The following is a 112,696-nucleotide window of genomic DNA, read 5'->3' as shown; positions in this document are numbered from 1 at the left end:
GGGCGGCATCGCTGTCGGCATGGCGACCAATATCCCGCCGCACAACCTCGGCGAGGTGATCGACGGATGCCTTGCCATGATCGAGAACCCCGACCTTTCGACCGAGCGGCTGATGGAGCTGATCCCCGGCCCCGATTTCCCAACCGGCGGCCAGATCCTCGGGCGCGGCGGCATCCGCAAGGCTTACCTTGAAGGGCGTGGCTCGGTCATCCTGCGGGCCAAGACGCGCGTGGAGGAGATCCGCAAGGACCGCTGGGCCATCGTCGTCGATGAGATCCCCTATCAGGTGAACAAGGCCACGATGATCGAAAAGATCGCCGAACTTGTGCGCGAGAAACGGGTGGAAGGCATCGCCAATATCGCCGACGAATCCGACCGGATCGGCGTGCGTGTGGTGATCGAGCTGAAACGCGACGCGACGCCGGATGTGGTGCTGAACCAGCTTTTCCGCTTCTCGCCGCTGCAAGGCTCGTTCGGCTGCAACATGCTGGCGCTGAACGGCGGGCGTCCCGAAACGCTGGCGCTGCGGGATTTCATCAGCCATTTCCTGACCTTCCGTGAGGAAGTTGTTGCGCGCCGCACCGCTTACGAACTCCGCAAGGCGCGCGAGCGCAGCCATATCCTCTGCGGTCTGGCGGTCGCTGTGTCGAACGTGGACGAGGTGGTCGCCACCATCCGGTCCTCGGCCGATCCGGCCGAAGCGCGCGAGCGGCTGATGACGCGCCGCTGGCCCGCGCATGATATCGCGGCCTATATCCGGCTGATCGACGATCCGACCCACAAGATGAACGACGATGGCACCTATAACCTGTCGGAAACGCAGGCCCGCGCCATCCTCGACCTGCGCCTGCAACGCCTGACGGCGATGGGCGTCAAGGAAATCACCGACGAGCTGGAAGAGCTGGCCGCCAAGATCAAGGACTATCTTGATATCCTGTCGTCGCGCGACCGCATCATGGGCATCATCTCGGCCGAACTGACCGAGGTGAAAGACCTGTTCGCCATCCCCCGCCGCACCGAGATCATCGACTGGGCCGGCGACATGGATGACGAGGATCTGATCGAGCGCGAGGATATGGTCGTCACCATCACCTCGGGCGGCTATATCAAGCGCACCCCGCTGGCCGAATTCCGCAGCCAGAACCGGGGCGGCAAGGGTCTGGCCTCGATGCAGACCAAGGAAGATGATGTGGTGACCACGCTCTTCGTGGCCAACACCCATACGCATCTTCTGTTCTTCACGACCGACGGCATGGTCTACAAGCTGAAATGCTGGCGCCTGCCACTGGCGGGGCGCACCGCGCGCGGCAAGGCCATCGTCAACATCCTGCCGATCGAAACCGGCATTTCCATCGCTGCGCTGATGCCGGTGGATGTGCCCGAGGCCGAATGGGACAGCCTGCAAATCGTCTTCGCCACCTCGGATGGGGATGTGCGGCAGAATGACCTGAGCGATTTCACCAATGTGAAGCGCAATGGCAAGATCGCCATGAACCTGCCCGAAGGCGTGTCGCTGGTGAATGCCGCGATTGCCGACGAGTATGACGATGTGATGCTGGTCACTTCGGGCGGGCGGGCGATCCGCTTCTCGACGACCGACATCCGGGTGTTCAAGTCGCGCGGCTCGACCGGCGTGCGCGGCATCCGTCTGGCCGAGGGCGACCGCGTGGTGTCGATGTCGATCATCCGCCATTTCGAGGCCGAACCGGCCGAACGCGCGGCCTATCTGAAACAGCGCCGCCTGATGGCGGGCACGGTGGAGGACGAGGTCGAGGCAGATGATGAAGAGGCCGTGGCCGAAGGGCAGCTTTCGCCCGAACGCTATGCCGAAATGTCGGCGGCAGAGGATCTGATTCTGACCGTGACGGCCAAGGGTCTGGGCAAGCTGTCCTCCAGCCACGATTACCCGGTGCGCGGGCGCGGCGGCATGGGTGTGACCGCTTTTGAAAAGACCATGCGTGGCGGGCAACTGGTGGCCTCTTTCCCGGTCGATCCGTCGGATCAGATCATGCTCGCGACCTCCACCGGGCAGTCGATCCGGGTGCCGGTGGACCAGATCAGCTTCCGCTCGCGTTCCGCCGGGGGGGTGAAGGTGTTCAACACCGGCGGCGACGAAGAGGTGGTTTCGGTCGCCCGCGTGGCCGAAACCGGCGAGGAAGAGTGACAAAGGCCGGGGCAATGCCCCGGCCTTAACCGTTTCGCAAGGCGACTCGGGGTCTGATGCGTCGAAAGGGAGACGCGGATGAACCTTTATCACTGTATGATCGAACTGAAGTCCGAGGCGCGGGCGCTGGCCTTCTCTGCGGCGGTGGATGGCTGGATGGCCTATCTGAAATCGGCGGGGCTGGTGCTGGACTGGCGGTTGATGCGTCGGAAACTGGGGCTTGCCTCGGGGCGGCACACCGATTTCCTGCTGGAAATCTCCCTCCCCGACATGGCCGCGCTGGATGCGGCCTTTGCGCTGCTGGCCAATGCTGATGAACAGGCGGCCCGGCGCTATGACCAGATGCATCAGATGATTGCCGGGGTGGAGGTCGGGCTGTACCGCCCCTATCCCGACCCCGCGCAGAGGGAGCGCATTGCCTTGATCTGAGCCGCGCATGGGTCTATCTGCGGGTCCATGCACGAGACAATTCATATCATCGGCGGCGGAATGGCCGGATCGGAAGCGGCGTGGCAGGCGGCTCAGGCCGGTGTGCCGGTGGTGCTGCATGAAATGCGGCCCGAGGTCGGCACCTTCGCTCATCGCACCGGCAGCTTTGCCGAAATGGTCTGTTCCAACTCCTTCCGCTCGGATGATGACGAGCGGAATGCCGTGGGCCTGCTGCATTGGGAAATGGGGGCGGCGAACGGGCTGATCATGGAAACCGCGCGCGCGCATCGCCTGCCTGCGGGTGGCGCTCTGGCGGTGGACCGCGATCCCTTTGCCGAAGCGGTGACCGCGCGGCTGAAGGCGCATCCGCTGATTTCGGTGGAGTATGGCGAGATCACCGAACTTCCACGCGAGGGCCACTGGATCGTGGCAACCGGGCCGCTGACCTCCGGCGCGCTGGCGCAAAGCATCCGGGCGGAAACCGGGGCCGAAAGCCTTGCCTTTTTCGACGCCATCGCCCCCATCGTCTATGCCGAAAGCATCGACATGTCGGTGGCCTGGCGGCAAAGCCGCTATGACAAGGGCGAGACCGAGGAAGAGCGCACCGCCTATATCAACTGCCCGATGACCAAGCCGCAATATGAGGCGTTCATCGACGCGCTGCTGGCCGCCGACAAGACCGAGTTCCACGAAGGCGAGACGGCGGGTTACTTCGACGGCTGTCTGCCGATCGAGGTGATGGCGGAACGCGGGCGCGAAACCCTGCGCCACGGGCCGATGAAGCCGGTCGGCCTGACCAATGCGCACAGGCCCGAGGAAAAGGCCTATGCGGTGGTGCAACTGCGCCGCGACAATCAGCTTGGCACGCTCTATAATATCGTGGGCTTCCAGACCAAGATGAAATACGGCGCGCAAACCGCTGTTTTCAAAATGATTCCGGGGCTGGAGAATGCCAGCTTCGCCCGCTTGGGCGGCATCCATCGTAACACCTTCATCAACTCGCCCCGGTTGCTGGACAATCAGATGCGCCTGCGCTCGCGCCCGAATGTCCGCTTTGCGGGTCAGGTGACTGGGGTGGAGGGCTATGTAGAAAGCGCCGCCATGGGCCTGCTTGCGGGCCGCATGGCCGCGGCGGAAATCAGGGGCGAGACCCTGCTGCCGCCACCGCCCGAAACCGCGATGGGCGCGCTGATCACCCATATCACCGGCGGGGCCGAGGCCAAAACCTTCCAGCCGATGAATGTGAATTTCGGGCTGTTCCCGCCGATTGATGCGAAAGGCGGGCGCCGGGGCCGGAAGGACCGTTACAAGGCCTATACCGATCGCGCCAAGGATGCCTTCACGCAATGGCTGGCGGCGCAGTAACCCGTTTCGCGCCCTCGCCCACCGGGCCGCTGCACCTGGGCCACGCCTTCGCCGCTATCGTCGCGCATGACATGGCGCGCGACGATAGCGGGCGGTTCCTGCTACGGATCGAGGATATCGACCGCGCCCGCTGCCGCCCGGAATGGGAGGCGCAGATTTCCGATGATCTGCGCTGGCTGGGCCTGACATGGGATCAGCCTGTGCTGCGACAATCCGACCGCCTGCCGGTCTATGCCGCCGCGCTCGACACCCTTGCCGCGCACGGGTTGACCTATGCCTGCACCTGCACGCGTGGCGATATCCGTGCCGCGCTTTCCGCCCCGCAGGAAGGCGCGCCGTTGATCGGGCCGGATGGGCCGGTCTACCCCGGCACCTGCCGCCATGCCGGGCATGACCGCCGGGAGGCCGCGATCCGGCTGGACATGGCGCGTGCCATGGCTGCGGTCGGGCCACTGGCGTTTACCGAAACCGGCCCTGCTCATGCCGGACATCACCGGATCGACGCGGCGCAGATGATTGCCGGCGTTGGTGACATCGTGCTGGCGCGGCGCGATATGGGCACCTCTTACCATCTGTCGGTGGTGCTGGATGACGCGGCGCAGGGCGTGACGCATGTGACGCGGGGCGAGGATCTGTTTGAGGCGACCGCCATTCATGTTCTGCTGCAACGCCTGCTGGACCTGCCGACGCCGGTCTATCACCACCACCGCCTGATCCGCGATGCAGCGGGCAAGCGGCTGGCCAAGCGCGACGATGCGCGCGCGTTGTCGAAATACCGGGCAGAAGGCGCCACCCCGCAAGATATTCGCGCCCTGATCGGATTGTGACGACGGAAAATGCCGCGCCATGCGTATCATCCGCCGGAACCGCGTGCAGCCGGTTGCCGGAGGATGTGGCCTGACCTAGCTTCTGCGGGCGCCCCACCGCCTGCGACCCAAAAAGAACAGGACCTACAGATGATTGCATCCCGCACAGCCAGCCTGATCGTGCTGGCCGTCACATTGGCCTCGGCGACAGCCTGGGCGCAGACCCCGCCTTCGGAGGCCGCGCGCGGACCTGCCAAGGTGGGCGTGATCGAGATGCGGTTGCAGCCGGTGCGGCGCAGTTCCACAGTGCCCGGACGCGCGGTGGCGTTTGAGCAGGCCAATATCCGCCCCCGCGTCGGTGGCATCGTGACCGAAATCCTTTACACGCCGGGCGCCGAACTGGCCCCCGGCACACCGATGTTCCGGCTGGACCGCACGCAATACGAGGCGGCGGTGGAAACTGCACGGGCGGCGCTGGCGCGGGCACAGGCGGCGTTGCCGGTGGCACTGGCGACGCTGGAACGGGCACGGGCGCTGGAAGGCTCGGGCAGCACACGCGCGACGGTCGAAAGCGCCGAGGCTGCTGCTGCCTCTGCCCGCGCGGATGTCCAAAGCGCCGAAGCCGCGCTGAACGTGGCGGAAACCGAACTGTCCTGGACCGTCGTCACCAGCCCCATCGAAGGGATTGCCGGGGTGCCCGAAGTTTCGGTCGGCGATCTGGTGACGGCGGGGCAAGGCGATGCGCTGGCGACGGTAACCCGTCTGGACCCGATTTATGTCGATATGTTCGAGCCTTCGGCGCGTATCCTGTCGATTCAGGATCAGATCGCGCGGGGAGAGCTGAAGCCTGACGAAACGCTGGAGGTGAAGCTGACGCTGGAAAACGGCCAGACCCATGCCAGCGGCGGCACGCTGGTCGCGCCCTCGGTCACGGTCTCGCCCACCACCGGAACGCAGGACATCCGGTTTCGCTTCGACAACCCCGATCACCGTATCCTGCCCGGCATGTTCCTGCGCGGCGAAGTGGTTCTGGGCACCGTGCAGGCCTATCTGGTGCCGCAGCGCGCCACCACGCTGGGCCGTGACGGCACGCTGTCAGCCTGGGTGGCCACCACTGAAGGGAAGGCCGAACAGCGCCGGTTCGAGGCGCGCGGAACACATGAAAATGCCTGGATCGTGACGGCGGGGCTGTCGGAGGGCGACCGGCTGATCATCGACGGGCTGAACGGGCTGCGCGACGGCGCGGCGGTGGAGCCGGTGCCGGTCACCATCGACGCCATGGGCGTGGTGCAGGATGTGAAGGCGAACTGAGATGGCGGGTTTCTTCATCGACCGGCCGGTCTTTGCCTGGGTTCTGGCCATCATCACCATGCTGGCGGGCGCCTGGGGGCTGACGACCCTGCCCGTCTCGCAATACCCCGACATCGCACCGACCACGATCCGCATTTCCGCAAGCTATCCCGGCGCCTCGGCGGAAACCATTGAGAACTCGGTCACTTCGGTAATGGAGGACGGGCTGACCGGCCTTGACGGCCTGCTTTACATGACCTCGTCCTCTTACGCATCGGGGCGCGCCACGGTCACGCTGACCTTCGGGGATTCGACCGACCCCGACATGGCGCAGATCCAGGTGCAGAACAAGTTGCAGCTGATCCAGAACGGCCTGCCGGAAACCGTGCGCCAGCGCGGCATCAGCGTCACGCGGTCGTCCTCGTCCATCCTGATGGTGGGGGCGCTGGTGTCGCGTGACGGGCGCTTCACCTCGTTGCAACTGGGCGATCTGATGGGCCAGATCGTCGAGGATGCGGTCTTGCGGACCGAAGGTGTTGGCTCGATCAACTCTTTCGGATCAGGCTATGCCATGCGCATCTGGCTCGATCCCCTGAAGATGGCGCAGTATCGGGTGACGACCGCAGATGTGACCTCGGCCGTATCGGAACAGAACAGCACAGTCACCGTGGGCAGCCTTGGCAGCCAGCCGGTCGTGCCGGGGCAGCAGTTGAGCGTGGCACTGAACGCGCAGGCGCAGCTTGCCACGGTGGAGGAGTTTGAACGCATCATCCTGCGCACCACCGCCGATGGCTCGACCGTCTTTCTGGGCGATGTCGCGCGGGTAGAGATCGGGCAGGAAAGCTATGGTGCGAGTTCGCGTTACAACGGCATGCCTGCCGCCGGTTTCGGTATCAACCTGGCCACCGGCGCCAATGCGGTGGACACTGCCGAGCGGGTGCGCGACACCCTGACCCGTGTCAGCGCCGCCCTGCCCGAAGGGGTCGAGGTGGTCTATCCCTATGACACCTCGCCCTTTGTGGAGGCCTCGATCGAGAAGGTCTATCACACGCTGGGCGAGGCGGTGGTGCTGGTGTTCCTCGTCATCCTCGTGTTCCTGCAAAGCTGGCGCGCGACGATCATCCCGACCATCGCTGTGCCGGTCGTGCTGCTGGGCACCTTCGGGATTCTGGCCGCGGCGGGCCTGACGATCAACACGCTGACCATGTTTGCGCTGGTGCTGGCCATCGGCCTCCTGGTCGATGACGCCATCGTGGTGGTGGAAAACGTTGAACGGGTGATGGAGGAAGAAGGGCTGGAGGCGCGCGAGGCCACGCGCAAATCCATGCACCAGATCACCCCCGCGCTGGTCGGCATTGCGCTGGTCCTGTCGGCGGTGTTCCTGCCGATGGCCTTCATGTCCGGCTCTACCGGCGTGATTTACCGGCAGTTCAGCGTCACCATCATCTCGGCCATGATGCTGTCGCTGGCTGTCGCGCTGATCCTGACCCCGGCGATGTGTGCGAGCCTCCTGCGCCCGCGCCGCCATGGTGACGGCATTGCCCCGGCGCGCTGGTTCAACCGGGGGCTGGACACCTCGACCAACGGCTATGTGCGGGTGGTGAAACACACCGTGTTGCGGCCATTCCGCATGGTGATCCTGTTGGGTGCCATCGGCGGTGGCGCGTTCTGGCTGTATCAACACCTGCCCGGCTCGTTCCTGCCGCAGGAGGATCAGGGCGTGTTGATGGCCCAGGTCCGGCTTTCGGAGGGATCGACCACCGCACAGACGCAGGCGGTGTTGGAAGAGGTGGAAAACTGGCTGCTGACGGAACAGGATGTCGTCGTCGCCTCTGCTTATGGCGCGCTTGGCTTTTCGTTTGGCGGTGGCGGGCAGAACTCTGCCATGCTGTTCGTGCGGCTGAAGGACTATGACGAACGCGCGGGCGGCGTGACGGCGGCGCAGTTTGCCCAGACCGCGAACCAGCGGTTTGGCGGGCATCGGGCCGGGCGCATCGTCTTTACCCAGCCGCCCGCCATTCAGGGTCTTGGCAATTCCTCGGGCTTCACGATGTATCTGCTGGATCAGGCCGGGAACGGCCAGGCCGCGCTGCAGGATGCTGCCACCGATCTGGTGGACCGCGCGACCGAGGACGGGCGCACCGGCTCGTTCCGGGGCTATGAGCAGACCTTCCGCCCGGCCCTGCGGCTGGATATCGACCAGCAGAAGGCCCGCGCCATGGGGCTGAGCCTCAGCGAGGTGAACAGCATGCTGGCGGTGATCTTCTCGGGGCGCGAGGTCAATGATTTCCCGCTTGGGACCGAGCTGAAGCCGGTGATCGTGCAGGGCGAGCCGGAATGGCGCATGCAGCCAGAGGATATCGACGGCTGGTTCGCCCGCAATTCCAGCGGTGAGATGGTGCCTTTTGCCGCCTTCATGTCACAGCGCTGGGATGAAACCTCACCCTCGCTGGATCGCTACGGCGGCGCGCGCGCCATCGAACTGTCGGGCGCGCCAACCGAGGGCACCAGCTCCGGTCAGGCGATGGAGGTGGTGGAGCAACTGGTCGCCGACCTGCCGGGCGGCTATGGCCTTGCCTGGACGGGGCTGTCCTATCAGGAACGGCTGTCGGGCAATCAGGCCCCCCTGCTGTTCGCCATGTCGGCGCTGGTAGTCTTCCTGTGCCTTGCCGCGCTTTACGAAAGCTGGACGGTGCCTTTCGCCGTCATGCTGTCGGTGCCGGTCGGCATTCTGGGGGCGCTGGGGTTTGCGCTGCTGTTCGGCCAGTCGAATGACGTCTATTTCAAGGTGGGGTTGCTCACCACCATCGGCCTTGCGGCGCGCAACGCGATCCTGATCGTTGAGTTCGCGCAAAGCTTGACCGAACGTGGCTATTCACTGGCCGAGGCCGCCGCCATGGCCGCGAAACAACGGTTGCGACCGATCCTGATGACCACATTCGCCTTCATGCTGGGGGTGTTGCCGCTTGCCATTGCGACCGGCGCCGGGGCCATGGCACAGCGCGCCATCGGCATCGGGGTGCTGGGCGGTATGACCTCTTCTGCGGTCATCGGCATCTTCATGGTGCCCGCCTTCTTTGTGATTGTGCGGCGGATGTTCCCGTCGAAGAAGCCGGTGACGGCTTAAAGAAAAACCGCCGCAGGGCATTCCCCTGCGGCGGTTTTACCCTGACGCGTGGTGCTGTGTCAGCCCGGCAGCGTCACCACTATCGGCCCGCGATCCGTGGCGACGACGGTATGTTCATATTGCACCACCGGGGCCGAGGGTTCGGCATAGAGCGTCCAGCCATCCTCGCCCTCCTCTGCCCAAAGCCCGCCGGTGGACAGGAATGGCTCTACCGTCAGCACAAGCCCTTTGGAAATGCGCCGCCGGTCGCCGCGCGTGGGCCAGGTGGCGATTTCCTCGGGCGCTTCGTGAAGGGCGCGACCGATGCCGTGACTGGCCAGATTGCGGATCAAGGTGTAACCCCGCGCCGAGGCAAAGCGCCCCACCGCCGCCCCGATCCCCGCCAGCGGTTTGCCGCTGCCAACCTGCGCCACACCGATCTCGGTCGCGCGCTTGCCGTCGCGGCAGAGCCGGTCCAGCACGGGCGAGACCTTGCCCAGCCGGAAGGTTGCGCCGGTATCGGCGAAGAAACCATCGCGCGAAGCGGAGACGTCGATATTCACCAGATCCCCCAGCGCCAGTTCGCGCGCGCCGGGAATGCCGTGGGCGATTTCCTCGTTCACACTGATGCAGGTTGCGCCGGGAAAGCCGTAGGTCGACTCAGGCGCCGAAATCGCCCCCTCCCGCTCCAGATGCGCGCGGCCGATTGCATCGAGCTCCAGCGTAGTCATGCCGGGCTGCATGGCACGGGCCATGACCTGAACGGTATCGGCGACAATACGACCGATACGGCGCAGCGCCTCCAGCTCGTCTTCCTGGGTGATCGTCATTCCGCGCCGCCGACCGGCAGCACCGCGATGGCGATGCGGCGGCCTTCGCTCAACAGCACGTTGTAGGTGCGGCAGGCAGCGGGCGAGGACATGACCTCGACACCAAGCCCCGCGGCCTCAAGTTCCGCGCGCAGGGTCGCCGGGGCATGGGCGATGTCGGCCCCCATGCCGAGGAAGATCACATCCACCTGGCCCGCCAGCGCCAGCAGCGCGGCTGTATCCTCCAGCCCACCCCAGGGGCCGGCGTCCCAGGGCGTGATGATGGCCGCGCCTTGCAGGGCGCGGCCCCCGATGCGGAAGAATCCGGGGCCATAGCCCTCGACCGGCTGCGCCTCGCCATAGCTGATCTCGGTCAGGCGCATCCGGTCCTCCTCAGGCGTCGATATTGGCGAATTCGTGATCGCCTTTCGACCGCTCTTTCTTCTGCTTCTCGCTGCGGTCTACCCCGAGCATCAGCACGATGTTTTTCGCCACATAAAGTGTCGAATAGGTGCCGATGATGACGCCGAAGAACATGGCGAAGACGAAGCCGCGGATCACGTCGCCACCGAAGATGATCAGCGCGGCCAGCGCCAGAAGCGTGGTCGTCGCGGTCATCACGGTGCGCGACAGGGTTTCGTTGGTGGTCAGGTTCATCATGTCGCGCAGCGGCATGGCCTTGTATTTCGCAAGGTTTTCCCGGAGCCGGTCGAAGATCACGACGGTATCGTTCACCGAATACCCAAGGATCGTCAGCAACGCCGCCACGATGGTCAGGTCGAACTTGAGCTGGAAGATCGCGAAGATGCCGACGGTGACCAGCACGTCATGCACAAGCGCGGCGACGGTTCCAACCGCGAACTGCCATTCGAAGCGCAGCCAGACGTAGAAGGCAATCCCCGCAGAAGCGGCGACCACAGCGATGACAGCCTTCCAGATCAGCTCTTGCGAGACTTTGGGGCCGACGGATTCGACCGAAGGAAAGGTGATCGCCTCGTCAACCTTCTTCAGCGCCTGTTCCACCGCGTCGATGGACTCGGGCGTCACGGCCTCGTCCCCTTCCTGTGGCGCGATGCGCAGCATGGCGACATGCTGATCCTCGCGGAAGGACGGGTCGAACACCTGCGTGATCGACACATCGCCCAGCCCCAGATCGGAAACAGCGGCGCGGTAGACCCCGACATCCACCGCATTGGTGCTTTCGGTACGGATCGTGGTGCCGCCCTTGAAGTCGATGCCGAAGTTCAGCCCCATGATGACGACCGCAAGGATCGACACGATGGAGGCGACGATGGACCCCCCGAAGGTGATCCACTGCCAGCGGAAGAAGTCGATGTTCGTCCTGGTCGGAACAAGTTTCAGACGGAAAGCCATGGCTGCCCCCTCCTCAGACGGTGATCGTCTTGGGGTGGCGCCACCCCAGATACAGATTGATGATCGCCCGCGTCACATAAACGGCGGTGAACATCGAGGTCATGATGCCGATGCCGGTGGTGACGGCGAAGCCGCGCACCGGGCCCGAGCCCACGACAAACATGATGACAGCGGTAATGATGCTGGTCAGGTTCGAGTCGACGATGGCCGACAGCGCCTTTCCAAAACCAATCTCGATGGCCGCGCCGGGCGATTTGCCCTCGCGCAACTCCTCGCGCACGCGTTCATAGATCAGCACGTTGGCATCGACCGCGACCCCCATGGTCAGAACGATCCCCGCAATCCCCGGCAGCGTCAGCGTGGCCCCGATGACCGAAAGCACGGCAAAGATCATGGCGATGTTGAAGGCCAGCGCGATCACGGCGAAGGTGCCGAAGATCCCATAGCTCGCGATCATGTAAAGCGCGACGAGACCCGCCCCGACCAGCGCCGCCTTCTGGCCCGCGTCGATACTGTCCTGCCCAAGTTCCGGGCCGATGGTCCGCTCTTCAAGGAAGGTCATTTCGGCCGGAAGCGCACCTGCGCGCAGCAGCACGGCCAGTTCGGTGCTTTGCTCGACGGTGAACTTGCCGGTGATGATGCCGCGTCCGCCGGGGATGTGGCTCTGGATCACCGGGGCAGAAATCACCTCGTTGTCCAGCACAATGGCGAAGGGCTTGCCGATGTTGTTGGCGGTATAGTCACCGAACTTGCGGGCGCCGCCCGCGTTGAACTGGAACTCCACCGCCGGGCGACCGTTCTGGTCGAAGGCGGGCTGGGCGTTCGTCAGTTCCTCGCCGGTCACAACCGGGGTCTGCTCGACAATATAGTAGACGCCCTTCTCATCCATCGACGGAAGAAGCTCATTGCGCGGCCCCGGATTGGCGCCTGCATCCTGCGTCACACTGACAACCGGATGGAACGTCAGCTTCGCGGTGGTGCCGATCAGCGATTTCAGTTCGGCCGCCGATCCGATGCCAGGCACCTGGATCAGGATGCGGTCTTCGCCCTGACGCTGGATCGTCGGTTCGCGGGTACCAACCTCGTCGACCCGGCGACGAATGATTTCAAGGCTTTGCTGGATCGTGCGCTGATCGGTGGCCTGCCGTTCGGCCTCCGAAAGCTGCACCACGATATCGGTGCCCTCAGAGGTGACCTCGATGTCGTTCGAGCCGATGCCCGTCAGGCTGACCACCGGGGTCGCCAGCGCGCGCACCTTCTCCAGCGCAACGGCCATGCCATCGGGATTGGAGATGGCGACGCGCAACACCCCGTCGACGGAGGGCTGGCGGCGCACATTGCCGACCTGATCGCGCACACCGCGCAGGGCGTCGCGCACATCGGGCCACATCGCGTCAATGCGGGCGGCATAGACATCCGCCACCTTGACTTCGGCCAGAAGATGCGCACCGCCCCGCAGGTCAAGCCCCAGCGGCACCACATAAGAGGGCAGCCAGTCGGGCCAGAGGCTGCGATCCGCCTCCTGCTCGGGCGTGGCCGTTCCGCCCGCCGTGGTGATCGCCGCTACGGCGTCGTTATGCTTTTCCACCCTGTCATAGAACAGGTTCGGTACGGAAAACGCGACACCGAGGAGCACAATGCTCCAGATCAGCAGGTTTTTCCACAGCGGGGTATGGGTCATGGCGGCCTTCCGTCCTCAGATGCCGGGCCTCAGGCGGCCGCGGCAGGCTCGGTCTTGTTCATAACCTGAACGATGGTCTGGCGCGGGGTCTTGACCACGACACCTTGCGCGATCTCGACATCCAGCATGCCGTCGTCATGCACCTTCACCACCTTGGCGACGATCCCGCCCTGGGTCAGCACCTGATCACCGCGGCGCAGCTGTTCCACCATGGCCTTGTGGTCTTTCATCTTCTTCTGCTGCGGGCGGATCAGCAGGAAATACATGATGCCGAAAATCAGGATCAGCGGCACGAAGCTGGTAAAGGCCGAGGCGGCGCCTGCTCCGGCGGCCTGCGCATAGGCGGGGGTTACGAACATGGGCGGTCGTCCTCTCGTTAGGCATGGGCCGGCGGGCCGGCTCTTTCGGTGGCGCAACCTATCCGCGCCCCGGGTTCAAGGCAAGGCACGCAGGTGCCTGCCCGCGCTGCACATAGGTGTGAGCGAGCGGGCAGCCAAGGGGCGCACTGCCTTTCCGCTTCACCACGGCGCGCCGATGTTGCATATGAAGGGCATTCGTGACTTGGAGATCAGAGAAATGCACGACATCCGCGCCATCCGCGAAAATCCCGCCGCTTTCGATGCCGCCCTGGCACGCCGGGGTCTTTCGCCGCTGTCGTCGGAGGTGCTGGCGCTGGACGAGGCACGGCGCGCGCTGATCCATGCGGCCGAAACCGCACAGGCGGCGCAGAACGCGGCCTCCAAACAGGTGGGCGCGGCCAAGGCTAAGGGCGACGACGCGGAATTCGAGCGTCTGCGCGCGCTGGTGGCCCAGAAGAAGGCCGAGATCGCGGCGATGACCGCCGAGGCCGATCAGAAGGATGCCGCGCTGCGTGACATGCTGATGCGCATTCCGAACAGCCCGCTGCCCGAAGTGCCCGAAGGCGCCGATGAGGCGGGGAATGTAGAACTGCGCCGCTGGGGCACGCCCCGCACCTTTGATTTCGCGCCGAAGGAGCATTTCGACATCGCCGGCGTGAAACCGGGGATGGATTTCGCAACTGCCGCGAAGCTGTCGGGCTCGCGCTTCGTGGTGCTGCGCGGCGCGGTGATCCGCGTGCATCGCGCGCTGGCGCAGCTGATGCTGGACACCCATGTCGGAGACCACGGGCTGACCGAGACCTGGACCCCGGTTCTGGTCAAGGAAGAGGCGATGTATGGCACCAACCAGCTGCCGAAATTCGCCGAAGACAGCTATCAGACCACGAATGGCTGGTGGCTCGTGCCCACATCGGAAGTGACGCTGACCAACACGGTCGCGGGCGACATTCTGGACGAGGCCGCGCTGCCGATCCGCATGACCGCTCATACCCAGTGCTTCCGGTCCGAGGCCGGCTCGGCGGGCAAGGACACGACCGGGATGCTGCGCCAGCACCAGTTCGAGAAGGTCGAGATGGTGTCGATCACCACGCCCGAGGCCAGCCTTGCCGAACATGAGCGCATGACCCGCTGTGCCGAGGCGATCCTTGAGAAGCTGGGCCTGCCCTACCGGACCATCGTGCTTTGCACCGGCGACATGGGCTTTGGCGCGACCAAGACCCATGACCTTGAGGTCTGGCTGCCGGGGCAGAACACTTATCGCGAGATCAGCTCGGTCTCGGTCTGCGGCGATTTCCAGGCGCGGCGGATGAATGCGCGCTATCGCCCTGCGGGAGGGAAGCCCGAGTTTGTACATACGCTGAACGGATCGGGTCTGGCGGTCGGACGCTGCCTGATTGCGGTGCTGGAAAATGGCCAGCAGGCCGACGGCTCTGTCGATCTGCCCGAGGCGCTGTGGCCCTATCTGGGCGGCAAGCGGCGTATCGCAGCGAGCGGCGATCTGGCCTGACAGAACGAAGGGAGGGGGCTTTCTGCCCCCTCTTGCCTGCGGCAATTCACCCCGAGGATATTTGTGCCAGGATAAAGGCGCAGGGTGCGGGACGGCGGCCGATCAGCTGCCGAGGATCACCTTCACATAGTTCTTGGTTTCGGCATAGGGCGGGATGCCCCCATGCTTTTCCACGGCCAGCGGACCGGCGTTATAGGCCGCGAGCGCATGACGCCAGTTGCCGAATTTGCCATACATCATCGCCAGATAGCGCGCGCCGCCTTCCAGGTTCTGATGCGGGTCATTGATGTCGACGCGCAGCAGTCTTGCGGTATCGGGCATCAGTTGTGCAAGGCCGGTTGCCCCCTTGGGTGAGACGGCATTCGGGTTCCAGCCGCTTTCCTGCTGCACCAGCCGCAGGAACATGTCTTCCGGCACGCCATGCTTGCGCGCCATGGCCTTGGCAACCTCAAGATACTGGCCCTTGTAGCGCCCCGAATAGCGCGGCACCGCCGCGGCGGCCGCGTTCTCGATCTTCGGCTTGTTGGGCTTCAGACGGTCGGAACCTTCATATTGCTTGGCCAGACGGCCATCCAGCAGCGCCGTCTGCGACTTGAACAGCAAACCCCGGTTCTTGGTGGAGCCCGAAAGTTTCAGCCCGTCGGCATGAACCGGCCCGCAGAGCGAGACCCCCGCGACCAGGGCGAGCGAAACCACTTTCCGACGCATGAGCAAACCTTCGGCACCTAATTCCGTTGGGCAGGACTATACGAATTTTCGTCTCGTCTGCCAGAGGATTCGCCGCCCGCCGCCCCGGCCCGGTCAGCCCTGCGCCGGAGCGTTCGGCAGGTTCCCGCCGCCACCGACCAGCGGCGCGCGCAGAAGATCCTCGATCAGGAGCGAGGTCAATTGCCCGCGCCCCGTCACTCCGGCCTTGCGGTAGATGGCGTTCAGATGGGTCTTCACCGTCGCTTCGGCAGAGCCGCGGAAGCCCGCGATCTCGGCGATGGAATAGCCCTTGATAGTGAAGGCCGCGATGTCCTGTTCCGAGGGGGTCAGCTTCCAGTCGCGGAAATAGTTCTCCATGACCTCGTGCAGCGCCCCGGCCGCCACGCTCATCTGCCGTTCCAGCTGCGCCTGGCGGCGCAGAAGCCGAAGCAGGTAGCGCAATTCGAAAGCGACCCCCAGCACAAGGCCGATGGTCGCCCCCAGTTCCGGCATGGTGTGCAGGTCGCGGACGCTTGCCCAGCCCTCGGCCCCGATATCCTCGATCACATCGGCGATGAAGAACAACACGCAGACACTTTGAAACAGGATCAGCGCGGCGAGGCCGATCGGGCGCGCGGGAGTGAAAGGCATGGTCGGGCAGTTCCGTCTGTCGGTCAGTCGCGGGGAAGTCTCTTGTAACCCGTAACCATCGACACGGGAAGGTTGATCCGCAGGCGGCGGCTTTCCAGCGCAACGGCAGCGATATGGGCGACCACCGAAATCTCGGCCCAGGTCACCGCGACCTCGTGCAGTTCCTCAACCCATTCCCGCCCGAAGAACATGAGCGTGGTCTGCATATAGCCACTGATACCGACAATAATCAGCGTGATCAGCAGGTTATAGATCATCAGCGCACCCAGCGGCGAATGGCCGTGATGCGGACGGCGGCGCCATGCAGCCATTTCGGCGGCCTGATCGAAGGCGGCGGAAAGGCTGGGCGGGAAATCGCTGAACCGGGCGTGGCGGCTGCCAATCACCCCCCAGACGATCCGCGCGGCGACAAGGGCCAGCACGAAATACCCGATCCAGTGGTGCAGATCGTGTTCGGGATTGGTGAACAGGGCATTGGCCGCAAAGGCCAGCGCCAGTGACCAGTGAAAGAGACGCACGAAGCCGTCCCATATGTAGGTTTTTTCAGTCATGCTTCGCATCCTGCTTCATCACTGCACATCGTCGACAGCCGGTCCGCCCTCCCGGACGAACCGGCCGGGTGCGGCGGATTATTCGTCGTTCGACTTGACGATGTTCATGGCGTCATCGAGGTACAGTTCGAAAGTCTTGCCGTCTTTCACGGCGTAAACTTCGATCATGCCGTCTTCCATATCGACCTTGCGGACCTCGTAGCCCTGCGCGGTCATGGCGGCAGTGACCTTCTCGCGGGTCGCATCGTCAATCTTGTCGCCCGAAGCGAAGACCGGAGCGGCAACGGCGAGGAAAGCGGCGGCGAGGAGGGGAAGGGTTTTCATCTTGCGTCCTTTCGGGAGCGTTTCGGGTTGCGCCGTGCCGTGGTGGCAGGGCTGGGGCCGATTTGCCCGGTGATCTGCCGGGCCGCCATCCGCAGCGGGTCGCAGGAACCGGCCCTGCAACCCCGGTTGCAGGGGGTTTTCGCAGGCGTTGAAGCCCGCCCCCCGGCCCGTTATAGGAGAGACAACGGAATGTTTACCAAAGCGGGCCAGCCTTGGCCTCGCGGACGAGAATCGAGGGAGTGCGCATGGCGGGTTCGGTCAACAAGGTCATCATCGTGGGGAACCTCGGCCGCGACCCGGAGGTGCGCAGCTTCCAGAACGGCGGCAAGGTCGTGAACCTGCGCATCGCCACCTCTGAAACCTGGCGCGACCGCAACTCGGGCGAGCGCAAGGAGCGCACCGAATGGCATTCGGTCGCCATCTTCAGCGAGCCGCTGGCCAAAATCGCCGAGCAATATCTGCGCAAGGGCAGCAAGGTCTATATCGAAGGCCAGCTGGAAACCCGCAAATGGCAGGATCAGAGCGGCCAGGATCGCTACACGACCGAAATCGTGCTGCGTCCCTATCGGGGGGAGCTCACGTTGCTGGATGGGCGCGGCGAAGGCGGCGGCTCGGGCGGTGGCGGCTATGACGATCAGGGTGGCGGCTACGGCGGCGGCAATGATTACGAGGGCGGCCGGGGCGGTGGCAGCTATGGCGGCAGTTCGGGTGGTGGTTACGGCGGTGGCCGTTCAGGTGGCGGCGGTGGCCAGCAGGGTGGCTTCGGCGGCGGCGGTGGCCGCAACGATATGGATGACGAAATCCCGTTCTGAGCCCCGGACAAGCTGACCGACCGCCATGCAACGCCGCCGCACGCTTGACCTGTTGAAGCTGGCGCTGGCCGTCATGGTGGTCGGCATCCACGTCAATCCCTTTGGGATCGACAGCCGCGCCGTGGTGCTGATCACCGGCGACGGGCTGTTTCGGGTCGCCGTGCCCGCCTTCTTTGTGATCAATGGCTATTTCTTCCAGCCGCGCGTGGCTGCCTGCACCGTCGGCCCCTATCTGCGGCGGCTGGTCTGGCTGTATCTGGTTTGGATGGCGCTGTACCTGCCGGTCTGGCAAAGTGCCTTCTTCGCCTCGGACTGGCTGACCATCGGACGGGTCTGGGCGGTGGGCTGGTGGCATCTGTGGTATCTGATCGCCGCCGCGCTGGCTGCCGCGCTTGCGACTCTGGTCGCGCACTGGTCAACCCAACGCCTGCTGGCACTGGCCGGTCTGGCCTTTCTGGCCGGAGCGGCGGTGATGTGGGGCTTTGCCTGGCAGATCTGGCCTCCGACGCCCTATTGGGTGGGCAGCCCGGTCTGGTTGCACCGGAACGGGCTGTTCCTCGGTCTGCCCTTCTTCCTGCTCGGCCTGCTGATCCGCCGTCACGACCTGCCTGCCCGGCTGGACCGGAACCATGTCGGCATTGTCGCCCTGCTGGCCTGCGCCGCGCTGCCACTGGAATCGCTGGCGCTGGAGGCCATCGCCCCGCAGGGCGTCAGCCATGACAACCTGCTGGGGCTGGCCGTCGCCGCACCTGCGCTTGTGCTCTGGGCGCTGATGGGCCGCAGCAAGACCACCCGCGATTACGGCACCATGGCCAATGCGATCTACTTTTTACATGTGTTCTTCGTGGCCTGGACGATCCGCCTGACCGACCTGCCCTACCCTCTGGTTTTCCTCTGGGCGCTCGCCGGCTCTGCCCTGCTGGGCTGGGGGATGATCCGCAGCGGGCTGGCGCGGCGGTTGCTGTAACGCCGCTCTGGACCTTCGCCCGGCAATCCCTATATATTCGGTCAACTAAATCGCGAGAGACCCATGACCGAGGCTCAGGACCAGATCGAGGGCGCCCCCCTCATCAAACCCTCCACCACCGACCATCCGCTTTATGACAATGTGGTGGAGGCCTGCCGCACTGTGTTCGACCCGGAAATTCCGGTGAACATCTTCGACCTTGGCCTTGTCTATACGGTCGAGATCGGCAGCGCGAACGAGGTGGAGATCGTGATGACCCTCACCGCTCCCGGCTGCCCGGTCGCGGGTGAGATGCCGGGTTGGGTGCAGGACGCTGTGGAGGCCGTGCCGGGCGTGCAATCGGTGCGCGTGCTGATGACCTTCGATCCGCCCTGGGGCATGGAAATGATGTCCGATGAGGCGCGGCTGGAACTGGGGTTCATGTAACCCCCGTGCCACCCCTTGAGGTGGCAGGCGCAAAAACCTATGTTTGTGCCATAGCATAAGGACCAACCCGATGTTCGGCATCCCCGGCAAGCAAGCCGTCACACTGACCCCCGCTGCGACCAGGCAGATCCTCCGTCTGATGGAAAAACAGGCGGCGCAGGGTCTGCGCATCGGCGTCAAGAAGGGTGGCTGCGCCGGGATGGAATACACCATGGATTACGTCTCCGAGGTGAATCCGCTGGACGAGGTGATCGAACAGGACGGCGCGCGGGTGCTGATTGCCCCCATGGCGCAGATGTTCCTCTTCGGAACCGAGATTGATTATCAGGTTTCGGCGCTGGAAGCAGGCTTCCGCTTCAACAATCCGAATGTGGTGGAGGCCTGCGGTTGCGGCGAATCCATCAAGTTCCGCGACGCCCCCGCAAGCTGAACCCTTCCCACCGGCGGACAGGTTTGGCATAACCCCTTCCGAACTTTTGGAAAGGGATGGATATGCGCAGACTGGCCGCCGGAAACTGGAAGATGAACGGCACCGCCGCCGATCTGGCCGAAGTGGTGGCGCTGACCGCCGCGCATCCGGCCCCCGGTTGTGACATGCTGCTCTGCCCGCCCGCCACGCTGATCGACCGCATGGCCCGCGCCGCCCATGGCACTGCGCTGCGCATTGGCGGGCAGGATTGCCACGCCAGGGCCACTGGCGCCCATACCGGCGATGTTTCCGCACCGATGCTGGCCGAGGCCGGGGCGTCTTATGTCATCCTTGGCCATTCCGAACGTCGCGCCGATCATGGCGAAACCGATGCGCAGGTCCGCGCGAAGGCCGAAGCCGCCTGGACAAGCGGCCTGATCGCCGTGATTTGCGTCGGCGAGACCGAGGCGGAACGCGATGCCGGTCAGGCGCTGGCCGTGGTCGGGCGGCAGGTCGAAGGCTCGGTGCCCGATGGCGCCACGGCAGAAAACATCGTGATCGCCTATGAGCCGGTCTGGGCCATCGGCACGGGCCGCACCCCCACCCTGCATGAAATCGCCGAGGTCCACCGCTTCCTGCGCGCCGAACTGGTCAGCCGCTTCGGTGCGGCGGCCAAGGGTATCCGCCTGCTCTACGGTGGCTCTGTGAAACCCTCGAATGCGGCCGAAATCTTTGCCACGGCCGAGGTCAATGGCGCGCTGGTGGGCGGGGCGAGCCTCAAAGCCGCCGATTTCGGCGCCATCGTCGCGGCGCTGTCGGCAGCTTGACCCTCAGCGACATCGCCGGTCGCATATGGTCGCGCGGCTGCGCGCGGCCCGCGCCAGTCTGGCGTCATGCGCATCCCGATGACTCCGCTTCTGGCAAACCTTCTCTGCCTCGGCTCCATGCTGGTCTGGGCCATGGGCCTGCCCGCCGCCGAATATCTGATCGGGCCGATCCCTGCCCTTCCCCTGACTGCGATGCGCATGTCGATCGCGGCGGCGGTGCTGTTGCCGGTCTGGCTGCTGATCGAAGGCCCCGCCCGACTCCGTGCCGCACCATGGCGCCGGGGCCTTGTGCTGGGCGGGCTGAGCTTCGGGCTCAGCGGCGTGCTGCTGGTCATGGCACAGGCGGCAACCGATCCGGTGACAGTGGCGGTGATTTCTTCCGCCATGCCGGTCATCGGCATCGCCATCGAATGCACGGCTGACGGGCGGCGGCTGACCCTGCCGCTGACCCTTGGCCTTGCCCTCTCGGTCGCGGGCGGTATCGTCAGTCTTGGTGGCACCCTCGGCGCGGTGGATCTGGGCTTCGGCGCGTTTTGCGCCGCCGCCTCGATCCTCGCCTATACGCTCGGCTCGCGGTTCAGCGTCACCGCCCTGCCAGGGCTGAGCGCATGGGGCCGAACCACCGTCACCCTGGCGGGCGCGGGGCTTGCCACCGGCATTGGCGCCGGGATTTCCGCCCTGACAGGCGGGCCAGCGGTGCAATGGGCCGCCATTGGCCCGACCGAAGTCGCGGCACTCGCGGTATTTTCGATCTGCGGCATGGCTTTGTGCCAGATCCTGTGGATCGCCTCGGTCTCGCATCTTGGCATCGGCTTCGCGGCACTGCATATGAACGCGGCGCCCTTCTATGTGATGCTGTTTCTCAGCCTGCTGGGACAGCCATGGAACTGGGTTCAGGCCTTGGGCGCGGCCATCGTGGGCACAGGCGTGCTGATCGCACAGCACCGGCCCGCACTGGCCCGATCCCCCTCCTGACGGAACCAGAATGCAAAGCTTCAGCCAGTCCCCTACCGATCCCGATTTTGTGCAGAACCCCTACCCGTTCTATGAACGCGCCCGCGCCGCGGGGCCGTTCTTCCTGTGGCAGGATTACGGGCTGATCTCGACAGGCAATTACGCCGCCGCCAATGCGATCTACCGCGACCGTCGCTTCGGCCGTGAAATCCCGCCCGGGGCGCGACAGCCGATCCCCGACCGGCTCGCCCCGTTCTACGCGGTCGAGGCGCATTCCATGCTGGAACTGGAGCCGCCGCGCCACACCCGCCTGCGCAGTCTCGTGCTGCGCGCCTTCACCTCGCGCCGTATCGCCGCGCTGGCGCCGGAAATCACCGCGCTGTGCCACGATCTGATCGACGGACTTCCGCAAGGTGAATTCGATCTGCTGGCGGAGTTCGGCCAGCGCCTGCCGGTCATCGTCATCGCCCGCCTGCTGGGCGTGCCCGAAGAAATGGCACCGGACCTGCTGCGCTGGTCCAATGCCATGGTCGGCATGTATCAGGCCGGACGCGACCGCGCGCGCGAGGATGCGGCGGTGGCCGCGACCCAGGATTTCGTCGCGTTCATGCGCCGCTATGTCGAAGACCGCCGCAAGACCCCGCGCGACGACCTGATCACCGCGCTGATCGCAGCCGAGGAAGCGGGCGAGAAACTGTCGACCGACGAGCTGATCACCACCTGCATCCTGCTGCTGAACGCCGGGCACGAGGCAACGGTGCACAGTATCGGCAATGGGGTGAAGCTGCTTCTTGAACACGAAACCCCGCGCAGCACCCTCTCCACAGAGGCCATCACGGGCACGGTGGAGGAAATCCTGCGCCTTGATCCGCCGCTGCACGCCTTCACCCGCTGGGCCTATAAAGAGGTCGAGGTCATGGGCACCTGCATCCCGAAAGGCGCCGAGGTGCAGATCCTGCTCGCTGCCGCCAACCGCGATCCGGCCGCCTTCGATACGCCCGCCCGTTTCGATCCTGCCCGCCCGGTGAAACCAAACCTCAGCTTTGGTGCGGGCATCCATTTCTGCGTCGGCGCCCCGCTGGCCCGGCTGGAATTGCAGATTGCGCTGCCGATCCTGTTCGACCGCCTGCCCGGCCTGCGCCTCGCCGCACCGCCGCGTTACGGCGATGTCTACCATTTCCACGGGCTCGAAGCCCTCCGCGTCACCCCGACCTGAGCCTCTTGCTTCTTGCAAAAATACTCAAAATCCCCGTCGCGGCACCCGCGCCGGGCCAGGGTTAATGCGCCGCCGGCTTGCGCCCGGTCAGCGCCGCCACCACCGGCCCGATAACCCGCGTCACCACCGGGACCAGCAGCAATCCATAAAGCAGCCCCAGCACCCCGTCGCAGAAAGCCGTTACCGCCCAAGCCACCAGCCCGGTCGCCATCGGCACGGCCCCGGCGGCGAGTTCGGCAAGATGATGGATGCTGGCATAGGGTTCGTGGAGGCCAAGCTCATGCAGCCCGTGAATCACGATATTGCCACCGACCCACAGCATCGCCAGCGTCCCGACCGAGGACAGCACCGCCAAAAGCTTCGGCATCCCCCGCACAAGCCCGCGCCCGAGGCCCCGGACCGCAGATCCGCGCGCGGTGCGGGCCAGGTGCAGGCCTACATCATCCATTTTCACGATCAGCGCGACAGCACCATAAACCGCCGCCGTGATCATCACACCCACCACGGCGAGGGTGATGGCCTCCATCCACGGGCCGCTGTCGGGAATGGCGGCCAGCGAGATGGTCATGATCTCGGCGGACAGGATGAAATCGGTCTTGATGGCACCCGCGACCTTTTCTTCCTCCAGATGTGCCGGATCACGGGTATCGAAATCCTGCTCCACCGCCGCATCGGCATGGGGAGCGAACAGGTGCAGCACCTTCTCCGCCCCTTCGAAACACAAATAGCTGCCGCCCAGCATCAGAAGCGGGGTGATGAAGCCCGGTGCGAAATGGTTCAGCGCCAGCAGCGCGGGCAACAGGATCAGCAGCTTGTTGCGCACCGAACCCAACGCGATGCGTCCGATGATCGGCAGTTCCCGATCCGCAGAGAAACCATGCACATAGGCAGGCGTCACTGCGGTATCGTCGATCAGGACGCCAGCCGCCTTGGCCCCCGCCTTGGCCGCCGCGGCCGCCACATCATCGACCGAAGCCGCCGCGACCTTGGCAATGGCCGCCACATCATCCAGCAGTGCCAGCAAACCGCTCATTACATTCTCCACATCGCACGCCCCGTCAGACTAGCGAAGCTGCGGCGCGGCGAAAAGGTGCCAAAGGGCAGTATTTGTTAGCGAAAACACCGGAAGTTTGCGCTAACATTTTGAAAATGTGTCGTTTTCCAGCTTCCCTGACTCCCCCGCATCAGTTTATAGCCTGCCGCAGTTGCGGGGCTGGAACCACGGAGACGCGAGACATGACCATCACCATCGGCATCAATGGCTTTGGCCGCATCGGGCGCTGCACCCTCGCGCATATCGCGGAATCTGCCCGCAACGATGTGCAGGTCGTGGCGATCAACGCCACCGGCCCAATCGAAACCAATGCCCATCTGCTGAAATATGACAGCGTGCATGGCCGCTTCCCCGGCAAGGTGTCGGTCGAGGGCGATACGCTGGATCTGGGCCGCGGCCCGATCCGGGTGATGTCGACCTACAACCCTGACGAGCTGGACTGGGAAGGCATCGACGTCGTGCTGGAATGCACCGGCAAGTTCAATGACCGCGACAAGGCCGCCGTCCACCTTGGTCGTGGCGCCAAGCGCGTACTGGTGTCGGCCCCCGCCAAGAATGCCGACAAGACCATCGTCTACGGCGTGAACCATCGTTCGCTGCTGTCGGAACACCTGGTTGTCTCCAACGGTTCCTGCACCACCAACTGCCTCGCGCCGCTGGCCAAGGTGCTGAACGATGCCATCGGGATCGAAAGCGGCATCATGACCACGATCCATTCCTACACCGGCGACCAGCCGACGCTGGACCGCCGCCACAAGGATCTGTATCGCGCCCGCGCCGCCGCCATGGCGATGATCCCTACCTCCACCGGCGCCGCCAAGGCCATCGGCGAGGTGCTGCCGGAACTGAAGGGCAAGCTGGACGGTTCCGCCATCCGTGTGCCGACGCCGAACGTCTCGGCGGTCGACCTGACCTTCGTAGCAGGCAAGGATGTGACCGTCGCCGACGTGAACGAGATCGTGCGCGAAGCCGCTGCTGGCCATATGGGTGCGGTTCTGGCCTATGATCCGGAGCCCAAGGTCTCGATCGACTTCAATCACACCAGCCATTCGTCTATCTTCGCCCCTGACCAGACCAAGGTCGTCGGCGGCCGGACCGTCCGCGTTCTGGCATGGTATGACAATGAATGGGGCTTCTCCTGCCGGATGGCCGATGTGGCCGGTGCGATGGGGCGGCTCCTCCAGTAACGGAGGGGTCGTGACCGACCGCATCGCTCTTGTTCTTGGCCTGCTGATTGTGGGTCTTGTCGGCCTCGACGTTTTCCTGAACGACGGGGCCAGTCTTATTTTTCTGGCCCGCAAGTTGCTGAGCCTGATGGATTACCTGCGCTTCTGGAAGTGACGCAGCCCCTGGGTCGCGGAGTTTTCGGTTGATCTTTGAGTTGTTTTCGCCATGTTAGCGCTACCAGAGCTGGCCGATTCGTCGGCCGGGCCGTGCATGGACAAGGAGGCAGCCATGACCGTCAAAGTTGCTATCAACGGATTCGGACGTATCGGGCGCAACGTTCTGCGCGCTATCATCGAATCGGGCCGCACCGATATCGAGGTCGTGGCGATCAACGATCTGGGTCCGGTGGAAACCAACGCACACCTTCTGCGCTTCGATTCCGTCCATGGCCGCTTCCCGGTCGAGGTCACCACCGGAGACGACTGGATTGACGTCGGCCGTGGCCCGATGCGGGTGACAGCCCTGCGGAACCCGGCGGACCTGCCGTGGTCGGATGTCGATGTGGTGATGGAATGCACCGGCATCTTCACCAGCAAGGAAAAATGCCTCGCGCACCTGGAAAATGGCTCGAAACGCGTGCTGATCTCGGCCCCCGGCGAGGGTGCCGACAAAACCATCGTCTACGGGGTGAACCACGACACTCTGACGGCGGATGACCTGATCGTCTCAAACGCCTCCTGCACCACCAACTGCCTCAGCCCCGTCGCCAAGGTGCTGAACGATGCCATCGGCATCGAAAAAGGCATGATGACCACGATCCACAGCTATACCGGCGACCAGCCGACGCTGGATACGATGCACAAGGATCTGTATCGCGCCCGCGCCGCCGCCCTGTCGATGATCCCCACCTCCACTGGCGCCGCCAAGGCGGTGGGTCTGGTGCTGCCCGATCTGAAGGGAAAGCTCGACGGTTTCGCAATCCGGGTGCCGACGCCCAATGTCTCGGTCGTGGATCTGAAGTTCCTCGCGAAGCGCGACACCACGGTGGAAGAGGTGAATGCCGCAATCAAGGCGGCTGCCGATGGCCCGCTGAAGGGCATTCTGGGCTACACGCTGTTCAAGAATGTCTCGTCCGACTTCAACCATGACCCGCATTCCAGCATCTTCCACATGGACCAGACCAAGGTGATGGACGGCCGCTTCGTGTCGATCCTCAGCTGGTATGACAATGAATGGGGTTTCTCGAACCGCATGGCGGACACCGCCGTGGCCATGGGCAAGCTGATCTGAGCCCCGCCAGGGATTTCTCTGAAAATCCTTGCAAATTTCCTGCAAGAGATCTGGGGCGCTTTCGGGCGCCCTTTGTCTTTTCCTCCAGCCATGCGGATGCTGCATTGCGGCATTGCCCGGGCTCACCTTGTTAGCGCTACCTTTCGAGCGCATCTAGGCAGTGTGACAGGCATCCGGCCTGACACGTTGACGCCACGAGATGTGGAAGGAAAAGATATGACGAACCTCATCGCTCGCCTGAAATCTGCCGCGGAAAAACGCGCGCGCTATATCGAAACCCGCAACGAGATCGCGCGGCTGCCGCAGGATGTGGCACTGGATCTGGGGCTGTTCCCCGGCGACGCGCATCGCATCGCGCATCAGGCGGTTTATGGCCGGGGCTGAAAAGCCCCTGCCCCTCAGCCGTATTTGCGGCGCAAGGCCGCCTGAACATCGGGCGTGACGAACTTAGACACGTCCCCACCCAGCCGGGCGATTTCCTTCACCAGCTTTGAGGCAATGGCCTGACGCCGGGCATCGGCCATCAGGAAAACCGTCTCGATGCTGTTATCCAGCGCCCGGTTCATCCCGACCATCTGAAATTCGTATTCGAAATCGGCAACGGCACGCAGGCCGCGCACGATGACCTGCGCGCCGACATCGCGGGCGCAGTCGATCAGCAGATTCTCGAACGGATGCACCACGATCTCGCCGCCACAGGCTTTGGCGATTCCGGCGCATTCCGCCTCGACCATGGCGACCCGTTCCTCAAGCGAGAACAGCGGCCCCTTGTCACGGTTGATGGCCACGCCGATGACCAGCCGGTCCACCAGTTGCATGGCGCGCTGGATGATATCGACATGGCCGAGCGTGATCGGGTCGAACGTGCCGGGATACAGGCCGATGCGCATGGGCTCCCCCCTCATTTGCTGGCGCCACGCAACAATATTGCGCGGCGCTTTGCAAGTGCGAATTTGCCGCGATGCGGCAAGAGGCTCAGAAGCCCTTGATCATCCCTTCCAGCGCGTCCTTCTCGGCGGCCAGTTCCATCAGCCGCGATTGCACCACGTCACCGATGGAGATGAGGCCGATCATCTCGTCCCCTTCCATCACCGGCATGTGGCGGAAGCGGCCCGCACTCATCTTCTGCAACACGTCATGAGTCGTTTCATCCCGCGAACAGGTGACGAGCTTCGTGGTCATCAGCCCATCCACCGCCTCGGCCAGACAGGTCGGCCCGCGCTTGCCCAGTTCGCGCACGATATCGCGTTCCGAAACGATGCCAGCCGGGTGCTTGCCGTCGGAAGACACGATCACCGCCCCGATGCGGCGCATCGAAAGAACATGCGCAACCTCGGCGACGCTGGTGCCGGGGGCGACGGTGACAACCCCATCATCCGACTTGGTCTTGAGAATCTGCGCGACATGCATGGCAACCTCCTTGGCTCATGTACAAAGCCTTGCGCCTGCGCAATTTTATGTCAAGAGACAGCTTCCAGGCGTAATACTTCTTTACGAATACCGTCTCCAAGGAGATCGGCAAAGCGGTTGAGTCGCTCTACGCGCTGATCGTCGGCGTGACGGATCAGCCAGAACGCACGGGTCAAACGCAGATCCGGCAGGATGCGTTCCAGTTCCGGCGCCGCAGGGCGGGCAAAGTCATGCACCACGCCGATTCCGGCGCCATGCCGCAGCCAGTTCAGTTGAACGGAGACCGAATTGGACGCCAGCGGCACCGCATCGAGACCAAGCTGGCTGAGGTAATCCAGTTCCTTGTCGAAGATCATGTCGGGGATATAGCCGACGATCCTGTGGCCGCGCAGCGAATCGGGGCCGGTGATCGGTGGATGCTTCGCAAGGTAATCGCGCGAGGCGGCAAGGCTCAGGCGGTAATCGGTCAGTTTCTGCACCGTCAGTCGCCCGGTTTCAGGCCGCGACACGGCAATAGCCATGTCAGCCTCGCGTTTCGACAAGTTGAATACACGCGGCAGGGCGACGATCTGCACCTCCAGCCCCGGATTGGCATCGCAGATCGCGGCCAGAACCTGTGGCAGCAGATAATTGGCGCAACCATCCGGCGCACCGATGCGGATCTGTCCGGTCAGACCTTGCGTCCCGCGCAATTCCTCGGTCACGCCGGTCACCGCCTGCTCGGCGCGTTCGGCATGGGCGAGGATGCGCGCGCCTTCGTCCGTCAGCGCATATCCCTGCGGGCTTTTCACAAAGAGCCGCGCGCCAAGCGCCTCTTCCAGCCGCGCGATGCGGCGGCCGACTGTCGCCGGATCCAGCCGCAGCGCCCGCCCTGCCCCCGACAGGCTTTCGCTGCGCGCCACCGCCAGAAACAGTTTCAGATCATCCCAGTCCATCACCCGCCTTTGCAGAAATGCAAAACTGATTTGGAAACTTGCCGCTTTTGCCGTGAAATTTGCAAGCCTATTGTAGCGCCAGCAGATCGGGAGGATTCCAATGCAAGAGATCGGACACTGGATCAACGGCAAGATGGTGGCGGGCAAGTCGGGCCGCTTTGCCGAAGTCTACAACCCCGCCACCGGCGAATTGCAGGCGCGCGTCGCGTTGGCCAGCGCCGATGAGCTGGCCCATGCCATCGCCGAGGCAGAAAAGGCGCAGCCCGCATGGGCCGCCACCAACCCGCAGCGCCGCGCGCGGGTGATGATGAAATTCGGCGACCTCATCAATCAGCACATGGATGAACTGGCTGAACTGGTCGCCCGCGAACATGGCAAGACTATCCCCGACGCCAAGGGCGATGTGCAGCGCGGGCTTGAAGTGATCGAGGTCTGCATGGGCACCCCCGCCCTGCTGAAAGGCGAATATACCGACAGCGCCGGTCCGGGCATTGACCTTTATTCGATGCGGCAGCCGCTGGGCGTGGTGGCCGCCATCACCCCCTTCAACTTCCCCGCCATGATCCCGCTGTGGAAGATGGGCCCCGCCCTGTCCTGCGGCAATGCGGTGATCCTGAAGCCGTCGGAGCGCGTGCCCTCCACCTCGCTGCGCCTGGCAGAACTGGCGAAAGAGGCTGGTATCCCTGACGGCGTGCTTCAGGTGGTGAACGGTGACAAGGAAGCCGTGGACGGGCTGATCGACAACCCGACGGTGCAGGCCATCGGCTTTGTCGGATCGACCCCGATCGCGCAATATATCTATGGCCGCGCCGCCACCAACGGCAAGCGCGCCCAGTGCTTCGGCGGCGCCAAGAACCATATGCTCATCATGCCCGATGCCGATCTGGACAAGGCGGCGGATGCGCTGGTCGGCGCGGGCTTCGGCGCGGCGGGCGAACGCTGCATGGCGATCTCGGTCGCAGTGCCGGTGGGTGATGAAACCGCCGACCGCCTGATCGAAAAGCTGGTGCCGCGCATCGAAAAGCTGAAAGTCGGCCCCTATACCGCCGGCAATGACGTGGATTTCGGGCCGGTCATCACGAAACAGGCGCAAGAGCGCATCCTTGGCCTGATCGGTTCGGGCGTGGATCAAGGCGCGAAGATCGTGGTCGATGGTCGTGGCCTGAAAATCCAGGGCTACGAGAACGGCTTCTACGTCGGACCGACCCTGTTCGATAACGTGACCCGCGACATGGACATCTACAAGCAGGAGATCTTCGGCCCGGTCCTGTCCACCGTGCGCGCCAAGACCTATGAGGATGCTCTGCAACTGGTGATCGACAACGATTACGGCAATGGCACCGCGATCTTTACCGCCGATGGCGACACCGCGCGCGATTTTGCGAGCCGGGTGAATGTCGGCATGGTCGGCATCAACTTCCCGATCCCGGTGCCGCTGTCCTACTACACCTTCGGCGGCTGGAAGAAATCCGCCTTCGGCGACCTGAACCAGTATGGCCCGGATGCCTTCCGCTTCTACACCAAGACCAAGACGGTGACGGCGCGCTGGTTCTCGGGGATCAAGGAAGGGGCGGCGCTGAACTTCAAGGCGCTGGACTGAGTTCGACGTTGCGAGGGGGGCTGTCTGCCCCCCTCTGCGCCTGACGGCGCATTCACCCCCCGAGGATATTTTCGGACAGAAAATCGGGGCGGGCCGCGCGAAGCCCGGCAAGATCGACCCTTGCAAAACTCTCGCAACAATCCAGAAATAAACATGTGTTCAATTCCAGCGGAGGAGGCTCGGGATGGATTTTGCATTGTCCGAGGAACAACAGGCCATTTTCGAAATGGCACAGGCGTTCGGGCAGGAACAGATTGCCCCCTTCGCGCGGGAATGGGAGGCGGCGGGCACCATCCCGCGTGACTTGTGGACCAGGGTGGCCGAACTGGGTCTGGGCGGGCTTTACGTCAGCGAGGAGTTTGGCGGCACCGGCCTGGGCCGTCTGGATGCGACGCTGGTGTTCGAGGCGCTGGCCATGGCCTGCCCGGCGGTTTCGGCCTTCCTGTCGATCCACAACATGTGCGGCGGCATGATCGACAAATTCGGCGGTGCCGAGATGAAGGCCCGCTACCTGCCCGGCCTGTGCAGCATGGAAAAGGTGTTTTCCTACTGTCTGACCGAGCCGGGCTCAGGGTCCGATGCCGCAGCACTGCGCACAAAGGCGGTGCGTGACGATCAGGGCTGGCGGCTGACCGGCACAAAGGCCTTCATCTCGGGCGGCGGCTATTCCGATGCCTATATCGTGATGGCGCGCAGTGGCGCCGAGGGGCCAAAGGGGATTTCGGCGCTGGTGATCGAAGATGGCGCGGCGGGGCTGAGCTTTGGCGGGCTGGAAGACAAGATGGGCTGGCGCGCGCAACCAACCCGTCAGGTGCAGATGGATGATTGCGCGGTGCCTGCTGCGAACCTGCTGGGCGAGGAAGGCAAAGGCTTTGCCTATGCCATGGCCGGGCTGGATGGCGGGCGGCTGAACATCGCCGCTTCCGCCTTGGGTGGCGCGCAGGCGGCCTTTGACGCGACGCTGGCCTATATGGCCGAGCGGCGGGCCTTCGGAAAGACGCTCGATCAGTTCCAGGCGCTGCAATTCCGTCTGGCCGAGCTGGAGGTGAAGCTGCAATCGGCGCGCATCTTCCTTCGACAGGCGGCATGGAAGCTGGATACCGGCGCGCCGGATGCCACAAAGTTCTGCGCCATGGCCAAGCTTTATGTCACCGATGCGGCTTTCGATGTGGCGAACCAGTGCCTGCAACTGCATGGCGGCTATGGCTACCTCGCCGATTACGGGGTGGAAAAGATCGTGCGCGACCTGCGGGTGCATCAGATTCTGGAAGGCACCAACGAGATCATGCGTCTGATCATCTCTCGCGCACTGGTTTCGGCATGAGCGACATTTTCCTCCGCAAGGTCGGGCGTGCGGGCCGCGTGACCCTGACACGCCAGAAGGCGCTGAACGCGCTGAGCTACGAGATGTGCAAGGCGCTGGATGCGGCGCTGGTGGCCTGGGCCGATGACCCGGAAGTCGCTTTGGTCGTGATCGACGCAGAAGGCGACCGTGCCTTCTGTGCCGGGGGGGATATTGCCGAGCTTTATGCCGAAGGCACGGCGGGTAATGTCGCATATGGGCAAGAGTTCTGGCGTGACGAATACCGGATGAACGCCCGGATCGGCGCCTATCCCAAGCCAGTGGTCACGCTGGTGCAGGGCTTCTGCATGGGCGGCGGTGTGGGTGTAGCCTGCCACGCCAGCCACCGCATCGCCGGCGAAAGCGCACAGATCGCCATGCCGGAATGCGCCATCGGGTTGGTGCCGGATGTCGGTGGCTCGGCGCTGTTGCGGCACGGGCCGGGGCGGCTCGGTTGCTATCTGGGGGCCACCGGGACACGCATGGGACCGGCGGATGCGATCTATGCCGGTTTTGCCGATCATTTCGTGCCCGAAGCGGACTGGCCCGCGCTCATCGCGGCGCTGGAACGCTCCGGCGAGATTGCCGTGCTGCCACCCTTCCTGAAAGCGCCCGAGCCGGGCACCCTGCCCGGCCAGCAAGCCGACATCGACCGGCATTTTGCCAGCGCCGATCTGGCGGTGATCGAGGCGAGCCTTGCGGCCGAGTATGGCGCCTTTGCCCGCGACACGCTGAAGGCGTTGCACCGGGGGGCGCCGCTCGCCGTGGCGACGACGCTGGCGATGCAACATCGACTGCCCGCCGATGTGGCCCTGCCCGTTGCGCTGGAGATGGAATATCGTGTCACCCATCGTGCACAGGAAATGACCGACTTTCTGGAAGGCATTCGCGCCATGGTGATCGACAAGGATCGCAAGCCGCGCTGGCGCCATGGCTCGGGCGCCGAGGTGACGGCGGCCGAGGTCGATGCCCTGCTGGCGCCGCTGGGCGCCGAAACCCTGACCTTTACGGAGTAACAGCATGAAGATCGGATTCATCGGCCTTGGCAACATGGGTGGCCCGATGGCGGCCAATCTGGTGAAGGCGGGCCATGCGGTCACGGGCTTCGACCTGACCGCCCCGATGCCGGACGGCGTGACCAGGGCCGCAACGGCGGCCGAGGCGGCGACAGACGCCGAAGTCGTCATCACCATGCTGCCGAATGGCGCCATCCTGCGCAGCGTGGCGGCGGAGGTGATCCCTGCGATGACGGCAGGCGCGGTGTTGTGCGATTGCTCCACCGTGGATGTCGACAGCGCGCGTGCGGTGGCGGATCAGGCGCAGGCGGCAGGGCTGGGCGCTCTGGATGCGCCGGTATCGGGCGGGGTTGGCGGCGCCACCAATGGCACGCTGACCTTCATGGCGGGCGGCGCGGATGCGGCTTTTGCCACGGTGAAGCCGCTCTTTGACATCATGGGGCAGAAGGCGGTGCATTGTGGCGCCTCAGGCGCCGGACAGGCCGCGAAGATCTGCAACAACATGATCCTCGGCGTGACCATGATCGCCACTTGCGAGGCCTTTGCACTGGCTGACAAACTGGGCCTCGACCGGCAGAAGATGTTCGACGTGGTTTCCACCTCGTCAGGCTATAGCTGGACCATGAACGCCTATTGCCCGGCGCCGGGTGTTGGCCCCGCCTCGCCTGCCGACAATGGTTACAAGCCTGGTTTTGCGGCGGAACTGATGCTGAAAGACCTGAACCTCAGCCAGCAGGCAGCGGTTTCAGCTGATGCCGATACCCCTATGGGTCAGCTTGCAGCCGAGCTTTACCGCCGCTTTGTCGAAGACGAGGCCGGGCGCGGGATGGATTTCTCGGCCATGCTGCCGCGTTTTGAAAGGCGGGGTCGCGCCTGAGGCGATTGCGCGGCGCCCGCGTCAAGGCGCCGCGTGACTTTTGCCCCGTTTCATTCCATATTATGAATATGGAAATGTTCCCGCTACGGAACGAAACGGAGGTTCCCATGCCCACCAATGTCGGCGGTATCGACCGCATCCTGCGCATCGTCATCGGGGCGGCGCTGCTGGTCTGGTTCTTCGTGGATCAGGGCAGCGGTTTCTGGCACTGGGCCAAGCTTATCGGCATCGTGCCGCTGCTGACCGGGCTTCTGTCGACCTGCCCGCTGTATTCGGTCCTTGGGGTAAATACCTGCCCGCTGAAACGCGGCTGAACCGGCAAAGAGCCGCCAAGCGAAAAAATGCTTCTGGAACCCTGAATGCAGGTCGGGGATTTCCTCCCCGACAGCGAGAGGAGGTTCCGATGCTGATGAAACAGATTTCCGTCGCGCTGGTCGCCGCAATTGCGATGGCTGGCCCTGCCCTTGCCGATGGCAAGGCCCATGGCAAGAAACACCACAAAGAGCGGCATGGTGTAATCTACACACAGTCGCATTGCCCGCCGGGCCTCGCGAAGAAATCGCCCGCCTGCGTGCCGCCCGGTCTGGCGAAGGACCGGGTGCATCGTGAGGTGGTGCGCGACGACCGGGTGGTTATCTATCGTCAGGGTGATGTGATCCGCCGCGACTACATCCTGATCGAAGATCCGCTGCGGTATGGGCTTATGGACGGCACCTATTATCGGGCCGGTGACTATGTCTACCGCGTCGACCGCAACACCCATGAAGTTCTGGCGCTGATGGGCGCGGTCAATGCAATCCTGAACTGACCGATGGGCGGCGGATCACTCCGCCGCCACCTTTTTCGGCATCAACATCGGGCCGAGGTAACGGCCGGTATGGCTTTCGGCAACCTGCGCCACCTGCTCCGGTGTGCCGGTCGCCACGATCCGCCCACCGCCATCACCGCCTTCCGGGCCGATGTCGATGAGCCAGTCGGCGGTCTTGATGACGTCGAGGTTATGTTCGATCACCACCACTGTATTGCCCTGCTCCACCAGTTCGTGCAGCACCTCCAGCAGCTTGCGCACATCCTCGAAATGAAGACCCGTCGTGGGTTCGTCGAGGATGTAGAGCGTGCGGCCCGTCGCCCGGCGGCTCAGTTCTTTTGACAGCTTAACCCGCTGGGCCTCGCCGCCGGACAGCGTCGTGGCCTGCTGCCCGACCTTGATATAGCCAAGGCCCACCTGACACAGCGCCTCCATCTTGTCCCGGATGGCCGGAACGGCGCTGAAGAATTCGCGCGCATCCTCACATGTCATATCAAGAACATCGGCGATGCTCTTGCCTTTGAAGCGAATTTCCAAAGTCTCGCGGTTATAGCGGTGACCCTTGCAGGTCTCGCAGGTGACATAGACATCGGGGAGGAAGTGCATCTCGATCTTGATGACGCCATCGCCCTGACAGGCCTCGCAGCGCCCGCCCTTCACGTTGAAGCTGAACCGTCCCGGCTGATAGCCGCGCGCCTTGGATTCCGGCAGACCGGCGAACCAGTCGCGGATCGGCGTGAAGGCGCCGGTATAGGTGGCGGGGTTCGACCGCGGTGTCCGGCCGATGGGCCGCTGGTCAATGTCGATCACCTTATCCAGATGTTCGAACCCCTTGATCGTCTCGCAGGGCGCGGGCGTCTCATGCGCACCGTTGAGCCGCGTTGCGGCGGTCTTGAACAAAGTTTCGATGGTCAGGGTCGATTTACCGCCGCCCGACACGCCGGTCACGCAGACGAATTTCCCCAGCGGGAAATCCACCGTCACATCTTTCAGGTTATTGCCCGAAGCCTTTACAACAGTAAGCTTTTTGCCGTTCCCTTCGCGCCGGTCCTTTGGCACCGCGATCTCGCGCTGGCCCGCCAGATACTGCCCGGTCAGGCTGGCGGGATCGGCAGCGATGGCCTCGGGTGTGCCATGCGCAACCACGCGACCGCCATGCACCCCGGCACCGGGGCCAATGTCGAACACATAATCCGCCTCGCGGATGGCGTCCTCGTCATGCTCGACCACCAGCACGGTATTGCCCTGATCGCGCAGCCCTTTCAGCGTGCCCAGAAGCCGGTCGTTATCGCGCTGGTGAAGCCCGATGGAGGGTTCGTCCAGCACATAAAGCACGCCGGTCAGACCCGAGCCGATCTGGCTCGCCAGCCGGATACGCTGGCTTTCACCGCCCGACAAGGTGCCCGCATTGCGCGAAAGCGTCAGGTAATCCAAGCCGACATTCACAAGGAAACCAAGGCGTTCCCGGATTTCCTTCAGAATGGCGCGGGCGATTTCGTTCTTCTGGTTGGTCAGGTGCTCCGGCACCGTGCCGATCCAGGCATGCGCCTCGCGGATCGACATCTGCACCACCTCGCCGACATGCAGGCCGCCGATCTTCACCGCCAGCGCCTCGGGTTTCAGACGATAGCCGTGGCAGGTGCCGCAGGGGCGGTTGTTCTGGTAGCGCTCCATCTCCTCGCGCGACCAGGAACTGTCGGTCTCGCGGTAGCGGCGTTCCATATTGGGGATGACGCCCTCGAAGGTGCGCGTCACCTGATAGATGCGGCCACCCTCGTCATAGCGGAACTCGATCTCCTCGCCGCCCGAGCCGTAAAGGAACACCTGCCGGACCTTCTCGGGCAGGTCTTTCCACTTCTTCTTGCGGTCGAAGTTGTAATGCTTGGCAAGCGATTCAATGGTTTGCAGGAAATACGGGCTTTTCGATTTCGACCAGGGCGCAATCGCCCCCTGCGCCAGCGTCAGGTTCTGGTCGGGCACGACCAGCCGTTCGTCGAAGAACAGCTCCACCCCCAGCCCGTCGCAGGCCGGGCAGGCCCCGAAGGGCGCGTTGAAGGAGAACAGCCGCGGCTCGATTTCCGGGATGGTGAAGCCCGAAACCGGACAGGCGAAGTTTTCCGAGAACGTCTTGCGTTCCGGCGTGTCTGTCGCGGTTTCCAGCACGGCGATGCCATCCGCCAGATCCAGTGCGGTGCGGAAACTGTCAGCCAGCCGCGTCGCCAGATCGGGGCGCACCACGATGCGATCCACCACCACGTCGATGTCATGGCGGAACTTCTTGTCCAGCGTCGGCGGCTCATCCAGCTCATAGAACTGCCCGTCCACCTTCACCCGCTGAAAGCCCTGCTTGCGGAGGTCCAGAAACTCCTTGCGGTATTCGCCCTTGCGATCGCGCACAATCGGGGCCAGCAGATAAGCGCGCGTGCCCTCTTCCATCGCCAGCACGGCATCCACCATGTCCTGCACCTGCATCGCCTCGATCGGCAAGCCGGTGGCGGGGCTGTAGGGGGTGCCGACGCGAGCAAACAGCAGGCGCAGGTAATCATAGATCTCGGTCACCGTGCCGACGGTCGAGCGCGGGTTTTTGGAGGTGGTCTTCTGTTCAATGGAAATCGCCGGCGACAGACCCGAGATATGGTCCACATCCGGCTTGCCCATCATGTCGAGGAACTGCCGCGCATAGGCCGACAGGCTTTCGACATAGCGGCGCTGGCCTTCGGCATAGATCGTATCGAAGGCGAGACTGGACTTGCCGGACCCCGACAGGCCAGTGATGACGACAAGCTGGTCGCGCGGGATATCCAGATCCACGCCCTTCAGATTGTGCTCGCGCGCGCCGCGCACCTCGATGAACTTCTGTTCCGCCATGACCGACCTCACTGAGACGGCCAAGATTTAAGGCATCACCGGGGAATCGCCAACCGGAAAACGTGAACAATTGGTGAACTTTTGTGATTTTCCGCAAAAGTCACGATTTTGTGGGCAGAGGATGATTTGATCCTCTTGCAAAGCAATCACATTCATTTATTTGAATACAAATTCCTCAAGCCGGAGTCGGAGCCGCGCATGTTTTCCTTCCTCAAACCTTCTGCCCATCGTTGCAAACCCATCGCCCCCGCCGATGCCGTGGCGCGCGCTGCCAGGGGCGATCTCGTGCTGATCGACGTGCGCGACATTTCCGAGCTGAAATCCAGCGGCAAGGCCAGGGGCGCAGTGCATGTGCCGCTGATGGCGCTGCAAAGCCGTATGGCGCCGGGCGCGGCTGATCTGCCCAAGGGCGTGGCGCTGGACACCCCGATCTGCCTTTACTGCGCCTCGGGCGGCCGGTCGGGCATGGCCGCCGATACGCTTTTGGGCATGGGTTACACCGAAGTCTATAACCTCGGGGGCCTCGGTCACTGGCAGGCGGGTGGCGGCGCGATTGAACGGGTCTGACGCCCGCGCCGCCAGCCCTGCACAAGATGCAGGGCAATCCCGGTCGCAGAACACAGCGCCACGAAGGCGGGCACTGCCATGACTCCATGCGCAAGGATCAGCGCTGACAGAAGCGGCGTGCCCAGCGTGGTGCCGACATTCCCCAGTTGCGCAATGGCCCCCGCCGCCAGCGTACGGTCACCTGCACTGGCATTGAGCGCGGGCACGGCGGCAAAGCTCGCCCCCTGCACCAGCCCCAGCGCAGCCCCGATCCAGAGGCTCGCGACCAGCCGCAGCGCCTCGGACGGCCAGCCGAGCCAGAGCGCTGTGGCACCGATCACGGCCAGTGCAAAGCCCAGCATGACCACCCGCACAGCGCCAAGGCGCCCCATCAGCCAGACCCCCAGCGTCAATGACCCCGCGATGGAAACCAGAGGCAAAAGGCTTGCCATCACCGCATGCAGCCCCTCACCCGCGAGCGGCGGCAGCAGGGTCAGAAGTGCAACGTAAGTAGCTGTATAGCAGACAAAACCCGTGGCAGGCGCGGCGATGAAGGGCGAGGCATAGATCGCCAGATGCGCCCGCAGCACCCCGCCGGGAAAGCGCGGCGTGCGGGGGCGTGGCGGATCGGCGGGCAGCATCCGCCAGAGCAGCGCCGCAAAAACCGCCATCCAGCCCGCATGGGCCAGCAACAGGGCGCCCGGCCCCGCCGCATCGGCGAGCGGCCGCCCCAGCAGCGCCAGCGCGGTGAAGGTGAAGGCAAAGAAGGTGGACCACAGCGCCATGGCTAGCCCCAGCCGGGCGGGCGGCGCGGTCTGCGCGATCATCACCGGGGCGGCGATGACGATGGCCAGATGGCTCAGCCCCTCCATCACGCGCAGGGCAAGCATGACGGGCAGTGGCGGGAACAGGCTTTCCACCAGCGACAGCACGGCGCCCGCCAGCAGCGCCACCACCAGCACCCGCCGATAGCCCGCCCCCTGCACCAGCAGACCCGCCGTGGTGCCGAAGATCAGGCCCGGCACCCCGACGACCGAGACGAAGAGCCCCAGCGCCAGCGGCCCGGCACCGGGATAAAGCCCGGGCGCCAGATCGAAGATCACCCCGATCTTGCCGAATTGCGCGGCGGCCCCCAGCCCCGCGCCCCAAAGCGCCAGAACCAGCCAGAAAGCGGAATGGGTTTTCATGCCTCAGGCTTAGCCCGCACCTGCGTCCGAAGCCAGAGGCGACCGACAGGAAAAAGGGGGCTTTGCGCCCCCTCTTGCCTTCGGCAATTCACCCCTGAGGATATTTGTGAACAGATGAGCCGGCGCCGGATCAGATATGCAGGGCACGACCGTAAGCGTCCAGCACGGCCTCGTGCATCATCTCGCTGAGCGTGGGATGCGGGAAGACGGTGTTCATCAGGTCTTCCTCAGTGGTTTCGAGGCTGCGGCCGACAACATAGCCCTGAATCAGTTCGGTCACTTCAGCGCCGACCATATGGGCGCCCAGCAACTCACCGGTTTTCGCGTCGAAGACGGTCTTGATCATGCCCTCGGCCTCGCCCAGGGCGATGGCCTTCCCGTTGCCGATAAAGGGGAAGCGTCCGACCTTCACGGTGTAGCCCGCGTCCTTCGCCTTCTGCTCGGTCAGGCCGATGCTGGCGACCTGCGGGTGGCAATAGGTGCAGCCGGCGATGGAATTGGGTTTGATCGCATGCGGATGCAGGCCCGCGATCAGTTCGGCCACCATGACACCTTCGTGGCTGGCCTTGTGGGCAAGCCAGGGCGCGCCCGCGATGTCGCCGATGGCATAGAGGCCCTCGACCCCGGTGCGGCAATATTCATCCGTCACCACATGGGTGCGGTCGATCTTGACGCCCAGAGCCTCAAGCCCGAGGTTTTCGACATTGCCCACGATGCCCACGGCGGAAATCACCGTGTCGAATTCAGCGGTGGTGGTGCCTTTCGCATCTTCCAGATGCGCAGTGACGCCCACGCCCGGTTTGCGGTCGAGCTTCTTCACCGTGGTCTTTTCGAGGATCTTCATGCCCTGTTTCACGAAGGCTTTCTTCGCGAAGGCACTGATTTCCGCGTCTTCAACGGGAAGCACACGGTCCATCACCTCACACACGGTCACTTCGGCGCCCAGCGTATTGAAGAAACTGGCAAATTCGATGCCGATGGCGCCCGAACCGATCACCAGCAGCTTTTTCGGCATGCGCTTGGGTTGCAGGGCGTGCTTGTAGGTCCAGACCAGATCGCCGTCCGCCTCCAGCCCCGGCAGTTCGCGGGCGCGCGCGCCGGTGGCGAGGATGATCGCGGGGGCCGTCAGCTCTTCGGTGCCCTTGTCGGTCTTGACCGAGACCTTGCCCCTGGCGGGCAGTGTGGCCGCGCCCATGAAGACGGTGATCTTGTTCTTCTTCATCAGGTGGCCGATGCCGCCCGAGAGTTGTTTCGCCACCCCGCGCGAGCGGGCGACAACGGCATCCAGATCGTAGCCGATACCATCTGCCTTCAGGCCGAATTCCTTGGCACGGTGCATCAGGTGAAATACTTCGGCGCTGCGCAGCAGGGCCTTGGTGGGGATACAGCCCCAGTTGAGGCAGATGCCACCCAGATGTTCGCGTTCGACAATCGCGACATTCTTGCCCAGTTGCGCGGCCCGGATAGCGGCCACATACCCCCCCGGCCCGGCACCAACCACGATGACATCAAAATTTCTGGCAGCCATATTTCCCCTCCTCTGGAAAAGTAGTTTGCCATTAAACCATCACGCATCACCCAGCAATGCAGCGCAGCGCATGGGCCGTTGCGCTTAGCGCATGGCTTGGCTCCGAAGATCGTTTACCATTGAAGCATATCCGCCACCTTCCATGAAGGCAGTTTCCTCGGGGCTGGATTCCCGCCCCAGCACCGCGTTGCGGAAGGGGAAGCGGCCGAAGCGGGCGATGATCGCCTGATGGGCGCGGGCATGCAGCAGGGTTTCATCTGCCTCGGGCATCCGGTCCGCGATCAATTCGACCGCCATCGCCTGATCAGCGGGATCTTCGCTGTGTTCGAAGGGCAGATAGAAGAACTGCCGCTCCGGCGCCGGAACCTCCAGATCCCAGCCCGCCGCCACCGCCTTGCGGGCAACCGCGCGGGCCAGCGGATCGGTAGAGAAGGCCTTGCCCTCACCCCGGAACATGTTGCGGGAAAACTGGTCGGTCAGCACCAGAAGCGCCAGCGCCCCGGCAGGCCCTTCGGCCCAGTGATCCAGCCCGCCGTCATGGGCGGCCTGCCACAGATCCAGCCAGCGGTCCCGGATATCGGCGTCCAGCGCCTCGCCCCCGGCATACCAGCCCTCGGGGCCAACCTCGCCCAGCCAGTAATCCAGAACCTGAACCGGATCGGACATCGCCGCCTCCCTTGCCTGCCTCGCGTCAAGGCAGGGTGACAGGCTTTCCGGCGGGCCGCAAGTCAGGGTTGCGGCAGCGACGGCTCGCCCGTGTCAGCCTCTTCCATCACCGCACCGACCGCAAGGGCCGAGGCCGTGGGCGCCACCGCCGCATAGGCGCCGGTCACACCAGGCGCCGCGCGGCGCGTCATCCGCCAGCCGGCATAAAGCGCAAGGCCCAGGAAGTTCAGCCCGATGAACAGGAAGAAGCCGCGCGGACCGATCCCCTCCATCAGCCAGCCGGTCAGCAACGGGCCGAAGATCGCGCCCAGCCCGTTCAGGAACAGCATCCCCGAAGAAGCCGCTGCCATGTCATCCTTGGTCAGAAAGTCGTTGGTGTAAGCGATCAACAGCGAATACAGCGGGTTGGCGATGCCACCCAGCAACATGGCCACCACGATCAGCCCGATGAAATGCACGGGAAACACCGTCGCCAGCGCCATGACGACCGAGGCCGCAGCCGCCAGCCAGAGGATCAGCCCGCGCCGGTCGCGCCGGTCCGACAGCCAGCCGATCGGATATTGCAGGATCAGCCCGCCGACATACATGGCGCCCACGAAAATCGAGATCTGCTGGACGCTGAGGCCGCTTTTTGCCCCCCAGACCGAGGCCATGCCGAACATGGCCGAGAAGATGCCTCCGGTCAGAAGCATGCCGATGCAGCCAAGGGGGGAGATGCGCCAGAGCTTCGGGAAGCTGAGCCGCTTGTTGGTCTCGAAGGTCGGGGTCTGCGTCACCGTCAGCAGGATCGGCATGAAGGCAAGGCTCACCAGCACCGAGGGGATCACGAACAGCGTAAAGCTCTCGGGGCTCGCGACATTCATCAGGATCTGGGCCGAGATGATGCCGATCATCTGCACGATCATATAGGCCGACAGCGCCTGCCCCCGCGTCTCGTTGGTGGCGGTATTGTTCAGCCAGCTTTCGGCAGTGATGTAGACGCCGCAGAAGCTGAACCCGATCAGGACGCGCAGGGCAGCCCAGACGGTCCAGTCGGGCGCGACGGGATAGACCACAAGAACGGCCGAAATCGCAGAGCCGAGCGCGGCAAAGACCCGCACATGGCCAACCCGGCGGATCATGTCCGGCACCGTCAGCGACCCGAGCAGGAAGCCCGCGAAATAGGCCGACATGACAATCGACAGCTCGAACGTGCTGAAGCCCTCGATCGTGCCGCGAATCCCCAGCAGGGTGCCCTGCATGCCATTGCCGACCATCAGCAGCATGACGCCCATCAGCAGGGGCCAGGATGAAGAGATGACATTGGGCATGGCGGACTCCGGTTCGGCAGGTTCGGCAGGCAGATCTAGCAGCGGTTCAGAAACAGCAGTGTAACACGGGCGACACGCGGGCGGATGTCCCCGTCACCCCGGCAGCAGCAGCGATGCGTCGCCGTAAGAGAAGAAGCGATATCCTTCGGAAATCGCATGATCATAGACCCGCAGGATACGGTCACGCCCCATCAGCGCCGCGACCAGCATCATCAGCGTCGACCTGGGCAGGTGAAAATTGGTCATCAACCCGTCGGCCACGCGGAAGGTGAACCCCGGATAGATGAAGATGTCAGTCTCGCCCCGCCAGGGCGCAAGTGCGCCACCCTGCGCTGCGCTTTCGATCAGCCGCAGTGCAGTGGTGCCGACCGGAATGACCCGCCCGCCCGCGGCCTTGGTGGCGGCGATCTCGGCCACGGCGGCCTCGGTCACCTCGCCCCATTCGGCATGCATCCGGTGGGTGGTCACATCTTCCACCTTCACCGGCAGGAAGGTGCCCGCGCCGACATGCAGCGTCACTTCGGTGAACTCGACCCCGCGCGCCCTGAGCGCGGCCAGCAGACCCGCGTCGAAATGCAGGCTGGCGGTGGGCGCCGCCACCGCGCCGGAATGGCGGGCAAAGACCGTCTGGTAATCCTGATGATCCTGCGCATCGGGAGCGCGCTTGGCGGCAATATAAGGCGGCAGCGGCATCTGCCCGGCAGCAGCAAGCGCTGCATCGAAATCCGGCCCGGTCAGGTTGAATTCCAGCACCAGATCGGTCTCGCCCTTCCGGCTGACCTGCGCCGAAAGCTGATCTGAAAACACGATCACTTCGCCCTGGGCAAGCTTGCGCAGGGGCTTGGCCAGCGCCCGCCAGCCACCCGAGGCCACAGGTTCCAGCAGGGTGATTTCCACCTTCGCCGAAACCCGGCCCTGCCCCGTATCGCGCCAGCGCGTGCCGTTCAGGCGGGCGGGAATGACCTTGGTATTGTTCAGCACCAGCCGGTCACCGGGACGCAGCAACGTCACCAGATCGCGGACATGGAGATCGCGGATCGCATCCCCATCGGCCAGCAGGAGCCGCGCGGCGGGGCGCGGTTTCACCGGACGGGTAGCAATCAGATGCTCGGGCAGATCGAAATCGAAATCCGCAAGTTTCATTGCGCGGGCCTCAGCTTCGGCACCGGCTGCCGGAAAATCTCGCGGAACAGGCCAGGTGTCAGGATGGACAGCGGATTGACCGAAATCTCCGGCCGGTCCGATGTGCCGCGGATCTTGTAGTTGAAACCGAACAAGCCTTCGCCCTTGCGTGTCAGAACCGAACCGATACCGTTGAGCAGATAGATGGGCGAGATCACGCCTTGCAGGTTCAGCCGCTTGTTGCGGCTGTCGAACGTGCCAGCGGCAGAGACGCCCATGGATGCACCCACAGCGGCGCCCCTGCTGACCTCGACCCCCGCCGGTGTCAAGCGGAACTGCGCGTCCGCCTCGGCAAAGACCAGCCCGGCCCCGTTCAATTGTTCGAGAATGCCAACGACCGATATGGCCGACAGCAGTTCGGCCAGAACCGGGGCATTGGTCACGCGGAAATTGCGGGCGGTCGCGATGCCGTTGTAGGTGTTGGCGCCGACGGGCACCAGTTGCAGATCCAGCGCGCCGCCCCGCGCATTGCCAAAGATCCCGGCCGAGGCGATCACCCCGCCAGCATCGTCCGAGGTGATGCGGATACCGCTGCCGCCCTTCATCGGTGCGACCGTGCCGCGCACCGCCGCCCCCCCGTTCACCCGGCCCGTGAAGGTGCCGCCAAAGCCGCCGCGCGTGGTGAACTCGCCCCGCAGGCCGGTCAGGGCTATGCCGTCGGTGACCTGCACGCTGTCCAGCGCAGCCCGCATCGGCGCACCGTCAGAGGCCCCCCCGCTGCCGCCGCGCTCCGGCAGGCGGCGCAGGTCGATGCGCCCCCCTGTGACCTCAACCCCGACCGCCCGGCCCTTGCCGCGCCCGGTCAGCGTGACCGGCGCGTCCAGCCAGTTTCCGGCCTGCACGCGGGCAAAACGGGCACGGTCCAGCCCGCCCCCCGCGCGCAACGAAATATCGCCCTTCGCGGTCAGGCCCGGCGCCTGCAATGACAGCGCCTGCACCTGTGGCGGCTGCCCCAGCGTCGCCGCCACCTCAAGTCGGCCGGCCGTGGCCGGTGCCTTACGCCAGCCGATTTCGGGCAAAGCCAGACCCAGCCCGCGCAGGTCCGATGTCAGCGTCAGCCGCCCCGCGCCCCCTTTGGGCAGCTCCAGCGTGAACTTCCCGCTGCCCTGCCCCGAAACCATCCGGTCCGGCAGACCCAGCGAGAATTCGGCCACCGCGCGCGGCGACAGTTCGACCGTGCCGGTGATCGTGGATTTGCCGCCCGCCGCCGGACCAAAGGGCAGTTTGTAGGTCGCATCGAACGGCACCGCACCGACCCGCCCCTTGCCGGTGATCGCCAGCCCCGATGGCCCGGCCGTCAGGTTCAGCGCGGGCGCCGTCAGCTCCTTGCCCGGCACCAGCACGGCAGAGCGCACATCGCTCAGCCTGCCCTCGACCTGATAGGAAACGTCGTCCAGCTTGATGTGCGGTACCAGCGGCAGGCGCAGCACCGCAGAAACCTCGGCCCGGCCCTCGCCCAGTTCCACGGGGCGACCCGCTTTGGTCAGAAAGCGGAACGGCTCCTGATCCAGCAGCGACAGCGCGGCGGTCAGGCTGGATTTCGTGCGCAGCTGAATTTCGGATTGCGCGGGCTTTTGCAGGATGTCCAGAACCGAAAAGATCGAGCCATCCATCGTGATCCGCCCACCCACCGGCGGCGTCACCTGCCCGCGATCCAGCACCATCGTATAGCTGTTGCCCTCGATCGTGGCATAGCCGCTGCCCTGCCGGATCGGCGGCAGGGTCTTGAGGAAACGCACATCGCCATCGGCGAAATCATATCCCAGCGAAAAGCGCGGCTCGGCCCCCGGCTCCATCCGCAGGGCGACCTTCACATTGCGCAGCAGGCCTTCCTGCACATTCTCAACCAGCCATTCGCGGGTCTTGTGAACCGCCGACACCGGCCAGAGGGCCAGCAGCCGGTCATGCCGGATCGCATCCAGCGCCAGATCCAGCGCCAGATGCCAGCCGGAAGCATCGGCGCGGGCCGAGCCTTTCGCCTCCAGCCGCCGCCCGTCCTCCAGCAGGGTCAGCTGCCCCACATCCAGCCGGAACGGATCAAGCCGCAACCTCAGATCCAGCGCACCCTGGCTGAAGGTGACAGGCTCTACGAACAGGCCTTCTGGATCGACCTTCACCTCGGAAAAGGCAATCTGCGCCAGAAACGCCGCCGGTCGGCCGCGCGTTACCCCAGGTGCATAGACGTGGCCGCTGGCACCCAGACGCAGCGACCGGCTTTGCACCGCAATCTCGGTCAGGTCGATACGCTCCTGCGCGGGATCATAGGCCAGGGCCAGACGCGCGGAATCAAATCCCACGGGCTTGCTTTCGGGGCTGGGTTGCAGCGCGCCAGCGCCGAGGGCCAGCTCCGCCTCCAGCCCGGCCACCTGCCCCTCGGCATCGACAGAGCCGTTCAGCCGCCCGGAAATCGGGGCGTCGAGCGCGGACAGGAAGCCCAGTACCGGCGCCTGCAAAGCCAGATCGCGCGCGGCCACCCCTTCGACCGTGGCGCGCAGGCGGGCGCCTGCCGTGCCCCGTTCGGTCCTGACCTGAAGCTGCGCCTGCGCCACCTGCGCGCCACCGGCAAGGGTAAAGCTCAGTTCGGCGCCCAGACCTTCGGGATCATTGGCCAGAACCGCCCGCCCGTCGCCCAGTTGCCAGACCCGCCCGGCGCGGGCATCATCCAGCCGCAGCGACAGCGCCTCGACCGTCACCTCCTGCAGGGCCGCGAGCTGAGGACGCGCGAACAAGGCGTCCAGCGCCGCCATCACCTCCGCGAAACTGCCAAGTTGCGGGCCTGCCCCCGCCTCGCCCAGATCTAGGTCGAACCGCCCCGTCGCATCGCGGCGCAGCCGGATCGACGCGCCGGACAGCACGACAGAGGCGGGGCGCAGACGCAGGGCGGCAATGCTCAGCGGATCGAAGGCCACCCGCGCTTCGGGCAGGCGCAGCAAAGGTGCACCACCCGAACGGGTCAGCCGCAGATCTTCCAGCCGCAGGCGCGGCACCCAGTCCCGGCCCACAGCGATCTCGACACCGCCGATGGACAGGTTGTTACCTCCCATGGGCAGCGCATCGTTCAGCCGCGCCTCGGCCTCCGCCACCGCCCAGACCGGCAGGCGGATCGGCTTTCCGGTCAGCGCCAGCAGACCGAACCCCGCCAGACCCACGACCAGCGCGAGGCTCAGCAGCATCCAGAGCCCGAACCGCATGACGCGGCGCGGCGCGCGGCTGCGCGGGCGAAGCTCCGTCTCTGGTTCTGTTTCGTCGGTCATGCCTGCGTCTTTTCCGGCATTCGGGCTTTTTTCGCCGGGGTTGCCTTTAACTTTGCCCGAAGGCAACTAAAATCCCAAGCATCTTCACAGTATTGGCATGGAGCCGCCCATGACACCTACCCCCGGAACCCTCGCCCCCGATTTTACCCTGCCGCGCGATGGTGGTGGTGAGATCGCGCTTTCGGCCCTGAAGGGTCGCAAGGTGATCCTGTATTTCTATCCCAAGGACGACACGCCCGGTTGCACGACAGAGGCGCTCGACTTCACCGCGCGCGCCGCGGATTTCGATGCGGCCGGGGCCATGGTGATCGGCATTTCCAAAGACAGTGTGAAGAAGCACGACAAATTCGTCGCCAAACACGGGCTGGGCATCGCACTGGCCTCTGACGAGCAAGGCACCACCTGCGAGGATTACGGCGTCTGGGTCGAGAAAAGCATGTATGGCAAGACCTACATGGGGATCGAGCGTACCACCCTCCTGATCGACGCAGAGGGCCGCGTGGCGCAGGTCTGGCCGAAGGTGAAGGTCGCGGGCCATGCCGACGAGGTGCTGGAGGCTGCACGCGCGCTATGACCACACTTGCCGAGATGGCGGTCGAGGTGCTGGCCACCGCCGATGGCCGTGCCAAATGCGCCCTGTCGCAACGCCACGCCGAAAGCTGGTTCGCCGCCCGCGCGGCGGGTGTGCCGATCCCGGTCGGCACCGCCAGCCCGCCGTCGCACCCCGCGCGTCCCGCGCAACCCGAACTGCTGGACCCGCGCGACGTGCCGCGTCGCCGCCCGGGCAGCCCGCAGGGCCGCATCGCGCTGCTGCATGCGGTCGCGCATATCGAACTGAATGCGGTCGACCTGCATTGGGATATCATCGCGCGCTTCGGCCATATCGCCATGCCCCCCGGTTTCTATGACGACTGGGTGAAATCCGCCGCCGAGGAATCCAGACATTTCAACATGATCTGCGATTGTCTTGAGGCATCGGGCAGCCATTACGGCGCGCTGCCCGCCCATGCGGGCATGTGGCGCGCGGCCTCGGACACGGCGGAAGACCTGTTCGGCCGCCTTGCCGTGGTGCCCATGGTACTGGAGGCGCGCGGCCTCGACGTCACCCCCGGCATGATCGACATTTTCCGCCGCGCCGGGGCCGATCAGGCCGTCGCCGCGCTGGAGGTGATTTACGCCGAAGAAGTGGGCCATGTTGCCTATGGCTCCAAATGGTTCAACTGGCTGTGCGGCCGGGATGGGCTGGACCCGAAAGAGGTGTTCCATACCCTTGTACGGCAGTATTTCCACGGCGCGCTGAAACCTCCGTTCAATGAAGAAAAACGCGCCGAAGCCGGGCTGCCCCCCGATTTCTACTGGCCGCTGACCGGGAAGGATGAACCCGTCGACTGATCGGCGGGATATTGCCGATTTCTGCACAGCAGCAGGCGGCATTCGCCTGCATCGGTTCAAATTTGTTGCGGCAGCGGCAGGCGCGCCTTAATCACGTCGCCGGGGATCAGGTGCCAATGCGCACCGATGGCCGGGTAACCGGGGACACGACGTGACTTCCGGTTCCATTGCCGCAACAAAAATGGAAAACCGTGTGCTGACGCGTCTCGCCTACCGGATCAACGCCACGCTCGACCGCTATCTGCCCGAGCAGCGCCTGTTCCTGAAATCGGATACCGCCACCCGCTTTATCCGCCTGCGTCCCACGACCCAGGCCATTGCCCTTGCGGGCGGCGGCCTTCTGGTGGCATGGACCTTCATCGCAACTTCGATCCTGCTGATGGACAGCATTTCAGCCGGGTCCGACCGCGACCAGTCGCTCCGCCAGCAGGCCCTGTTCGAGGAACGGCTGACCACGCTTTCCAACGACCGCGACCGCCGCGCCGAGGAAGCGGTGAATGCGCAGGACCGCTTCAATCTGGCGCTGGCCGAGGTCAGCGACATGCAGGCCCGGCTTCTGGCCTCCGAAGACCGCCGGAAGGAACTGGAAACCGGCATCGACGTGATCCAGAACACGCTGCGCCGCACCATCAAGGAACGCGACGAGGCCCGCGCCGCCGCCGACAAGGCGCGCACGGCGCTGGCCAGCGCCGGCGGCACCCATACCGAAGCCGGTCGCGCCCGCGATGCGCTGGCCACACTAGACATTATGGCGGGCGCGCTTGGCAATACCGCCAAAGAGCGGGACGAAATGGCGCGCGTGGCCGAGGCCGCCCGTGACGAAACCGCCGCCATCACCCGCTCCAAAGAAGAGCTGGAACTGCGCAACGACGCCATTTTCGCCCGGCTGGAAGAGGCGGTGACCGTCTCGATGGGGCCGCTGGACAAGATGTTCCGCGCCGCGGGCATGTCGCCGGACGATCTGCTGAAACAGGTGAAACGCGGCTATTCCGGCCAGGGTGGCCCGCTGATGCCCTTCGTATCCACCAAGGGCACCACACTCAGCCCCGACGAACAGCGCGCCAATGCGATTCTCCAGGGGCTCGACCGGATGAACCTCTACCGGCTGGCGGCGGTGAAATCGCCCTTCGCCAATCCGATTCCCTCGGGCAACTACCGCTTCACCTCGGGCTTCGGCTATCGCCGCGATCCCAAGGGCGCGGGCACCCGCATGCATGCGGGCCTCGATTTCGCGGGCTCCTATGGCACCGCGATCCGCGCCACCGCCGATGGCGTCGTGGTCCATGCAGGCTGGAGCAACGGTTACGGCCGCATGGTCAAGATCCGTCATGACTTCGGGCTGGAAACGCTCTATGGTCATATGTCGCAAATCCGCGTCAGCGTGGGCCAAAGGGTATCGCGCGGCGACCGGATCGGTGATATGGGCAATTCAGGCCGGTCCACCGGCACACATCTTCACTACGAGGTTCATGTCGGGGGCCGCCCGGTCAATCCGATGACCTTCATCAAGGCAGCGAGCGATGTTTTCTAAAAGCAGAATCAACGAACCCGGTCCGAAACAGGTGGAAGGCGAAAAAGCCAAGCCCGCGGACCTGCCTGCCGCCAAGCCCGCGATGGATTTCTCGGCTTCGGCGGTGAAGGCCAAGCCCAATGCTTCGGTGCTGTCCTCCGATCTGACGGTGGTCGGCAATCTGCGCACCACCGGCGATATCCAGGTGGAAGGCACGGTCGAGGGCGATATCCGCGCCCATTTGCTGACCGTGGGCGAAACCGCCACGATCCGGGGCGAGATCGTGGCGGATGACATCGTGGTCAACGGCCGCGTCATCGGTCGCGTGCGCGGCCTGAAGGTGCGCCTCACCTCCACCGCGCGGGTCGAGGGCGACATCATCCACAAGACCATTGCCATCGAATCGGGCGCCCATTTCGAAGGCTCGGTCCAGCGTCAGGACGACCCGCTGAATGGCGTTAAGGCCATCGCCGGCCCGAAAGAAGACTGATCGGAGCCTTTCCGATCCATCAGGGGCGCCCGACGGCGCCCCTTTTTCTTTATGCTCTGCTTCTTGTCCAAATACTCAAAATGCCAACCTCACCGCCCCGCGCGCGGTCAGGTCAGTGCGCACCGATACAGATGCCACGAGGCATGGCCCAGCACCGGCAAGGCCACCAGAAGGCCCAGAAAGGCCGGAATCATCGCGACGAACAGCGTGATGGCGATGAAGGCGCCCCATGCCAGCATGACCACCGGATTTTCCCGCACCAGCGCAAGGCTCGTCAGCATCGCCGTGACGAAATCCACCTCCCGCTCCAGCAGCAAGGGCAGGCTCACCACCGTAAGCGAAAACAGCAGAGTCGCAAAGACCGCGCCGATCGCTGTGCCCACCGCCAGCATCATCAGCCCCTGCCCGGTCAGGAACAGACCCAGCGAGCTGGAGACATTGGTCAGCGTCGCGGTGCCCAGGAACAACGCGAAGATCATATGCGCGAGGAAATTCCAGAACAGGAAGAACACTACGACCACCGCAGCAATCGAGGGGATCTGCCGGTCCTTCTGACGAAAGATCACCCCGGCGATGCCCCCCCAGTCCAGCGGCTCGCCTGCCTGCAGGCGGCGCGAGATTTCATAGAAACCGCAGGCGATGAACGGCCCGAGGATCGGGAAGCCGGCACTTGCGGGCAGCGTCCACCACAATTGTCCGCGCGCGGTCAGCGCCCAGGCCACCAGCCAGCCGCCCAGCACATAGACCGAGGCGAAGGCCAGTCCATAGACAGGCGCCGCGCGGAAATCGCGCCAGCCCGCGCGCAGGCTCGCGCCCAGATCAGCAAAGGTGACCTCGTTGATTTCGGGCACATGCGGTGGCCCGGTCTCGACATGCGTCATAATGTCCTCCCTCTTGGGAGAACCTTAAGCGCGCGGTGTCAGGATCGAAAAGATGTAATTGCGCGGCGAGTTTACCGCGCGCCGTTCAATCCTCAGCGGTGGCCTCGGCACGGCTCTTGCCGGCCACATCCATGGCCAGTGTCGCCTGCATGAAACGGTCCAGATCACCGTTCAGAACCCCGTCGGTATCCGAGGTTTCCACCCCGGTCCGCAGATCCTTGACCATCTGATAGGGTTGCAGGACGTAAGAGCGGATCTGGTTGCCCCAGCCTGCATCGCCCTTCGCTTCATGCGCGGCGTTGATCGCAGCGTTCCGTTTGTCCAGTTCCATCTGGTACAGCCGCGATTTCAGCGCCTTCATGGCGATGTCGCGGTTCTGGTGCTGCGATTTTTCCGAACTGGTCACCACGATGCCGGTGGCAAGGTGGGTGATCCGCACCGCCGAGTCGGTGGTGTTGACGTGCTGGCCACCCGCCCCCGACGACCGATAGGTGTCGATGCGAATTTCGTTCGGCAGCACCTCGATCTCGATATTGTCGTCCACCACCGGATAGACCCAGACCGAAGAAAACGACGTATGCCGCCGCGCAGCCGAGTCGTAGGGCGAAATCCGCACCAGCCGGTGCACGCCACTTTCCGACTTCAGCCAGCCATAGGCATTATGGCCCGAAATCTTGTAGGCGACGGATTTGATGCCCGCTTCCTCGCCTTCCGAAATCGACTGAAGCTCGACCTTGTAGCCCTTCTTTTCCGCCCAGCGGGTATACATCCGCGCCAGCATCGAGGCCCAGTCGCAGCTTTCGGTGCCGCCAGCGCCCGCGTTGATCTCAAGGAAGGTGTCGTTGCCGTCAGCCTCACCGTCCAGCAGCGCCTCAAGCTCCTTCTCGCGCGCGGTCTGCACCAGCGCCCTGATCCCGGCCTCGGCCTCGGTGACGATCTCGTTGTCGCCTTCCATCTCGCCCAGTTCGATCAGTTCCAGATTGTCACGCAGCCCGCTGTCGATCATCCGGTAGGTGCCGATGGCATCCATCAGCATCTGCCGCTCGCGCATCAGCTTCTGCGCCTTGGCCGGATCGTTCCAGAGGTTCGGGTCCTCGATCATGGCGTTGAATTCTTCCAGCCGGTGCGGCGCCGTCTCGTAATCCATCCGCTGCGCCAGCAGGGCCAGCGACTTGCGGATGGTTTCGGCTTGGGACTGGGTTTCGGCGCGCATGGCGGGTTCTCTCGTATCGGATGGACGGCTGCGGGGCCAGGATGCCCGGCGCAGGGTAATAACGCCTCGCCCCCCGCCCGGCAAGGGCGGGGGGGAGACGGAAGTTCAGTAAAGCCCGCCGGAGGACAGGGTGCCAAAGTCGGCCTTCTTCGGAATGACCCGTGTCTTGCCGGTGGCGGTGGTGACGGTGGAGCCGCCGGTTTCCACCTCCCCCTGCGCGAACAGCGGCAGGTTCGCCCCCATCGCAAAGCCACCATCCACCATCGCGCCGATGCCGAAGATCGGGTCTTCGCCCTCGCGGAAATATTCCGACACCACATTGTCGCCGCTGGCGCTGTCCGGCAAACGGGCGCCGGTGAAGCGGTCGATCTTCACGAAATAGCCGCCGGGCGGCACGGCAAACTTGCCACCACCGTATTTCTTGATGGCGCTGCGCATGAAGCTTTCAAAGACCGGGCCGCACAGCCCGCCGCCCGAGGCGCGGCCGCCCAGGGTGCGCGGATTGTCATAGCCGATATAACAACCCGCCGCGATGTTCGAGGTATAGCCGATGAACCAGACATCCTTGGCGTCGTTCGTGGTGCCGGTTTTGCCTGCCACCGGAACCGGCAGGTTGATCCCGCGGGCCGTGCCGCGCTGCACCACGCCCTGCATCATGGAGGTCAACTGATAGGCCGTGATCGGATCCATCACCTGATCGCGGGTCGAGCTGATATGCGGTGCCTCACCCGCCGGCAGGGCCGGCGCGCCGCAATCCTCGCATTTGCGCGGGTCGTGTTTGTAGATCGTCTTGCCATAACGGTCCTGAACGCGGTCGACCAGTGTCGGCTCCACCCTCTCGCCGCCGTTGGCGAACATGGAATAGGCGGCCACCATCTTGAACAGCGTGGTTTCCTGCGAGCCCAGTGCGTTCGACAGGAAAGGCTGCATCCGGTCATAGACGCCGAAGCGCTCGGCATAGCCCGCCACCGTCTCCATCCCGATTTCCTGCGCGATCCGCACGGTCATCAGGTTCCGCGACTGTTCGATCCCGGTGCGCAGCGGCGTCGGGCCATAGAATTTATTCGACGCGTTCTTCGGCCGCCACAGGCCCTGCGGCGTGTTCAGCTCGATCGGGGCGTCGACCACGATGGTCGCCGGGGTAAAGCCCGAATCCAGAGCTGCGGCATAGACGAAGGGCTTGAAGCTTGAGCCCGGCTGGCGCGTGGCCTGCGTGGCACGGTTGAAAACCGAGTCCTGATACGAAAAACCGCCCTGCATCGCCAGAACGCGGCCCGAGAACACATCCATCGCCATGAAAGCGCCCTGCACCTGCGGCACCTGCCGCAGCGTCCAGCGTTTGAAGCTGCCGTCGCCATCATTGGTCATGGCACGCACCAGAACCACATCGCCCACGTCCAGCAGGTCAGATGCAACCTTCGCTTTCGGCCCCAGCTTGCCGCCTTGCAGCCGCTTGCGCGCCCAGGTCACATCTTCGGCCGGGATGAAATGGCCGTCCTCGTCTTCGTCCACGCCCTCGATGCCGATGCGGGCGGATTTCTCGCCCAGCGACAGCACGACCGCCGGATGCCAGCCCTCGATATCGCGCGGCACCTTGGCCCCGGCCAGCGCTGCGCGCCAATCGGCCTCAGAGGTCAGCTGCTCGGGCCCGATCTTCTGGCCCGTGCCGCGCCATACGCCCTGCGCCCGGTCATAGCGTTCCAGACCAGTCCGCAGCGCCTTGGCCGCAACCTCCTGAAGATCGGGGTCGACCGTCGCCTTGATGGCCAGACCGCCGCCAAAGAATTCCTCATGCCCGAAGCTGCCCGAAAGCTGGCGCCGGATTTCATCGGTGAAATAGTCGCGCGGCGGCAGCGCGGTGCGGAAGGCCGGATAATCGCCGTTCTGCACCGATTTCAGCGGCATGTCCTTTTCGCGCAGATAGGTCGCTTCGTCGATATAGCCGTTCTGCCACATCTCGCGCAGCACATAGTTGCGCCGTTCGGTCACCCGCTTCTTGGCGCGGACCGGATGATATTCGCCCGGCGCCTGCGGCATCGAGGCGAGCATCGCCGCCTCATGCGGGGCCAGTTCCGACAGCGACTTGTTGAAATAGGTCTGCGCCGCCGCCGCGACACCATAAGAGTTCTGCCCGAGGAAGATCTCGTTCAGGTAAAGCTCAAGGATCTTGTCCTTCGACAGCGTCTCCTCCAGCCGGGTGGCGAGGATGATTTCCTTGATCTTGCGTTCGGCCTTGCGTTCGCCGCCCAGAAGGAAGTTCTTCATCACCTGCTGGGTGATGGTCGAGGCGCCGCGCACGTTCTGGCCGCGCGATTTCACCGCCTCGATGGCAGCGGCCAGAATGCCCCGCGCATCATAGCCCTTGTGGGTATAGAAATTCTTGTCTTCAGCCGAAATGAAAGCGTATTTCACCAGATCCGGCACATCCTCGATCGGCACGAACAACCGCCGCTCTTCGGCAAATTCGTCGATCATCCGGCCCTCGCCGTCATAGATCCGGCTGATCGTGGGCGGCGTATATTGCGCGAGGCTCTCGTGGCTCGGCAGGTCGCGCGAATACATGTAGAAGACCGCACCGATGGACAGGGCCACGAACAAGAGGCCCAGCGTCACCAGTGTGAAGATCGCACCGAAAAAGGATCCGACAAATCGCAGCACGTCTTACCCCCGTCCGAGCCGTGGCCCCCATATAGGCGCTGCGCGGGTCAAGGTCAAAACCTTGCGCCGCCCGCACAGGCACAATCTCGCCGCTGGCCGGGTCACTTCTGGCTTACTGACCCGCCATGCCGGACAGAACCGCATCCTTCGCCGCCCAGTCCTTCAGCCCCGCCACGATGGCCGCCGCCATTTTGGCCCGCCACGCCGCATCCTGCAACCGCGCCAGATCGCGGGCCGAGGACAGGAACCCCAGTTCCAACAGCGCCGAGGGGATATCGGGCGATTTCAGCACCGAAAACCCCGCCTCCTGATGCGGATGGCGATGCATCCGCAGCCCCGCCCCCTTGATTGCTGTCACCAGCGCCGCGCTTAAGCGTTCGACCCGCGGCACCGTCTCGGTGCGCGCCATATCCATCAGCACCCCCGCCACCAGATCGTCCTGTTCGGTCAGATCGACACCCGCCAGCAGGTCAGCCCGGTCATGCCGTTCGGCCAGTGTCTGCGCTGCCCGGTCCGAGGCATCGTCGGACAAGGTGTAGACGGTGGCCCCCACCGCCTCGCCCTCGGCCAGCGCATCGGCATGCAGCGACAGGAACACATGTGCCCCCGCCGCTCGCGCGATGGAAATGCGGGTTTCCAGCGGCACGAAAACATCCTCCTCCCGTGTCATCACCACGGTGAAGCCCCCCTGCCGCAACAGCGCCTCTTTTAGTTCGCGTGCAAAACCCAGCACCAGTGCGGCCTCGGTCGCGCCGTCCCGCTCGGCCCCCGGATCAATACCGCCATGGCCGGGGTCCAGCACAACGACCAGCGCCCCGCTGCCCGGTGCAGGGGGCCTGGGTACATCCGCAGGCGGCGGCAGCGCCCAGCCCGGCGGCTCTGGTGCGGCCGCCTTTTCCGCGAAGGCCGCCGCATCTGCGGGATGCAGTTCCACCTCGACCCGCGTCGCGCCTTCCGTGACCATCCCCGCTTCGGCCACCAGCATCGGCCCCGGCAGTTCCGCGACCAGCCGCGACCAGCCAGGCCGGAACACACCCGCCCGCAGGTCCGGCAGGCCGGGATGCGCGATACCGCCGATTCCCTGCCAGTCCACCTCGCGGAAATCCATCACCAGACGCGGCGGATCGGCCATGACGCGCACCCGCCATGGCACCGGCTGGCTGAGCGCCAGCGACAACCGCACCGTTCCATCCTGCGTGGCCTCGATGCGCGAGTCCTGCGGCACCAGCCGGGCCAGCGCCGAAAGCTCCTGCGCCGCCGCACCGAACCCCGCCCAGATCATCGCCAGCGCCAGAATCAGCCTGCGCATCACGCCCCCATTTACCCTGGTCCAAATATCCCCGCCGGAGGCAGCCGACGGCTCAGCCACGCCGCGCCATATACTCTTCCAGACGCCGCAGCCCCTCGGCAATATCCGCCGTCGCCCGCGCATAGGAAAACCGCAAGGTCTGTGCCCCGCGCACCGGATCGAAGTCCAGCCCCGGCGTCACCGCCACTCCGGCATGTTCCAGAAGCTCCGCCGCGAAAGCCAGTGAATTGTCAGTGAGATGGCTGACATCGGCATAGATATAAAACGCCCCGTCCGGCGGCGCGATGCGGTCAAACCCCGCACGCGGCAGATGCTCCAGCATCAGGCGGCGGTTTTCGGCATAAACCGCGCGGTTCGCCTCCAGTTCGTCGATACAGTCAAGCGCGGCAAGCGCCGCAATCTGGCTCGCATGCGGCGGACAGATGAACATGTTCTGCGCCAGACGTTCCACCACCCTGACATGATCCTCGGGCACGACCATCCAGCCGATGCGCCAGCCCGTCATGCTGAAATATTTGGAGAACGAGTTGATGACATAGACATTATCACTGACTTCCAGCGCACTGACAGCGCGGTCGCCATAGTGCAGCCCGTGATAGATCTCGTCCGAGACAAAGCTGATTCCACGCTGATCGCAATATCCGATCAGGGACGCCAGCGCCTCATGCGACAGCATGGTGCCTGAAGGATTGCCGGGGCTGGCGACGATCATCCCCGCCATTTCTATCCCGTCCAGATCGGCAGCGACCGGCTGAAGCCGGTTCTCTGGCGCCGCAGGAATGCCCACCGGCGTCAGGCTCAGCGCACGCAGGATCTGGCGGTAGCTCGGATATCCCGGCTCGCCCAGCCCGACGCGGTCGCCCGCATCGAACAGCGCGGTGAAAGCCAGAAGGAAAGCGGCGGAAGACCCCGCCGTCACCACCACCCGTTCAGGATTCAGATCAATGCCATACCAGCGTTTGTACAGCCCCGCGATCCCGGCCCGCAGTTCCGGCAGCCCCAGCGCCACGGTATAGCCAAGCGCCCCAGCCTCCATCGCCTGCGCCAGAGCGGCACGGGCCCCGGCGGGTGCGGGCGTGCCCGGCTGTCCCACCTCCATGTGAATGATGCTGCGCCCCGCCGCCTCGGCGGCGCGCGCCTTCTCCATCACGTCCATCACAATGAAGGGATCGACCAGAGCGCGTCTTGAAACCTGCATGTAAGCCCCCGTAAACTCGGGCCGACACTGGCCCGGCGGGTCGCGCGCGTCAAGCAGGGCCGGCCCTGCGTTGTCATGCGTGCCCCGCCCATCGGAGAGACGCATGACCAAGACCTTCCTCGCCTCCACCGCGCTTGCGCTGACGCTGGGGCTTCCCGCCGCCGCGCTGGATCTTGGCGCGATGACCGACGCCGAGCGCGCCGCCTTCGGGGAGGCCGTGCGCGCCTATCTGATCGAGAATCCCGAAGTCATCATGGAGGCCGTCTCGGTGCTGGAACAGCGCCAGCAGCAGCAGGCCGAAGCCGATGATCTGAAACTTCTGGCCGACAATTCGGATGCCCTGTTCAACGACCAGAACTCCTGGCTGGGCGGCAACCCGGAGGGTGATATCACCGTTGTCGAATTCCTCGATTACCGCTGCGGTTATTGCCGCAAGGCCTGGGAAGAAGTCGAGGAACTTGTGAAAACGGATGGCAACATCCGCTTCGTCATCAAGGAATTCCCGATTCTGGGCGAGCAGTCGACGATCTCGTCGAAATTCGCCATCGCCACCCGGATCGTGGCGGGCGATGATGCCTACAAGAAGGTCCATGACGCGCTCATCACGCTGCGCGGCGACGCAACGCCTGAAAGCCTGACTGCACTCGCGGGCGATCTGGGCCTCGACGGCGCAGCCATCGTGGCGAAGATGGAAAGCCCCGAGGTCAAGGCGATCATCGACGCCAACCACGCGCTTGGCACGAAAATGCAGATCAACGGCACGCCCAGCTTCGTGATCGACCAGACCATGGTGCGCGGCTACGTCCCGCTGGACGGCATGCGCCAGATCGTCGAGGGGCAACGTCAGGACGGGTGAGTTCCGGCTGCCTTGCGCAAGACAAGGAAAGGCCGCTGTCCGCAGCGGCCTTTTGCATATGTCCCGCAATGGTCAGCAAATCCGCTCTCGACCGGCAGCGACGCGGTTGCGGGGAGCCCCTACTCCGCCGCCTCTGCCTTCGCCGCCTCGATCTGCGCGGCGCGGTCTTCGACCAGGCCGACGATATGCTCGATCATCTGGTCGTTGGTCATCTTGTGGCTTTGTTTGCCCGCCAGATAGACCATGCCCGCGCCTGCCCCGCCGCCGGTAAAACCGATGTCGGTCATCAAGGCCTCGCCGGGGCCGTTCACCACGCAGCCGATGATCGACAGGCTCATGCTGGTGGTCACATGGGCCAGCCGGTCCTCCAGCGCCGCCACGGTCTTGATCACGTCGAACCCCTGCCGCGCGCAGGAAGGGCAGGAGATGATGGTGACGCCGCGATGGCGCAGGCCCAGCGATTTCAGGATCTCGAACCCGACTTTCACCTCTTCGACCGGATCCGCCGACAGGCTGACGCGGATCGTGTCGCCAATGCCCATCCACAACAGGTTGCCCAGCCCGATGGCCGATTTCACCGTGCCGGACATGAGCCCCCCGGCCTCGGTGATGCCCAGATGGATCGGCGCATCGGTGGCCTCGGCCAGTTGCTGATAGGCGGCGGCGGCCAGGAAGACATCGGACGCTTTCACCGAAATCTTGAATTCGTGGAAATCGTTGTCCTGCAACAGTTTGATATGGTCCAGCCCGCTTTCCACCATCGCCTCGGGGCAAGGCTCGCCGTATTTGTCCAGCAGATGCTTTTCCAGAGACCCGGCGTTCACCCCGATGCGGATGGAACAGCCGTGATCCTTGGCTGCGCGCACCACCTCGGCCACGCGCTTCGCATCGCCGATATTACCGGGATTGATGCGCAGGCAGGCAGCGCCCGCCTCGGCGGCCTCAATGGCGCGCTTGTAGTGGAAATGGATGTCCGCCACGATCGGCACCGGGCTTTCGGCCACGATCTCGCGCAGGGCGCGGGTGCTGTCCTCGTCGGGTGTCGAAATCCGCACGATATCGGCCCCGGCCACGGCGCAGCGCTGCACCTGCTCGATCGTCGCCTTCACATCCGAAGTGATGGTGTTGGTCATGGTCTGCACCGAGATCGGCGCATCGCCCCCCACCAGCACCTTGCCCACGCGGATCTGCCGCGACTTGCGCCGGTCGATGTTGCGCCAGGGACGGACGGGATTGTGCGACATGATCACGCCTTTCGGTGGTTTGAGGGCAGGCATAAAGGCAAGACGGCTCCGGGGCAATGCCGCCGGAGCCGTCTCTGGATCACGTCTTGCCGAGGCTTATTCCTGCGGGGCGTCGATCTGCGTAGCCTGCGCCACATTGACGATGCGGGCCAGATCGGCGTCATCCGAAAGATCGGCCTCGGCATATTTCTGCGTCAGCGCCTCTTCCGAAAGCGCGATGTTCTTCACGACCTGCGGGCCGGGCGCGGCGGGACCAAAGGCCTTGCCACCCATGACGAAATAGACCGAGCCGGAATTGCCCGAACGCAGCACCGGTGCCGTATCAAGCTGCGGCACCTTGTAGCGTTCGCCCGCGTTCAGGATCTTTTCGAACAGAGTGGAACCATCGGCCGAGGAAACCCGGACCCAGGAAGGCCGGACCGCGAGGATCTCGACCCCGGGTTCTGCCTGCGCCACCACCTGAACCTGATCCTGCGCCGGATCAGCCGGAGTCGCCACGGCAGCAACGCCCCCCGCCTGCGGCAGGCTGGCAGCGGCCAGCGTTCCGGTCTGACGCGGATCAATCGAGGCGATGGGGCCGTCACGCGATACCAGCACCGGCACATCCAGCGCCTGCGGACGATAAAGGCGGTTCATCAGGTCCGGCGAAGCGCCTGCCACCTGCTGCGCGGCCGGGTCTTCGGTCACCCCGGTTTGTGCCTGCACCGTCGCGCGACCGGCGGAAACACCATCCAGCTGCTCCAGCGGGTCGATGTCAGCCACCACGACCGGCGCCTGATCCACCGGCGCCAGTTGCACGCGCTGCACCTCTTGCAGCACGGACCAGCCGCCATATCCCAGCGCGCCGATCAGGGCCGCCAGCACAAGGACCGAGCCGATGGCACCGGGTTCCACCCGGTGAATCCAGCTTTCGCTGCGCGGCACGAACAGCGCATTGGGGTTGCCCAGCGGATCGCGGGTTTCAGATTGCGTGGCTACGCGCGAACGGGCCGCCGTGATCGTCGCAGGCGCGGCAGCGGCAGACATGCCATGCGCCACCTCGAAATTCGCCTCGGCACAGAAGCGCTTGAAGGCCCAGTCCGGGTCCATGCCCAGATACCGGGCGTAGGAGCGCACATAGCCCGCAACGAAGCCCTGCGTCTCGAAGGCCGAGACATCGCAATTCTCGATGGCGGCGATGTAGGTCGCCTTGATCTTCAGCTCGCGCTGCACATCCAGAAGGGATTTGCCCAGCGTGGCGCGCTCTCCGCGCATCACATCGCCGAGCCGCAATTCGAAGTCGTCAAAGCCCTTTGGCTTGTCGGCTTCCGCCGTCGAAGGTTGGTTCCTCCGCCAGATCATACGTCGCCTGCCCCGTTTCTGTCCCGCCTGTGCCCTGAGTCGCCCGCGGGGCGACTCGGTGCCAATCTCATTGCTCCAACCCTAGCACAGCACAAGCGGCATTTGCAGCCGCAGAACTGATTCAGGCAGAAACCTCGGCACGATTTAGCGCACAGTGCTGCCAGAGGCGGTCCATCGCCTTCACAACCGCGTCAATCTGGCTTGACTCATGCACCGGAGAGGGCGTGAAGCGCAGCCGCTCGGTACCGCGCGGAACGGTGGGGAAGTTGATCGGCTGCACATAAATGCCGAACTGATCCAGCAGCATGTCGGACAGCATCTTGCAATGTATCGGGTCGCCGACGTGCACAGGCACAATATGAGTGCCATGATCAATGATCGGCAGGCCCAGCCCCTTCAGCCGCATCTTCAGGATCTGCGCATGCAATTGCTGCTTGTCGCGCAGTGCCTGCCCCTCAGCGGTCTTCAGAAAGGCGATGGAAGCCGCCGCCCCCGCCGCCACGACCGGAGGCAGCGACGTAGTGAAGATGAAGCCCGGCGCATACGACCGGATCGCGTCCACCATCTTCGCACTTGCAGCAATGTAACCGCCAAAAACGCCGAAAGCCTTACCCAGCGTGGCGTTGATAATGTCCACCCGCGCCATCTGACCATCGCGTTCCGCCACACCGGCACCGCGCGGGCCATACATGCCCACGGCATGAACCTCGTCCAGATAGGTCAGCGCGCCGACCTCTTCGGCCAGATCACAGATTTCACGGATCGGGCCAAAATCGCCGTCCATCGAATAGATCGATTCGAAAGCGATCAGCTTGGGCGCGGCAGGATCATCTGCCGCGATCAGTTCGCGCAGATGGGCGACATCGTTGTGCCGGAAGATGCGCTTGGCGCCGCCGTTGCGGCGCACGCCCTCGATCATCGAGGCATGGTTCAGCGCATCGGAATAGATGATCAGCCCCGGAAACAGCTTGGGCAGCGTCGAAAGCGTCGCGTCATTGGCGACATAGGCACTGGAAAACACCAGCGCCGCCTCCTTGGCGTGCAGATCGGCGATCTCGGCCTCCAGACGCCGGTGATACAGCGTGGTGCCCGAGATATTGCGCGTCCCGCCCGAGCCTGCGCCGGTGGCATCCAGCGCCTCGTGCATCGCGGACAGAACCGCCGGATGCTGGCCCATGCCCAGATAGTCATTACCGCACCAGACGGTGATATCCTTCTCCGTCCCGTCGGGCTTGCGCCAGACCGCATGGGGGAACTGGCCCTTGCGGCGCTCGATGTCGATGAAGGTGCGATAGCGCCCTTCGTCATGCAGGCGCTGGATCGCGCTGTCGAGTGCCTTGTCGTAGTCCATGTCCCGTCTCCTGGCTGCGGCTGGTCTGCCGTGCTGGGCCCTTTCTGAGCGGCCTTTGTGCGCGCCGCCTTGATATTGGTCAAATCCTGTATCGCAAAGGGGACATTTTGTCCCCCCTTTGCCCAGCCCGACCTTTCGGTCAGTCCTGCACCGCCACGATACAATCCTTCGTACCGGCCTTTTCATTGCAGGTCTGCACCGCAAGGTCACCCGCAGCCTCGCCCTTCGTCAATGCGAAACTGCCGGTCGAGGGCGAAATCGCCAGCGCACCGGGCGCCTTGTACTCCTTGCGCAGTGCCGCAGTGGCATCCTGCGACAGCGTCAGATCGGCGGGTTTCCAGCCCTTCGGCAGCAGATGCGCCACCACCACACAGGCCGCCTTGCCCTTGCGCTTTGCGTCGCAGCCCTGCCGGGCAGCGGTTTCGGCGGCCCCGATCGTGTGATGATTCACGGCGGCCACTGTGGCCTCGACCATCAGCCCCTCGTCGGGGGAAATTGCGATCGCGCCATACCAGGGCTGGCCGGTGCCGACCATGGTCAGCGCGGTCACATCCGCCTCCGGCAGGCCCGCACCGTCCAGCATCTGCACCACGGCGCCCTCGCCGCGATACATCAGCTTCGCCGCCGCCTTGCCGGTCATCGGCTCTGCCACCACGGGGGCCGCCAGCAGCGACAGGCACAAAACTGAAACCGGAACCTTCATCATCACACTCCCGTCAGATAGGAACGGCCCCTGAATACCCCGGCGCGGCGGCTCTGGACAGTGCAAAGCCACCTGCTAGGCTTCGCGCCAAAGTCACGAAAAGGAGATCCCCATGTCGCTCGATGCCGTGCTGAAGCGGATTGATGACGAGATTCCGGCCGCGCTCGACCGCCTGTTCGATCTGCTGCGCATCCCCTCGATCTCGACCGATCCGGCCTTCAGGGCCGATTGTGCCCGCGCCGCCGACTGGCTGGTGGACGACCTGCGCAGCCTCGGTTTCGCCGCAGCCGCCCATGCGACACCCGGTCATCCGATGGTGGTGGCGCAGGGCGGCGAAGGTGGCCCGCATCTGCTGTTTTACGGGCATTATGACGTGCAGCCCGTCGATCCGCTGAGCCTGTGGGACCGCGATCCCTTCGACCCCGAGCTTCAGGGCGGCGCGCGCGGCAAGGTGATCCGGGCGCGTGGCGCCTCGGATGACAAGGGGCAACTGATGACCTTCCTTGAGGCGCTGCGGGCCTGGAAGGCCGTGCATGGCACCCTGCCCTGTCGCCTGACGATCTTTTTGGAAGGCGAGGAGGAATCGGGTTCCCCCTCGCTCATGCCCTTCATGCGCGAACATGCCGATGCGCTGCGCTCCGATCTTGCGCTGATCTGCGATACCGGGCTGTTCCAGGATACCGCCCCCGCCATCGTCACCATGCTGCGCGGCCTTCTGGGCGAGGAGATCGTGATCCGGGCCGCCAGCAAGGATCTGCATTCCGGCATGTTCGGCGGGCTGGCGCGCAACCCGATCCATGTGCTGTCGAAGATCCTTGCCGACATGCATGACGAGACCGGCCGCATCACCATTCCCGGCTTCTACGATGGCGTCAGCGAATTGCCCGAGGCGATCCGCGCGCAATGGCAGAACCTTGCCTTCGATCATGCGAAGTTCCTGGGCGATGTGGGCCTGTCGATCCCGGCAGGTGAGCAAGACCGCACGCCGCTGGAAATGATCTGGTCACGCCCGACAGCCGAGGTGAACGGCGTCACCGGCGGCTATACCGGCGACGGCTTCAAGACCGTGCTGCCGGGCGAAGCGCGTGCCAAGGTCAGCTTCCGTCTGGTGGGGCAACAAGACCCTCTGGCGATCCGTGAAGCCTTCCGCGACTGGGTGCGTGCCCGCGTGCCTGCCGATTGCGAGGTGACGTTTGAAGGCCACGGCGCCTCGCCCGCCGGCACCATGGGCATCGACCACCCCGCCTTCGAGGCCGCGCGCGCCGCGCTGGCCGCCGAATGGGGGCGCCCGGCGTCTTACGTCGGCTGCGGCGGCTCCATCCCGATCGCCGGTTATTTCAAGACCGAACTGGGCATGGATGCCATGTTGCTGGGCTTCGGCCGCGATGATGACCAGATCCACAGCCCGAACGAGAAATATGATCTGGAATGCTTCCACAAGGGCATCCGCAGCTGGGCGCGCCTGCTGGCACGTCTGGCGTGATGCCGCCGCCGGGGCCTCACCGCCCCGGCTGCCCCAACAGAACGGACATTCACATGACCCTGACGATCCGCGACATCGCCCCCGCCGACCGCGCGGGATGGGAGGCACTCTGGTCTGCCTATCTCGCCTTCTACAAGGTCGATCTTTCCCCCGACATCACCGCCCATACCTGGACCCGGATGATGGACCCCGCCAGCCCTCTCAAGGGTCGTCTGGCGGTCGAGGGCGATCAGCCGCTCGGCTTTGCGCTGCACCATCATCACTGCTCGACCTGGGTGATGGGCGAAGATTGCTATCTGGAAGACCTGTTCGTCGCCCCCGAGGCGCGCGGCAAGGGGGTCGGCCGCGCCCTGATCGACGATCTGCGCGATCTGGCCAAGGCGCGCGGCTGGCACCGGCTTTACTGGCACACCGATGAAGGCAATGCCCGCGCCCGCGCGCTGTACGACAGCTACGCACCCTATGACGGCCATGTCCGCTACCGGATGAAGCTGTAAGCCCGTGCACGATCTGCTCGCCTCGCTGCCCGCCGACCAGCCGGTGCTGATCGCCGGGCCGACCGCCAGCGGCAAATCCGCGCTGGCGCTGGAAGTCGCGCGGGTGCAGGGCGGCGTGGTGGTGAATGCCGATGCGCTTCAGGTCTATGAGTGCTGGCGGTTGCTGACCGCCCGCCCCTCGCCTGAGGAAGAAGCGCAGGCGCCACATGCGCTTTACGGCCATATCGGGCGCGACACGCCCTATTCCGTCGGTCACTGGCTGCGCGAGGTGGCAGCAGTGCTGCACAGCGGCCAGCGCCCCATCATCGTTGGCGGCACCGGGCTTTATTTCATGGCACTGACCGAGGGGCTGGCGGAAATCCCGCCGATCCCGCCCGAGGTGCGGGCCGAAGCGGATGCCCTGCGCACCACCGATCCCGCCACTATGATCGCAACACTGGACCCCGCGACCGTGGCAAAAACCGATCTGAACAACCTCGCCCGCGTCCAGCGCGCTTGGGAGGTGCTGCGCAGCACGGGCCGCGGCCTCGCCGACTGGCAGCGCGACACGCCGCCGCCGCTTTTGCCCCGCATCGCCTGTGCCGCCTTTGTATTTCGCCCCGACCCCGACTGGCTGAACGCCCGCATCGACCTGCGCTTTGACCGGATGATGGCCGCAGGCGCGCTGGAGGAAGCCCGCGCCGAACTACCGTTCTGGGACCCCGCGCGCCCTTCGGCCCGCGCCATCGGCGCCCCAGAGCTTGTGGCTCATCTGCGGGGGGAAATGCCGCTGGAACAGGCGGTTGCGGCAGCGAAGCTGGCTTCGCGCCAATATGCCAAGCGTCAGCGCACATGGTTCCGCGCCCGGATGTCGGACTGGACGACGATCCGTCTGCCCTGACACGTTAAGAACGTCGGTTATCCACAGGGCATTGCTGACTTTTCGTCACATATAACCGGCCAGCGGCGCAAATCGGCCGCTGCTGCCATCTTTTTGCTTGGGTCTTGCGGCACAGACTGCTTATCTGGGCCGGTCATCGAGTGTTCCGTTGCCCGTGCCTGCCACCCGAACCCGAAAGACCCTGCGGAATGGACGATCTGAGCGCGCTGAAATCCCTTCGCCTTGTGGCGATTCCCCGTCTGGCCGCCGGTGGCCGCTGGCGGGTCGAGGCGATGCGCGCCTATTCCGAATCCTGCCTTCTGTGGTTCACCAAGGGCCAGGGGCGCATCACCATTGCCGGTGTGACACGCGGTTATACCGCTCATAACGCCATCTTCATTCCGCCCGGCGTCATGCATGGATTCGAGGTCGGACCGCAGGTTTTTGGCACCGCTGTGTTTTTCGGGCGCGATTGCCCGGTGCCCCTGCCGAAAGACCCACAGCACCTGCGTATCCGCGAAACCTTTGCCGCGCAGGAACTGAACGTTACGCTGGATGCGATCCTGCGCGAAATGGATGCCGACACTCCCGCCCATGACCGGGCGACACTGGCGCATCTGGGGCTTCTGGGGGTCTGGCTGGAACGCCAGATCGCCCGCGCGGCGCCGGAACAACAGAAACCCGATGCCGCAAAGCGGCTCGTTGCACGCTACACCGCGCTGCTGGAACGCGAGTTCCGCTCTGGCATGGGCGTTGCCGATTTCGCGGCAAAGCTGGGCGTGACGCCGACGCATCTGACGCGCTGCTGCAAGCTGGCCTGCGGCCGTCCGGCATCAGCCCTGCTGCACGACCGGCTGATCTTCGAGGCCCGGCGCCTGTTGTCGGAAACCGACCTGCCGGTGAACCTGATCGCGGGCAGCCTCGGCTTCACCTCGGCCGCCTATTTCACCCGCGCCTTCCAGCACCAGACCGGCAAATCCCCCACCGCCTTCCGCCGCGCGGGCTGATCCTTTCCCCGGCTGGCCACAGGGCGATTCCGTTTTAACGGAATCGTCTTGTAATTTTAAATCGCTTTTTACGCCTATTTTCCGGGATTCCGTCCATTTCCGGTAGAATTATGTCGCAAAATTGCTTTGGCTTGCCGAAAGCGGGCGTTGACGTCCGGTCCAAAAAGGGCACGATAGTCCTTGTGAAACTCCGATGTGGCCGACCGTGGCACCCGAGGGTGCGACCGGCCACATGGCTATCGCCGCATAAAGACAACCAAAATACCTGTCAGGGAGTAGAGAATGATCCATACCAAACCTATCGCCGTTCACCCCGCCGCCCCGGCCTATGCCGAGGAAGTGCGCGCGGGCAGCCTGAGCCGGCGCGAATTCCTGACCCGCACCACCGCACTGGGGGTATCCGCGACTGCGGCCTATGGTCTGCTGGGTCTGGCGGCGCCGACCCCGGCGCTGGCGCAGGAAACTCCGGTCATGGGCGGCACGCTGCGCATGAACATGGAAACCCGCGCGATGAAAGACCCGCGCACCTGGGACTGGTCGGAGCTGGCGAATTTCGGGCGCGGCTGGCTGGAATATCTGGTGCAGTACAACAGCGACGGCACCTTCGAGGGGCGCCTGCTGGAAAGCTGGACCGCCAATGACGACGCCACCGAATACACGCTGAACGTTCGCAAGGGCGTGACCTGGAATAACGGTGACGAATTCACCGCCGAGGATGTGGTTCACAATATTGACCGCTGGTGCGATGCCGGGGTCGAGGGCAATTCGATGGCCGCGCGCATGGGCGGGCTCGTCGACGAGGCCACCAAGAAGATGCGCGATGGCGCGGTGACGGCGGTCGACAGCCACACCGTCAAACTGATGCTGCCCGCACCCGACATCTCGATCATCGCGGGCTTCGCCGATTATCCGGCGGCCGTGGTTCACAAATCCTATGACAACGGCGACCCGACCGCGAACCCGATCGGCACCGGCCCCTACAAGCCCGAGGCCAACGAGGTCGGCGTCAAGCAGATCCTCGTGAAGAACACCGATCACAAATGGTGGGGCGAAGGTGCTTATCTGGACCGGATCGAGTATATCGACTACGGCACCGATCCGGCTGCCGTCGTGGCCGCCGCAGAGGCGGGCGAGATCGACGCGACTTACCGGACCGAGGGCGATTTCGTCGCCGTCTTCGACGGTCTGGGCTGGGAGAAATCCGAGGCGCTGACCGCCGGTACGCTGGCCGTGCGCTTCCACCACGCCGCCGCGCCCTATGACAATGTCGAAGTGCGCAAGGCGCTGCAACTCGCCGTCGACAACAATGTGGTGCTGGAGCTTGGCTATGCCGGTCTGGGTCAGGTGGCGGAAAACCACCACGTCTGCCCGATCCACCCGGAATACGCCCAGCTGCCGCCGCTGACCGTCGACCCGGCCAAGGCGAAAGAGAACCTCGCCGCCGCAGGCCATGCCGATACGGAATTCGAGCTCATCTCGCTGGATGACAACTGGCAGTCGGCCTCCTGCGACGCCGTGGCCGCGCAGCTGCGCGATGCCGGGATCAACGTCAAGCGGACCATCCTGCCCGGCTCGACCTTCTGGAACGACTGGCTGAAGTATCCGTTCTCGGCAACCGAATGGAACATGCGTCCGCTCGGCGTGCAGATCCTGCAACTCGCCTACAAGACGGGCGTGGCCTGGAACGAGACTGCCTTCTCCAACGCCGAATTCGACGAAAAGCTGAGCGAGGCGCTGGCGATCGCCGATGCCGACAAGCGGCGTGAGGTGATGAAGCGGCTGGAAGAGATCATGCAGGAACAGGGCGTGCTGATCCAGCCCTACTGGCGCTCGCTGTTCCGTCACATGACCGACAAGGTGCGCGGCTGCGAGATGCATCCGACCTTCGAGCATCATCACTACAAATGGTGGCTGGCGGCCTGATCGCCGGACCGGGGCGCGCCGCAATGGCGCGCCCTTCTTTCCTCATACGGGCCACCCGCCCGCGCCCTGAAGCCTGCCGCCCGGAAAGGCCCGTGCCGTCATGGCCAAATTCCTGTTTCGACGCCTGTTCACGATGATCGCCACGGCCCTGTGCCTGACCTTCATTGTGTTCTACCTGACCAACCTGCCCCCAAACCTTGAGAAGATCGCCAAATCCGAGGCCGGATCGCGGATCTCCGATGCCGAGGTGGAAAGCTGGCTGCAAAAGAACGGCTATGCGCAGCCGCTTCTGGGCCGCTACGGTGAATGGCTGGGCGTGCTGCCCGGCTGGACCGCCACCGCCGCCGATGGCAAGGTCACTGGCCGCTGCATCGCCAGAGGGGCGGACCCGGCCGCCGCGCCACGGTTCTGTGGCGTGCTGCAAGGCAACTGGGGCTGGTCCAACGTCTTCAAGGAGCCGGTATCGCAGATCATCGCCACCCGCCTGTCGCTGACCGGCTGGCTGATGCTGTCGGTCATGGCGCTGATGGTGCCGGTCGCGCTGCTGATCGGGGTGCTGGCGGGGATGCGCGAGGGATCGAAGCTTGACCGCACGCTGTCCACCTTCTCCATCGCCACCACGGCGACGCCGGAATATGTGTCTGGCGTTCTGTTCATCACCATCTTCGCGTCTTCGATGACCGGGCTGAAATGGTTCAAAGGCTCGGCCACGTCGGCGATGGATGACATCACCTTTGAAAACTTCTTTCTGCCGGTGCTGACCATCGCGCTGTACGGCATCGGCTATATCGCCCGCATGACCCGCGCCAGCATGACCGAGGTGATGACCGCGCAATATATCCGTACTGCGCTGCTGAAGGGCGTGAGCTTCCGTCAGGTCGTGCTGCGCCACGCGCTGCGCAATGCACTGATCGCGCCCTTCACGGTCATCATGCTGCAATTCCCCTGGCTCCTGAACGGTGTCGTGATCGTGGAAACCCTGTTCAACTACAAGGGCTTCGGCTGGACGCTGGTGCAGGCTGCGGGCAACAACGACATCGACCTGCTGCTGGGCTGTTCCGTGGTCGCCGTCGCCGTCGTGCTGATCACCCAGCTCATTTCCGATGTCGGCTATGCCTGGCTCAACCCCCGCATCCGGCTGTCGTGAGGAGCTGATCTGATGGACGCACTCGGCTTCACCCAGATCCTCGTGACGATGATCGGCCGCTTCTGGCCGGTCTGGATCGCGCTGGCCCTGACCTTCGCCCTTTCGATCAGCTTCAAGCGGCGGCTTGGCCTTTACGGCCGCCTGTTCGACAGCCCCATCGGCATGACCGGCTTCGCGCTGGTGATGTTCTGGGTCTTCACCGCTCTGTTCGCCAATATCGTCGCCACCCATGATCCGCTGGCGCAAATTTCCGGCATGAAGAACGCCCTGCCCGGCAGCCCGCTGAAAAACCCGGTCGAGGGCATTTATGCCCATTATCTGCTGGGCGGTGACAACCTCGCGCGCGATGTATTTTCACGCATGGTGGTCGGTGCGCGCTCGGTGCTGACCATCGCACCCGCCGCCACCGCCTTCGCCTTCATGGCGGGGATCACGCTGGGCCTGCCTGCCGGATATTTCGGCGGGCGGCTCGATACCGGGCTCAGCTTCGTGGCGAACCTCGTGCTGGCCTTCCCGGTGATCCTGATGTTCTACCTGCTGGTCACCCCGGAAATCCGCGAGACCGGGCCGCTGCTGCTGGGCTGGCGCGCCTCGATCCCCAATGTGATGGCGGCAATCCTGTTCGCCTTCCCGATCCTGTTCCTCTGCATCCTGTGGAACGCGCGTTTCTTCACCACCCCCGCGCGGCGCAACCTCTATGTCGGCATCACGCTGGTGCTGGGTCTGTGGATCTATGCGGGCCTTGCCTTCCGGGCCGACCCGTTCGGTCTCTGGATCATGGAGCCGAACCTGCTGAACGTCTTCGTCTCGGTCGTGTTCGTGAACGCTCCCACCGTGTTCCGCATCGTGCGCGGCATCACCATGGACCTGAAATCCCGCGATTACGTCGCCGCAGCCCAGACCCGCGGCGAAGGCCCGTGGTATATCATGCTGTGGGAAGTGCTGCCCAATGCGCGCGGGCCGCTGATCGTCGATTTCTGCCTGCGGATCGGCTATACCACGATCCTGCTCGGCACACTGGGCTTTTTCGGCCTTGGCGTCAGCCCCGAAAGCCCGGACTGGGGGTCCACCATCAATGCGGGGCGCAAACTTCTGTCGATCTTCCCGGTCCCCGCACTGGTCCCCGCCGTCGCCCTGATGAGCCTCGTGCTGGGTCTGAACCTGCTGGCCGACGGCCTGCGCGAAGAAAGCCTGAAGGATTGATGCGATGACACGTTCAGACTGGACCCCGGATCAACCCATCCTTGAAATCGAGAACCTCTCGATTTCCTTCTTCACGCGGCTGCGCGAAATCCCGGCGGTGATGGATTTCTCCTGCACCGTCCTGCCGGGCGAGGCGATGGGGCTGGTCGGCGAAAGCGGTTGTGGCAAGTCGACCGTTGCGCTCGCGGTCATGCGCTATCTGGGCAAGAACGGTCGCATCACCGGCGGCTCGATCCGCTTCAAGGGCCGCGACCTGACGCAGATGTCGGATGACGAACTGCGCCGGATCCGTGGCTCGGAAATCGCGATGATCTATCAGGAGCCCATGGCCTCGCTGAACCCCGCCATGCGGATCGGCGCACAACTGGCCGAGGTGCCGATGATCCATCGCGGCATGGCAAAGGCCGAGGCCTGGGCGCTGGCCCGCCAGATCGTCGCCGATGTGCGCCTGCCCGACCCCGACCGCATCCTGCAAGCCTATCCGCATCAGCTTTCGGGCGGGCAGCAGCAGCGTATCGTCATCGCCATGGCGCTGATGTCGAAACCGGCGCTGCTGATCCTTGACGAGCCGACCACGGCGCTCGATGTGACGGTAGAGGCCGGGATCGTCGATCTGGTCAAGGAACTGGCCGAAAAATACGGCACTTCCATGCTGTTCATCAGCCATAACCTTGGTCTGGTGATGGAGGTCTGCGACCGCCTGACCGTGATGTATTCCGGCGAGGCCGTGGAAACCGGCAGCGTGGCCGAGGTCTTTGACCGCATGCGCCATCCCTATACGCAGGCACTGTTCCGCTCGATCCCGCTGCCCGGCGCCGACAAGAACAGCCGTCCGCTGGTCGCCATCCCCGGCAACTTCCCCTTGCCGCATGAAAGACCGAAAGGCTGCAACTTCGGGCCGCGCTGCGATTACTTCGCGGAAGGCCGCTGCAATGCGGGCGACATCGCGATGGCCGAGGTTGGGCCCCGCCACGAAAGTCGCTGCCTGCGGGTGAACGAAATCGACTGGTCCGCGCCGCCGGTTGCCAAGGCAACGCAGGGCAAGGCCGAGATTGGCGAGGTGGTCTTGCGCATGGAAGATCTGCGCAAATATTACGAGGTCACCGGCGGCGGCGTCTTCGGTGGCGGCCCGGCCAAGGTGGTGAAGGCCAATGAAACGCTCAGCTTCGAGGCCCGCGCAGGCGAAACGCTGGCCATCGTGGGCGAATCCGGTTGCGGCAAATCCACCTTCGCCAAGGTGCTGATGGGGCTGGAAACCGCGACCAGCGGCAAGATCATGCTCTATGACCGCGACATCCAGAACACCCCCATCGAGAAACGCAACACCGATACCGTCTCGGGCGTGCAGATGGTGTTCCAGAACCCGTTCGACACGCTCAACCCCTCGATGACCGTCGGCCGCCAGATCATCCGCGCGCTGGAAATCTTTGGTCAGGGCGCGTCAGACGAAGACCGGCGCGAGCGCATGTTGCAGTTGCTGGATCTGGTGAAACTGCCGCGTGCCTTTGCCGACCGAATGCCGCGCCAGTTGTCGGGCGGGCAGAAACAGCGTGTCGGTATCGCCCGTGCCTTCGCGGGGGGCGCCAAGGTGGTGGTGGCGGATGAACCCGTCTCGGCGCTGGACGTATCGGTGCAGGCCGCCGTGACCGACCTTCTGATGGACATTCAGCGCGAGAATGGAACGACGCTGCTGTTCATCAGCCACGACCTGTCGATCGTGCGTTACCTGTCGGACCGGGTGATGGTGATGTATCTCGGCCATGTGGTTGAACTGGGCACCACCGATCAGGTGTTCCAGCCGCCCTACCACCCCTATACCGAGGCGCTGCTGTCGGCCGTGCCCATTGCCGACACCCATGTGCAGAAGAAACGCATCGTGCTGGAGGGGGATATTCCGTCGGCCATGAACCCGCCGCCGGGTTGCCCGTTCCAGACGCGCTGCCGCTGGAAATCACAGGTGCCGGGCGGGCTGTGCGAACGCGAGGTGCCGCCAGTCCGGCATCTGGCGGGCGGGCATCAGATCAAGTGCCACCTGTCGGACGAAGCCCTGACCACGATGGAGCCGGTCATCAAGATCGCCGCCGAATAGGCGGCGATCCGGGCCGGGTTAGTCTTTCTTCTTGTCCAGATGCTTGCGCAAGCGCGAGGGCGTGCCCCAGTTCTTTTTGTCACGATAGGGGTTTTTGTCACCCTGACCGCGGAACGTCACCCGGATCGGCGTGCCCGGCATATCGAAATGGTCGCGCAGACCATTGACCAGATAACGGCGATAGCTTTCGGGCATCAGATCGGGATGTGAACACATCACCACGAAGCCCGGCGGCCGGGTCTTCACCTGCGTCATGTAGCGCAGCTTGATGCGCTTGCCACCCGGTGCCGGCGGCGGATGCGCCTCGGTCATGGCGCCCAGCCACGAGTTCAGCCGCGCGGTGGTGATCCGGCGGTTCCAGACGTCATGCGCCTTCAGGATCGCGGCATGCAGCCGGTCCAGCCCGCGGCCGGTCTTGGCCGAAACCGTGACCAGCGGCGCCCCCCGCAGCTGCGGCAGCAGGCGGTCGAACATCTCTTTCAGCTCAGCCAGCTTTTCCTGCTTTTCGCCTTCCAGATCCCATTTGTTGACCGCCACCACGACGGCGCGACCCTCGGTTTCCGCGAAATCGGCGATGCGCAGATCCTGTTGCTCGAACGGGATTTCCACATCCAGCAGCACCACCACAACCTCGGCAAAGCGCACGGCGCGCAGCCCGTCGGCCACAGACAGCTTTTCGACCTTGTCAACGACCTTGGCCTTCTTGCGCATGCCCGCCGTATCGAAGATGCGCGTCGGCGTACCCATCCACTCGCTCCGCACGGAAATCGCATCGCGGGTGATCCCGGCCTCCGGCCCGGTGAGCAGGCGGTCCTCGCCGATGATCTTGTTGATCAGCGTCGATTTGCCCGCATTCGGGCGCCCGATGACCGCGATCTGAAGCGGGTGGCGCGCGGTCGGCTTGTGGGCGTCTTCATCTGCCTCAAGCTCTGCCTCGTCTTCCGATACATCGACATCGACGATGGGCGCATCCTGCGCGGCGCGTTCTTCGAACTCTTCGCTGACCGGACGCAGGATGTGATAAAGATCTTCCATCCCCTCGCCATGCTCGGCAGAAAGCCGCACCGGCTCGCCCAGGCCAAGGCTGAACGCCTCCAGCGCGCCCGCATCGCCCGCCTTGCCCTCGGCCTTGTTCACGCCAAGGATGACGCGGGCATTCTTGCGGCGCAGGATGTCGGCAAACACCTCGTCGGACGGTGTGACCCCCACCCGCCCGTCGATCAGGAACAGGCAGACATCGGCCAGTTCCACCGCCCGTTCGGTCAGCCGCCGCATGCGGCCTTGCAGGCTGTCATCCGTCACCTCCTCCAGACCGGCTGTGTCAATCACGGTAAAGCGCAGGTCAAACAGCCGCGCATCGCCTTCGCGCAGGTCGCGGGTGACGCCGGGCTGGTCATCGACCAGCGCCAGCTTCTTGCCGACGAGACGGTTGAACAGGGTCGATTTACCCACATTCGGGCGGCCGACAATGGCGAGCGTAAAGGTCATCCTGCCCTCCGGGGGCGTGTCACGGGCAAGGCCCGGTTGAAACCGAAGAGGGGCCGATACACCGGATCGGCGTCAACGGAAAGCGTGAAGTTGCCCGTTGCCCCCGACGACGAACAGCATTCCCCCCGCCAGCGCGGGCTGAGCCGCCGCCCCGCCGGGGATCGGTGCGGTGGCAACCAGCGTGCCGTCAGTGGGTGAAAACAGTCGCAGCAGCCCGTCGCCCGAGGCAACGGCGATGCGCCCGCCCGCCAGCACCGGCCCGTAATGCGCGGTGATGGCCTTTTGCTTGCGCGGGTTTTCCTTGTCGAAATAGGGCATCGGAACCGACCACAGGATATCCCCTGTCGCGGCTTCCAGACGCACCAGTTGCGCCTCGTCATTCACGAGGAACAGCGAACCGCCCGCCACGACCACCGGCCCCAGCGCGCCCTCGGGCGCCGTCCATTTGGTTTCGCCCGAAGCGGCATCCAGCGCATAGGTCCGCCCGGCGGCATTGCCGACATAGACGGTCTGTCCCGAAATCACCGGATCGCCGGTGATGTCGGTGACGATGCCATAGGCGCGGCCAAGACGCTGGCCGACCACGGCGGCGCCCCAGGTCTTGATCCCCGCATCCTTCAGCACCGCGATCATCTCGCCCGAGACGGTCGGCACCAGAACGGTGCGGTCGGCGATGGCAGGGCCTGCGGTGCCCGTCATGCCGGTCACCCCCGGCGTGCCCGGCACTTCCCAGCGCACCTTGCCGTCGGAAACCGTCACAGCCCAGGCGGCACTGTCGCGGCCCGCCACATAGACGGTATCGCCGTCCACAGCCGGGGCACCCGCCACGGCGGCACCAAGGCGCTGGCGCCAGATCACACGGCCAGTGCCCGCATCAACCGAAATCAGCTCGCCATAGCTGGTGGCGATGAACACGCGGCCATTGCCATAGGCCAGACCGCCGCCCGAAATCTCGCTCGCGCGGTCGCCTTCGGGCGTCAGATCGGTGGTCCAGACCGGCGCCCCGCCCAGCGAGGTCGCCTGCAACCCCATGCGGGAATCCAGCGTATAGACCTTGCCGCCGCCAATCACCGGCGCGGCCGAGATGCGGTTGCGCCGGCTGTTGGCCTTGCCGATATTCGCCGACCACACCAGTTGCGGCGCGGCGCTCAGCGCGCCATGCGGCGCAAGGTGGCGGGCATTGCCCCCCCGGTGCGACCATTCCGCATTCGCCTGTGCGGCGGGCAACGCGATCGGCACCGATCTGTTGGCGATCTTGCCCGAGGTATCGACCGGATTGGGCCGCTCCGCCGTCGGGATGCTGGCCTCCAGATCGGCGCGGGTGCCAAAGCGCTCGCCCGGCAGGATCACCTCTTTCTCGCAGGCGGCAAGCAGCGCAACGAGGGCAAGGCCGGAGACGGCGGGTCTGATGAAGGTCACGGAGTCTCTCCCGTTGCAACGTCTTGGCTTGCGGGCGCAGGTCAGCCCTGCGCCGGATCGCCCCCGAGGGCCACAATCATCTGCGAGGCGCGGTTGCGCAAGCCCCCCGGCGCCTCCTGATCCTGCGTCAGCGCGCGCAGGGCGGTGATCGCCTCATCCTTGCGGCCTTCCTCGATCAGCAGATAGGCAAGCTGTTCCGCCGCCATGGTCCGGTAAGGACGGCCCGGCTGGGCCAGCGGTTCCAGCGCGGCGCGGCGATCCGCCAGCGGTGCCTCGGCGCCTTGCAGGATCACGCGGCGCAGCACGGCGAGATCGCGCCAGACCGGCGGCAGCGTTGCATCCGCCTCGACCGCAGCCAGCGCCTGCAATGCACCCGCCCGGTCCTTGACCGGATCGGAGGACAGCAGCAGACCCTTCAGCGCCACCTGGTCGCCCTTTGCCTCGACGGCAGAAAGCGCGGCAATCCGCGCCTCGGGCGTATCAGCATCCAGCGCGCCCAGCAGCGCATCGCCAAAGGCGCGGGCCTGCGACTGCGCGCGGGCCTTCTGCCATTCGGTCCAGGCCGCACCGCCAACGATCAGCAAGACCAGCAGGACACCGATCCAGCCGTATTTGCGGAACATCGCGAACAGCTTGTCGCGGCGAACCTCTTCGGTCACCTCGTCAATGAAGCTTTCGGGGTTGCTCAATGGGTCTCTCCCGGAATTTTCCCTGTCTTACACGCAAGGAAGCGGATTTGCCAAGCCCCGCGCCGGGATCGGTGCCCGCGGGCAGACCACCCGCCCCCCGGTTTCCGGCCTGACCCCAAACCGTGCCGGTTTCGCCAATAATTGACCACAATCCCCGGCAATTGTCGGCCCAAGTGAAATTAGCCTGCCCAGCGGAGTGCGGCCATGGACGTGTATATGGCAATGTATGTCGGTCTCTTCATGCTCTTTCTGGGCTATGAAGCCGATTGGTTTGGCAGCTCCAGCGGCTCGGATGACGAGGCGCCGGAACCCGACCCGGATACCGAAAACCCGCTGTATATCGCTGATGATTACACCGACGAGGTTCAGGGCACCGCAGAGGATGACAATCTGAGCGCGGACGAGCAGGAATCGCTCGCCTGGTTCCTGAATGCGGGCAATGACACGCTCGATGCCTCGACGGGCAATGACTATGCCAATGCCGGTGCAGGCGACGATCATCTGATGATGCGTGAGGGCGATGACATTGCCATCGGCGGCGAGGGCAATGACACGATTGATGCCGGGATCGGACATGACATCGTGCTGGGCGGCCTGGGCAATGATTACATCCACGGCAACGGCGGACAGGATTCGCTGGCTGGTCAGGAAGGAGACGACACCGTTCTGGGCGGCACCGGCTCTGACGAGGTTTATGGCGGCGAAGGCAATGATTACCTGTCCGGCAAGGACTTCGACTCCAGCCAGAACGGCCATGCCACGATGATCGACGGCTTCGATTCGCTGTTCGGCGGCGCGGGCAACGATACGCTGCTGATGGGTGCGGGTGATCAGGGCACCGGCGGCGAGGGGGATGACCTGTTCCAGCTCGACAATCGCGAGGATGGCTTCGGACAGATTTCGCAGGTGCATGACTTCGGCTCGGGTGATCAGATCGAACTGCTCTATCGCCCCGAATACGACACTGACGGCAACGAGGTCGCCCCGAACATCTCGGTCACCGCCAATGACGAGGGAACTGCGGGCATCATCCGCTTCAACGATGTGGTGGTGGCCGAGGTGATCGGTGGCCAGCATCTGACCACCGACGATCTTGTCCTGAAACCGGAATCCGAAGACGCCTGAGCCTCAGGCGGCTTCGGCCTCCTCCTCGGCGGCCTGCCGCGCCCACATGGCAGCATAGCGGCCGCCCCGCGCCAGCAGCGCCTCATGCGTGCCTTCCTCGATCACACGGCCCGCTTCCAGCACGACGATACGGTCGCTGTCCGCGATGGTGGACAGCCGGTGTGCGATGGTGATGACCGTGCGCCCCTGCCCCATTTCATGCAGGCTTTGCTGGATGTCGCTTTCGGTCTGGGTATCCAGCGCCGAGGTCGCCTCGTCCAGCAGCAGGATCGGCGGGTTCTTCAGCAGGGTGCGGGCAATGCCCACGCGCTGTTTTTCCCCGCCCGACAGCTTCAGCCCGCGTTCCCCCACCGTGGTGTCATAGCCATCGGGCAGCGACAGGATGAAATCGTGGATCTTCGCGGCCCGGGCGGCAGCCTCCACCTCGGCCCGGCTGGCCTCGGGGCGGCCATAGGCGATGTTGTAATAGATCGTATCGTTGAACAGCACAGTATCCTGCGGCACCACACCGATGGCGGCGTGCAGGCTGTCCTGCGTGATGTCACGCAGGTCCTGCCCGTCAATCGTTACCCGCCCGCCAGTCACGTCGTAGAAGCGGAACAGCAGCCGCCCGATGGTGGATTTACCCGACCCCGACGGCCCGACCAGCGCGATGGTCTGCCCGGCCGGAATGTCGATATCGACGCCTTTCAGGATCGGCCGCTCGCTGTCATAGGCGAATTGAACGCCCTCAAACCGGACATGCCCGCCCGCGACCGCCAGCGGCGTCGCCTGCGGCGCATCCACGATCTCGGCCGGTTGCGCCAGCAGGCCGAACATCTGCCCCATATCGACCAGCGCCTGCCGGATCTCGCGGTAGACCGTGCCAAGGAAGTTCAGCGGCATGGTGATCTGGATCATGTAGGCGTTGACCATGACGAAATCGCCCACCGTCAGCAACTTAGCCTGCACCCCCATCGCCGCCATCACCATCACCGCCACCAGCCCGGTGGTGATGATCAGCGACTGCCCGGCATTCAGGAAGCTGAGCGATTGCCCGGTCTTCACCGCGGCTGTTTCATACCCCTCCATCGCGCTGTCATAGCGCGCGGCCTCGCGCTTCGCGGCACCGAAATAGCGCACCGTTTCGAAGTTCAGAAGCGAGTCGATGGCCTTCTGATTGGCGTCATTGTCCTGATCATTCATCTTGCGACGGATCTGCACCCGCCATTCGGTGACCTTGAAAGTGAAAGCGACGTAAAGCGCCACGGTCACGATAACCACGGCCATATATTGCCAGCCAAAGGCGACCCAGAAGATCACCGCCACCATGCTCAGTTCCAGGATCAGCGGCCCGATGGAAAACAGCATGAAGCGCAGCAGGAAATCGACGCCCTTCACCCCGCGCTCGATGATCCGGCTCAGACCGCCGGTCTTGCGCGTGATGTGATAGCGCAGCGACAGCGCGTGGATATGGGTGAAGGTCTCCAGCGCCAGCTTGCGCAGCGCGCGCTGACCGACCTTGACGAATACCGCGTCGCGCAATTCGCCAAAGACCACCGCACCAAAGCGGGCAAGGCCATAGGCCACCGTCATTCCCACCGCCGTCAGCCCGACCAGCAGCGCGGGCGGCGGTGCGTCACCTGCCAGCGCATCCACCGCCGCCTTATAGAAGAACGGGGTCGAGACAGAGATGATCTTGGCGACAAACAGCATCACCATGGCGATGACCACGCGCTGTTTCACCCACGGCTCATTGTCGGGCCAAAGGTAGGGCGCTACGCGGCGCAGGGTGGTCCAGCCCGAAGTCGAGGGCGTCTCGGCATCGCTGGAGGTCAGGGAATCGGAGGGTCGGCGCATCGTAAATCCTTGCCCGTGCGGCCTGCCCTGATGGTTGATCGGGCGGCCCTGACGGGCTATGCAGGGTGAATTCAACGTTTCACGAGTAGTTGAAGGATGGAGCGAAGTAAAGTCCTCTCGGCCCTGTCAGCGCTGGCGCATGAAAGCCGGCTGGACCTCGTGCGCCTTCTGGTGCCACGCGGCGACGAGGGCATGGCGGCGGGTGACATCGCACGCACGCTGGGACTTTCGGCCTCGCGCCTGTCCTTCCATCTGTCGGCGCTGGAACAGGCCGGGCTGATCCGCTCGCGCCGGGTGTCGCGCAATGTGATCTACAGCGCCGACCTGTCAGGGATCGGCGGGGCGATTTCCTATCTGCTGGCCGATTGCTGCATGGATCATCCGCAGGTTCTGGCCTGCTGCGGCGCCTCGGCCCGCCATGCGCTGCATCGCGTGGCCGAAGGGGACGCCGCGCCCCGGATCACTGATCCGGAATCAGGAACACCTGACCCGGATAGATAAGGTCCGGGTTGCGGATCTGATCCTTGTTGGCATCGAAGACCTTCACATACAGCACGCCGTCGCCAAAATTTTCGCGCGCGATGCGCCACAGCGTGAAGCCCGGCTGCACCGTTACGCTGACCGGCCGCAGCGGCGCGGTCTCTGCCCCGGTCGCGGCCGGAGCCTCGGGCGTGGCAGTGGCCACGGGCTCGGGCGCGGGTTGCGGCGCGGCGGCGTCGTTCCCGGCCGGGGCCGGAGCTTCCGGCTGCGCCAGCGCGGTGACCGTCGCCGGAACCTTTGCCGGGCCCTGTGCTGCTGGCGCGGGGCTGCCTGCGCCAGGCGGGACCGTGCGCACGGCGCGCGGCTTCATCGCGGCGGCCAAAGCCTCGGGCGCCTCTCGCAGGAAGGGCGTTTCGGATCGCGCCGTCACCTTGCCGTCACCGCCAACCTGATCGGCCCGCAGGGTGTAAAGCCGGGGCGCCACGCCCTGCAACTTTGTCACCCAGCCGCCGGTCGCGCCAACCGGGGCCTCACCGGCCAGCGCATTGTCGAGGTAAAGCCGCACCAGCGCCCCCGGCGTGCCGGAGCCTGCAAGCTGCACCGCGCCATCCGGCGTATAGGTAATGGCCGCAATGGTGACGCCTGATCCGGCGCCCGCCCCCTGCAAGACCTGCGCCCCACTGTCATCCACCAGAATCGCCGTCGGCGCCACGGCGGTTGCAGTTGCCTCGCTGGCCACGACCGGAGCTTCAGTCGGGGTTGCAGCGGGTGCGGCACTTTCCGGCTCTGCCGGAGCGGCAGCCGCCACGGCCTCGGGTGCCGCGACCGGCGCAACCGCCACCGATTGCTGCGACGGCAGTTCTCCCGCCTCCCCATGCGCCAGCAACGTCATCAGACGCGGATCAGCCGAAGGCGGCAAGTCGAACAGCGCCACGAAATTGCCGGTGGCATCGGCATCGGCCCGCGCCACTTCGGCCCCGTCCACCAGAATGGCGACCGAGGCTCCCGGCTCTGCCCGCCCTGCAACCACTGCCGCGCCTTCAGGCGTGATGCGCAACGTATCGAAAGCAGGCGGTTCAACCACCGCCACCGGCGCGGCCTCAGCAGGAGCAGCCGCCGCTCCGGGCGCCGCCTCCGGTGTGGCCGGGGCGGCGCTTTCCGCAGGTGCAGCCTGTGGTGCCGCAGCGGGTGCTTCGCTGACCAATGCCGCCGGCGCCACCGGCGCCGCCGGGCGTTGCGCATACCACAGGATCGCCCCTACGGCGACCGCCCCCGCGGCCAGCCCGGCCACCATGGCCGGGTTCAGCCCTTGCTTGTCGGACATCCCTTATCCCCTTCCCGGCGCAGGTTGTTCCGGCGCCGCTTCCTTTCGCTCAGGAACCCCGATACACGGTCAAAAGGCAACAGTTTTCCGAGGTCCGCGATGCCCAGCACCCCTTCCGTCTGTGTCTTTTGCGGCTCGCGCCCCGGCCGGAACCCGGCCCATGCCGAGGCTGCGCGTGCCACCGGCGCGATGCTGGCGGCCGAGGGCTGGCGGCTGGTCTATGGTGCGGGGGATGTGGGCCTGATGGGCGAGGTCGCGCGCGCCGCACAGGCGGCGGGCGCCATGACACTGGGTGTGATCCCGACCCATCTGATGAAACGCGAAGTCGGCAAGCGCGACCTGACACAGCTGGTGATTACCGAGAACATGCATGAGCGTAAGAAGGTAATGTTCATGAACTCCGATGCCATCGTGGTGCTGCCGGGCGGTGCCGGATCGCTGGACGAGTTTTTCGAGGTGCTGACCTGGGCGCAGATCGGGCTGCACCGCAAGCCGATCTTCCTGTTGGATGTGGCGGGCTACTGGCAGCCGCTGGTGGCGCTTGTCGATCACACGATTGCCGAGGGCTTTGCAGACCCCGGCCTGCGCGATCACTTCGCTGCTGTGGCCGACGTGCCCGCGCTGACCGCCGCCCTGCGCACCGCCCTGTCCCGACGGAACCCCTCCAGCGTGTAAAGCGCGAGGCCTGCCCAGATCAGCCCGAAGGCGATGGCATGCCAGCGCCCGAAAGGCTCGGCGAAGATCAGCGTTGCGGTCAGGAATTGCAGCGTGGGGTTGATGTACTGGATCAGCCCGACCGTCGCCAGCCGCACCCGCGCGGTGGCATAGGTGAACAGCATGAGCGGACTCGCGGTCAGCGTACCGGACAGCACCAGAAGCCCCGCCGTTCCCGCCGAATCGAGGAAATGCCCGTGCCCCGCCTCCGGGCCGTTCCCGGTGGCAATGATCGCCAGCCAGATCAGCGACAGCGGCGCCAGCACCAGAACTTCGGCCGTGACCGAAGGCACCGGCGGCGCGGCCAGCCGTTTCTTCAGCAGCCCGTAAAGCCCGAAGCTGGAGGCGATGGCCAGCGCGATCCAGGGCGCGACGCCAAGCCCCCAGGTCAGCACACCCACCGCCCCCACCGCCAGCGCGACTGCAACGCCCTGCCCCGGTGTCAGCCGCTCGCCAAAGGCCAGCACACCCAGGGCCACGGCCACCAGCGGGAAGATGTAATACCCCAGCGCCGCCTCGATCACATGGCCCGCCTGCACCGAGAAAATGAACAGGAACCAGTTGAACGAGATCAGCCCCGCCGCCAGCGCGACCATGGCCAGCCGCCTGCCCCGCAGCAGGGGCCGAAGCGCCGCCAGCCGCCCGGTCGCGGCCAGAAGCCCCAGAAAGATCACCGCCGACCAGAGCGTGCGATGGGCCAGAACTTCCAGCGGCGGCACCTGCGTCAGCAGCTTGTAGTAAAGCGGCGTGGTGCCCCACAGGATGCAGGCCAGCACCATGGCCAGAATTCCCTTGTGCTGTTCCGTCATGCCGCCTCTCCCGTCGCTGCCGCCCTTTCTGGCGCAAGCCGGGGCGAAGCGGAAGGGCTATCCCGTCTCGGCTACCTGAAGGATGGTGCCGGTATCATGGCGGCGGATGTAATCGACCCGCGTGCCGTTCCAGTGATAGCTGTAATGCGGCCCCTGCAACGGGATCGCCACGACATCGGGCCAGAACAGACCGAGACAAAGCCCCTCCGGGTAACGGACGCTGGTCCAGACCAGCCCGTCACTGCCGGCCGCGCGCAGGCTGGCCCCCGCCTGCTGCGAGGCGCCATAATCCGAAACATGCCGCGCGCCCGGCACCGCATCCATATCATGCAGATCACGGTCAACCCTGCCGATCAGCGCGCGGAAATCAGCGGTCCATCCCTCCGGCTCGGCTGTGGCCGACATGAAGCGGCTGTGATGATGGATGGTCTCGGCCAGCGCCACTTCCTCACGGTCCCCGGCATAGTAAATGCCATAGCTGCCATCGGTGAACCGCCCCGGCCGCGCGATGGAACAATGCACGAAGGGCGCCATGACGAGGCTTGCCCCCGGCCCCGCGACCCGGCGCGCGGGCGGCACCTTGCCCAGATCACCGATTTCATTGCGGATGCGCGGGTTGGTCTTGGCCTCCACCGCCGCCAGCGCCTCCCAGTCGCGGGGGTCGGCAATGTCCTCGAACAGATCAACCGGCGGATAGATCGAGCGGATGATGCGCCAGGTCTGCGGCCAGTCCACCCGACGCAGGACAGCGCCGCTCACCATGCGCCGCGCTCGGCGTCCAGCCATTCACGCATCAGCGCCAGATCCGACAATTCCCCGCGCAGCATGAGATCAAGCGCCGACAGGCCGTCGAAAGCCGCGTTCGGCTTGCGCAGCCAGGCGTAGCCGCGCGCGGGGTCGCGGAACAGGTAACGCAGACCTTTATGAATACCCATCAGATGCGCCATCCGCATCCGCAGATCACGGTCGATCCGCCCGGCCTCGCCCTCTTTCCAGCGCGCCCAGGTGCGGGCCGCCATGCCGCCCAGCAGCACCCGCGCCTCGGCATCCGAAAGGGCCCATGCCCGGAACAGGTTGACCGTGGCACGGGCCAGCGCACCTGCCTCGGCCTCGGTAATGACCGGCGAGTCGCTTCGCGCCGGGGTGGTGGTGATCGGTTGAAGCTGCATCGCATCCTCCATCTGGCATAGATATAGCATCTATTTGCCAAATGGCAACGGATGCGATCAGGCCAGCATCGGCGCCGGGCCGCGGCAGAGCAGCGTCACGCAGGTTTCCGCGCCGCGCATCTCGATCCGCGCCAGTTCCAGCGGGCGGCGATCCAGCGCGCCGCCGTAAACCTCGATGGTGCCCGCGCCGTGGAACGCCGCATCCAGCAGCGACAGCATCGCCCCCCCCTGCAACACCGCCTCCACGCCACCCGCCACCGCCTTCATGCGCAGCGGATTGACCTGCCGGTTGCCGATGATGAGCTGCATAAGCGAATCCCCCTGCCTGCCGCGCCCGGTTTTTCCGGGCCGTTGACAAAGGCTTAGGCGGATTCGGGGGTTTGAGTCCGGCCAGTTTTCCACAGGCCGGGGCGGATTCCTGTGGGCGGAATCGGTATGTCGGGCGGGATTAATCCTCGCCCTTCTCCTCAATAGCGTAGGTCTGGAACAACCGCGCCTGAGTCATGAAAAAGGCAAACAGCGCCAGCGGCAGGCCGAAGGTCTTGAACTGCACCCAATGTTCCGTGCTGGTGAGCCGCCAGACCGCCTCGTTCGCGGCCGCCAGTGCAAGGAAGAACCACATCACCCGCTTGGTGAGGATCATCCAGCCCTCGGGGCGCATTGGCAGCGCATCGCCCATCACCGCGCCCAGCCAGCTTTGCCCACGCAAGAGGCCCAGACCCAGCGCGCCCGCGAACAGCAGGTAAATCATCGTGGGTTTCATCTTGAAAAAACGTTCGTCCTGCAACCAGACCGACAGGCCACCGAACACCACCACCAGAACCAGCGTCACGATCTGCATCTTCGACAGCTTGCCGGTCAGCCACCAGGAGAGCCCGGTGGTGAGGATCATCAGCGGGATGAAGGCGGCAGTAACCACCAGAAAGCCGGAATATTCGCCCCCGCCGATAAGGAAGGTCTGATCCTTCAGCCGCATATAGGCGACAAAGAACACCAGCAGAGGCCCGTATTCCAGAACGGGCTTCAGCCAGCCCGGGGCTTTCTTGCCGTTTTGCATCTCGGTCATCCGGTAAACTCCACCATGACGGCCCCGGCGGCGATCACCGCCATGAGCAGGAATTGCATGCGTCCCACCTTTTCGCCCAGGACCAGCCAGCCGATCAGCGCGGCGAAAACGGTCGAGGTTTCACGCAGCACCGCCGCCTCGCCCACCTTGTCGAGCCGTGTGGCGAGCATGATGGCGCCGAAGCTGAAATAGGCGACGATAGCGCCCATGACACCCCGTTTCAGCAGAGGCAGCACCTGGGTCCGGGTCAGCCCCCGCCAGCGACGGAAGGTCAGGACCGGCATCAGGAAACTGTCGATCAGGAAGAACCACGCGAGAAAGGTGAACGGGTCGGCGGTGGCGCGGATGCCATAGGCATCGTAAGTCGTATAGGCTGCAACGAAGCCGCCTGTGGCGAAGGCAAGCCACAGCGCCGGGATCATCGTCGCGCGCTGCGCTGTGACATGGGCCAGGTTCCACAGTGCCAGCCCGAAGATCCCGCCCGACAGCATCAGCACGCCCAGCCACTGCCCCGGCGCGAAATGCTCGCCAAAGACCAGTCCGGCACCGATAACGGTGAACAGCGGCCCGGTGCCGCGCACCACCGGATAGACCACGGTATAGGCGCCACGCGAATAGGTCATTGCCTGCAAGAGTTTGTAGCCCGCATGGATGACAAAGGCGCCCGCGAAGATCGGCCACATATGCGGCTCGGGCCATGGCACGACAAACAGCGCGAAGGGCAACGCGATGACGCCATAGCTTGCGTCGATGGCAGCGCGGGCGAGCCAGGGATCGTGCCGCCCCTTCTGCAAGGCGCCGAACAGCGCATGCAGGACAGCGGCCATCAGCGCCAGCGCCAGCGCGAGGTCATGCCCGGCTTCGGTGCCTTCAAGGCTGAGGAGCCAGTCACTCATGCCCGGTGCCTGCGCGGGATGTCAGCCGCGACAGGGGACTGTCTGCCCCCCGCGCCGCCCCCTTGCGGGGCGGCCCCCCGAGGATATTTGCAAACAGATGAAGGCAAGAGGGTTACTCGGGCAGGCCTACGAGGGCGCGGGCGAAATCTTCGGGATCAAACGGGGCAAGGTCGTCGATCTGTTCGCCCACCCCGATGGCATGGATCGGCAGGCCGAACTTGTCGGCGAGGCTGACCAGCACACCGCCCTTGGCGGTGCCGTCCAGTTTCGTCATCACGAGGCCCGAGACATCGGCGATCTTGCGGAAGATCTCCACCTGCATCACCGCGTTCTGGCCGGTGGTGGCGTCCAGCACCAGCAGCGTGTTGTGGGGCGCAGTTTCGTCCTTCTTGCGGATGACGCGGACAATCTTGGCCAGTTCCTCCATCAGGTCGGCGCGGTTTTGCAGGCGGCCCGCAGTATCGATCAGCAGCAGGTCGGCGCCATCAGCCTGCGCGCGGGTCAGCGCGTCGAAGGCAAGGCTCGCGGGGTCAGAGCCTTCCGGCGCGGTCAGCACCGGAACACCGGCACGGGTGCCCCAGATCTGCAACTGTTCCACCGCCGCGGCACGGAACGTATCGCCCGCCGCGATAACCACCGATTTTCCGGCGGCCTTGAATTGCGAGGCGAGCTTGCCAATGGTCGTGGTCTTGCCCGAGCCATTGACGCCGACCACCAGCACCACCTGCGGGCGTTTGGCATAGACCGGCAGCGGACGGGCGACGGGTTCCATGATGCGTGCAACTTCGGCGGCAAGGGCGCGTTTCAGCTCCGTCGCGCCGATCTTGCGGCCCATCCGCCCCTCGGCGATGTTGGCCGCGACGCGGGTCGCTGTATCGACGCCCATATCGGCCTCGATCAGCAGTTCCTCCAGGCTTTCCAGCATCGCGTCATCCATGACGCGGCGCGGCTCCTCCGGCTCGCGGCCGGTCAGCCGGTCCAGCAGGCCGGGTTTCGCCGCCACCGGGGCCTCATCCTCGCTCACCAGCGCATCAAGGCTGCCCGCGATCTTGTCGGAGGACCGGAACATCCGGTCTTTGAGTTTCTTGAAGAAGGACATGGCCGCTCCGGGCTGGTTGCCTTTTTCACCTAGTCAATTCAGGCGCCGGATGGAAGGGCCGAGGCGCCTCAGGGCAGAAGCGCCCAAAGGATCAGCACCTGACCGCCCCAATACGCGGGCCAGAGCGCACAGGACAACAGGCGGCGACGGGCGGGCGCGCGGATCACGAAAATCTCCAGCGCCAGCATCAGGTCGGAAGCCACGAACAGCGCGGCCCCAAGGCGCAGCAACGGTTCGGACCGGGCAGCGGCCAGCGTGGCCATGGCGCAGATCACCAGCACATAGCCGCGCACCGGCCAGCGCAGCGCACCCGTGTGCGGCGCCAGCCACGCTTCGGTCGAGATGGCCAGCAGGCCGAGCGCGATCAGCACCGGCCAGCCCGGCATCCCCGCCCCGAAAGCCAGCGCATAGGCCAGATGCCCGGCGGCGAAGGCGGCCATGCCGCCCAGAAAGGCGCCCTCGCCCTGTCGTGACAGCAGGAAATCCCCCACAGCGCCCAGCGCGAGCCCCACCACGACCGGCGCGGGGGCGCCTCCGGTCAGGCCGGCCAGCGCCAGACAGGCCACCGAGGCGGTCTTGACGGTCGAGCGCGCCGCCGAAGTCGTTCGGGATGCGGCCCAGCGCAGGCCGTAAAGCAGCGCGCAGGCTGCGGCGAAAAGCAGGAAGACCCATGTCATCGCCCGATTGTGGCGCTTGTCCGGCAGGGCGCCAAGCATGACGTTGCGGCGGCATCTCATTCGGTTAATACGCTATTTCGCCGCATATTATGCGGCGAACCAACTTATCTGCCAAAATTTGCATTGACTCCACATGGGTGTCCGCACATATTTCGAAAAATTCACAACCAAGCAGAACATCATCCGGACATGGACGAGACAGACCGCAAGATCATCGAACTTCTGGCAGAGGATTCCCGCCGCGCGCTTGCCGATATCGGCGCCGTGGTGGGGCTGGCGCCGTCCAGCGTGAATGAACGCATCCGCAGGCTCACCGCCTCGGGCGCGATCCGCCGCTTCACCGTCGACACCGACCCCGCCGCGCTGGGGTTGCCGATGCTGGTCTATCTGTGGCTCGCCCTGCGCGAAGATGCCGACGAAGCGGCCTTTCGCCGTTTTGCCGCCAGCCATCGGCGTGTTCTGGAATGCCATCATGTAACGGGCGCCTGGTCCTATCTCGTCAAGCTGCGGGTCGGGGCGGTGACCGAGATCGAGAGCGTTCTGGCCGAGCTGAAGGCGGGCCGGTTTTTGGGGCGCAGCGAGACGGTGATTGTACTGTCCTCTGCCGTCGCCGGGCCGCATGTTCCGGCACCGGGTGTGTGATGGAAGTCGCGCTTTTCCTCAAAAGCCTTGTGCTGGGTCTTGCGATTGCCGCGCCACTTGGCCCCATCGGGGCGCTTTGCATCAACCGGGTGCTGGAGCGCGGCTTCTGGGCCGGGGTCGCGGGCGGGCTGGGCACCGGCCTCGCCGATGCGGCCTATGCGACACTGGCGGCGCTTGGCTTTGCGGCCTTTTCCGATTTGCTGGCGCGGATCGACCTGCCGTTGCGGCTGGTTGGCGGGATCTTCATGCTGTGGCTGGGCTGGCGAAGCCTGCGCCCCGGACCACCTCGCGCAGCGGCCCGCGTCTCGGCCCGTGACCTTCTGGGCACCACCATCGCCACATTCCTGCTGACCGTGACGAATCCCATGACCATCCTGTCCTTTGCCGCACTCTTTGCGGGGCTGGGGCTGGCCTCGGGCAAGGGTGGCAGCTTTCCCGTCGTTGCGGGGGTCTTTGCAGGGTCGATGTTGTGGTGGGTGGTACTGAGTGGCGGCGTCGCTCTGGCACGCCACCGTCTGCCGCCGGGCTTTGCCCTCTGGGTCGCGCGGCTTTCCGGGGCGGTGCTGATCGGCTTCGGCCTCTGGGCGCTCGGATCGGTCTTCGCCTGAACCACGCGGCAGCCGGTCGCAGTGCGGGGGGCTTTGCCCGGCCCGGCCGCGTGCTAAGGTGGCGCCATGATGCAGGTACCCCCCCGTTTCCTTCCGCTGCCGCGCATGGCGCTGTTCGCCACCGCCGCGACCACCCCCTTCCTTCTGCTGGGCCTCGGGGTCTGGGCCGGAGGCGGTTGGGTCTGGCTGGGGCTGGGCTATATGGCGGGGCTGACCGCACTTCTGGACCGGCTGATCCCCTGGGTCGCCCCGGATGCGCCGGAAGGAGCGGAGTTTCCCGCCGCCGATCGCCTGCTGGCCCTGATCGGTACCGCGCATCTTCTGGCCTTTCCGCTGGCGGTCTGGGCGATTGCGGGCGACAGCGGATTACCGCTCTGGGCGCGGATGGTACTGTTTCTGGGGTTCGGCCAGTTGTTCGGTCAGGTCTCGAACCCCGCCGCGCACGAACTGATCCATCGCGGCGACCGGCGGCTGTTCCGGCTGGGAATGGCAGTTTATGTCACCCTGCTGAATGGGCATCACACCTCGGCACACCGGCTGGTGCATCACCGGCATGTCGCGACACCGGAAGATCCGAACTCGGCCCGCGACGACGAGAGTTTCTACCAATTCCTGCCACGCGCCTATTTCGGCAGCTTCCGCGCCGGTCTGCGCGCCGAAACCGCGCGGTGGAAACAGACGGCTGGGCTCAACCCCTATGTGATCTATGTCGCGGGCGGTCTTGCCTGCCTCGGGCTGGGCGCCGTTCTGGCGGGCTGGGCCGGGCTTTTTGTCTGGCTGCTGCTTGCAGGTTACGCCACCGCGCAACTGATGCTGTCGGATTATGTCCAGCATTACGGCCTGCGCCGCCGCCTGCTGCCCGATGGCCGGCCGGAGCCGGTGGGGCCACGCCATAGCTGGAATGCCCCGCACTGGTTTTCATCGGGCGTCATGCTGAACGCACCGCGCCATTCCGATCATCATGCCCATCCCGCGCGTCCCTATCCCGCGCTGCGACTGCCCGAGCCGGACGAAGCACCGTGGCTTCCGTATTCGCTGCCGGTTTGCGGGGCCATCGCGCTGATGCCGCGCCGCTGGCGGCGGATGATGAAGCCCCGTCTGGCGCACTGGCAGGCAGCGCCAACGCATGACGATCAAGCGGGCGTGACTGGCGCCTGACGCGCCGCTCTGTCACCCTGCCCCAAATCCGCAACCCGGAGTCCCCCATGCTGCTGCCCTCCCGCCCCGCCCCTGTGCTTGCGCTGGCCCTGCTTCTGCCGCCGCTTGCTGCCGCCGCGCAAACGCCAATGACGGCGACAGAATTCGAGGCCTATGCCACCGGCAAGACACTGACCTATGCGCAGGGCGGCACGATCTTCGGGACCGAGCAATATCTGCCGAACCGCCGTGTCCGCTGGGCCTTTACCGCGCAGGAATGCCAGGAGGGCCACTGGTACGAGGCCGAGAGCCAGATCTGCTTTGTCTATGAAAGCGAGTCCGATCCTCAGTGCTGGGCCTTCTGGCAGGAGGGCGGCAGGCTGAAAGCCCGCTTTGCCGGTGATCCCGACGGCACGGAACTGACCGAGGTCGAGCAAAGCAAGACCCCGCTGGCCTGTGCGGGCCCCGATGTCGGCGTCTGATCGCAGACTGCCCGATCCGGTGAACCGGCCCCTGCCCTGACTGATGCGCGCGGCACTTCCGGCCCCGGCGACCTGACGGTCGTGCGGGGCCTTTTCGCATGCGCCTGCCGCAGGGCGCCGACAGATGCAATCGCACGCCGGATATACTTGTAATTTTAAAAATACATATGTATTAAGTCTTGAGGCGTCAGGGAGGAACCGCGCGCCGACAGCAGGATTGCCCGCGCCGGGCTTACAATCTGGGAGGAATACCATGAAGAAACTGGCCGCCATGCTGGCCGGTGTGGCCCTTGCCATGCCGATTGCCGCCGCCGCGCAGGATGCTGCGGGCACCACCAAGAAAGACAGCTACCGTTTCCTGATCGTCCCGAAGGTGGTTCACCCCTGGTTCGACAAGGTGAACGACGGTGCGCAGATGGCCGCCGCCGCCCTGAAGGCGCAGACCGGCGCTGACGTCGAGATCGTCTATTCCGCACCGCAGACCGCCGATGTCGTGCAACAGGTGCAGATCGTGGAAAGCGCCATCTCCACCCGTCCCGACGGCATCGCCATTGACCTGCTGGACCCGGCAGGCAACCGCGGCTCGCTGGAAGCCGCGCAGGGGCAGGACATCCCGCTGGTGATCTTCGACTCGGTGCCGCCCGAGGGGACGCAGATCCCCTATATCGGCTCGGATTTCTGCGAGCAGGCCAAGATCGCCGCGCGCCGTCTGGTCGAGGTGCTGGGCGGTGAGGGCGAGGTCGCCATCATGATGGGCGTGCCGACCGCGCCGAACCACTCGATCCGTGCCGAATGCCACCGCGAGGTCTTTGCCGAACATCCGGGCATCAAGGTCGTGGCTGAAGGCATCGACAATGACAGCATCGAGACGGCGCAACAGCAGGCCGCTGCCATCATGCAGGCGAACCCCAATCTCAAGGGCTGGGTCGCCTCGGATGCCGCCGGTCCCATCGGCATCGGTCAGGCCATTGTCGAGGCCGGGAAGCAGGGTCAGGTCACGCTGGTCGGTCTGGATAACCTGCCCGAGATGCTCGACATGATCCGGTCTGGCGTGGCCGACAGTTCCTCGGCCTCGCAGCCGGAACTGCAAGGCTACTGGTCGGTCATGCTGCTCTGGGCACAGGCGACCGGCGCGCCGGTTCCGGGCTATCTGGATACCGGGAACGCCTTCCTCACCAAGGACAATCTGGGCAACTGAGCCACGCGCGGCCGGCAACCCGCCGGCCGCACACCAGCCGTGGGAGGAGACATGGCCTATCTCGAAGCACGCGGCCTCGGCCGTGATTTTCCGGGCGTGACCGCGCTTGACGGTGTCGATCTGTCAGTTGAACTGGGCCGCACGCATATTCTTGCGGGCGAGAATGGCGCCGGAAAATCAACGCTTGTGAAGATCCTGACCGGGGCGGATCGCGCCACACGCGGCAGCATCGCCATCGACGGGCAAAACCCGCTGGATCACCCCGACCTGTTCCGCAAGATCGCCTATGTGCCGCAGGAACTGTCGCTGTTCCCCGATGTCAGCGTGGCAGAAAACCTGTTCATGCCGTTTGACCGCACCGGCCATGGCGGGCTGGTGAACCGCCGCCGGATGGAGGCGGAAGCGCAGGAGTATCTGGATCGGTTCGGGATCGAGGCGAAACCATCCGATATGGTGCGCCATATCTCGGTCCCCGATCAGCAATTGTTGCAGATCGCCCGCGCCTCGACCAACCGTGACATGAAGGTGCTGATCCTCGACGAGCCGACTTCGGCCCTGACCGCGCGCGAGGTGGAGCGGGTGTTCAGGGTGATCCGCGGCTTTCTGGACCGCGATCATGCGATCATCTTCATCTCGCACAAGATGGAGGAAGTGTTCGGGATCGGGCAGGATTATACGGTGCTGCGCAATGGCCGGAAGGTCGATGCAGGCCGGGTAGACGAAATTGACGAAGCGGCGCTGATCCGCGCCATGTCGGGCCGCGAGGTAGCGATCGACGAACATTTCCGCCCCGATGGCCCGGTCACCGATACAATCATGCAGGTCGACAACCTGTCCGGCCCACTGTTCCGCGATGTCAGCTTCACGCTGAAACGGGGCGAGATCCTGGGTTTCGCGGGCCTTGTCGGCGCCGGAAGATCCGAACTGATGCAGACGATCTTCGGCTACCGCAAGGCCAGCGGCGGCCGTGTCCGGGTGGAAGGCCGCGACTGGCGGCTGAATGACACCGCCGCCTCGGTCGCGGGCGGGATGCTGTATCTGTCGGAAGAGCGCAAGGCGCATGGCATCTTCCCGCTGCTGTCGCTGCGCGAGAACATCGGCCTTTCGGTCCTGTCGCTGACCACCGGCGCCACCGGCATCGACAGCGGCAAGGAACGCGGTATCGTCGCCCGCGTGATCGGTGATTACGGCATCCGCGCCTCCGGCCCCGGACAGCGCATCGCCACCCTGTCGGGCGGCAATCAGCAGAAGGCCATCATCGGCCGCGCCATGGCCACGACGCCGCACATCCTGATCTTCGATGAACCGACCAAGGGCATCGACATCCGCACCAAGGCCGAAATCTACCGCATCATGAAGCGGCTGGCCGAGGAGGGCGTGGGGATCATCCTCATCTCCTCGGAAATGACCGAGCTGCGCCGCTGTGCCAGCCGCATCATCACCATGCATGGCGGCCGCCTGACCGGCAGCTTCGATGCCGCCAGCACCGAGACCGAAACACTCGTCGGGGCGATCTTCGCCACCGGCACGGGGGCTGGCGGGTCCGCCCCCGAAGACGCAGAGGCTTCTCATGTCGACTGAACACTCCGCACAGACGCGCCGCCCCCCGGCGCTGACACTCCTGATGCGCAACCCGCTGGCCGGGGTTTTCGTGGCGCTTGTGGCGATCTTCGCCATCTCGGCGGTGATTTCCCCATATTTCCTGTCCGGTTACAACATGTCGGTCATCGCGCGGGGCCTTGCCTTCGTGGGGCTGGTCACCATCGCGCAATCTTCGCTGATGATCCTGGGTGAGCTTGACCTGTCGCTGGGCACCATTGGCGGCCTGTGCGGCGTGGTCTCCGGCATGCTGATGGTGCAGGCGGGATTGCCCGCGCCCATGGCGCTGATCCTCGCCCTGTGCCTTGGCCTTGCGCTGGGTTTCCTGAACGGCCTGCTGGTCACCGTGCTGGGGTTGCATTCGCTGGTGCTGACCATTGGCACGGCGGGCATCTATGGCGGCGCCATCCTCGTGCTGACCAAGGGCGTCGCGATCACCGGCATTCCGGCAGAGATCCAGTTCCTTGGCCGGGGCGATCTTCTCGGCGTGCCCGTGCCCTTCCTGATCATGCTGGCGGTGCTGGCCATCGCGCTGTTTCTGTCGCTGAAGACGCCGATGGGCCGGTATATGTATGCCATCGGCAACAACCCTGCTGCCGCCCGCATGCTGGGCATCCGGGTGGACCGCATCCGTCTGCTGGTCTTTACGCTGGCGGGGATGTTGTCGGCACTGGCCGGGCTGCTGATGGTGGCGCGGCTGGGCACGGCGCAACCCTCCATCGGGCAGACCTGGGTGCTGGCCCCCATCGCTGCCGCCGTGATCGGCGGGGTTGCCACCACCGGCGGGGTAGGCTCGCCGCTGGGGGCGATCTTCGGGGCGGGGATCATCGCCATCATCGAAAACATCATCGTGCTTTTTGGCGTGTCGCCCTATTGGCAGGGCGTGGTATCCGGCGTGATCGTGGTTCTGGCGATCTCGTTCGACGCCCTGTCGCGCCGCTATCTTCGCCGCGACGGCGCCTGACCTGACGAAGTGGATATTCCCATGACTAAGACCAAGAAACTCATCAACGCGCCGGAAGACATCATCCCCCAGCTGATCGCGGGCATGGTCGCCGCCCATCCCGACATGCTGACGGTCGAAGGCCCCACCGGCCGCGCCGTGGTCGCGGTGGACGGGCCGCGCGACGGCAAGGTCGGCGTAGTGGTCGGCGGCGGCTCGGGGCATGAACCGGCCTTCGCAGGCTATGTCGGGCGCGGGCTCGCCGATGCGGCGGCGGTGGGCAATATCTTTGCCTCGCCCTCGCCCGAACAGATCCTCGATGCGGCGCGTGCCGCCGATGGCGGGGCGGGTGTGCTGCTGCTTTACGGCAATTACACCGGCGATGTGATGAACTTCACCATGGCGGCGGAAGAACTTGCTGCCGCAGGCACCCCGGTCCGGCAGGTGCAGGTGGCCGATGACGTGGCCTCGGCCCCGGTTGAACGGCGCGGGGAACGGCGGGGCATCGCGGGCGATTTCTTTGTCTTCAAGGTGGCCGGGGCTGCCGCCGATCTGGGCGAGCCACTGGCGCGGGTCGAGGCGCTGGCGCGCAAGGCCAATGACGCCACCCTGTCGATGGGCGTGGCACTGGGGGCCTGTTCACTGCCGCAGACCGGCAAGCCGAATTTCGAGATCGGCGATGACGAAATGGAAATCGGCATGGGTCTGCATGGCGAGCCGGGCATCCGCCGCGACAAGCTGGCCCCGGCCGATCAGGTGACCGATACGCTGTTGGAGGCGATCCTGTCCGAGATGGCGCCAGCGCGGGGCGACCGGGTGGCAGTGCTGGTGAACGGGCTGGGTTCGACCTCACTGGTCGAGCTTTACATCCTCTTTGCCCGACTCAGGCAGGTGCTGGATGCGCGTGGCATCACGATCTACCGCTCCTGGGTCGGGGAATATGCGACCTCGCTGGAGATGGCGGGTGCCTCGATTACCTTGATGCGGCTGGATGATGAACTTGCCGCACTGCTGGACCACCCTTGCCGCACCCCGGCGGTGACGGTCGGCGCCATTGAGGGCACCGCCGCCAGCACGGCGCGGTCTGTCCGCAAGACCGTTACGGGGGCCGAACCTGCCGCCCGCAGCGCCCCGACGGTCGCGCTGATCCGCGATGGCGCGATCACGCCCCTGCTGTTCCGCGCCATGATGCAGCGCGCGGGGGACGAGATCATCGCCGCCCGCGACTGGCTATCGGAACTGGACGGGGTGATCGGAGACGGCGACCATGGTGTCACCATGGAAATCGGCTGGAAGGCCGTGCAGGGCGCGCTGGAAAACGCCCCCGGCGACGAAACCATCGAAGGCAGTTGCAAGCGCATGGCCAAGGCGTTTCTGGATGCGGTGGGTGCTTCCTCAGGCCCGCTTTACGCCACCGCGTTCCTGCGGGCAGGCGCGGCGGTCAGCGACCGGCAGAACCTTGACGCGGGCGCGCTGGCAGCCTGGCTTGCCGCCGCGCTGCAAGGCGTGCGCGACCGGGGCCGGGCCGAACCGGGCGACAAGACCATGATCGACGCCTGGGTGCCCGCCGTGGCCCGCGCGCAGGAGGCCTTGGCCACGGGTGCCGAACTTGCAGTGATCGAGGCCGCCCGCGATGGCGCCGAGGCGGGCATGAAGGCCACCGCCGGTCTGGAATCGCGGCGTGGGCGTTCCGCCAAGCTGGGCGCGCGCTCTAAGGGCCATATCGACCCCGGCGCCGCCTCGACCTTCGTGATCCTGCGCGCCATGGCCGCCGCCATGGCCGAGGCGCAGGCCACCGCCTGAGCCCTCACCGTGGCCCCGCCATGAGCGCGCGGGCCACGGCTTCATTCGTGACCAGACGGTTCACATAGCCGCCGCGCAGGATGGCGCGGATGATCTGAACCTTCTCGATCCCGCCTGATACCAGCATGGACATCGGCTTCAGCTTCAGCTTGTCGGGACTGAGCGCGATGATCGATTCATTCAGGAAATGATCGACCGGCCGGCCCTGCGCATCCAGAAAACAGCCCAGAAACTCGCCCACAGCACCACGTTTCAGCACGTCGTCCAGATGATCCTTCACCACGCGGATCTGCGTCAGCGTCGCATCCTCGGCCAGCGACCCGCAGGAGGTGATACCCAGATCCGCAATTTCGGTGCGGGCCAGAACATCGGTCAGCTCGTCGATCAGCAACAGCGTCTCGCGACTTTCCGGCGAGGCGCAGTACAGCGGCGCGGTCAGGTAATGGCATTCCACCCCCAGACTGCGGGCGAAACTGGTGGCGACCTCGAATGTATTGGTGCCCGAAGACCGCGTGACCCCGCCGGTCAGCCCGACAACCCAGCTGTCGGGATGTGGCCTTGCATGCAGCCGGCGCACCGCGAAACTGAGCGTGCGCCCGGTGGCAACACCGATTCCCAGATCACGCCCTTCCACCAGCGCCCCGGCCATGGCCCCCGCCGCCTCGCCGATCACCCGCTTCTGTTCCAGATAATCCGGCACATCGGGCACCACCACCGCCTCGGCCAGCCCGTAACGCGCGGTCACCGCCTCGGCCAGCGCGATGCAGTCGGTCAGCGGCAGCGTCACGTCGATGCGCACCGCACCATCCTCGCGCACCTGCCCGATGATCTTGTTGACGCGCAGCCGCGTCATGTTCATGCGGGCGGCGATTTCCTGCTGGGTCAGCCCGCCCATGAAATAGAACCACGCGACCCGCGCGCGTTCCAGTTGTTCGGTCAGGTCTTCGGTCGGATCATCCATCGTGGTTTCCTTATACCCGCTGCACCGCATTCGGCCAGCGGCAAGGCGGCGGCAGACGAAAAAGACACCCCGGCGTTTCGCGGTTGACAGCGCCGCCCGAGGCCCCGATGATGCCCGGACGTCAGGGGAGTCCCGCCAAGGGGACTGAGAGGCTGACAGGGGTTCCGATCCGCTCGGACCCCGGTGACGCGACCCTTTGAACCTGACCCAGTTGACACTGGCGTAGGAAGACCGAAGGGTATTTCCGCATTCCTCGCACATCCGGGGGCGGTCCTTTCGGGCCGCTATGGCCCATTCGGCGCAGCCGGGGCCATGTGGTCCCTTTCTGCCGACTGTTTCACTTGGGTCTCATCGCAAGAGGAGACCACAATGAAAGACACGATCCCCGCCATCACCACCGGCGCCCTGCCCGCCTCGCGCAAGGTCTATGTCACCGGCGCGACGCATGACATCCGCGTGCCGCTGCGCGAGATCGGCATTTCCAACGAGGCACCGCTGACCGTCTATGACAGCTCCGGCCCCTATACCGATCCGGCGGCGCAGATCGACATTGCGCAGGGCCTGCCCGATGTGCGCGGTGGCTGGTTGCAGGCGCGTGGCGATGTGGAAAGCTACACGGGCCGCGCGGTGACGGAAGCCGACAACGGCTTTGCCACCGGCGCGCGGCTGACGCCCGCCTTCCCCGTGCAGCGTGCGCCCCTGCGCGCCACGGGCGACCGGGCGGTCACGCAGCTTGCCTATGCCCGCGCGGGCATCATCACGCCCGAGATGGAATTCGTCGCCCTGCGCGAGAACGAGGGGCGCAGCGCCGCCGTCACGCGCGACGGTGCAAGCTTCGGCGCCACGCTGCCCGATCTGGTGACGCCCGAATTTGTGCGCGCCGAAATCGCTGCGGGCCGCGCCATCATCCCTGCCAATATCAATCACCGCGAGTTGGAGCCGATGATCATCGGCCGCAACTTCAGGGTGAAGATCAACGCCAATATCGGCAATTCCGCCGTCACCTCCTCGATGGAGGAGGAGGTGGAAAAAATGGTCTGGGCGATCCGCTGGGGCGCCGACACGGTGATGGACCTGTCCACAGGCCGCAATATCCACAATATCCGCGACTGGATCATCCGCAACGCCCCGGTGCCGATCGGCACGGTCCCGCTGTATCAGGCGCTGGAGAAGGTGGGCGGCGTGGCCGAAGATCTGACGTGGGAGGTCTTCCGCGACACGCTGATCGAACAAGCGGAACAGGGCGTGGATTATTTCACCATCCACGCAGGCGTGCGGCTGCACATGATCCCGATGACGGCGAAACGGGTCACCGGGATCGTTTCGCGTGGCGGGTCGATCATGGCGAAATGGTGCCTGCATCACCACCGCGAAAGCTTCCTCTACGAGCATTTCGAGGAAATCTGCGATATCTGCCGCCGCTATGACGTGTCATTCAGCCTGGGCGACGGGCTGCGCCCCGGCTCCATCGCCGATGCCAATGACGAGGCCCAGTTTGCAGAGCTGCGGACATTGGGCGAATTGACCAAAATCGCCTGGGCAAAGGACTGTCAGGTGATGATCGAAGGCCCCGGCCATGTGCCGATGCACAAGATCAAGGCCAATCTGGACGAGCAGCTGAAACATTGCCACGAGGCGCCGTTCTACACGCTCGGGCCGCTGACCACCGACATCGCGCCGGGCTACGACCATATCACCAGCGCCATCGGCGCGGCGATGATCGGCTGGTTCGGCACGGCGATGCTGTGTTACGTCACGCCGAAGGAACACCTTGGCCTGCCCGACCGCGATGATGTGAAAACCGGGGTCATCACCTACAAGCTGGCCGCCCATGCCGCCGATCTGGCCAAAGGCCATCCGGGGGCGCAACGGCGCGACGATGCACTGAGCCGGGCGCGGTTCGAGTTCCGCTGGCAGGATCAGTTCAATCTTGGTCTCGACCCCGATACCGCGCGCGAGATGCATGATGAAACCATGCCCGCCGAAGCGCACAAGGTCGCGCATTTCTGTTCGATGTGCGGCCCGAAGTTCTGTTCGATGCGGATTTCGCACGACATCCGCGCCGAGGCCAAAAAACAGCAGGGCATGGCCGCGATGGCCGAGAAGTTCCGCGAGGCCGGGCAGCTCTACATTCCGGCGGAGCCTGCGGAATGATCTCGGTCCTTGGTGCGGGGGTGGCGGGGCTTTGTGCCGCCACCGCCTTGAGCGAGGCGGGGCTGGCGGTCGAGGTCATCACCCCGCCCGGCGCTCCGCCGCCGGTGTCGCGGCTGGCGGGCGGGATGCTCGCCCCGTTCTGCGAAGGTGAAAGCGCGCCGGAAACCGTGGTCACACGCGGTCGCGCGGCGGTGGACTGGTGGGCGGGGCATGTGCCCGGCGTGGTCCGGCGTGGCACGCTGGTGCTGGCTGCACCGCGCGACGGGGCAGAGCTTGACCGCTTCGCCCGCGCGACCACCGGCTACCAACCGGCCGATCCCGGCGCGCTGGAACCTGATCTGACGGGCCGCTTCACGCGCAGTCTGTTTTACGCAGAGGAAGCGCATCTGGACCCTGTCGTCGCGCTGGCCTCTCTGACCGAGGGCCTGAACGCGCGGGGCGTTGCTTTCCGGGGCGGGCCGCCCCGTGGCCGCATCGTTGATTGCCGCGGCATGTCTGCCACCCTGCAAGGCCTGCGCGCAGTGCGAGGTGAAATGCTGGAGGTCAGCGCCCCCGGTGTCGCACTGTCGCGCACCGTGCGGCTGCTGCATCCGCGCTTTCCCTGCTACATCGTGCCGCGCGGACAGGACCGCTACATGATCGGCGCCACCATGGTGGAAAGCGCCGACCCCGGCCCGATCACCGCCCGTGCAGTGATGGAGCTGCTGTCCGCCGCCTGGACCGTCCACCCCGGCTTTGCCGAGGCGCAGATCCTTGCCACCGGCACCGGCCTGCGCCCCGCCTTCCCCGACAATATTCCCGCCATCCACCAAAGCGGCGGGCACATCCACATCAACGGCATGTATCGCCATGGTTTCCTCATGGCTCCCGCGCTGGCGATGGATCTGGCCCGCCTGCTGACTACGGAACCCGCCCATGCAGATTGACCTTAACGGAACCCCCGTCGTCACTCGCGCCACCACCCTTGCCGCCCTGATCACTGAGCAGGGCTTTGACGCCGCCTCGGTTGCCACCGCGCTGGACGGGCAGTTCGTCCCCCGACCGGCGCGGGCGGCAACCAGCCTTCACCCCGGCGCCAGGATCGAGGTTCTGGCCCCGATGCAGGGGGGCTGAGTCATGTTCTATGGCATCGACCTGCCCGGCCGCCTGATGCTGGGCACCGCGCAATACCCCTCGCCCGCCATCCTGCGCGACGCCATCGCAGCATCGGGGGCCGGGGTCATCACCGTCTCGCTGCGGCGCGAGGGGCAAGGCGGCGGCGCCTTCCGCCAGATCCTGCGCGACAGCGGCTGTCGCATCCTGCCCAATACCGCCGGGTGCCACACCGCACGCGAAGCGATCACCACCGCCCATATGGCGCGCGAACTGTTCGGCACCGACTGGATCAAGCTGGAGGTCATCGGCCATGCCGATACGCTGCAACCCGATCCCTTCGCGCTGGTCGAGGCGGCGCGGGTGCTTTGCGCCGAGGGCTTCAGGGTCTTTCCCTACACGACCGAGGATCTGATCGTGGGCGAACGTCTGCTGGAGGCCGGATGCCGCGTGCTGATGCCCTGGGGGGCACCCATCGGCTCGGGCCAGGGGCTGCGGCATGTCGAGGCGCTGCGCACGATGCGGGCGCATTTCCCCGAAGTGCCGCTGGTGATTGATGCGGGGATCGGCGCGCCTTCGCAGGCCATGGCGGCGATGGAGATGGGTTTTGACGCGGTGCTTCTGAACACCGCCGTCGCCCGCGCGCTGGACCCGGTGGAAATGGCCCGCGCTTTCGGGCAGGCGGTCAGCGCCGGACGGCTGGCCTACAGGGCCGGGCTGATGCCCCGGCGCGACATGGCGGTCGCCTCCACTCCGGTTTTCGGTCAGGCGGTGCTGGCATGATACGGCCCGACCCCTTTTACCTGATCGTGGGCGATGTCGGGCTGCTGGAGAGGCTGGTGCCACTGGGGGTGCGACTGGTGCAACTGCGCGTGAAAGACCGGCCGGAGCCGGATCTGCGCGCCCAGATCCTGCGCGCGAAAGCCTGCTGTGCTGCCCATGGCACCCAGCTTGTGATCAACGATCACTGGCAGATCGCGCTGTCGCTGGGCTGTGATTTTGTCCATCTGGGGCAAGAGGATATGGACAGTGCCGATTTTCCGGCCCTGCATCGCGCCGGGGTGCGCTATGGCCTTTCGACCCATGATCCCGCCGAACTCGACCGCGCCCTGGCCGCTGAACCGGCCTATGTTGCTCTGGGTCCGGTCTGGCCCACCTTGCTGAAGAAAATGAAATGGGGGCCACAGGGGCTGGACCGTGTGGCGGAATGGGCGCGGCGGGCGGGCGATGTGCCGCTGGTCGGAATCGGCGGGCTGGTGCCCGAACGCCTGCCCGGCCTGTTCGCCGCAGGCGCCGCCAGTGCCGCCGTGGTGACTGACATCGCCCAGGCCAAAGACCCCGAGGCGCGCTGCCGCGACTGGATCACGGCGACCGAAAGGTATCGGCAATGAACCGCTACATCCGGCAAAGCTGCCTGCCCGAGGTGGGCGCCGGGGGTCAGGCGCGGCTGGCGCAGGCACGGGTTCTGGTCGCCGGGGCGGGCGGACTGGGGTCCGCCCTCCTGCCACTGCTGGCGGGTGCGGGCGTCGGGCATCTGGTGATCTGCGATCCCGACCGGGTGGAGGAACACAATCTCCACCGCCAGACCCTGTACCGTATGACCGATATCGGCGCGCCGAAAGCCGAGGCCGCCGTGCGGCATCTGGCAGCGCTGAACCCCGATTGTGAGGCGCGGCCCGTCCTGGCCCGGCTGGACCCGGAAACCACGCCCGGGTTGATAGCGGCGGCCGATCTCGTGCTGGACGCGGCCGATAATTTCGCCACCAGCTACGCGCTGTCGGACCTGTGCCGCGCGGCGGGCAAACCGCTCGTCAGCGCCTCGGTTCTGGGGCGACAGGGCTATGTCGGCGGTTTCTGTGGCCCGGCGCCCGGCCTGCGCGCCGTCTTCCCCGACCCGCCGCCCCGCGCCGCCACCTGTGCCACCGCCGGGGTGATGGGCCCTGCCGTGGCGACGCTGGGTGCCATGCAGGCCCAGATGGCGCTTTCGGTGCTGCTGGGACACAGGCCGTCACCGCTTGGCCTGATGCTCAGCGTCGATTTCGCGGAATGGCGGGTGGCACAGTTCCGCTTCGACGGGGCCGCAGACCCGCCGCCCAGCCCCAGGGTCATTGCCCCCGGCATGATCCGCCCCGGGGATCTGAGTATCGACCTGCGCAGTCAGGAAGCCCCCGTGACCGTGCCCCAAGACCGCCGGGTTGTCTTCCTTTGCGCCAGCGGGCTCAGGGCATGGCGGTCGGCACGCGCGCTGGCCGACCGGGGACATGCCGATGTTGCCATCTGCGCGGTCGGGCCATGAGGCCGCGCGTCCTGTGCATCGGCGGCAGCGATTCCGGCGGCGGCGCCGGGCTGGCGCGCGACATTGCCACCGCCACCGGCATGGGTGCTCATGCCTGCATCGCCGTCACCGCCGTCACCGCCCAGACCGATGCCGGGGTGCTGGCAAGCCATCCGGTGCCGCCTGAAACCGTCGCAGCACAGATCCGCGCGGCGGGCCGGGTAGATGCGGTGAAAATGGGCATGCTGGCCAGTGCCGCCATTGTCGAAGCGGTGGCGGCGGCCCTGCCGCAGGCGCCAGTGGTATTGGACCCGGTGCTGGCCTCCAGTTCAGGCCACCCACTGCTGGACCCGCAGGGCGTCGCCGCCCTGCTGCGCCTGCTGCTGCCGCGCGTCACACTGCTGACACCGAACCTGCCGGAATTGCAGGCCCTGACCACGCCGGGACTGGAGGCCGCGCAGGTGCAGACCCTGCGGGATCGGGGCTGCGCGGCGGTTCTGGTCAAGGGCGGCCATGCCGAAACGGCAGATTGCGAGGACCGGCTTTATGCGGCGCGGCGCGGTCCGCATTGCTATTCCGGTCCCCGTTATCCCGCCTCCCTGCGTGGCACCGGCTGCACCCTGGCCAGCGCCATCGCGGTGGCACTGGCGCGCGGCGAACCGCTGCCCCGCGCCATCGGGACCGCGCGCGACGTGCTGCGGGCACGGTTCACGGAGGCCGCAAGCGTTGACAAGCCGCCGCCGAACCCCGATCCATGACGGGGTGCCGACAAGGCGGGGCAGATGGACAGCGGATCGCAGCGTGACAAGACGCCCGTCGGAGGGCCCGAAGTTCTGCCCCTTGGCAGTACCGCATTGCTGCTGCGCTTTGGCCTGTCCGTCACGCCATCGGCCACCGCCGCCGTTCAGGTGCTGCACGACATGCTGGACCACGCTGACCTGCCAGGCGTGACCGAAATCCTGCCAAGCCTCGCCTCGGTCATGCTGCGCTTCGATCCAGCGAAAGTGACACGCGCAGATCTGGCGGCCCGACTGGCCACGTTGACAGAGGCGCGCGACTGGCACGCGGCCACTCCCCGACCCGCCACGCGCCGTTGGCAGGTGCCGGTGGCCTTTGGCGGGGTGCATGGCCCGATGCTGGAGGAAGCCGCCGCCCTTGCCGGTGTCAGCCCCGAAGCGGCGGTGCGGCAGATCGCGGAAACCGAGTTACGGGTGCTGGCCATCGGCTTTGCCCCCGGACAGCCCTATCTGGGCCTGCTGCCCGAGACCTGGAACCTGCCGCGCCTGTCGGACCTTGCGCCGCAGGTGCCACAGGGGGCGGTGACGGTGGCGGTGCGCCAGATCGTGCTGTTCGCCAATGCCTCGCCGACCGGCTGGCGCCAGATCGGCCGCGCGGCCTTCCGCCCCTTCCGCCCCGAGACTCGTGACCCGGCCCCCCTGCGCGCGGGCGACGCATTGCGGCTGGTCCCCTGTTCCGGCGATGAACTGGAGGCGCTGCTGCGCGCGGGCGATCCCGATGGCGGCGCACGCTGTCAGGTGCAGGCATGAGTGGCGCGCTGATCCTGCATCGCGCCGGGCCGGGGCTGACCGTGCAGGACATGGGTCGCCCCGGTCTGGCCCGGCTGGGCCTGTCGCGCGGGGGCGCCGCCGATCGGCTGGCGCTGCTGGAGGCCACGGCCCTGCTGGGCCTGCGCGCGCCCGTCGCCGCGCTGGAGATGCCCGCACTGGGCGGCAGTTTCGAGGTGACGCGACCGACCCGCATCGCGCTGACGGGTGCGCCGATGCGGGCCGATCTGGACGGCAGCGCGCTGCGCTGGTCCGCCAGCCATCTGATCCTGCCGGGTCAGCGTCTGACCATCAGCGCGGCGACCTCAGGGGTTTATGGCTATCTCACCCCGGCGGGCGGCATTCTGGGCCCCGAATGGCAGGGCAGCCGTGCGGCGCATCTGGTGGCGGGGATCGGCGCGACACTGGCGGCGGGCGACCGGCTGCCGCTGGGTGATGACCCCGCGCCTGACGAACCGGCACAGTTTCTGCCGGTCGAAGATCGCTTCACCGGCGGCCTGCTGCGCTGGATCGACGGGCCGCAGACCGCCCTGTTCCCCGAGGCAACCCGCGCGCGCTTTGCCGCCACGCCCTTCCACCGCGCCCCCACCGGCAACCGGCAGGGCATCCGGCTGGATTGCGACGGCCCGCCCTTTGCCGCCGATCTGCCGAAAACCGGCCTCGCCTCCGAGTTCATCCTGCCCGGCGACATCCAGATGACCGGCGACGGGCGACCCTATATCCTGTTGTCGGAATGCCAGACCATCGGCGGCTATCCCCGGATCGGAACCGTCCTGCCCGCCGATCTGCCCCGTGCAGCCCAGGCCGCCCCCGGTGCGGTGCTGCGTTTTCAGCGGGTGACGCTGGCCGAGGCCGATGCACTGGCCCGCCCCCGTGCCGCGCGTCTGGCCAGCCTGCGCGCCGCCTGCCGCCCCCTGCGCCACGATCCGCGCGACATGCCGGACCTGCTGTCCTATCAGTTGATCAGCGGCGTGACGGCGGGCGACGATCTGGACCCGCCCACCCCTCTGCCCGACTTGGCGTAACCTCGCAGTTAGCGTAAACATGGCGCGCCGGAGAGGACCGGCATGGAGGAACGCATGACCGACACGCCGCTCGCCAGCCCCGCCGCCCCCCGCTGGATCGACGATCCGCAACATCGCGACTGGCTGGCCGCCGAGGCGCGGCGGCAATTCGCTTTCTTTCGTGCCAGCCCACGCAAGGACGGCGGCTTTCACGTTCTGGCCCATGACGGCACACCGCTGCCGGGTGAGGTGCAGGAACTGCATACCACGACGCGGCTGGTACATTCCTACGCTCTGGGCCATCGCGCCGGGGTGGCGGGATGCGAGGCTATCATCGACGCGGGCATGGCTTACCTCTGGTCGCATCACCGCGACGCGGATCATGGCGGCTATCTCTGGTCGCTGGACGGCGCCGCGCCCTGCGACACACGCAAGCTCGCCTATGGTCATGTTTTCGTTCTGCTGGCCGGGGCCAGTGCCCGGCTTGCAGGCCACCCCGATGCCGACCGGCTGATCGACGATGCGACCGCCGTGCTGGACCGGCATTACTGGGAAGACGGCGTGGGCCTGTTTGCCGACGAATGGAACCGCGACTGGGCGCCGTTTTCTGCCTATCGTGGCATGAATGCCAATATGCACGGGGTCGAGGCGCTGCTGGCAGCTTACGAGGCGACGGGGCGCGAGGTCTATCTGACCCGCGCGGGCCGGATTCTGGATTTCTTTCTGAACCGCATCGCCCCTGCCGAAGGCTGGCGCCTGCCCGAACATTACACTGAAAACTGGCAGATCGACCGTGCCTATTCCGGCAACCCGATGTTCCGCCCCGCAGGCACCACCCCCGGCCATTCGTTTGAACTGGGCCGGCTGATGCTGCAACACTGGGATCTGGCGAACCGTCCCAACAACGGCGCCCCGGCAACGGCGCGCCGGGTGATCGAACAGGCGCTGGCCGACGGCTGGGATGTAGAAAAGGGCGGTATCTTCTACACGCTTCAGTTCGGCGGCGCGCCTGCCATCCGTGACCGCTACTGGTGGCCAGTGACCGAAGCCATTGGTGCCTTGTCATCGCTGATCAAGCTGGGCGGCACCGAAGACGACGAGGCATGGTATCGCCGCCTCTGGCAGTTCGCCGATGCGCATTTCATCGACCATGCGCAGGGCGGCTGGTTCCCGGAAATCGACGCGGAAGGCCAGCCTACGGTGACGCAGTTCCACGGCAAGCCCGACATCTATCACTCGGTGCAGGCGGCCTTGCTGCCGCTGTCGCCGGGCGTTTCGCGGCTGGCCGAAACCCTGCCGCAGATCGGATAGCGCAGGGCCTTACTGGCCCTGCACCCCGCCTTCATTCGCCTGACCACGCTCCGCCTCGATGGCGCGCCAGCGCGCCACATTGGCGTTATGTTCCTCCAGCGTGGCCGCAAAGGCGTGACCGCCGCTGCCATCCGCCACGAAGAACAGATAGTCGCTTTGCGCCGGGTTCAGCGCGGCCTCGATGCTCAGCCGTCCCGGATTGGCGATGGGGGTCGGCGGCAGCCCTTCGATGACATAGGTGTTGTAGGGCGTGGCGCGACGCAACTCGCTTTGCCGCAGGCCCCGGCCCAGCACCCCCTCACCCTTGGTGATGCCATAGATCACCGTCGGGTCGGTTTGCAGCCGCATCCCCTTGTTCAGCCGGTTCACGAAGACACTGGCGACCAGCGGGCGTTCATCGGCGATGCCGGTTTCCTTTTCCACGATGGAGGCCATAACCATGGCCTGTTCCTTCGTGTCATAAGGCAGATCGCCCGCGCGCGAGGCCCAGAGATCATCCATGATCCGGGTCTGCTTGTCCTGCATCTGCACCAGCAGCGCCGCGCGCGAGGCGCCCTTGTCCACCTCATAGGCATCGGGGGCAAGCGTGCCCTCGGGCGGCACGGCTTCGATATTGCCGTCCAGGAAATCGGCGCGCTTCAGGCTGTCGACCACCTGCCAGCTGGTCACGCCTTCCGCCAGCGTGATCTGCCAGCGCAGATCGCCCGCCGCCACCGCATCCACATATTCCTGCGGCGCGGCATCGGTCGCGGGGGCGAATTTGGCCACCTCGACATAGCGGTTGGTCCCGGCATCCAGTTCGCGCAGAATGATTTCCGCCTTGGCGACGCCGATACGGTAATTCACCTCGCGCCCGCAGGTCGAGGCGCCCCCTGCCGTCACCAGATCAAGGATCTGTGCCATCGACGCCCCTTCGGGCACCAGATAGGAGCCGAATTTCAAGCCCTTGGCCTTGCCGGAATAATCTGCACCGATGCGGAAGATCCGCGCGTCACTGACCGCGCCCTGCGCTTCGAGATTGCGGCTCACCTCGCTCAGCGACGAGCCACGCTCCACCTTCAGGCAGATCGGCTGCGCCAGCGGGCCGGGGCCGTTGAATTCCTGCCGTCCCCAGGCCAGAACCCCGGCGACGGCAATCAGCAACACGATGAACAGGGTCAGCGCGTTGGAGGCGACAGACCGCCACATCAGCCGCGCACCTTGCCCAGAACGAGGCTCGCATTGGTGCCACCGAAGCCAAAGCTGTTCGACAGCGCCACGTCGATCTTGCGCTTCACCGCCTTGTTCGGCGCAAGATCAAGCTTCGGCTGGATCGCCGGATTGTCGAGGTTGATCGTCGGCGGCGCCACCTGATCGCGGATCGCCAGCACGCAGAAGATCGCCTCGACCGCGCCCGCCGCGCCAAGAAGATGCCCGATGCTCGACTTGGTCGAAGACATCGTGGCCTTCGCCGCCGCATCGCCCATCAGCCGCTCCACAGCGCCCAGTTCGATCGTATCGGCCATGGTCGAGGTGCCATGCGCGTTGATGTAATCCACCTGGTTCGGCGAGATCCCGGCACGGGCCAGCGCCGCGCTCATGCTGCGGAAACCGCCATCGCCATCTTCCGACGGCGCGGTGATGTGATAGGCGTCGCCCGACAGGCCGTAGCCCAGCACCTCGGCATAGATCTTCGCGCCGCGCGCCTTCGCGTGTTCGTATTCCTCCAGCACGACGACGCCCGCGCCCTCGCCCATCACGAAACCGTCGCGGTCTGCGTCATAGGGGCGGCTGGCCTTCTCCGGCTCCTCGGCCCGCTTGGTCGACAGCGCCTTGCAGGCGTTGAAGCCCGCGATCCCGATTTCCGAGATCGGGCTTTCCGCCCCGCCCGCCACCATCACATCGGCATCGCCCCACATGATGAGCCGCGCCGCATCGCCAATGGCATGGGCGCCGGTGGAACAGGCGGTCACGACCGCATGGTTCGGCCCTTTGAAGCCGAAGCGAATGGACACCTGACCCGAGATCAGGTTGATCAGCGAACCGGGGATGAAGAAGGGCGAAACCCGCTTCGGCCCCTTTTCCTTGATCAGCACCGCGGTGTCGGCAATCGTCGACAGCCCGCCGATGCCCGAACCGATCATCACGCCGGTGCGCAGGCGGCTTTCCTCGTCCTCAGGCTCCCATCCGGCATCTTTCACCGCCTGAACGGCGGCGGCCATGCCATAGAGGATGAAATCATCGACCTTGCGACGCTCTTTCGGCTCCATCCAGTCATCGGGGTTGAACGTGCCGTTGCTGCCGTCGCCCAGCGGAATTTCGCAGGCATATTTCGTCACCACATTGCTGGCATCGAAGCGCTTGATCGGACCCGCGCCCGATTGCCCGTCCAGCAGCCGTTTCCAGGTCTCCTCCACCCCGCAAGCCAGCGGCGTGACCATTCCAAGACCCGTGACAACAACGCGACGCATCCGATCTTCCTTCTCGCAACGCCCGTGACAGGGCAAGACCTTGCGAAGCTAGATACACGCGGCATCCGCAGCGCGCAACATGGGGCCTCCGGGCGCGGCCGGGCTTTGCCGGAGGGGCGGTGCGGATGAGGAAGCGGATGGGACGCGCGCCCCAAAGGCCGGGACGCTCAACGTGGGTGAGGCTCAGGCCTTGCGGGTCTCGATCCGGTAGCTGCCTTCCGGCAGATCCAGCGCAGCGGCAAGGTCGCGCAACTGCACCATGGACAGCGTGATGACCATGGGTTCCTGCGTGACGGGATGCACCTGTTCCAGTGTGATGCAGTCGTCGAAAGCCGAAATGGTGATGTCTTCCTGCAACCCCTCATGCCCCTCGTCAATGAGGGTGATCACGGTCGCGTCGAATTCGTGCTCGATGGTAAACATGACCTCAGGCTAGCAGGCCCGGCGCGCGGCGCAACGGCAAAAAGGGCCGTGACACTTTGCCGTGACAGGCCACCAGCCCTGGCCGAGGGGTCTTTCCGCCGCCGGGCGTTTTGCTAGATTGGGGAAAACGGCAGGGCAGAAAATGACGACGATGGCAGGATATTCCGGGGCGGGGTTCATGGCGCTGTTGCGGCTGGGGGTTTTGCTGTCTGTCTCACTTGTCCTTGCGGGATGCGTGACCACCGGCCAGCCTGTGCCCGCCCCAGCACCGCCCCCCGCGCCTGCCGCCGCAGGAGCGGACGGCGGGCGCCTTTCGCCGCAGGATGCCGCGCGCAATTTCGTGACCGTGGTGGAACGGGTGGAGCCGGTGGCCGAACGCTTCTGCCGCCAGCAGGCCGGGCCCGGCCAGAACTGCGATCTTCAGATCGTGGTGGACCGCCGCCGCAACCTGCCGCCCAACGCCTTCCAGACCATCGACGAACAGGGCCGCCCCGTGGTCGGCTTCACGCTCGCGCTGATCGCCGATGCCCGCAATGAAGACGAGATCGCCTTTGTTCTGGGGCATGAGGCCTCGCACCATATCCTCGGCCATATCGGGCGCAAGCAGCAGGGCGCCGAAGCGGGCGCGGTTCTGGGCACCATGCTCGGGCAGGCCACCGGCGCCGATGCCGCGACGATGAAGCAATGGCAAAGCTTTGGTGCCAGCATCGGCGCGCGACGCTATTCCAAGGAATACGAGCTGGAGGCCGATGCGCTGGGGGCCCGTATCGCCTGGTATGCCGGTTACGATCCGGTGCGCGGCGCGGGCTTCTTCAGCCGCCTGCCCGATCCGGGCGACCAGTTCCTCGGCTCGCACCCGCCCAACGCGCAGCGCCTGCAACAGGTGGGCGCCGTGGTCGCCGGGCTGGAGCGGCAGGCCGCATACTGAGAAGGTCGGGTTGAGAAGGTGGAGCAAGATCGGCGCAGGGGGCACCCTTCCCCTTGCACGCCTGCGAACCGGCAGCCCTTGACCTGCCGCGCACAAGGCCGCAGCCTGCCCGAAAACGGGAGGCAGGCGTGATCAGCAAGGCGCGGTGGATCTGGCGGCAGCTCAGCCGCAAGCTGTGGGTGACTTCGGTGGTCTATGCGCTGGCGGCGCTGGCCACGGCGGGCGCGGCCTCGTGGATCGGGCCGATGCTGCCCGAAGGGATCGACTACAGTATCGGCACCGACGCGGTGGAGGCGGTGCTGACCATCATCGCCTCGTCCATGCTGACGGTCACCACCTTCGCCTTCGGCACCATGCTGGGCGCCTTCAACGCCGCTGCCACCAATATCACCCCGCGCGCCACCAACCTGCTGCAACATGACCGGACCACACAAAAGGTTCTGTCGACCTTTCTGGGCAGCTTCATCTTCTCGCTGGTCTCGGTCATCGGGCTGAAGGCAGGCGCCTACGGGCCGAACGGCAAGTTCGTGCTGTTCGTCGTCACGCTGGCGCTGGTGGCGCTGATCGTCATTGGCATGCTGCGCTGGATTGCGCATCTGACGGCCTATGGCCGCCGGGATGATACCCATGACCGCGTGGAACAGGCCGTGGCCGAGGCGCTGCGCGCCCGCACGGACGAGCCGTGGCTGGGCGCGCATCCGATGACCGGCCCCGCGCCTTTCGATGCCCGCGCCGTGATGGCCGACCGGATCGGCTATGTCCGCCATGTCGACCTCGCCGCGTTGCAGGCGGTAGCCGAGGCTGCGGGATGCGCCATCTGGGTTGCGGCCCTGCCCGGCAGCTTTGTCCATCCCGGCGCGCCGCTGTTGTGGGTCGGCGCCCCGGCAAGCGAGGCTGAGGGCGCCACCTGCCTCGATGCCTTTGACATCGGTGCCACGCGCTCTTTCGACCAGGACCCGCGCTTCGGCCTGTCGGTGCTGACCGAAATCGCCGAACGCGCATTGTCACCCGCCGTCAATGACCCCGGATCGGCCATCGACATTCTGGGACGCGCGGTCCGGCTGCTGGCGATCTGTACCGAAACCCGCAGCCCCGAAGTGCGCTACAACCGGCTTTGGGTGCCGCCGCTGACTGTGGCCGAGATGATGGAGGATGTTTTTCCGCCCATCGCGCGCGACGGCGCGGGCATCTTCGCCGTGCAGATCCGGCTGCAAAAGGCGCTGCTGGCGCTGTGCGAGATCGACGCCGCCCTGTTTGGCCGGGCCGCCTCGGAACAGGCCCGCGCGGCGCTGACACGGGCCGAGCCGCAGATGCTGCCCGATGAACTCGCGCGTCTGCGCGACGTGGCGGGCCGGATCGGGGCGCTGTCGGACAACCGTCGCCCGCCAGGAATCTGACCTCTTCCCCCCGCGCCTTGACCTGCATCAAGGCGCGTCCGGCGGCCCCGCGCGACCCTTCCCTCAGAATTGCAGGGAGACGGGCAATGCTTGGATATGTCGAGGCGCCGCGCGCCTGGTGGCTGACACATGGCATGGCACGCGCGGTGGGCGTGGACCTGCCGCGCGCGGTGACGGAGGGCTGGCTGAAACGCAGCGAACTGGCGCAGATCGTCACGCGCTGTCAGGGCTGCGGCTGTTCGGCCGATTGCACCGGCTGGCTGGCCGATCCGGGACATGCCGCCGCCCTGCCCGGCTACTGCCGGAACAAGGCGGCCATCGAATCTCTGGCGCCCTGAGTGCTGGCCCTTTCCGGCGCCCGCCGCTAACCTGCCCCAAAGCGGAGGCGGGATGCGTCAGGTTGAAAATGTGGTTTCGGACCGGGGGTCGAAATATGCCGTCTCGGGCGGCAGGGTCACGGGCCGCAAGGGCTGTGACGCGTTCGTTGCCGATCTGAAGCGGGTGAAGAAATACGCCAAGGCCACACATAATTCCTGGGCCTGCATCCTGTCGGACGGCGGTGCGGTGAAGAATGACGACGGCGAAAGTGGCGCGGGGGCCGTGATCCTGCGCATGCTGGAACGGGCCGAACTGAAGGACACCATTGTTGTCGTCACCCGCTGGTATGGCGGTGTCCACCTTGGCGGCGACCGTTTCGCGCATGTCGTCACCTGTGTGCGTGCCTTTCTGGCCGGGGAAACCGCGTCTCCACCCCAAGATTGAGGGCTGCGCCGTGGACAGGCCGGGCGTTTTCGCGATATGCGGCGGCATTCGACCTTACGT

General features: G+C 65.3%; 109 protein-coding genes (1 of these 109 running past the window's edge). 63 read left to right on the top strand and 46 right to left on the bottom strand.

Annotated features, from left to right (window positions below; translation table 11 throughout):
* From gyrA to IE126_RS06640, 6 genes are all read left to right on the top strand, one after another.
* Positions 1-2,164, top strand: the 3' portion of a protein-coding gene (gyrA, locus tag IE126_RS06665; RefSeq protein WP_407646000.1) for a DNA gyrase subunit A. It extends 521 nt beyond the left edge of the window; the window shows 2,164 of its 2,685 coding nt (coding positions 522-2,685); its start codon lies beyond the left edge, outside the window; its stop codon occupies positions 2,162-2,164.
* A gap of 78 nt (positions 2,165-2,242) precedes the next feature.
* On the top strand, positions 2,243-2,593 hold the full coding sequence (locus tag IE126_RS06660; RefSeq protein WP_108126977.1) for a DUF6614 family protein: 351 nt from the start codon (positions 2,243-2,245) through the stop codon (positions 2,591-2,593).
* Positions 2,594-2,620: 27 nt separating this feature from the next.
* Positions 2,621-3,958, top strand: coding sequence for a methylenetetrahydrofolate--tRNA-(uracil(54)-C(5))-methyltransferase (FADH(2)-oxidizing) TrmFO (trmFO, locus tag IE126_RS06655; protein WP_189380516.1), 1,338 nt, complete (start codon positions 2,621-2,623; stop codon positions 3,956-3,958).
* A complete protein-coding gene (gene gluQRS / locus IE126_RS06650; RefSeq protein ID WP_189380515.1) occupies positions 3,940-4,785 on the top strand; it encodes a tRNA glutamyl-Q(34) synthetase GluQRS in 846 nt (281 codons plus the stop codon). The genes trmFO and gluQRS overlap by 19 nt, the downstream gene beginning before the upstream one ends.
* A 129-nt stretch (positions 4,786-4,914) precedes the next feature.
* On the top strand, positions 4,915-6,075 hold the full coding sequence (locus tag IE126_RS06645; protein WP_108126983.1) for an efflux RND transporter periplasmic adaptor subunit: 1,161 nt from the start codon (positions 4,915-4,917) through the stop codon (positions 6,073-6,075).
* A gap of 1 nt (position 6,076) precedes the next feature.
* Positions 6,077-9,181 carry an efflux RND transporter permease subunit gene (locus tag IE126_RS06640; protein ID WP_189380514.1) on the top strand — a complete coding sequence of 1,035 codons (3,105 nt, stop codon included), beginning with the start codon at positions 6,077-6,079 and terminating at the stop codon, positions 9,179-9,181.
* Positions 9,182-9,240: 59 nt separating this feature from the next.
* On the opposite strand, the gene map is transcribed toward IE126_RS06640, so the two are convergent.
* From map to yajC, 5 genes are read right to left on the bottom strand one after another with little or no spacing between them, the layout of a single operon-like run.
* Complete coding sequence (gene map, locus IE126_RS06635; RefSeq protein WP_054303405.1) at positions 9,241-9,990, bottom strand: type I methionyl aminopeptidase; 750 nt, start codon at positions 9,988-9,990, stop codon at positions 9,241-9,243.
* Positions 9,987-10,352 (bottom strand): Mth938-like domain-containing protein, encoded by a 366-nt coding sequence (locus IE126_RS06630; RefSeq protein WP_108126987.1) that lies wholly within the window; start codon positions 10,350-10,352, stop codon positions 9,987-9,989. Before IE126_RS06630 ends, map begins: the two co-directional genes overlap by 4 nt.
* A 10-nt stretch (positions 10,353-10,362) precedes the next feature.
* Positions 10,363-11,343, bottom strand: a complete 981-nt coding sequence (gene secF / locus IE126_RS06625) for a protein translocase subunit SecF (RefSeq protein WP_054303403.1) — start codon at positions 11,341-11,343, stop codon at positions 10,363-10,365.
* Positions 11,344-11,356: 13 nt separating this feature from the next.
* Positions 11,357-13,024, bottom strand: a complete 1,668-nt coding sequence (gene secD, locus IE126_RS06620) for a protein translocase subunit SecD (RefSeq protein WP_054303402.1) — start codon at positions 13,022-13,024, stop codon at positions 11,357-11,359.
* A gap of 29 nt (positions 13,025-13,053) precedes the next feature.
* On the bottom strand, positions 13,054-13,383 hold the full coding sequence (gene yajC / locus IE126_RS06615) for a preprotein translocase subunit YajC (protein ID WP_189380513.1): 330 nt from the start codon (positions 13,381-13,383) through the stop codon (positions 13,054-13,056).
* Positions 13,384-13,600: 217 nt separating this feature from the next.
* Between yajC and serS the strand changes: the two genes are divergently transcribed.
* Positions 13,601-14,890 carry a serine--tRNA ligase gene (serS, locus tag IE126_RS06610; protein ID WP_189380512.1) on the top strand — a complete coding sequence of 430 codons (1,290 nt, stop codon included), beginning with the start codon at positions 13,601-13,603 and terminating at the stop codon, positions 14,888-14,890.
* Positions 14,891-14,992: 102 nt separating this feature from the next.
* On the opposite strand, the gene IE126_RS06605 is transcribed toward serS, so the two are convergent.
* The 4 genes from IE126_RS06605 to IE126_RS06590 form a co-directional block, all read right to left on the bottom strand.
* Entirely contained in the window at positions 14,993-15,598 is a 606-nt protein-coding gene (locus IE126_RS06605) for a lytic transglycosylase domain-containing protein (protein WP_054303399.1), read from the bottom strand.
* Positions 15,599-15,691: 93 nt separating this feature from the next.
* Positions 15,692-16,228: a helix-turn-helix transcriptional regulator gene (locus IE126_RS06600; protein ID WP_108126989.1), complete on the bottom strand. Its 537-nt coding sequence runs from the start codon at positions 16,226-16,228 to the stop codon at positions 15,692-15,694.
* A 23-nt stretch (positions 16,229-16,251) separates the two neighbouring features.
* Positions 16,252-16,779 (bottom strand): cytochrome b/b6 domain-containing protein, encoded by a 528-nt coding sequence (locus IE126_RS06595; RefSeq protein ID WP_054303397.1) that lies wholly within the window; start codon positions 16,777-16,779, stop codon positions 16,252-16,254.
* A 78-nt stretch (positions 16,780-16,857) separates the two neighbouring features.
* The gene (locus tag IE126_RS06590) at positions 16,858-17,103 is read right to left on the bottom strand and encodes a PepSY domain-containing protein (RefSeq protein ID WP_054303396.1); all 246 of its coding nucleotides are present in this window, start codon (positions 17,101-17,103) and stop codon (positions 16,858-16,860) included.
* 245 nt (positions 17,104-17,348) lie between these two features.
* Between IE126_RS06590 and ssb the strand changes: the two genes are divergently transcribed.
* The 7 genes from ssb to IE126_RS06555 all read left to right on the top strand — a co-directional run bounded on the left by ssb (position 17,349) and on the right by IE126_RS06555 (position 22,714).
* Positions 17,349-17,915, top strand: a complete 567-nt coding sequence (gene ssb, locus IE126_RS06585; protein ID WP_054303395.1) for a single-stranded DNA-binding protein — start codon at positions 17,349-17,351, stop codon at positions 17,913-17,915.
* A gap of 25 nt (positions 17,916-17,940) precedes the next feature.
* The gene (locus IE126_RS06580; RefSeq protein ID WP_189380511.1) at positions 17,941-18,882 is read left to right on the top strand and encodes an acyltransferase family protein; all 942 of its coding nucleotides are present in this window, start codon (positions 17,941-17,943) and stop codon (positions 18,880-18,882) included.
* Between the two features lie 63 nt (positions 18,883-18,945).
* Positions 18,946-19,308 (top strand): SUF system Fe-S cluster assembly protein, encoded by a 363-nt coding sequence (locus IE126_RS06575; RefSeq protein WP_054303393.1) that lies wholly within the window; start codon positions 18,946-18,948, stop codon positions 19,306-19,308.
* A 70-nt stretch (positions 19,309-19,378) separates the two neighbouring features.
* Complete coding sequence (locus tag IE126_RS06570; RefSeq protein WP_054303392.1) at positions 19,379-19,738, top strand: HesB/IscA family protein; 360 nt, start codon at positions 19,379-19,381, stop codon at positions 19,736-19,738.
* 62 nt (positions 19,739-19,800) lie between these two features.
* Positions 19,801-20,544, top strand: coding sequence for a triose-phosphate isomerase (gene tpiA / locus IE126_RS06565; RefSeq protein WP_108126993.1), 744 nt, complete (start codon positions 19,801-19,803; stop codon positions 20,542-20,544).
* 78 nt (positions 20,545-20,622) lie between these two features.
* Positions 20,623-21,519: a DMT family transporter gene (locus IE126_RS06560; RefSeq protein ID WP_158640438.1), complete on the top strand. Its 897-nt coding sequence runs from the start codon at positions 20,623-20,625 to the stop codon at positions 21,517-21,519.
* 10 nt (positions 21,520-21,529) lie between these two features.
* Positions 21,530-22,714: a cytochrome P450 gene (locus IE126_RS06555; RefSeq protein WP_108126995.1), complete on the top strand. Its 1,185-nt coding sequence runs from the start codon at positions 21,530-21,532 to the stop codon at positions 22,712-22,714.
* A gap of 61 nt (positions 22,715-22,775) precedes the next feature.
* On the opposite strand, the gene IE126_RS06550 is transcribed toward IE126_RS06555, so the two are convergent.
* Complete coding sequence (locus IE126_RS06550) at positions 22,776-23,747, bottom strand: DUF808 domain-containing protein (protein WP_189380510.1); 972 nt, start codon at positions 23,745-23,747, stop codon at positions 22,776-22,778.
* Between the two features lie 203 nt (positions 23,748-23,950).
* On the opposite strand from IE126_RS06550, the gene gap (IE126_RS06545) reads away from it, so the two are divergent.
* From gap (IE126_RS06545) to IE126_RS06530, 4 genes are all read left to right on the top strand, one after another.
* Positions 23,951-24,955 carry a type I glyceraldehyde-3-phosphate dehydrogenase gene (gene gap, locus IE126_RS06545; protein ID WP_054303387.1) on the top strand — a complete coding sequence of 335 codons (1,005 nt, stop codon included), beginning with the start codon at positions 23,951-23,953 and terminating at the stop codon, positions 24,953-24,955.
* Between the two features lie 10 nt (positions 24,956-24,965).
* Positions 24,966-25,109: a hypothetical protein gene (locus IE126_RS06540; protein WP_054303386.1), complete on the top strand. Its 144-nt coding sequence runs from the start codon at positions 24,966-24,968 to the stop codon at positions 25,107-25,109.
* Positions 25,110-25,223: 114 nt separating this feature from the next.
* The gene (gene gap / locus IE126_RS06535) at positions 25,224-26,225 is read left to right on the top strand and encodes a type I glyceraldehyde-3-phosphate dehydrogenase (RefSeq protein ID WP_108127418.1); all 1,002 of its coding nucleotides are present in this window, start codon (positions 25,224-25,226) and stop codon (positions 26,223-26,225) included.
* Positions 26,226-26,441: 216 nt separating this feature from the next.
* Positions 26,442-26,609 carry a hypothetical protein gene (locus IE126_RS06530; protein WP_170120519.1) on the top strand — a complete coding sequence of 56 codons (168 nt, stop codon included), beginning with the start codon at positions 26,442-26,444 and terminating at the stop codon, positions 26,607-26,609.
* Between the two features lie 14 nt (positions 26,610-26,623).
* On the opposite strand, the gene coaD is transcribed toward IE126_RS06530, so the two are convergent.
* The 3 genes from coaD to IE126_RS06515 form a co-directional block, all read right to left on the bottom strand.
* The gene (gene coaD, locus IE126_RS06525; RefSeq protein WP_054303385.1) at positions 26,624-27,115 is read right to left on the bottom strand and encodes a pantetheine-phosphate adenylyltransferase; all 492 of its coding nucleotides are present in this window, start codon (positions 27,113-27,115) and stop codon (positions 26,624-26,626) included.
* Between the two features lie 85 nt (positions 27,116-27,200).
* Positions 27,201-27,635, bottom strand: coding sequence for a CBS domain-containing protein (locus IE126_RS06520; protein WP_108126999.1), 435 nt, complete (start codon positions 27,633-27,635; stop codon positions 27,201-27,203).
* 50 nt (positions 27,636-27,685) lie between these two features.
* Positions 27,686-28,570, bottom strand: coding sequence for a LysR family transcriptional regulator (locus tag IE126_RS06515; protein ID WP_189380509.1), 885 nt, complete (start codon positions 28,568-28,570; stop codon positions 27,686-27,688).
* A gap of 100 nt (positions 28,571-28,670) precedes the next feature.
* Between IE126_RS06515 and IE126_RS06510 the strand changes: the two genes are divergently transcribed.
* The 6 genes from IE126_RS06510 (at position 28,671) to IE126_RS06485 (ending at position 34,213) form a co-directional block, all read left to right on the top strand.
* A complete protein-coding gene (locus IE126_RS06510) occupies positions 28,671-30,170 on the top strand; it encodes a CoA-acylating methylmalonate-semialdehyde dehydrogenase (protein WP_189380508.1) in 1,500 nt (499 codons plus the stop codon).
* Positions 30,171-30,354: 184 nt separating this feature from the next.
* Positions 30,355-31,494, top strand: coding sequence for an acyl-CoA dehydrogenase family protein (locus tag IE126_RS06505; protein ID WP_054303381.1), 1,140 nt, complete (start codon positions 30,355-30,357; stop codon positions 31,492-31,494).
* Positions 31,491-32,528, top strand: coding sequence for an enoyl-CoA hydratase/isomerase family protein (locus IE126_RS06500; protein ID WP_189380507.1), 1,038 nt, complete (start codon positions 31,491-31,493; stop codon positions 32,526-32,528). The genes IE126_RS06505 and IE126_RS06500 overlap by 4 nt, the downstream gene beginning before the upstream one ends.
* A gap of 4 nt (positions 32,529-32,532) precedes the next feature.
* Positions 32,533-33,405 (top strand): 3-hydroxyisobutyrate dehydrogenase, encoded by an 873-nt coding sequence (gene mmsB / locus IE126_RS06495; protein ID WP_189380506.1) that lies wholly within the window; start codon positions 32,533-32,535, stop codon positions 33,403-33,405.
* Between the two features lie 107 nt (positions 33,406-33,512).
* Positions 33,513-33,719 carry a YgaP family membrane protein gene (locus tag IE126_RS06490; protein WP_108127007.1) on the top strand — a complete coding sequence of 69 codons (207 nt, stop codon included), beginning with the start codon at positions 33,513-33,515 and terminating at the stop codon, positions 33,717-33,719.
* Positions 33,720-33,808: 89 nt separating this feature from the next.
* The gene (locus tag IE126_RS06485; RefSeq protein WP_229825286.1) at positions 33,809-34,213 is read left to right on the top strand and encodes a hypothetical protein; all 405 of its coding nucleotides are present in this window, start codon (positions 33,809-33,811) and stop codon (positions 34,211-34,213) included.
* A 15-nt stretch (positions 34,214-34,228) separates the two neighbouring features.
* Here the strand turns inward: IE126_RS06485 and uvrA are convergent, their stop codons facing one another.
* Complete coding sequence (gene uvrA, locus IE126_RS06480) at positions 34,229-37,081, bottom strand: excinuclease ABC subunit UvrA (protein WP_189380505.1); 2,853 nt, start codon at positions 37,079-37,081, stop codon at positions 34,229-34,231.
* A 198-nt stretch (positions 37,082-37,279) separates the two neighbouring features.
* Between uvrA and IE126_RS06475 the strand changes: the two genes are divergently transcribed.
* Positions 37,280-37,648 (top strand): rhodanese-like domain-containing protein, encoded by a 369-nt coding sequence (locus IE126_RS06475; RefSeq protein ID WP_054303696.1) that lies wholly within the window; start codon positions 37,280-37,282, stop codon positions 37,646-37,648.
* Here IE126_RS06475 and IE126_RS06470 read toward each other — a convergent pair.
* The 6 genes from IE126_RS06470 to IE126_RS06445 all read right to left on the bottom strand — a co-directional run bounded on the left by IE126_RS06470 (position 37,609) and on the right by IE126_RS06445 (position 46,754).
* Positions 37,609-38,814 (bottom strand): MFS transporter, encoded by a 1,206-nt coding sequence (locus IE126_RS06470; protein ID WP_189380504.1) that lies wholly within the window; start codon positions 38,812-38,814, stop codon positions 37,609-37,611. The genes IE126_RS06475 and IE126_RS06470 overlap by 40 nt on opposite strands.
* A gap of 130 nt (positions 38,815-38,944) precedes the next feature.
* A complete protein-coding gene (gene lpdA / locus IE126_RS06465; protein WP_189380503.1) occupies positions 38,945-40,342 on the bottom strand; it encodes a dihydrolipoyl dehydrogenase in 1,398 nt (465 codons plus the stop codon).
* A gap of 84 nt (positions 40,343-40,426) precedes the next feature.
* Complete coding sequence (locus IE126_RS06460; RefSeq protein WP_189380502.1) at positions 40,427-41,008, bottom strand: DUF924 family protein; 582 nt, start codon at positions 41,006-41,008, stop codon at positions 40,427-40,429.
* Between the two features lie 62 nt (positions 41,009-41,070).
* The gene (locus IE126_RS06455) at positions 41,071-42,318 is read right to left on the bottom strand and encodes an MFS transporter (RefSeq protein ID WP_189380501.1); all 1,248 of its coding nucleotides are present in this window, start codon (positions 42,316-42,318) and stop codon (positions 41,071-41,073) included.
* A gap of 93 nt (positions 42,319-42,411) precedes the next feature.
* Positions 42,412-43,461: a tRNA preQ1(34) S-adenosylmethionine ribosyltransferase-isomerase QueA gene (gene queA, locus IE126_RS06450; RefSeq protein ID WP_189380500.1), complete on the bottom strand. Its 1,050-nt coding sequence runs from the start codon at positions 43,459-43,461 to the stop codon at positions 42,412-42,414.
* A complete protein-coding gene (locus tag IE126_RS06445; protein ID WP_189380499.1) occupies positions 43,458-46,754 on the bottom strand; it encodes a YhdP family protein in 3,297 nt (1,098 codons plus the stop codon). Before IE126_RS06445 ends, queA begins: the two co-directional genes overlap by 4 nt.
* Before the next feature lie 109 nt (positions 46,755-46,863).
* Here IE126_RS06445 and bcp point away from each other — a divergent pair, with 109 nt between their 5' ends.
* The 4 genes from bcp to IE126_RS06425 all read left to right on the top strand — a co-directional run bounded on the left by bcp (position 46,864) and on the right by IE126_RS06425 (position 50,146).
* Entirely contained in the window at positions 46,864-47,328 is a 465-nt protein-coding gene (gene bcp, locus IE126_RS06440) for a thioredoxin-dependent thiol peroxidase (RefSeq protein WP_108127422.1), read from the top strand.
* Positions 47,325-48,146: a ferritin-like domain-containing protein gene (locus IE126_RS06435; protein WP_189380498.1), complete on the top strand. Its 822-nt coding sequence runs from the start codon at positions 47,325-47,327 to the stop codon at positions 48,144-48,146. Before bcp ends, IE126_RS06435 begins: the two co-directional genes overlap by 4 nt.
* A gap of 193 nt (positions 48,147-48,339) precedes the next feature.
* Entirely contained in the window at positions 48,340-49,677 is a 1,338-nt protein-coding gene (locus IE126_RS06430; RefSeq protein ID WP_189380497.1) for a M23 family metallopeptidase, read from the top strand.
* On the top strand, positions 49,667-50,146 hold the full coding sequence (locus IE126_RS06425) for a bactofilin family protein (RefSeq protein ID WP_054300915.1): 480 nt from the start codon (positions 49,667-49,669) through the stop codon (positions 50,144-50,146). Before IE126_RS06430 ends, IE126_RS06425 begins: the two co-directional genes overlap by 11 nt.
* Before the next feature lie 107 nt (positions 50,147-50,253).
* On the opposite strand, the gene IE126_RS06420 is transcribed toward IE126_RS06425, so the two are convergent.
* From IE126_RS06420 to IE126_RS06400, 5 genes are all read right to left on the bottom strand, one after another.
* The gene (locus IE126_RS06420) at positions 50,254-51,027 is read right to left on the bottom strand and encodes a DUF2189 domain-containing protein (protein WP_108127021.1); all 774 of its coding nucleotides are present in this window, start codon (positions 51,025-51,027) and stop codon (positions 50,254-50,256) included.
* An 85-nt stretch (positions 51,028-51,112) separates the two neighbouring features.
* Positions 51,113-52,240, bottom strand: coding sequence for a peptide chain release factor 2 (gene prfB, locus IE126_RS06415; protein ID WP_054300917.1), 1,128 nt, complete (start codon positions 52,238-52,240; stop codon positions 51,113-51,115).
* Positions 52,241-52,345: 105 nt separating this feature from the next.
* Positions 52,346-54,898, bottom strand: coding sequence for a penicillin-binding protein 1A (locus IE126_RS06410; RefSeq protein WP_108127023.1), 2,553 nt, complete (start codon positions 54,896-54,898; stop codon positions 52,346-52,348).
* Positions 54,899-55,010: 112 nt separating this feature from the next.
* Positions 55,011-56,207 carry an N-acetylmuramoyl-L-alanine amidase gene (locus IE126_RS06405; protein ID WP_189380496.1) on the bottom strand — a complete coding sequence of 399 codons (1,197 nt, stop codon included), beginning with the start codon at positions 56,205-56,207 and terminating at the stop codon, positions 55,011-55,013.
* A 52-nt stretch (positions 56,208-56,259) separates the two neighbouring features.
* Positions 56,260-57,405, bottom strand: a complete 1,146-nt coding sequence (locus IE126_RS06400) for a pyridoxal phosphate-dependent aminotransferase (protein WP_189380495.1) — start codon at positions 57,403-57,405, stop codon at positions 56,260-56,262.
* A 103-nt stretch (positions 57,406-57,508) separates the two neighbouring features.
* Between IE126_RS06400 and IE126_RS06395 the strand changes: the two genes are divergently transcribed.
* Positions 57,509-58,261, top strand: coding sequence for a DsbA family protein (locus tag IE126_RS06395; protein ID WP_054300920.1), 753 nt, complete (start codon positions 57,509-57,511; stop codon positions 58,259-58,261).
* A gap of 119 nt (positions 58,262-58,380) precedes the next feature.
* Here the strand turns inward: IE126_RS06395 and ispG are convergent, their stop codons facing one another.
* From ispG to IE126_RS06375, 4 genes are all read right to left on the bottom strand, one after another.
* The gene (ispG, locus tag IE126_RS06390) at positions 58,381-59,505 is read right to left on the bottom strand and encodes a flavodoxin-dependent (E)-4-hydroxy-3-methylbut-2-enyl-diphosphate synthase (RefSeq protein WP_189380494.1); all 1,125 of its coding nucleotides are present in this window, start codon (positions 59,503-59,505) and stop codon (positions 58,381-58,383) included.
* A gap of 96 nt (positions 59,506-59,601) precedes the next feature.
* Positions 59,602-60,846, bottom strand: coding sequence for a helix-turn-helix domain-containing protein (locus IE126_RS06385; RefSeq protein WP_054300922.1), 1,245 nt, complete (start codon positions 60,844-60,846; stop codon positions 59,602-59,604).
* A gap of 121 nt (positions 60,847-60,967) precedes the next feature.
* Entirely contained in the window at positions 60,968-62,197 is a 1,230-nt protein-coding gene (gene hemA, locus IE126_RS06380; RefSeq protein WP_054300923.1) for a 5-aminolevulinate synthase, read from the bottom strand.
* Between the two features lie 139 nt (positions 62,198-62,336).
* On the bottom strand, positions 62,337-62,903 hold the full coding sequence (locus tag IE126_RS06375) for a 5-aminolevulic acid synthase (RefSeq protein WP_108127029.1): 567 nt from the start codon (positions 62,901-62,903) through the stop codon (positions 62,337-62,339).
* A gap of 109 nt (positions 62,904-63,012) precedes the next feature.
* On the opposite strand from IE126_RS06375, the gene IE126_RS06370 reads away from it, so the two are divergent.
* The 8 genes from IE126_RS06370 (at position 63,013) to IE126_RS06335 (ending at position 73,108) form a co-directional block, all read left to right on the top strand.
* Positions 63,013-64,383: a M20/M25/M40 family metallo-hydrolase gene (locus IE126_RS06370; protein ID WP_189380493.1), complete on the top strand. Its 1,371-nt coding sequence runs from the start codon at positions 63,013-63,015 to the stop codon at positions 64,381-64,383.
* Positions 64,384-64,436: 53 nt separating this feature from the next.
* Complete coding sequence (locus IE126_RS06365) at positions 64,437-64,880, top strand: GNAT family N-acetyltransferase (RefSeq protein WP_189380492.1); 444 nt, start codon at positions 64,437-64,439, stop codon at positions 64,878-64,880.
* Between the two features lie 4 nt (positions 64,881-64,884).
* Entirely contained in the window at positions 64,885-65,760 is an 876-nt protein-coding gene (gene miaA / locus IE126_RS06360; RefSeq protein WP_189380491.1) for a tRNA (adenosine(37)-N6)-dimethylallyltransferase MiaA, read from the top strand.
* 188 nt (positions 65,761-65,948) lie between these two features.
* A complete protein-coding gene (locus IE126_RS06355; protein ID WP_054300927.1) occupies positions 65,949-66,746 on the top strand; it encodes an AraC family transcriptional regulator in 798 nt (265 codons plus the stop codon).
* Between the two features lie 282 nt (positions 66,747-67,028).
* The gene (locus tag IE126_RS06350; protein ID WP_054300928.1) at positions 67,029-68,669 is read left to right on the top strand and encodes an ABC transporter substrate-binding protein; all 1,641 of its coding nucleotides are present in this window, start codon (positions 67,029-67,031) and stop codon (positions 68,667-68,669) included.
* 100 nt (positions 68,670-68,769) lie between these two features.
* Positions 68,770-69,816 carry an ABC transporter permease gene (locus IE126_RS06345; RefSeq protein WP_054300929.1) on the top strand — a complete coding sequence of 349 codons (1,047 nt, stop codon included), beginning with the start codon at positions 68,770-68,772 and terminating at the stop codon, positions 69,814-69,816.
* 12 nt (positions 69,817-69,828) lie between these two features.
* Entirely contained in the window at positions 69,829-71,019 is a 1,191-nt protein-coding gene (locus tag IE126_RS06340; RefSeq protein WP_108127037.1) for an ABC transporter permease, read from the top strand.
* Positions 71,020-71,023: 4 nt separating this feature from the next.
* Complete coding sequence (locus IE126_RS06335) at positions 71,024-73,108, top strand: dipeptide ABC transporter ATP-binding protein (protein ID WP_054300931.1); 2,085 nt, start codon at positions 71,024-71,026, stop codon at positions 73,106-73,108.
* A gap of 18 nt (positions 73,109-73,126) precedes the next feature.
* On the opposite strand, the gene der is transcribed toward IE126_RS06335, so the two are convergent.
* From der to IE126_RS06320, 3 genes are all read right to left on the bottom strand, one after another.
* Positions 73,127-74,596 carry a ribosome biogenesis GTPase Der gene (gene der, locus IE126_RS06330; protein WP_189380490.1) on the bottom strand — a complete coding sequence of 490 codons (1,470 nt, stop codon included), beginning with the start codon at positions 74,594-74,596 and terminating at the stop codon, positions 73,127-73,129.
* A gap of 72 nt (positions 74,597-74,668) precedes the next feature.
* The gene (locus IE126_RS06325; protein WP_229825283.1) at positions 74,669-76,015 is read right to left on the bottom strand and encodes an outer membrane protein assembly factor BamB family protein; all 1,347 of its coding nucleotides are present in this window, start codon (positions 76,013-76,015) and stop codon (positions 74,669-74,671) included.
* Between the two features lie 41 nt (positions 76,016-76,056).
* Positions 76,057-76,704 carry a hypothetical protein gene (locus IE126_RS06320; RefSeq protein ID WP_054300933.1) on the bottom strand — a complete coding sequence of 216 codons (648 nt, stop codon included), beginning with the start codon at positions 76,702-76,704 and terminating at the stop codon, positions 76,057-76,059.
* A 204-nt stretch (positions 76,705-76,908) separates the two neighbouring features.
* On the opposite strand from IE126_RS06320, the gene IE126_RS06315 reads away from it, so the two are divergent.
* Entirely contained in the window at positions 76,909-77,829 is a 921-nt protein-coding gene (locus IE126_RS06315; protein ID WP_054300934.1) for a calcium-binding protein, read from the top strand.
* A 3-nt stretch (positions 77,830-77,832) separates the two neighbouring features.
* Here IE126_RS06315 and IE126_RS06310 read toward each other — a convergent pair whose 3' ends face one another.
* Complete coding sequence (locus tag IE126_RS06310) at positions 77,833-79,668, bottom strand: ABCB family ABC transporter ATP-binding protein/permease (RefSeq protein ID WP_189380489.1); 1,836 nt, start codon at positions 79,666-79,668, stop codon at positions 77,833-77,835.
* Positions 79,669-79,764: 96 nt separating this feature from the next.
* On the opposite strand from IE126_RS06310, the gene IE126_RS06305 reads away from it, so the two are divergent.
* Positions 79,765-80,169, top strand: a complete 405-nt coding sequence (locus IE126_RS06305) for an ArsR/SmtB family transcription factor (protein WP_082400630.1) — start codon at positions 79,765-79,767, stop codon at positions 80,167-80,169.
* Here the strand turns inward: IE126_RS06305 and IE126_RS06300 are convergent.
* Positions 80,129-81,472, bottom strand: a complete 1,344-nt coding sequence (locus IE126_RS06300; protein ID WP_229825280.1) for a LysM peptidoglycan-binding domain-containing protein — start codon at positions 81,470-81,472, stop codon at positions 80,129-80,131. The genes IE126_RS06305 and IE126_RS06300 overlap by 41 nt on opposite strands.
* 99 nt (positions 81,473-81,571) lie before the next feature.
* On the opposite strand from IE126_RS06300, the gene IE126_RS06295 reads away from it, so the two are divergent.
* Entirely contained in the window at positions 81,572-82,147 is a 576-nt protein-coding gene (locus IE126_RS06295; RefSeq protein ID WP_189380488.1) for an LOG family protein, read from the top strand.
* On the opposite strand, the gene rarD is transcribed toward IE126_RS06295, so the two are convergent.
* From rarD to IE126_RS06255, 8 genes are all read right to left on the bottom strand, one after another.
* Entirely contained in the window at positions 82,063-82,995 is a 933-nt protein-coding gene (gene rarD / locus IE126_RS06290; protein WP_189380487.1) for an EamA family transporter RarD, read from the bottom strand. The two genes, IE126_RS06295 and rarD, sit on opposite strands and share 85 nt — an antisense overlap.
* A gap of 57 nt (positions 82,996-83,052) precedes the next feature.
* Positions 83,053-83,781, bottom strand: a complete 729-nt coding sequence (locus tag IE126_RS06285; protein WP_229825277.1) for an RES family NAD+ phosphorylase — start codon at positions 83,779-83,781, stop codon at positions 83,053-83,055.
* Positions 83,751-84,164: an MbcA/ParS/Xre antitoxin family protein gene (locus IE126_RS06280; protein WP_054301685.1), complete on the bottom strand. Its 414-nt coding sequence runs from the start codon at positions 84,162-84,164 to the stop codon at positions 83,751-83,753. Before IE126_RS06280 ends, IE126_RS06285 begins: the two co-directional genes overlap by 31 nt.
* A 57-nt stretch (positions 84,165-84,221) precedes the next feature.
* The gene (locus IE126_RS06275; RefSeq protein ID WP_189380486.1) at positions 84,222-84,473 is read right to left on the bottom strand and encodes a hypothetical protein; all 252 of its coding nucleotides are present in this window, start codon (positions 84,471-84,473) and stop codon (positions 84,222-84,224) included.
* Between the two features lie 139 nt (positions 84,474-84,612).
* On the bottom strand, positions 84,613-85,230 hold the full coding sequence (locus tag IE126_RS06270; protein ID WP_229825274.1) for an inner membrane-spanning protein YciB: 618 nt from the start codon (positions 85,228-85,230) through the stop codon (positions 84,613-84,615).
* Positions 85,227-86,126 (bottom strand): EamA family transporter, encoded by a 900-nt coding sequence (locus IE126_RS06265; RefSeq protein WP_189380485.1) that lies wholly within the window; start codon positions 86,124-86,126, stop codon positions 85,227-85,229. The genes IE126_RS06270 and IE126_RS06265 overlap by 4 nt, the downstream gene beginning before the upstream one ends.
* 112 nt (positions 86,127-86,238) lie before the next feature.
* Positions 86,239-87,225, bottom strand: coding sequence for a signal recognition particle-docking protein FtsY (ftsY, locus tag IE126_RS06260; protein ID WP_054301681.1), 987 nt, complete (start codon positions 87,223-87,225; stop codon positions 86,239-86,241).
* A 68-nt stretch (positions 87,226-87,293) separates the two neighbouring features.
* Positions 87,294-87,962: a lysoplasmalogenase gene (locus IE126_RS06255; protein WP_229825272.1), complete on the bottom strand. Its 669-nt coding sequence runs from the start codon at positions 87,960-87,962 to the stop codon at positions 87,294-87,296.
* 129 nt (positions 87,963-88,091) lie between these two features.
* On the opposite strand from IE126_RS06255, the gene IE126_RS06250 reads away from it, so the two are divergent.
* The 8 genes from IE126_RS06250 (at position 88,092) to dhaL (ending at position 96,314) form a co-directional block, all read left to right on the top strand.
* Positions 88,092-88,544 (top strand): Lrp/AsnC family transcriptional regulator, encoded by a 453-nt coding sequence (locus IE126_RS06250; RefSeq protein WP_108127059.1) that lies wholly within the window; start codon positions 88,092-88,094, stop codon positions 88,542-88,544.
* Positions 88,544-89,152: a LysE family translocator gene (locus IE126_RS06245; RefSeq protein ID WP_189380484.1), complete on the top strand. Its 609-nt coding sequence runs from the start codon at positions 88,544-88,546 to the stop codon at positions 89,150-89,152. The genes IE126_RS06250 and IE126_RS06245 overlap by 1 nt, the downstream gene beginning before the upstream one ends.
* Positions 89,153-89,218: 66 nt before the next feature.
* Positions 89,219-90,310: an alkane 1-monooxygenase gene (locus IE126_RS06240; RefSeq protein WP_229825270.1), complete on the top strand. Its 1,092-nt coding sequence runs from the start codon at positions 89,219-89,221 to the stop codon at positions 90,308-90,310.
* A gap of 47 nt (positions 90,311-90,357) precedes the next feature.
* A complete protein-coding gene (locus IE126_RS06235; RefSeq protein WP_189380483.1) occupies positions 90,358-90,771 on the top strand; it encodes a hypothetical protein in 414 nt (137 codons plus the stop codon).
* A gap of 253 nt (positions 90,772-91,024) precedes the next feature.
* On the top strand, positions 91,025-91,969 hold the full coding sequence (locus IE126_RS06230) for a substrate-binding domain-containing protein (protein WP_189380482.1): 945 nt from the start codon (positions 91,025-91,027) through the stop codon (positions 91,967-91,969).
* Between the two features lie 51 nt (positions 91,970-92,020).
* Entirely contained in the window at positions 92,021-93,550 is a 1,530-nt protein-coding gene (locus IE126_RS06225) for a sugar ABC transporter ATP-binding protein (RefSeq protein ID WP_054301675.1), read from the top strand.
* Positions 93,540-94,532 carry an ABC transporter permease gene (locus IE126_RS06220; RefSeq protein ID WP_054301674.1) on the top strand — a complete coding sequence of 331 codons (993 nt, stop codon included), beginning with the start codon at positions 93,540-93,542 and terminating at the stop codon, positions 94,530-94,532. Before IE126_RS06225 ends, IE126_RS06220 begins: the two co-directional genes overlap by 11 nt.
* Positions 94,533-94,553: 21 nt before the next feature.
* Positions 94,554-96,314, top strand: a complete 1,761-nt coding sequence (dhaL, locus tag IE126_RS06215; protein ID WP_189380481.1) for a dihydroxyacetone kinase subunit DhaL — start codon at positions 94,554-94,556, stop codon at positions 96,312-96,314.
* Between the two features lie 4 nt (positions 96,315-96,318).
* Here dhaL and IE126_RS06210 read toward each other — a convergent pair whose 3' ends face one another.
* Positions 96,319-97,275, bottom strand: coding sequence for a sugar-binding transcriptional regulator (locus IE126_RS06210; RefSeq protein ID WP_082400734.1), 957 nt, complete (start codon positions 97,273-97,275; stop codon positions 96,319-96,321).
* A 369-nt stretch (positions 97,276-97,644) separates the two neighbouring features.
* Between IE126_RS06210 and thiC the strand changes: the two genes are divergently transcribed.
* The 10 genes from thiC to IE126_RS06160 are packed head-to-tail and all read left to right on the top strand — an operon-like array spanning position 97,645 to position 106,676.
* Positions 97,645-99,429 (top strand): phosphomethylpyrimidine synthase ThiC, encoded by a 1,785-nt coding sequence (gene thiC / locus IE126_RS06205; protein ID WP_189380480.1) that lies wholly within the window; start codon positions 97,645-97,647, stop codon positions 99,427-99,429.
* Positions 99,426-100,355, top strand: coding sequence for an FAD-dependent oxidoreductase (locus IE126_RS06200; RefSeq protein ID WP_189380479.1), 930 nt, complete (start codon positions 99,426-99,428; stop codon positions 100,353-100,355). The genes thiC and IE126_RS06200 overlap by 4 nt, the downstream gene beginning before the upstream one ends.
* Positions 100,345-100,542: a sulfur carrier protein ThiS gene (gene thiS, locus IE126_RS06195; protein ID WP_054301670.1), complete on the top strand. Its 198-nt coding sequence runs from the start codon at positions 100,345-100,347 to the stop codon at positions 100,540-100,542. Before IE126_RS06200 ends, thiS begins: the two co-directional genes overlap by 11 nt.
* 3 nt (positions 100,543-100,545) lie before the next feature.
* Entirely contained in the window at positions 100,546-101,304 is a 759-nt protein-coding gene (locus IE126_RS06190; protein WP_054301669.1) for a thiazole synthase, read from the top strand.
* Positions 101,301-101,912, top strand: coding sequence for a thiamine phosphate synthase (locus tag IE126_RS06185; protein WP_189380478.1), 612 nt, complete (start codon positions 101,301-101,303; stop codon positions 101,910-101,912). The genes IE126_RS06190 and IE126_RS06185 overlap by 4 nt, the downstream gene beginning before the upstream one ends.
* On the top strand, positions 101,909-102,817 hold the full coding sequence (locus IE126_RS06180) for a HesA/MoeB/ThiF family protein (RefSeq protein ID WP_189380477.1): 909 nt from the start codon (positions 101,909-101,911) through the stop codon (positions 102,815-102,817). The genes IE126_RS06185 and IE126_RS06180 overlap by 4 nt, the downstream gene beginning before the upstream one ends.
* Positions 102,814-103,554, top strand: coding sequence for a bifunctional hydroxymethylpyrimidine kinase/phosphomethylpyrimidine kinase (locus tag IE126_RS06175; protein WP_189380476.1), 741 nt, complete (start codon positions 102,814-102,816; stop codon positions 103,552-103,554). The genes IE126_RS06180 and IE126_RS06175 overlap by 4 nt, the downstream gene beginning before the upstream one ends.
* Before the next feature lie 24 nt (positions 103,555-103,578).
* Positions 103,579-104,343 (top strand): 5-oxoprolinase subunit B family protein, encoded by a 765-nt coding sequence (locus IE126_RS06170; RefSeq protein WP_189380475.1) that lies wholly within the window; start codon positions 103,579-103,581, stop codon positions 104,341-104,343.
* Complete coding sequence (locus IE126_RS06165) at positions 104,340-105,386, top strand: 5-oxoprolinase subunit C family protein (RefSeq protein ID WP_189380474.1); 1,047 nt, start codon at positions 104,340-104,342, stop codon at positions 105,384-105,386. The genes IE126_RS06170 and IE126_RS06165 overlap by 4 nt, the downstream gene beginning before the upstream one ends.
* A gap of 54 nt (positions 105,387-105,440) precedes the next feature.
* Entirely contained in the window at positions 105,441-106,676 is a 1,236-nt protein-coding gene (locus tag IE126_RS06160; protein WP_189380473.1) for an AGE family epimerase/isomerase, read from the top strand.
* A 9-nt stretch (positions 106,677-106,685) separates the two neighbouring features.
* Here the strand turns inward: IE126_RS06160 and mltG are convergent, their stop codons facing one another.
* From mltG to IE126_RS06145, 3 genes are all read right to left on the bottom strand, one after another.
* The gene (gene mltG, locus IE126_RS06155; RefSeq protein WP_054301663.1) at positions 106,686-107,864 is read right to left on the bottom strand and encodes an endolytic transglycosylase MltG; all 1,179 of its coding nucleotides are present in this window, start codon (positions 107,862-107,864) and stop codon (positions 106,686-106,688) included.
* Entirely contained in the window at positions 107,864-109,126 is a 1,263-nt protein-coding gene (gene fabF / locus IE126_RS06150; RefSeq protein ID WP_108127090.1) for a beta-ketoacyl-ACP synthase II, read from the bottom strand. Before fabF ends, mltG begins: the two co-directional genes overlap by 1 nt.
* Positions 109,127-109,309: 183 nt before the next feature.
* Complete coding sequence (locus tag IE126_RS06145; protein WP_054301661.1) at positions 109,310-109,549, bottom strand: hypothetical protein; 240 nt, start codon at positions 109,547-109,549, stop codon at positions 109,310-109,312.
* A gap of 184 nt (positions 109,550-109,733) precedes the next feature.
* Between IE126_RS06145 and IE126_RS06140 the strand changes: the two genes are divergently transcribed.
* The 4 genes from IE126_RS06140 to IE126_RS06125 all read left to right on the top strand — a co-directional run bounded on the left by IE126_RS06140 (position 109,734) and on the right by IE126_RS06125 (position 112,636).
* Positions 109,734-110,477 (top strand): M48 family metallopeptidase, encoded by a 744-nt coding sequence (locus tag IE126_RS06140; protein WP_170120527.1) that lies wholly within the window; start codon positions 109,734-109,736, stop codon positions 110,475-110,477.
* A 128-nt stretch (positions 110,478-110,605) separates the two neighbouring features.
* On the top strand, positions 110,606-111,874 hold the full coding sequence (locus tag IE126_RS06135; RefSeq protein ID WP_199750631.1) for a DUF2254 domain-containing protein: 1,269 nt from the start codon (positions 110,606-110,608) through the stop codon (positions 111,872-111,874).
* A gap of 86 nt (positions 111,875-111,960) precedes the next feature.
* A complete protein-coding gene (locus tag IE126_RS06130) occupies positions 111,961-112,212 on the top strand; it encodes a DUF6455 family protein (protein WP_189380472.1) in 252 nt (83 codons plus the stop codon).
* A 52-nt stretch (positions 112,213-112,264) separates the two neighbouring features.
* On the top strand, positions 112,265-112,636 hold the full coding sequence (locus IE126_RS06125; RefSeq protein WP_189380471.1) for a YigZ family protein: 372 nt from the start codon (positions 112,265-112,267) through the stop codon (positions 112,634-112,636).
* Positions 112,637-112,696 lie beyond the last annotated feature (60 nt).

This window comes from Gemmobacter nanjingensis, assembly GCF_014652195.1.
Classification (GTDB): Bacteria; Pseudomonadota; Alphaproteobacteria; order Rhodobacterales; family Rhodobacteraceae; genus Gemmobacter; species Gemmobacter caeni.
The sequence above is the reverse complement of the archived record's forward strand: the minus strand, read 5'-3'. Positions and strand labels throughout refer to the sequence as shown.

Bases quoted from the DNA above. Each gene is read 5' to 3' on its own strand.
- IE126_RS06660 (WP_108126977.1), top strand. From the start codon at position 2,243: ATGAACCTTTATCACTGTATGATCGAACTGAAGTCCGAGGCGCGGGCG.
- trmFO (WP_189380516.1), top strand. From the start codon at position 2,621: ATGCACGAGACAATTCATATCATCGGCGGCGGAATGGCCGGATCGGAA.
- gluQRS (WP_189380515.1), top strand. From the start codon at position 3,940: ATGGCTGGCGGCGCAGTAACCCGTTTCGCGCCCTCGCCCACCGGGCCG.
- IE126_RS06645 (WP_108126983.1), top strand. From the start codon at position 4,915: ATGATTGCATCCCGCACAGCCAGCCTGATCGTGCTGGCCGTCACATTG.
- IE126_RS06640 (WP_189380514.1), top strand. From the start codon at position 6,077: ATGGCGGGTTTCTTCATCGACCGGCCGGTCTTTGCCTGGGTTCTGGCC.
- map (WP_054303405.1), bottom strand. From the start codon at position 9,990: ATGACGATCACCCAGGAAGACGAGCTGGAGGCGCTGCGCCGTATCGGT.
- IE126_RS06630 (WP_108126987.1), bottom strand. From the start codon at position 10,352: ATGCGCCTGACCGAGATCAGCTATGGCGAGGCGCAGCCGGTCGAGGGC.
- secF (WP_054303403.1), bottom strand. From the start codon at position 11,343: ATGGCTTTCCGTCTGAAACTTGTTCCGACCAGGACGAACATCGACTTC.
- secD (WP_054303402.1), bottom strand. From the start codon at position 13,024: ATGACCCATACCCCGCTGTGGAAAAACCTGCTGATCTGGAGCATTGTG.
- yajC (WP_189380513.1), bottom strand. From the start codon at position 13,383: ATGTTCGTAACCCCCGCCTATGCGCAGGCCGCCGGAGCAGGCGCCGCC.
- serS (WP_189380512.1), top strand. From the start codon at position 13,601: ATGCACGACATCCGCGCCATCCGCGAAAATCCCGCCGCTTTCGATGCC.
- IE126_RS06605 (WP_054303399.1), bottom strand. From the start codon at position 15,598: ATGCGTCGGAAAGTGGTTTCGCTCGCCCTGGTCGCGGGGGTCTCGCTC.
- IE126_RS06600 (WP_108126989.1), bottom strand. From the start codon at position 16,228: ATGCCTTTCACTCCCGCGCGCCCGATCGGCCTCGCCGCGCTGATCCTG.
- IE126_RS06595 (WP_054303397.1), bottom strand. From the start codon at position 16,779: ATGACTGAAAAAACCTACATATGGGACGGCTTCGTGCGTCTCTTTCAC.
- IE126_RS06590 (WP_054303396.1), bottom strand. From the start codon at position 17,103: ATGAAAACCCTTCCCCTCCTCGCCGCCGCTTTCCTCGCCGTTGCCGCT.
- ssb (WP_054303395.1), top strand. From the start codon at position 17,349: ATGGCGGGTTCGGTCAACAAGGTCATCATCGTGGGGAACCTCGGCCGC.
- IE126_RS06580 (WP_189380511.1), top strand. From the start codon at position 17,941: ATGCAACGCCGCCGCACGCTTGACCTGTTGAAGCTGGCGCTGGCCGTC.
- IE126_RS06575 (WP_054303393.1), top strand. From the start codon at position 18,946: ATGACCGAGGCTCAGGACCAGATCGAGGGCGCCCCCCTCATCAAACCC.
- IE126_RS06570 (WP_054303392.1), top strand. From the start codon at position 19,379: ATGTTCGGCATCCCCGGCAAGCAAGCCGTCACACTGACCCCCGCTGCG.
- tpiA (WP_108126993.1), top strand. From the start codon at position 19,801: ATGCGCAGACTGGCCGCCGGAAACTGGAAGATGAACGGCACCGCCGCC.
- IE126_RS06560 (WP_158640438.1), top strand. From the start codon at position 20,623: ATGACTCCGCTTCTGGCAAACCTTCTCTGCCTCGGCTCCATGCTGGTC.
- IE126_RS06555 (WP_108126995.1), top strand. From the start codon at position 21,530: ATGCAAAGCTTCAGCCAGTCCCCTACCGATCCCGATTTTGTGCAGAAC.
- IE126_RS06550 (WP_189380510.1), bottom strand. From the start codon at position 23,747: ATGAGCGGTTTGCTGGCACTGCTGGATGATGTGGCGGCCATTGCCAAG.
- gap (WP_054303387.1), top strand. From the start codon at position 23,951: ATGACCATCACCATCGGCATCAATGGCTTTGGCCGCATCGGGCGCTGC.
- gap (WP_108127418.1), top strand. From the start codon at position 25,224: ATGACCGTCAAAGTTGCTATCAACGGATTCGGACGTATCGGGCGCAAC.
- IE126_RS06530 (WP_170120519.1), top strand. From the start codon at position 26,442: ATGACGAACCTCATCGCTCGCCTGAAATCTGCCGCGGAAAAACGCGCG.
- coaD (WP_054303385.1), bottom strand. From the start codon at position 27,115: ATGCGCATCGGCCTGTATCCCGGCACGTTCGACCCGATCACGCTCGGC.
- IE126_RS06520 (WP_108126999.1), bottom strand. From the start codon at position 27,635: ATGCATGTCGCGCAGATTCTCAAGACCAAGTCGGATGATGGGGTTGTC.
- IE126_RS06515 (WP_189380509.1), bottom strand. From the start codon at position 28,570: ATGGACTGGGATGATCTGAAACTGTTTCTGGCGGTGGCGCGCAGCGAA.
- IE126_RS06510 (WP_189380508.1), top strand. From the start codon at position 28,671: ATGCAAGAGATCGGACACTGGATCAACGGCAAGATGGTGGCGGGCAAG.
- IE126_RS06505 (WP_054303381.1), top strand. From the start codon at position 30,355: ATGGATTTTGCATTGTCCGAGGAACAACAGGCCATTTTCGAAATGGCA.
- IE126_RS06500 (WP_189380507.1), top strand. From the start codon at position 31,491: ATGAGCGACATTTTCCTCCGCAAGGTCGGGCGTGCGGGCCGCGTGACC.
- mmsB (WP_189380506.1), top strand. From the start codon at position 32,533: ATGAAGATCGGATTCATCGGCCTTGGCAACATGGGTGGCCCGATGGCG.
- IE126_RS06490 (WP_108127007.1), top strand. From the start codon at position 33,513: ATGCCCACCAATGTCGGCGGTATCGACCGCATCCTGCGCATCGTCATC.
- IE126_RS06485 (WP_229825286.1), top strand. From the start codon at position 33,809: ATGCTGATGAAACAGATTTCCGTCGCGCTGGTCGCCGCAATTGCGATG.
- uvrA (WP_189380505.1), bottom strand. From the start codon at position 37,081: ATGGCGGAACAGAAGTTCATCGAGGTGCGCGGCGCGCGCGAGCACAAT.
- IE126_RS06475 (WP_054303696.1), top strand. From the start codon at position 37,280: ATGTTTTCCTTCCTCAAACCTTCTGCCCATCGTTGCAAACCCATCGCC.
- IE126_RS06470 (WP_189380504.1), bottom strand. From the start codon at position 38,814: ATGAAAACCCATTCCGCTTTCTGGCTGGTTCTGGCGCTTTGGGGCGCG.
- lpdA (WP_189380503.1), bottom strand. From the start codon at position 40,342: ATGGCTGCCAGAAATTTTGATGTCATCGTGGTTGGTGCCGGGCCGGGG.
- IE126_RS06460 (WP_189380502.1), bottom strand. From the start codon at position 41,008: ATGTCCGATCCGGTTCAGGTTCTGGATTACTGGCTGGGCGAGGTTGGC.
- IE126_RS06455 (WP_189380501.1), bottom strand. From the start codon at position 42,318: ATGCCCAATGTCATCTCTTCATCCTGGCCCCTGCTGATGGGCGTCATG.
- queA (WP_189380500.1), bottom strand. From the start codon at position 43,461: ATGAAACTTGCGGATTTCGATTTCGATCTGCCCGAGCATCTGATTGCT.
- IE126_RS06445 (WP_189380499.1), bottom strand. From the start codon at position 46,754: ATGACCGACGAAACAGAACCAGAGACGGAGCTTCGCCCGCGCAGCCGC.
- bcp (WP_108127422.1), top strand. From the start codon at position 46,864: ATGACACCTACCCCCGGAACCCTCGCCCCCGATTTTACCCTGCCGCGC.
- IE126_RS06435 (WP_189380498.1), top strand. From the start codon at position 47,325: ATGACCACACTTGCCGAGATGGCGGTCGAGGTGCTGGCCACCGCCGAT.
- IE126_RS06425 (WP_054300915.1), top strand. From the start codon at position 49,667: ATGTTTTCTAAAAGCAGAATCAACGAACCCGGTCCGAAACAGGTGGAA.
- IE126_RS06420 (WP_108127021.1), bottom strand. From the start codon at position 51,027: ATGACGCATGTCGAGACCGGGCCACCGCATGTGCCCGAAATCAACGAG.
- prfB (WP_054300917.1), bottom strand. From the start codon at position 52,240: ATGCGCGCCGAAACCCAGTCCCAAGCCGAAACCATCCGCAAGTCGCTG.
- IE126_RS06405 (WP_189380496.1), bottom strand. From the start codon at position 56,207: ATGCGCAGGCTGATTCTGGCGCTGGCGATGATCTGGGCGGGGTTCGGT.
- IE126_RS06400 (WP_189380495.1), bottom strand. From the start codon at position 57,405: ATGCAGGTTTCAAGACGCGCTCTGGTCGATCCCTTCATTGTGATGGAC.
- IE126_RS06395 (WP_054300920.1), top strand. From the start codon at position 57,509: ATGACCAAGACCTTCCTCGCCTCCACCGCGCTTGCGCTGACGCTGGGG.
- ispG (WP_189380494.1), bottom strand. From the start codon at position 59,505: ATGTCGCACAATCCCGTCCGTCCCTGGCGCAACATCGACCGGCGCAAG.
- IE126_RS06385 (WP_054300922.1), bottom strand. From the start codon at position 60,846: ATGATCTGGCGGAGGAACCAACCTTCGACGGCGGAAGCCGACAAGCCA.
- hemA (WP_054300923.1), bottom strand. From the start codon at position 62,197: ATGGACTACGACAAGGCACTCGACAGCGCGATCCAGCGCCTGCATGAC.
- IE126_RS06375 (WP_108127029.1), bottom strand. From the start codon at position 62,903: ATGATGAAGGTTCCGGTTTCAGTTTTGTGCCTGTCGCTGCTGGCGGCC.
- IE126_RS06370 (WP_189380493.1), top strand. From the start codon at position 63,013: ATGTCGCTCGATGCCGTGCTGAAGCGGATTGATGACGAGATTCCGGCC.
- IE126_RS06365 (WP_189380492.1), top strand. From the start codon at position 64,437: ATGACCCTGACGATCCGCGACATCGCCCCCGCCGACCGCGCGGGATGG.
- IE126_RS06355 (WP_054300927.1), top strand. From the start codon at position 65,949: ATGGACGATCTGAGCGCGCTGAAATCCCTTCGCCTTGTGGCGATTCCC.
- IE126_RS06350 (WP_054300928.1), top strand. From the start codon at position 67,029: ATGATCCATACCAAACCTATCGCCGTTCACCCCGCCGCCCCGGCCTAT.
- IE126_RS06345 (WP_054300929.1), top strand. From the start codon at position 68,770: ATGGCCAAATTCCTGTTTCGACGCCTGTTCACGATGATCGCCACGGCC.
- IE126_RS06340 (WP_108127037.1), top strand. From the start codon at position 69,829: ATGGACGCACTCGGCTTCACCCAGATCCTCGTGACGATGATCGGCCGC.
- IE126_RS06335 (WP_054300931.1), top strand. From the start codon at position 71,024: ATGACACGTTCAGACTGGACCCCGGATCAACCCATCCTTGAAATCGAG.
- der (WP_189380490.1), bottom strand. From the start codon at position 74,596: ATGACCTTTACGCTCGCCATTGTCGGCCGCCCGAATGTGGGTAAATCG.
- IE126_RS06315 (WP_054300934.1), top strand. From the start codon at position 76,909: ATGGACGTGTATATGGCAATGTATGTCGGTCTCTTCATGCTCTTTCTG.
- IE126_RS06310 (WP_189380489.1), bottom strand. From the start codon at position 79,668: ATGCGCCGACCCTCCGATTCCCTGACCTCCAGCGATGCCGAGACGCCC.
- IE126_RS06305 (WP_082400630.1), top strand. From the start codon at position 79,765: ATGGAGCGAAGTAAAGTCCTCTCGGCCCTGTCAGCGCTGGCGCATGAA.
- IE126_RS06300 (WP_229825280.1), bottom strand. From the start codon at position 81,472: ATGTCCGACAAGCAAGGGCTGAACCCGGCCATGGTGGCCGGGCTGGCC.
- IE126_RS06295 (WP_189380488.1), top strand. From the start codon at position 81,572: ATGCCCAGCACCCCTTCCGTCTGTGTCTTTTGCGGCTCGCGCCCCGGC.
- rarD (WP_189380487.1), bottom strand. From the start codon at position 82,995: ATGACGGAACAGCACAAGGGAATTCTGGCCATGGTGCTGGCCTGCATC.
- IE126_RS06285 (WP_229825277.1), bottom strand. From the start codon at position 83,781: ATGGCTGGACGCCGAGCGCGGCGCATGGTGAGCGGCGCTGTCCTGCGT.
- IE126_RS06280 (WP_054301685.1), bottom strand. From the start codon at position 84,164: ATGCAGCTTCAACCGATCACCACCACCCCGGCGCGAAGCGACTCGCCG.
- IE126_RS06275 (WP_189380486.1), bottom strand. From the start codon at position 84,473: ATGCAGCTCATCATCGGCAACCGGCAGGTCAATCCGCTGCGCATGAAG.
- IE126_RS06270 (WP_229825274.1), bottom strand. From the start codon at position 85,230: ATGACCGAGATGCAAAACGGCAAGAAAGCCCCGGGCTGGCTGAAGCCC.
- IE126_RS06265 (WP_189380485.1), bottom strand. From the start codon at position 86,126: ATGAGTGACTGGCTCCTCAGCCTTGAAGGCACCGAAGCCGGGCATGAC.
- ftsY (WP_054301681.1), bottom strand. From the start codon at position 87,225: ATGTCCTTCTTCAAGAAACTCAAAGACCGGATGTTCCGGTCCTCCGAC.
- IE126_RS06255 (WP_229825272.1), bottom strand. From the start codon at position 87,962: ATGAGATGCCGCCGCAACGTCATGCTTGGCGCCCTGCCGGACAAGCGC.
- IE126_RS06250 (WP_108127059.1), top strand. From the start codon at position 88,092: ATGGACGAGACAGACCGCAAGATCATCGAACTTCTGGCAGAGGATTCC.
- IE126_RS06245 (WP_189380484.1), top strand. From the start codon at position 88,544: ATGGAAGTCGCGCTTTTCCTCAAAAGCCTTGTGCTGGGTCTTGCGATT.
- IE126_RS06240 (WP_229825270.1), top strand. From the start codon at position 89,219: ATGATGCAGGTACCCCCCCGTTTCCTTCCGCTGCCGCGCATGGCGCTG.
- IE126_RS06235 (WP_189380483.1), top strand. From the start codon at position 90,358: ATGCTGCTGCCCTCCCGCCCCGCCCCTGTGCTTGCGCTGGCCCTGCTT.
- IE126_RS06230 (WP_189380482.1), top strand. From the start codon at position 91,025: ATGAAGAAACTGGCCGCCATGCTGGCCGGTGTGGCCCTTGCCATGCCG.
- IE126_RS06225 (WP_054301675.1), top strand. From the start codon at position 92,021: ATGGCCTATCTCGAAGCACGCGGCCTCGGCCGTGATTTTCCGGGCGTG.
- IE126_RS06220 (WP_054301674.1), top strand. From the start codon at position 93,540: ATGTCGACTGAACACTCCGCACAGACGCGCCGCCCCCCGGCGCTGACA.
- dhaL (WP_189380481.1), top strand. From the start codon at position 94,554: ATGACTAAGACCAAGAAACTCATCAACGCGCCGGAAGACATCATCCCC.
- IE126_RS06210 (WP_082400734.1), bottom strand. From the start codon at position 97,275: ATGGATGATCCGACCGAAGACCTGACCGAACAACTGGAACGCGCGCGG.
- thiC (WP_189380480.1), top strand. From the start codon at position 97,645: ATGAAAGACACGATCCCCGCCATCACCACCGGCGCCCTGCCCGCCTCG.
- IE126_RS06200 (WP_189380479.1), top strand. From the start codon at position 99,426: ATGATCTCGGTCCTTGGTGCGGGGGTGGCGGGGCTTTGTGCCGCCACC.
- thiS (WP_054301670.1), top strand. From the start codon at position 100,345: ATGCAGATTGACCTTAACGGAACCCCCGTCGTCACTCGCGCCACCACC.
- IE126_RS06190 (WP_054301669.1), top strand. From the start codon at position 100,546: ATGTTCTATGGCATCGACCTGCCCGGCCGCCTGATGCTGGGCACCGCG.
- IE126_RS06185 (WP_189380478.1), top strand. From the start codon at position 101,301: ATGATACGGCCCGACCCCTTTTACCTGATCGTGGGCGATGTCGGGCTG.
- IE126_RS06180 (WP_189380477.1), top strand. From the start codon at position 101,909: ATGAACCGCTACATCCGGCAAAGCTGCCTGCCCGAGGTGGGCGCCGGG.
- IE126_RS06175 (WP_189380476.1), top strand. From the start codon at position 102,814: ATGAGGCCGCGCGTCCTGTGCATCGGCGGCAGCGATTCCGGCGGCGGC.
- IE126_RS06170 (WP_189380475.1), top strand. From the start codon at position 103,579: ATGGACAGCGGATCGCAGCGTGACAAGACGCCCGTCGGAGGGCCCGAA.
- IE126_RS06165 (WP_189380474.1), top strand. From the start codon at position 104,340: ATGAGTGGCGCGCTGATCCTGCATCGCGCCGGGCCGGGGCTGACCGTG.
- IE126_RS06160 (WP_189380473.1), top strand. From the start codon at position 105,441: ATGACCGACACGCCGCTCGCCAGCCCCGCCGCCCCCCGCTGGATCGAC.
- mltG (WP_054301663.1), bottom strand. From the start codon at position 107,864: ATGTGGCGGTCTGTCGCCTCCAACGCGCTGACCCTGTTCATCGTGTTG.
- fabF (WP_108127090.1), bottom strand. From the start codon at position 109,126: ATGCGTCGCGTTGTTGTCACGGGTCTTGGAATGGTCACGCCGCTGGCT.
- IE126_RS06145 (WP_054301661.1), bottom strand. From the start codon at position 109,549: ATGTTTACCATCGAGCACGAATTCGACGCGACCGTGATCACCCTCATT.
- IE126_RS06130 (WP_189380472.1), top strand. From the start codon at position 111,961: ATGCTTGGATATGTCGAGGCGCCGCGCGCCTGGTGGCTGACACATGGC.
- IE126_RS06125 (WP_189380471.1), top strand. From the start codon at position 112,265: ATGCGTCAGGTTGAAAATGTGGTTTCGGACCGGGGGTCGAAATATGCC.